At 63.9% G+C, this 112958-nt stretch carries 104 protein-coding genes, 3 pseudogenes and 1 other annotated feature (2 of these 108 running past the window's edge); of the genes and pseudogenes, 69 read left to right on the top strand and 38 right to left on the bottom strand.

The annotated features are described in order from the left end of the window. The 3 genes from SALB1_RS04685 to SALB1_RS19430 form a co-directional block, all read left to right on the top strand. Window positions 1-967: the 3' portion of a Ppx/GppA phosphatase family protein gene (locus SALB1_RS04685; RefSeq protein WP_109992801.1), read on the top strand. It extends 560 nt beyond the left edge of the window; the window shows 967 of its 1527 coding nt (coding positions 561-1527); its start codon lies off the left edge, out of view; its stop codon occupies window positions 965-967. Between the two features lie 87 nt (window positions 968-1054). Then, on the top strand, window positions 1055-2002 hold the full coding sequence (locus SALB1_RS04680; RefSeq protein WP_109992800.1) for an IS481 family transposase: 948 nt from the start codon (window positions 1055-1057) through the stop codon (window positions 2000-2002). Between the two features lie 818 nt (window positions 2003-2820). Then, complete coding sequence (locus SALB1_RS19430) at window positions 2821-2949, top strand: hypothetical protein (RefSeq protein ID WP_255414500.1); 129 nt, start codon at window positions 2821-2823, stop codon at window positions 2947-2949. Between the two features lie 371 nt (window positions 2950-3320). On the opposite strand, the gene SALB1_RS04675 is transcribed toward SALB1_RS19430, so the two are convergent. Continuing rightward, window positions 3321-4940, bottom strand: coding sequence for a peptide chain release factor 3 (locus tag SALB1_RS04675; RefSeq protein ID WP_109992799.1), 1620 nt, complete (start codon window positions 4938-4940; stop codon window positions 3321-3323). A gap of 345 nt (window positions 4941-5285) precedes the next feature. After that, window positions 5286-5558 (bottom strand): acylphosphatase, encoded by a 273-nt coding sequence (locus tag SALB1_RS04670; protein WP_109992798.1) that lies wholly within the window; start codon window positions 5556-5558, stop codon window positions 5286-5288. A 56-nt stretch (window positions 5559-5614) separates the two neighbouring features. On the opposite strand from SALB1_RS04670, the gene SALB1_RS04665 reads away from it, so the two are divergent. Next, entirely contained in the window at window positions 5615-6295 is a 681-nt protein-coding gene (locus SALB1_RS04665) for a hypothetical protein (RefSeq protein WP_109992797.1), read from the top strand. Between the two features lie 32 nt (window positions 6296-6327). Here the strand turns inward: SALB1_RS04665 and SALB1_RS04660 are convergent, their stop codons facing one another. Next, complete coding sequence (locus SALB1_RS04660; RefSeq protein WP_109992796.1) at window positions 6328-7164, bottom strand: ParB/RepB/Spo0J family partition protein; 837 nt, start codon at window positions 7162-7164, stop codon at window positions 6328-6330. A gap of 92 nt (window positions 7165-7256) precedes the next feature. Between SALB1_RS04660 and SALB1_RS04655 the strand changes: the two genes are divergently transcribed. The 5 genes from SALB1_RS04655 to plsB are packed head-to-tail and all read left to right on the top strand — an operon-like array spanning window position 7257 to window position 13176. Next, a complete protein-coding gene (locus SALB1_RS04655) occupies window positions 7257-8075 on the top strand; it encodes a lysophospholipid acyltransferase family protein (RefSeq protein WP_109992795.1) in 819 nt (272 codons plus the stop codon). A 3-nt stretch (window positions 8076-8078) separates the two neighbouring features. Next, window positions 8079-9146 (top strand): NAD-dependent epimerase/dehydratase family protein, encoded by a 1068-nt coding sequence (locus SALB1_RS04650; RefSeq protein ID WP_109992794.1) that lies wholly within the window; start codon window positions 8079-8081, stop codon window positions 9144-9146. Window positions 9147-9182: 36 nt separating this feature from the next. Next, on the top strand, window positions 9183-9974 hold the full coding sequence (locus SALB1_RS04645; protein ID WP_109992793.1) for a VacJ family lipoprotein: 792 nt from the start codon (window positions 9183-9185) through the stop codon (window positions 9972-9974). 7 nt (window positions 9975-9981) lie between these two features. Further along, window positions 9982-10677 (top strand): hypothetical protein, encoded by a 696-nt coding sequence (locus tag SALB1_RS04640; protein ID WP_145961235.1) that lies wholly within the window; start codon window positions 9982-9984, stop codon window positions 10675-10677. 6 nt (window positions 10678-10683) lie between these two features. Next, the gene (gene plsB, locus SALB1_RS04635; RefSeq protein WP_109992791.1) at window positions 10684-13176 is read left to right on the top strand and encodes a glycerol-3-phosphate 1-O-acyltransferase PlsB; all 2493 of its coding nucleotides are present in this window, start codon (window positions 10684-10686) and stop codon (window positions 13174-13176) included. 29 nt (window positions 13177-13205) lie between these two features. Here plsB and SALB1_RS04630 read toward each other — a convergent pair whose 3' ends face one another. The 5 genes from SALB1_RS04630 to SALB1_RS04610 are packed head-to-tail and all read right to left on the bottom strand — an operon-like array spanning window position 13206 to window position 16662. After that, the gene (locus SALB1_RS04630) at window positions 13206-13721 is read right to left on the bottom strand and encodes a hypothetical protein (protein WP_109992790.1); all 516 of its coding nucleotides are present in this window, start codon (window positions 13719-13721) and stop codon (window positions 13206-13208) included. A gap of 49 nt (window positions 13722-13770) precedes the next feature. Then, window positions 13771-15117 (bottom strand): ATP-binding protein, encoded by a 1347-nt coding sequence (locus SALB1_RS04625; RefSeq protein ID WP_109992789.1) that lies wholly within the window; start codon window positions 15115-15117, stop codon window positions 13771-13773. Continuing rightward, on the bottom strand, window positions 15117-15824 hold the full coding sequence (locus tag SALB1_RS04620; protein ID WP_109992788.1) for a response regulator transcription factor: 708 nt from the start codon (window positions 15822-15824) through the stop codon (window positions 15117-15119). The genes SALB1_RS04625 and SALB1_RS04620 overlap by 1 nt, the downstream gene beginning before the upstream one ends. Before the next feature lie 23 nt (window positions 15825-15847). Next, window positions 15848-16246 carry a PepSY domain-containing protein gene (locus SALB1_RS04615; RefSeq protein WP_109992787.1) on the bottom strand — a complete coding sequence of 133 codons (399 nt, stop codon included), beginning with the start codon at window positions 16244-16246 and terminating at the stop codon, window positions 15848-15850. Window positions 16247-16287: 41 nt separating this feature from the next. Further along, window positions 16288-16662, bottom strand: a complete 375-nt coding sequence (locus SALB1_RS04610) for a glycine zipper 2TM domain-containing protein (protein ID WP_109992786.1) — start codon at window positions 16660-16662, stop codon at window positions 16288-16290. Window positions 16663-16851: 189 nt separating this feature from the next. Between SALB1_RS04610 and dusB the strand changes: the two genes are divergently transcribed. Together dusB and SALB1_RS04600 are read left to right on the top strand one after the other, a co-directional pair. Continuing rightward, window positions 16852-17838 carry a tRNA dihydrouridine synthase DusB gene (dusB, locus tag SALB1_RS04605; protein ID WP_109995272.1) on the top strand — a complete coding sequence of 329 codons (987 nt, stop codon included), beginning with the start codon at window positions 16852-16854 and terminating at the stop codon, window positions 17836-17838. Between the two features lie 94 nt (window positions 17839-17932). After that, the gene (locus SALB1_RS04600; RefSeq protein ID WP_109992785.1) at window positions 17933-18745 is read left to right on the top strand and encodes a universal stress protein; all 813 of its coding nucleotides are present in this window, start codon (window positions 17933-17935) and stop codon (window positions 18743-18745) included. 30 nt (window positions 18746-18775) lie between these two features. Here the strand turns inward: SALB1_RS04600 and SALB1_RS04595 are convergent, their stop codons facing one another. The 3 genes from SALB1_RS04595 to SALB1_RS04585 all read right to left on the bottom strand — a co-directional run bounded on the left by SALB1_RS04595 (window position 18776) and on the right by SALB1_RS04585 (window position 21035). Next, window positions 18776-19099, bottom strand: coding sequence for a chaperone modulator CbpM (locus SALB1_RS04595; RefSeq protein ID WP_109992784.1), 324 nt, complete (start codon window positions 19097-19099; stop codon window positions 18776-18778). 1 nt (window position 19100) lies between these two features. Continuing rightward, on the bottom strand, window positions 19101-20078 hold the full coding sequence (locus tag SALB1_RS04590; protein WP_109992783.1) for a DnaJ C-terminal domain-containing protein: 978 nt from the start codon (window positions 20076-20078) through the stop codon (window positions 19101-19103). Window positions 20079-20165: 87 nt separating this feature from the next. Next, window positions 20166-21035, bottom strand: coding sequence for a universal stress protein (locus tag SALB1_RS04585; protein ID WP_109992782.1), 870 nt, complete (start codon window positions 21033-21035; stop codon window positions 20166-20168). Window positions 21036-21220: 185 nt separating this feature from the next. Here SALB1_RS04585 and SALB1_RS04580 point away from each other — a divergent pair, with 185 nt between their 5' ends. Next, complete coding sequence (locus tag SALB1_RS04580; protein WP_109992781.1) at window positions 21221-21907, top strand: OmpW family protein; 687 nt, start codon at window positions 21221-21223, stop codon at window positions 21905-21907. A 74-nt stretch (window positions 21908-21981) separates the two neighbouring features. On the opposite strand, the gene SALB1_RS04575 is transcribed toward SALB1_RS04580, so the two are convergent. Beyond that, window positions 21982-22725, bottom strand: a complete 744-nt coding sequence (locus tag SALB1_RS04575; RefSeq protein ID WP_109992780.1) for a cyclic nucleotide-binding domain-containing protein — start codon at window positions 22723-22725, stop codon at window positions 21982-21984. A 191-nt stretch (window positions 22726-22916) separates the two neighbouring features. Between SALB1_RS04575 and cydD the strand changes: the two genes are divergently transcribed. The 5 genes from cydD to SALB1_RS04550 are packed head-to-tail and all read left to right on the top strand — an operon-like array spanning window position 22917 to window position 29397. Continuing rightward, the gene (cydD, locus tag SALB1_RS04570; protein WP_109995271.1) at window positions 22917-24662 is read left to right on the top strand and encodes a thiol reductant ABC exporter subunit CydD; all 1746 of its coding nucleotides are present in this window, start codon (window positions 22917-22919) and stop codon (window positions 24660-24662) included. Then, window positions 24655-26433: a thiol reductant ABC exporter subunit CydC gene (cydC, locus tag SALB1_RS04565; protein ID WP_158590625.1), complete on the top strand. Its 1779-nt coding sequence runs from the start codon at window positions 24655-24657 to the stop codon at window positions 26431-26433. The genes cydD and cydC overlap by 8 nt, the downstream gene beginning before the upstream one ends. 44 nt (window positions 26434-26477) lie before the next feature. Further along, the gene (locus SALB1_RS04560; protein WP_109992778.1) at window positions 26478-28064 is read left to right on the top strand and encodes a cytochrome ubiquinol oxidase subunit I; all 1587 of its coding nucleotides are present in this window, start codon (window positions 26478-26480) and stop codon (window positions 28062-28064) included. 1 nt (window position 28065) lies between these two features. Continuing rightward, a complete protein-coding gene (gene cydB / locus SALB1_RS04555) occupies window positions 28066-29199 on the top strand; it encodes a cytochrome d ubiquinol oxidase subunit II (protein WP_109992777.1) in 1134 nt (377 codons plus the stop codon). 9 nt (window positions 29200-29208) lie between these two features. Continuing rightward, the gene (locus tag SALB1_RS04550; RefSeq protein WP_109992776.1) at window positions 29209-29397 is read left to right on the top strand and encodes a hypothetical protein; all 189 of its coding nucleotides are present in this window, start codon (window positions 29209-29211) and stop codon (window positions 29395-29397) included. A gap of 118 nt (window positions 29398-29515) precedes the next feature. Here SALB1_RS04550 and SALB1_RS04545 read toward each other — a convergent pair whose 3' ends face one another. After that, window positions 29516-30073: a YIP1 family protein gene (locus SALB1_RS04545; protein WP_109992775.1), complete on the bottom strand. Its 558-nt coding sequence runs from the start codon at window positions 30071-30073 to the stop codon at window positions 29516-29518. Between the two features lie 157 nt (window positions 30074-30230). On the opposite strand from SALB1_RS04545, the gene SALB1_RS04540 reads away from it, so the two are divergent. After that, window positions 30231-31151, top strand: a complete 921-nt coding sequence (locus SALB1_RS04540; protein WP_158590624.1) for a lipid kinase — start codon at window positions 30231-30233, stop codon at window positions 31149-31151. Between the two features lie 7 nt (window positions 31152-31158). Beyond that, window positions 31159-33336 carry an acetyl-CoA hydrolase/transferase C-terminal domain-containing protein gene (locus SALB1_RS04535; RefSeq protein ID WP_109992773.1) on the top strand — a complete coding sequence of 726 codons (2178 nt, stop codon included), beginning with the start codon at window positions 31159-31161 and terminating at the stop codon, window positions 33334-33336. A gap of 21 nt (window positions 33337-33357) precedes the next feature. On the opposite strand, the gene SALB1_RS04530 is transcribed toward SALB1_RS04535, so the two are convergent. After that, the gene (locus tag SALB1_RS04530) at window positions 33358-34452 is read right to left on the bottom strand and encodes a DUF5924 family protein (protein WP_145961234.1); all 1095 of its coding nucleotides are present in this window, start codon (window positions 34450-34452) and stop codon (window positions 33358-33360) included. A gap of 152 nt (window positions 34453-34604) precedes the next feature. Here SALB1_RS04530 and lipA point away from each other — a divergent pair, with 152 nt between their 5' ends. Next, the gene (gene lipA / locus SALB1_RS04525) at window positions 34605-35600 is read left to right on the top strand and encodes a lipoyl synthase (RefSeq protein WP_109992771.1); all 996 of its coding nucleotides are present in this window, start codon (window positions 34605-34607) and stop codon (window positions 35598-35600) included. Window positions 35601-35683: 83 nt separating this feature from the next. On the opposite strand, the gene hmpA is transcribed toward lipA, so the two are convergent. Continuing rightward, on the bottom strand, window positions 35684-36910 hold the full coding sequence (gene hmpA, locus SALB1_RS04520) for an NO-inducible flavohemoprotein (RefSeq protein WP_109992770.1): 1227 nt from the start codon (window positions 36908-36910) through the stop codon (window positions 35684-35686). Between the two features lie 87 nt (window positions 36911-36997). Here hmpA and SALB1_RS04515 point away from each other — a divergent pair, with 87 nt between their 5' ends. Beyond that, on the top strand, window positions 36998-37429 hold the full coding sequence (locus tag SALB1_RS04515) for an Rrf2 family transcriptional regulator (protein ID WP_109992769.1): 432 nt from the start codon (window positions 36998-37000) through the stop codon (window positions 37427-37429). A gap of 66 nt (window positions 37430-37495) precedes the next feature. Here the strand turns inward: SALB1_RS04515 and SALB1_RS04510 are convergent, their stop codons facing one another. The 3 genes from SALB1_RS04510 to SALB1_RS04500 all read right to left on the bottom strand — a co-directional run bounded on the left by SALB1_RS04510 (window position 37496) and on the right by SALB1_RS04500 (window position 40087). After that, a complete protein-coding gene (locus SALB1_RS04510; RefSeq protein ID WP_109992768.1) occupies window positions 37496-38266 on the bottom strand; it encodes an SDR family NAD(P)-dependent oxidoreductase in 771 nt (256 codons plus the stop codon). 128 nt (window positions 38267-38394) lie between these two features. Continuing rightward, window positions 38395-39228: a cyclopropane-fatty-acyl-phospholipid synthase family protein gene (locus SALB1_RS04505; protein ID WP_109992767.1), complete on the bottom strand. Its 834-nt coding sequence runs from the start codon at window positions 39226-39228 to the stop codon at window positions 38395-38397. A 13-nt stretch (window positions 39229-39241) separates the two neighbouring features. After that, window positions 39242-40087 (bottom strand): class I SAM-dependent methyltransferase, encoded by an 846-nt coding sequence (locus SALB1_RS04500; protein WP_109992766.1) that lies wholly within the window; start codon window positions 40085-40087, stop codon window positions 39242-39244. A 914-nt stretch (window positions 40088-41001) separates the two neighbouring features. Between SALB1_RS04500 and SALB1_RS19830 the strand changes: the two genes are divergently transcribed. Continuing rightward, window positions 41002-41205, top strand: coding sequence for a hypothetical protein (locus SALB1_RS19830; RefSeq protein ID WP_158590623.1), 204 nt, complete (start codon window positions 41002-41004; stop codon window positions 41203-41205). Window positions 41206-41391: 186 nt separating this feature from the next. After that, window positions 41392-41730, top strand: a pseudogene (locus tag SALB1_RS04490) (transposase domain-containing protein); the annotation flags it as partial. A gap of 116 nt (window positions 41731-41846) precedes the next feature. Here the strand turns inward: SALB1_RS04490 and SALB1_RS04485 are convergent. From SALB1_RS04485 to SALB1_RS04465, 5 genes are all read right to left on the bottom strand, one after another. Next, complete coding sequence (locus tag SALB1_RS04485; protein WP_109992763.1) at window positions 41847-42797, bottom strand: electron transfer flavoprotein subunit alpha/FixB family protein; 951 nt, start codon at window positions 42795-42797, stop codon at window positions 41847-41849. Then, window positions 42794-43540, bottom strand: a complete 747-nt coding sequence (locus SALB1_RS04480; protein ID WP_109992762.1) for an electron transfer flavoprotein subunit beta/FixA family protein — start codon at window positions 43538-43540, stop codon at window positions 42794-42796. Before SALB1_RS04480 ends, SALB1_RS04485 begins: the two co-directional genes overlap by 4 nt. A 15-nt stretch (window positions 43541-43555) precedes the next feature. Continuing rightward, a complete protein-coding gene (locus SALB1_RS04475; protein ID WP_255414498.1) occupies window positions 43556-45178 on the bottom strand; it encodes an electron transfer flavoprotein-ubiquinone oxidoreductase in 1623 nt (540 codons plus the stop codon). Between the two features lie 58 nt (window positions 45179-45236). Next, on the bottom strand, window positions 45237-45416 hold the full coding sequence (locus SALB1_RS04470; protein ID WP_199678693.1) for a fumarate hydratase C-terminal domain-containing protein: 180 nt from the start codon (window positions 45414-45416) through the stop codon (window positions 45237-45239). A 357-nt stretch (window positions 45417-45773) separates the two neighbouring features. Continuing rightward, on the bottom strand, window positions 45774-47093 hold the full coding sequence (locus tag SALB1_RS04465) for a glycine cleavage T C-terminal barrel domain-containing protein (protein WP_109992761.1): 1320 nt from the start codon (window positions 47091-47093) through the stop codon (window positions 45774-45776). Between the two features lie 890 nt (window positions 47094-47983). Here SALB1_RS04465 and SALB1_RS04460 point away from each other — a divergent pair. From SALB1_RS04460 to SALB1_RS04440, 5 genes and pseudogenes are all read left to right on the top strand, one after another. Continuing rightward, complete coding sequence (locus SALB1_RS04460; RefSeq protein ID WP_158590621.1) at window positions 47984-48418, top strand: hypothetical protein; 435 nt, start codon at window positions 47984-47986, stop codon at window positions 48416-48418. A 13-nt stretch (window positions 48419-48431) separates the two neighbouring features. Then, complete coding sequence (locus SALB1_RS04455) at window positions 48432-51044, top strand: FAD-dependent oxidoreductase (RefSeq protein ID WP_109992759.1); 2613 nt, start codon at window positions 48432-48434, stop codon at window positions 51042-51044. An 11-nt stretch (window positions 51045-51055) separates the two neighbouring features. Further along, entirely contained in the window at window positions 51056-52021 is a 966-nt protein-coding gene (gene folD / locus SALB1_RS04450; protein WP_222843058.1) for a bifunctional methylenetetrahydrofolate dehydrogenase/methenyltetrahydrofolate cyclohydrolase FolD, read from the top strand. Between the two features lie 274 nt (window positions 52022-52295). Further along, a complete protein-coding gene (locus tag SALB1_RS04445) occupies window positions 52296-52868 on the top strand; it encodes a transposase (protein ID WP_109992758.1) in 573 nt (190 codons plus the stop codon). Window positions 52869-52964: 96 nt separating this feature from the next. Continuing rightward, window positions 52965-53165: pseudogene (locus SALB1_RS04440) on the top strand (IS110 family transposase); the annotation flags it as partial. 56 nt (window positions 53166-53221) lie between these two features. Here SALB1_RS04440 and SALB1_RS04435 read toward each other — a convergent pair. After that, window positions 53222-54256 carry a GlxA family transcriptional regulator gene (locus SALB1_RS04435; RefSeq protein ID WP_109992757.1) on the bottom strand — a complete coding sequence of 345 codons (1035 nt, stop codon included), beginning with the start codon at window positions 54254-54256 and terminating at the stop codon, window positions 53222-53224. A 500-nt stretch (window positions 54257-54756) separates the two neighbouring features. Between SALB1_RS04435 and SALB1_RS18975 the strand changes: the two genes are divergently transcribed. After that, complete coding sequence (locus tag SALB1_RS18975) at window positions 54757-54903, top strand: hypothetical protein (protein ID WP_158590620.1); 147 nt, start codon at window positions 54757-54759, stop codon at window positions 54901-54903. 337 nt (window positions 54904-55240) lie between these two features. On the opposite strand, the gene SALB1_RS04430 is transcribed toward SALB1_RS18975, so the two are convergent. Continuing rightward, window positions 55241-56530 (bottom strand): aromatic ring-hydroxylating dioxygenase subunit alpha, encoded by a 1290-nt coding sequence (locus SALB1_RS04430; protein ID WP_109992756.1) that lies wholly within the window; start codon window positions 56528-56530, stop codon window positions 55241-55243. Window positions 56531-56898: 368 nt separating this feature from the next. On the opposite strand from SALB1_RS04430, the gene SALB1_RS04425 reads away from it, so the two are divergent. Both SALB1_RS04425 and fdhA read left to right on the top strand, forming a co-directional pair. Continuing rightward, window positions 56899-58005, top strand: coding sequence for a hybrid-cluster NAD(P)-dependent oxidoreductase (locus tag SALB1_RS04425; RefSeq protein WP_109992755.1), 1107 nt, complete (start codon window positions 56899-56901; stop codon window positions 58003-58005). Window positions 58006-58243: 238 nt separating this feature from the next. Further along, window positions 58244-59437, top strand: a complete 1194-nt coding sequence (gene fdhA, locus SALB1_RS04420; RefSeq protein WP_109992754.1) for a formaldehyde dehydrogenase, glutathione-independent — start codon at window positions 58244-58246, stop codon at window positions 59435-59437. A 248-nt stretch (window positions 59438-59685) separates the two neighbouring features. Here fdhA and SALB1_RS04415 read toward each other — a convergent pair whose 3' ends face one another. Next, window positions 59686-60750, bottom strand: a complete 1065-nt coding sequence (locus SALB1_RS04415) for a GlxA family transcriptional regulator (protein WP_109992753.1) — start codon at window positions 60748-60750, stop codon at window positions 59686-59688. A gap of 246 nt (window positions 60751-60996) precedes the next feature. Here SALB1_RS04415 and glyA point away from each other — a divergent pair, with 246 nt between their 5' ends. From glyA to djlA, 18 genes are all read left to right on the top strand, one after another. After that, a complete protein-coding gene (gene glyA, locus SALB1_RS04410) occupies window positions 60997-62265 on the top strand; it encodes a serine hydroxymethyltransferase (protein ID WP_109992752.1) in 1269 nt (422 codons plus the stop codon). Between the two features lie 9 nt (window positions 62266-62274). Further along, entirely contained in the window at window positions 62275-63648 is a 1374-nt protein-coding gene (locus SALB1_RS04405) for an L-serine ammonia-lyase (protein ID WP_109992751.1), read from the top strand. Window positions 63649-63677: 29 nt separating this feature from the next. Beyond that, entirely contained in the window at window positions 63678-64928 is a 1251-nt protein-coding gene (locus SALB1_RS04400) for a sarcosine oxidase subunit beta family protein (protein ID WP_109992750.1), read from the top strand. A 30-nt stretch (window positions 64929-64958) separates the two neighbouring features. Further along, complete coding sequence (locus tag SALB1_RS04395; protein WP_109992749.1) at window positions 64959-65240, top strand: sarcosine oxidase subunit delta; 282 nt, start codon at window positions 64959-64961, stop codon at window positions 65238-65240. Continuing rightward, window positions 65237-68254, top strand: coding sequence for a sarcosine oxidase subunit alpha family protein (locus SALB1_RS04390; RefSeq protein WP_109992748.1), 3018 nt, complete (start codon window positions 65237-65239; stop codon window positions 68252-68254). The genes SALB1_RS04395 and SALB1_RS04390 overlap by 4 nt, the downstream gene beginning before the upstream one ends. Beyond that, the gene (locus SALB1_RS04385; protein WP_109992747.1) at window positions 68247-68930 is read left to right on the top strand and encodes a sarcosine oxidase subunit gamma; all 684 of its coding nucleotides are present in this window, start codon (window positions 68247-68249) and stop codon (window positions 68928-68930) included. The genes SALB1_RS04390 and SALB1_RS04385 overlap by 8 nt, the downstream gene beginning before the upstream one ends. Window positions 68931-68933: 3 nt before the next feature. Beyond that, window positions 68934-69815 carry a formyltetrahydrofolate deformylase gene (gene purU / locus SALB1_RS04380; protein ID WP_109992746.1) on the top strand — a complete coding sequence of 294 codons (882 nt, stop codon included), beginning with the start codon at window positions 68934-68936 and terminating at the stop codon, window positions 69813-69815. Window positions 69816-70464: 649 nt separating this feature from the next. Continuing rightward, entirely contained in the window at window positions 70465-72096 is a 1632-nt protein-coding gene (locus SALB1_RS04375) for an ATP-dependent DNA ligase (RefSeq protein ID WP_109992745.1), read from the top strand. A gap of 67 nt (window positions 72097-72163) precedes the next feature. Continuing rightward, window positions 72164-73072, top strand: a complete 909-nt coding sequence (locus SALB1_RS04370) for a LysR family transcriptional regulator (protein WP_109992744.1) — start codon at window positions 72164-72166, stop codon at window positions 73070-73072. Between the two features lie 213 nt (window positions 73073-73285). Next, window positions 73286-74710, top strand: a complete 1425-nt coding sequence (locus tag SALB1_RS04365; RefSeq protein WP_370453244.1) for a gamma-aminobutyraldehyde dehydrogenase — start codon at window positions 73286-73288, stop codon at window positions 74708-74710. Then, window positions 74710-75756 carry an ABC transporter ATP-binding protein gene (locus SALB1_RS04360; RefSeq protein WP_109992742.1) on the top strand — a complete coding sequence of 349 codons (1047 nt, stop codon included), beginning with the start codon at window positions 74710-74712 and terminating at the stop codon, window positions 75754-75756. The genes SALB1_RS04365 and SALB1_RS04360 overlap by 1 nt, the downstream gene beginning before the upstream one ends. A 47-nt stretch (window positions 75757-75803) precedes the next feature. Further along, window positions 75804-76967, top strand: a complete 1164-nt coding sequence (locus tag SALB1_RS04355) for an ABC transporter substrate-binding protein (RefSeq protein ID WP_109992741.1) — start codon at window positions 75804-75806, stop codon at window positions 76965-76967. A 60-nt stretch (window positions 76968-77027) separates the two neighbouring features. Further along, entirely contained in the window at window positions 77028-77945 is a 918-nt protein-coding gene (locus SALB1_RS04350; protein ID WP_109992740.1) for an ABC transporter permease, read from the top strand. Between the two features lie 10 nt (window positions 77946-77955). Next, window positions 77956-78753 (top strand): ABC transporter permease, encoded by a 798-nt coding sequence (locus SALB1_RS04345; RefSeq protein WP_109992739.1) that lies wholly within the window; start codon window positions 77956-77958, stop codon window positions 78751-78753. Between the two features lie 155 nt (window positions 78754-78908). Further along, window positions 78909-79172: a hypothetical protein gene (locus SALB1_RS04340; protein ID WP_145961232.1), complete on the top strand. Its 264-nt coding sequence runs from the start codon at window positions 78909-78911 to the stop codon at window positions 79170-79172. After that, window positions 79165-81645, top strand: a complete 2481-nt coding sequence (locus SALB1_RS04335) for a ligase-associated DNA damage response DEXH box helicase (protein WP_109992737.1) — start codon at window positions 79165-79167, stop codon at window positions 81643-81645. Before SALB1_RS04340 ends, SALB1_RS04335 begins: the two co-directional genes overlap by 8 nt. A 1027-nt stretch (window positions 81646-82672) precedes the next feature. Then, a complete protein-coding gene (gene pdeM, locus SALB1_RS04325) occupies window positions 82673-83356 on the top strand; it encodes a ligase-associated DNA damage response endonuclease PdeM (protein ID WP_109992735.1) in 684 nt (227 codons plus the stop codon). A gap of 52 nt (window positions 83357-83408) precedes the next feature. Continuing rightward, window positions 83409-84212, top strand: coding sequence for a co-chaperone DjlA (gene djlA, locus SALB1_RS04320; RefSeq protein WP_109992734.1), 804 nt, complete (start codon window positions 83409-83411; stop codon window positions 84210-84212). On the opposite strand, the gene SALB1_RS04315 is transcribed toward djlA, so the two are convergent. Beyond that, window positions 84205-85116: a LysR substrate-binding domain-containing protein gene (locus SALB1_RS04315; protein WP_109992733.1), complete on the bottom strand. Its 912-nt coding sequence runs from the start codon at window positions 85114-85116 to the stop codon at window positions 84205-84207. The two genes, djlA and SALB1_RS04315, sit on opposite strands and share 8 nt — an antisense overlap. Window positions 85117-85270: 154 nt before the next feature. On the opposite strand from SALB1_RS04315, the gene wrbA reads away from it, so the two are divergent. Then, on the top strand, window positions 85271-85873 hold the full coding sequence (gene wrbA, locus SALB1_RS04310) for an NAD(P)H:quinone oxidoreductase (RefSeq protein WP_109992732.1): 603 nt from the start codon (window positions 85271-85273) through the stop codon (window positions 85871-85873). An 87-nt stretch (window positions 85874-85960) separates the two neighbouring features. After that, complete coding sequence (locus SALB1_RS04305) at window positions 85961-86557, top strand: nitroreductase family protein (RefSeq protein ID WP_109992731.1); 597 nt, start codon at window positions 85961-85963, stop codon at window positions 86555-86557. 211 nt (window positions 86558-86768) lie between these two features. Here SALB1_RS04305 and SALB1_RS04295 read toward each other — a convergent pair whose 3' ends face one another. Next, window positions 86769-87251 (bottom strand): Hsp20/alpha crystallin family protein, encoded by a 483-nt coding sequence (locus SALB1_RS04295; RefSeq protein ID WP_109992729.1) that lies wholly within the window; start codon window positions 87249-87251, stop codon window positions 86769-86771. Window positions 87252-87314: 63 nt separating this feature from the next. Continuing rightward, window positions 87315-87557 (bottom strand): BCCT family transporter, encoded by a 243-nt coding sequence (locus SALB1_RS04290; protein ID WP_109992728.1) that lies wholly within the window; start codon window positions 87555-87557, stop codon window positions 87315-87317. Window positions 87558-87795: 238 nt separating this feature from the next. Between SALB1_RS04290 and SALB1_RS04285 the strand changes: the two are divergent. Both SALB1_RS04285 and SALB1_RS04280 read left to right on the top strand, forming a co-directional pair. Next, window positions 87796-88950, top strand: a pseudogene (locus tag SALB1_RS04285) (IS3 family transposase). Continuing rightward, window positions 88053-88169 (top strand) — a sequence feature (AL1L pseudoknot). It overlaps the preceding pseudogene by 117 nt. Before the next feature lie 228 nt (window positions 88951-89178). Then, window positions 89179-90774, top strand: coding sequence for a BCCT family transporter (locus SALB1_RS04280; RefSeq protein ID WP_109992727.1), 1596 nt, complete (start codon window positions 89179-89181; stop codon window positions 90772-90774). 399 nt (window positions 90775-91173) lie between these two features. Here the strand turns inward: SALB1_RS04280 and SALB1_RS04275 are convergent, their stop codons facing one another. Further along, window positions 91174-92160 (bottom strand): glycine betaine ABC transporter substrate-binding protein, encoded by a 987-nt coding sequence (locus tag SALB1_RS04275; RefSeq protein WP_109992726.1) that lies wholly within the window; start codon window positions 92158-92160, stop codon window positions 91174-91176. Between the two features lie 189 nt (window positions 92161-92349). On the opposite strand from SALB1_RS04275, the gene SALB1_RS19825 reads away from it, so the two are divergent. The 4 genes from SALB1_RS19825 to SALB1_RS04260 all read left to right on the top strand — a co-directional run bounded on the left by SALB1_RS19825 (window position 92350) and on the right by SALB1_RS04260 (window position 94319). Beyond that, window positions 92350-92589, top strand: a complete 240-nt coding sequence (locus tag SALB1_RS19825) for a BCCT family transporter (protein ID WP_109992725.1) — start codon at window positions 92350-92352, stop codon at window positions 92587-92589. A 245-nt stretch (window positions 92590-92834) separates the two neighbouring features. Continuing rightward, window positions 92835-92966: a hypothetical protein gene (locus SALB1_RS19425; protein WP_255414494.1), complete on the top strand. Its 132-nt coding sequence runs from the start codon at window positions 92835-92837 to the stop codon at window positions 92964-92966. Between the two features lie 267 nt (window positions 92967-93233). Continuing rightward, window positions 93234-93878 (top strand): rhomboid family intramembrane serine protease, encoded by a 645-nt coding sequence (locus SALB1_RS04265; RefSeq protein WP_109995268.1) that lies wholly within the window; start codon window positions 93234-93236, stop codon window positions 93876-93878. A gap of 63 nt (window positions 93879-93941) precedes the next feature. Next, window positions 93942-94319 (top strand): hypothetical protein, encoded by a 378-nt coding sequence (locus SALB1_RS04260; RefSeq protein ID WP_109992724.1) that lies wholly within the window; start codon window positions 93942-93944, stop codon window positions 94317-94319. 160 nt (window positions 94320-94479) lie between these two features. Here the strand turns inward: SALB1_RS04260 and SALB1_RS04255 are convergent, their stop codons facing one another. Then, entirely contained in the window at window positions 94480-94908 is a 429-nt protein-coding gene (locus SALB1_RS04255) for an organic hydroperoxide resistance protein (RefSeq protein WP_109992723.1), read from the bottom strand. A 453-nt stretch (window positions 94909-95361) separates the two neighbouring features. Between SALB1_RS04255 and SALB1_RS04250 the strand changes: the two genes are divergently transcribed. The 6 genes from SALB1_RS04250 (at window position 95362) to SALB1_RS04225 (ending at window position 102952) form a co-directional block, all read left to right on the top strand. Further along, window positions 95362-95859: a hypothetical protein gene (locus SALB1_RS04250; RefSeq protein WP_158590619.1), complete on the top strand. Its 498-nt coding sequence runs from the start codon at window positions 95362-95364 to the stop codon at window positions 95857-95859. A 127-nt stretch (window positions 95860-95986) separates the two neighbouring features. Continuing rightward, window positions 95987-97951 (top strand): acetate--CoA ligase, encoded by a 1965-nt coding sequence (acs, locus tag SALB1_RS04245; RefSeq protein WP_370453232.1) that lies wholly within the window; start codon window positions 95987-95989, stop codon window positions 97949-97951. Window positions 97952-98085: 134 nt separating this feature from the next. Next, on the top strand, window positions 98086-99270 hold the full coding sequence (locus SALB1_RS04240) for an acetyl-CoA C-acetyltransferase (protein ID WP_109992721.1): 1185 nt from the start codon (window positions 98086-98088) through the stop codon (window positions 99268-99270). Window positions 99271-99589: 319 nt separating this feature from the next. Then, window positions 99590-101698, top strand: a complete 2109-nt coding sequence (locus tag SALB1_RS04235) for an FUSC family protein (protein ID WP_158590618.1) — start codon at window positions 99590-99592, stop codon at window positions 101696-101698. Next, window positions 101688-101891: a DUF1656 domain-containing protein gene (locus tag SALB1_RS04230; protein WP_199678691.1), complete on the top strand. Its 204-nt coding sequence runs from the start codon at window positions 101688-101690 to the stop codon at window positions 101889-101891. The genes SALB1_RS04235 and SALB1_RS04230 overlap by 11 nt, the downstream gene beginning before the upstream one ends. A 41-nt stretch (window positions 101892-101932) precedes the next feature. Continuing rightward, window positions 101933-102952 (top strand): HlyD family secretion protein, encoded by a 1020-nt coding sequence (locus SALB1_RS04225; protein WP_109992719.1) that lies wholly within the window; start codon window positions 101933-101935, stop codon window positions 102950-102952. Window positions 102953-102958: 6 nt separating this feature from the next. On the opposite strand, the gene SALB1_RS04220 is transcribed toward SALB1_RS04225, so the two are convergent. The 5 genes from SALB1_RS04220 to SALB1_RS04200 form a co-directional block, all read right to left on the bottom strand. Continuing rightward, entirely contained in the window at window positions 102959-104218 is a 1260-nt protein-coding gene (locus SALB1_RS04220) for an MFS transporter (protein ID WP_179950704.1), read from the bottom strand. A 37-nt stretch (window positions 104219-104255) separates the two neighbouring features. Next, window positions 104256-104729 carry a transcription elongation factor GreB gene (gene greB, locus SALB1_RS04215; RefSeq protein WP_109992718.1) on the bottom strand — a complete coding sequence of 158 codons (474 nt, stop codon included), beginning with the start codon at window positions 104727-104729 and terminating at the stop codon, window positions 104256-104258. 157 nt (window positions 104730-104886) lie between these two features. Then, window positions 104887-105774 carry an NAD(P)-dependent oxidoreductase gene (locus SALB1_RS04210; RefSeq protein WP_109992717.1) on the bottom strand — a complete coding sequence of 296 codons (888 nt, stop codon included), beginning with the start codon at window positions 105772-105774 and terminating at the stop codon, window positions 104887-104889. Window positions 105775-105879: 105 nt separating this feature from the next. Continuing rightward, the gene (locus tag SALB1_RS04205; protein WP_109992716.1) at window positions 105880-106356 is read right to left on the bottom strand and encodes a TspO/MBR family protein; all 477 of its coding nucleotides are present in this window, start codon (window positions 106354-106356) and stop codon (window positions 105880-105882) included. Further along, entirely contained in the window at window positions 106353-106745 is a 393-nt protein-coding gene (locus SALB1_RS04200) for a sirohydrochlorin chelatase (RefSeq protein WP_109992715.1), read from the bottom strand. Before SALB1_RS04200 ends, SALB1_RS04205 begins: the two co-directional genes overlap by 4 nt. Window positions 106746-106943: 198 nt before the next feature. Here SALB1_RS04200 and sufT point away from each other — a divergent pair, with 198 nt between their 5' ends. Continuing rightward, window positions 106944-107495 carry a putative Fe-S cluster assembly protein SufT gene (sufT, locus tag SALB1_RS04195; RefSeq protein ID WP_109992714.1) on the top strand — a complete coding sequence of 184 codons (552 nt, stop codon included), beginning with the start codon at window positions 106944-106946 and terminating at the stop codon, window positions 107493-107495. A gap of 406 nt (window positions 107496-107901) precedes the next feature. On the opposite strand, the gene SALB1_RS04190 is transcribed toward sufT, so the two are convergent. After that, a complete protein-coding gene (locus tag SALB1_RS04190) occupies window positions 107902-108048 on the bottom strand; it encodes a DUF3096 domain-containing protein (protein ID WP_109992713.1) in 147 nt (48 codons plus the stop codon). A 359-nt stretch (window positions 108049-108407) separates the two neighbouring features. Beyond that, window positions 108408-109100 (bottom strand): hypothetical protein, encoded by a 693-nt coding sequence (locus SALB1_RS04185; protein WP_109992712.1) that lies wholly within the window; start codon window positions 109098-109100, stop codon window positions 108408-108410. A gap of 442 nt (window positions 109101-109542) precedes the next feature. Here SALB1_RS04185 and SALB1_RS04180 point away from each other — a divergent pair, with 442 nt between their 5' ends. The 5 genes from SALB1_RS04180 to SALB1_RS04160 form a co-directional block, all read left to right on the top strand. Then, complete coding sequence (locus SALB1_RS04180; RefSeq protein WP_158590617.1) at window positions 109543-109953, top strand: DUF4112 domain-containing protein; 411 nt, start codon at window positions 109543-109545, stop codon at window positions 109951-109953. Window positions 109954-110003: 50 nt separating this feature from the next. Continuing rightward, window positions 110004-111068, top strand: a complete 1065-nt coding sequence (locus SALB1_RS04175; protein ID WP_199678690.1) for a succinylglutamate desuccinylase — start codon at window positions 110004-110006, stop codon at window positions 111066-111068. A 66-nt stretch (window positions 111069-111134) separates the two neighbouring features. Continuing rightward, entirely contained in the window at window positions 111135-111905 is a 771-nt protein-coding gene (locus SALB1_RS04170) for an ABC transporter ATP-binding protein (RefSeq protein WP_109992710.1), read from the top strand. A 282-nt stretch (window positions 111906-112187) separates the two neighbouring features. Next, the gene (locus SALB1_RS04165; RefSeq protein ID WP_109992709.1) at window positions 112188-112901 is read left to right on the top strand and encodes an ABC transporter permease; all 714 of its coding nucleotides are present in this window, start codon (window positions 112188-112190) and stop codon (window positions 112899-112901) included. Then, window positions 112901-112958, top strand: the start of a protein-coding gene (locus SALB1_RS04160; protein ID WP_109992708.1) for an ABC transporter permease. The gene runs 668 nt beyond the window's last position; the window shows 58 of its 726 coding nt (coding positions 1-58); it begins with the start codon at window positions 112901-112903; its stop codon lies off the right edge, out of view. The genes SALB1_RS04165 and SALB1_RS04160 overlap by 1 nt, the downstream gene beginning before the upstream one ends.

Genomic DNA, 112958 nt, shown 5'->3' with positions numbered 1-112958 from the left:
GGAGGCGCGCCTGGCGCTGGAGCCGCTGGCGTACGATTACCGCGAACTGGGCTGGTCGGTGGCGCTGGGGGCCTCCGGCAGCATCAAGTCGATCGCGCGCGCGGTCGACGCGGACGCGCCCGGGGCGACGATCACGAGCGAGGCGCTGGCCAAGCTCGCGCGGCGTCTGTGCAAGGCGGGCTCCGTGGACAAGCTGGCCCCGGACGGGGTCTCGAGCGAACGCCGCGCGATCTTCGCCGGTGGTCTGGCGGTGCTTGCCGGCATATTCGAAAGCCTTGGCGTGACCGCCATGCAGGTCTCGGACAAGGCGTTGCGGGAAGGGGTGATCAGCGACCTGCTGGGCCGCCTGTCGGCGCACGACTCGCGCGACGACGGCGTCGACGATGCTGCGCATCGTTTCGTCATCGATCGCGATCACGGCCGGCGCGTGGCCGAAACCGCGGCTCGGCTCTGGCGATCCGGCCACCAGGGCGATCAGCTCCCGGAGGGCATGGCGGAGGCGGCCCGGGTGTTGCGCTGGGCGGCCATGCTGCACGAAATCGGCCTGGCTGTGGCGCATCGGGCTTATCACAAGCACGGCGAGTATTTGCTCAACAACGCCGATATCCGCGGCTTCTCGCAGATGGACCAGCACCTGCTGGCGACCATCGTGCGCCTGCACCGCGGACGCCTGCGTACCGAACTGATCAATACGCTGCCGTCCGCCTGGCAGGCTCGAACCCGGGATATCGTGCTGGCGCTACGCATCGCCGTGATTCTGCATCGCGGGCGCAATCCGGCCACGCGACCGCCGGTGACGCTCGCGCACGGCGATGCCACGCTCACCGTTTCGGTCGATGCCGACTGGCTGGCCGAGCGCCCGCTCACCCGGGCCGATCTGGAGCACGAGAGCGAACGTCTGGCCAAGGCGGGGCTCACCCTCGATCTCGTGGAAACGACGATCCCGGAGGCGGCGAGCGGTCGCTAGCTGTGATCTTTCAGTAGGTTGTTCATCCGAGCCGACCGCCCTGAAACTGATGGGTGTCGAATCCTTCAAGCTTCAGGAGTGACCCGGATGAACACCCACAAGAATGCGCGTTTGACCGTTCATGGTCGAGACCTGTTGGTCCGTCGAATCCTTCAACATGGTCAGCGCCCGGTCGAAGCGGCGCAGGCCATGGGCGTGAGCGCGCGGACCGCTTACAAGTGGCTGGCCCGATATCGCGAGCACGGTCAGTCCGGCTTGTATGAACGCAGTTCGCGACCGGCTCGTTGCCCCCATCGGCTATCCGAGGCAACCCGGCAGCGGATCGTGGCCTTGCGGCGTGAGCGGCGTATCTATCGCGCGATCAGTCGCGAACTGGGCGTGCCCGTGACCACGATCGCACGCGTGCTTCAGCGAGCCGGCCTGAACCGACTGTCCGCGCTGGATCCCGCGCCGCCGGTCAAGCGCTATACCCGCGAGGCACCCGGCGATCTGCTGCATCTCGATATCAAGAAGCTCGGCCGCTTCGAGCGCCCCGGTCACCGCGTGACCGGCAATCGACAAGCCGGACGTTCACGCGGCGCAGGCTGGGACCATGTCCACGTGGCCATCGACGATCACAGCCGCGTCAGTCACGCGACAATCTGGCCGGATGAAACGGGACCGAGTGCCGTTCGCGCCCTGATAGCCGCTTTGCGCTATTACCGGCACCTGGGCGTACGATTCGACCGCGTGCTGACCGATAACGGCGGCTGTTACAAGTCGGCTGTCTTCGCCAAGGCCTGTCGGCGACTCGGGCTCAAACACAAGAGGACACGGCCCTACCGGCCGCGCACCAACGGCAAAGCCGAGCGGCTGATCCAGACCGCGCTGCACGAATGGGCCTATGCTCGCGCCTATGACAATGCCGATCAGCGTGCCGCCCATCTGCCCCACTGGCTGCATGACTATAACTGGCATCGCCCCCATGCCAGTCTCGACTACCACACACCCATCAGCACCCTCGGCCTGAACAACCTGGTGGCTTTACACAGCTAGCGTTGTGCTTTTTGGGCTTCGTTCGGCGCAGAAAACGGTCCGCAAATGAACGCGAAGTACGCCAATGGCGGACTGGTATTTCGACCTGACGGATGAGCGGCGCCGTTGTGCTTTTCGGGCTTTGTTCGTCGAAGAAAACGATCCGCAGATTTCACAGATTACGCAGATGCGGTTGTGCTTTCGTGGTGTAGCGGATTCGAGGCGCGAACGAGCGGTCGAGTCGGCCGGAACGCCTCACTCGAAAGCTCTTTTGGGGAACGAAGCGTCAGTGGCGATTTGCGCCGCGATCGCGCTAGTGTCCCTAACGACTAACCGCTATCTGCGTACATCTGCGTTGATCTGCGGACAAATGCCTTAAGGAACGAAGCGAGCCAGTCATGCGGCGCCCCGAAGCCACGGATGTCACAAAATCGAGTCCGCAAATGAACGCGAATTACGCCAATGGCGGACTGGCATTTCGACCTGACGGATGAGCGGCGCCGTTGTGCTTTTCGGGCTTCGTTCGTCGAAGAAAACGATCCGCAGATTTCACGGATTACGCAGATGCGGTTGTGCTTTCGCGGCGTAGCGGATTCGAGGCGCGAACGAGCGATCGAGTCGGCCGGAACGCCTCACTCGAAAGCTCTTTTGGGGAACGAAGCGTCAGTGGCGATTTGCGCCGCGATCGCGCTAGTGTCCCTAACGACTAACCGCTATCTGCGTACATCTGCGTTGATCTGCGGACAAATGCCTTAAGGAACGAAGCGAGCCAGTCATGCGGCGCCCCGAAGCCACGGATGTCACAAAATCGAGTCCGCAAATGAACGCGAATTACGCCAATGGCGGACTGGTATTTCGACCTGACGGATGAGCGACGCCGTTATGCTTTTCGGGCTTCGTTTGGCGAAGAAAACGGTCCGCAGATCAACGCAGATGTACGCAGATTCGGTTTTGCTTTCGCGGCGTAGCAGATTCGAGGCGCGAGCCGGCGACGGCGTCGGATGGGCGCAAAGTGGAACAAGCCCCGCGGAGAACAAAGCGCAGGCAGCCGTTCGCGCCGCGATCGAACCAGTGCCCCCAAATGACTAACCGCCATCTGCGTAAATCTGTGTCGATCTGCGGATAAATGCCTTAAAGAACGAAGAGACAGGTCACGTGGCGCCTCGAAACCATAGCGGTCTCGAACCCAGTCCGCCATTGGCGCCTTTGGCGTCCATTGGCGGACTGAAAACGTGAAATGCCAACGAACCCGCGCCCTTCAACGACCAACCACCGCCTGCGTGCATTTGTCGGCAATGTGGTGGCTTTACACCCGTGGGGTTGCGCCGCGGGTTGCCTCTCATGCCTGGGTGCCGGTGTTGAGCTCGCGCACGTTGGCAAACGTGATATCCGGCCAGCGTTCCTCGGTGAGCTGTAGCTTGACCCGGGACGGGGCCAGATAGACCAGTGCCCCCGAGTGGTCTTCGGCCACGCCGGTTTCCATGCGATTACGGAAGCGCTCGATCTCGCGGGGTTCGCCGTAGATCCAGCGGGCGGTGTAGACCTCGATTCCCTCGAAGCCGGCGTTGACGTTGTACTCGGTCCGCAGGCGCTCGGCGACGACGTCGAACTGCAGCGTGCCGACCGCCCCCAGAATCACGTCGTTGTTGTGCAGCGGCCGGAACACCTGGGTCGCGCCTTCCTCGCAGAGCTGGTCCAGACCCTTGTGCAAGGCCTTGGCCTTGAGGGGGTCGCGCAGGACCACGCGCTGGAACAGTTCCGGCGCGAAGTTCGGGATGCCGGTGAAGGCCAGATCCTCGCCCTCGGAGAAGCAGTCGCCGATGGCGATGGTGCCGTGATTGTGGATGCCGATGATGTCGCCCGGCCAGGCGGTGTCGGCTGCCTCGCGCCGGTTGGCCATGAAGGTGATGGCATCGCCCACACGGATGTCCTTGCCGGCGCGCAGATGCCGCATCTTCATGCCTTTCCTGTAATGGCCCGAGCAGATGCGCATGAAGGCGATGCGGTCGCGATGCTGCGGGTCCATGTTCGCCTGGATCTTGAACACGAAGCCCGACAACGGTTCTTCGCTGGGGACGACTTCGCGCGAGCTGGCCTCGCGCGGTCGCGGCGCCGGGGCCCATTCCACAAACGAATCGAGCAGGGGCCGGATGCCGAAGTTGTTGACCGCCGAGCCGAAGAATACGGGCGTGATCTCGCCGGCCAGATAGCGATCGAGGTCGAAGCCGGAGCCGGCCTCGCGCACCAGCTCGATCTCCTCGAGCAGTTCGTCGTAGTAGTCGCCGGCGATCTCCTTGAGGCGCGGATCGTCCAGGCCGTCGAGGGTCACCGTCTTGCCGCCGGCCTCGTTGTCCGAACCCTCGTAGAGATGCACCTTATCCTCGAGCAGGTGATACACACCCTTGAACGCCCGGCCCATGCCGATCGGCCAGGTGATCGGCGCGCACTCGATCTTGAGGATATCCTCGATCTCGTCGAGCACCTCGATCGGCGGCCGGCCGTCGCGGTCCATCTTGTTGATGAAAGTGAAGATGGGTGTGGTGCGCAGCCGGCAGACCTCCATCAGCTTGATCGTGCGCGGCTCCACGCCGCGGGCGATGTCGATCACCATCAACGCCGAGTCGACCGCGGTCAGTGTGCGATAGGTATCCTCGGAGAAATCCTCGTGGCCCGGCGTGTCCAGCAGGTTGACGATGCGTTCGTTGTAGGGGAACTGCATCACCGAGGTGGTCACCGAGATGCCGCGCGACTGTTCCATCGCCATCCAGTCCGAGGTGGCATGGCGGGTCGCCTTGCGGCCCTTGACCGTGCCGGCGAGCTGGATCGCGCCGCCGAACAACAACAGTTTTTCGGTGAGGGTGGTCTTGCCCGCATCCGGGTGCGAGATGATGGCAAACGTGCGTCTGAGCGCTGCCTCCTGCGCGGTCTGGCGGGTGTGGGCAGTGGCGGCCTGATTCATTTTGCACTCCGATCGGACGACCGAGCGTTCGTATGTCGCTGAGTCGACTCGAAATAATAGCTGTATAGTGCAGCTCTATGTTGCCTTGAGAGAATTTCAATTAGCCGCCGTCGCGGCCGGTGACTATATTTCTTTCCAACGGCGACGGCGCAATACCGTTGCCACTGCAGAAACGGTGTTCCCCCTTCACCGACTCTGCCCGCGCAGCCGCACCCTACCCGAGTCGAGCGGCTGTGCTTACAGGGTGCCGCCCGCCCCCTGGCGGTGCCCACTGGCTGGCCCGAATCGGATGCCCTCCCGATTCGGGCCTCTTTTTGGGTGCGAAACAAACGGCGTGCCTCCGAGTCAGGCCACCGTGAACGGCGACGGCAGATCGGTTTCGTCGGCGGCCTGTTCCGAAACGTCGCCGACCCGGGCCATGCCGGGCCCTTCGTGCAGCCAGTCGCGCAGCGCGTCGAGATTCTCGGGCGCACCGCGGGCCATCAACTCCACATCGCCGTCGCCGCGATTTCGCACCCAGCCGTCGAGAGACAGTTTGCGGGCGGTGTCGCTGGTCGCGGCTCGAAAGCCCACGCCCTGAACCCGGCCGCGGACACGGAAATAACGTGTTTCGGACATGGTGTCTTGCAGGCGTATACTCAAAGCCGAGATTGTACATGTTCGGAGACGCGTGCATGTGGCGAGCGATCAAGCATCGGGCCGCCCGGTTGAGCGGCCTGGCGACGGCGGATCGATCCGGCCCGCGCGAGGCCAGTCTTCGTCTGACTCTGCCCAATCCCTACGGCGGGCCCGCGTGGGTCACCGCCACGCTGGCCTTGTCCGCCCGTCAGCGTGGCATGGGCGAGACGGTGCGGGTGCGCGGGCATATCGACAGTTGTTTTCGCATGCCGGCACACGGCGCCGAGCGTGTCGCGCTGGCGCACGAAACGACGGCCGACGCGCATCCATTGACGCGTTACGCGCGCCAGGCGGCGGCCTCGTTGACGCGTCGGGCGGTGGCGCGGTTGCCCCGTGGCGCCCGTCTGCAGCTCGCCGAACAGCGCCGGCGGCGCTGGATCGACATGCAGATCAGTACGGCGCCGCTGGCGGCCGGGGCCGCTGCCTTGATGCCGGAAGCGCTGCGCGCGGTATATGGCGATCGGTTGCCCCAGGCCATGCCGGGCGGTCCGCGCGTGGGGGTCTGGTCAGGGCCGGCGGGCGGCCCGCGTGGTGGCCTGGCGCGGCTGGCCATGGTCCAGTTCGATCAGCATGACCGCGACGGGCACTATGGCAGCGACGCGGATGAGCGTTTCAGTCTGAACCTCAGTCTCGCCGAGGTGGTCGAGCCGGCCGGCGACGGCGATCACCCGGAGTAGGCAGGACGCCGGCACCGGTCGCGGTCGGGGGGCTACGCGTTGTTGTCCTGTTCCGGGTTGAAGCCCAGCCGGGCGAGCAGCCCTTCGAATTCATCGAGATCGTGAAACGCAATGCGCAGTTCGCCCCGACGCCGGCCCGGGTCGTACTGGATGTGTACCGCATTGCCCACGTGCTCTGCCAGCTGCTGCTCCAGGGCCGCCAGCTCGGGCGGGACGCCGGCGGTGGGCGCGCGCGGCTGGCCCTGTTCGCGTACCCAGTGTTCCAGCCGGCGTACGCTGACGCGCTCGGCCACGGCGCGCCGGGCCAGCCGGATCTGGGCCGGCACATCCAGCCCGGCCAGAATCTTGCCGTGCCCGATCGACAGCCGGTTCTCATCGAGCAGGGCCTGGACCGGTGCGGCGAGCTGGCGCAGGCGCAGGAAATTGCTCACGTAGGCGCGTGATTTGCCGATGCGCGTGGCGATCGCGTCATGGGTCAGGCCGTGGATCTCGCCCAGCCGGGCCAAGCCGTGGGCGGTATCCATTACGCCGAGCGATTCCCGTTGCAGATTCTCGATCAGCCCGAGCACGCGGGCCTGTTCAGGATCGAGATCGTTGCGCACGATCGCCGGCAGTTCGGCCAGGCCGGCGCGCTGCGCCGCGCGCCAGCGCCGCTCGCCGGCCAGCAGCCGGTAACCGTGTGCGGCATCGCCGGTCACCACGATCGGCTGGATCACCCCCGATTCGCGGATCGAGGCCGCCAGTTCGGCCAGGCCGGCCTCGTCAAAGCGGGTGCGCGCCTGATGTGGATCGCGCGCAATCGATTCGATCGGCAGCCGCGCGATACGGTGTTCAGCACAAGGAGCTGGCTTGTCGATATCGGGGGTCAAGACGGGTGGGGTCTGCGTGCTAAGCTCGAACCAACTGAGCCAGTGTAAACCCCGGCGGCCTCGCGGACCCCGAGCCGCGAGCGAGGAGTGATATGCGCATTCGGCAGTATCTCAAGCCGCGGACCGTATCGCGCGAGGTCGAGTCGATCGTGGATCGGTTGCCGATGGGCAACATCGGCAGCCTGGGGTATGACCCCTGGGGGCTGAATCCCGATACCGCCAAGATCACGTTCACGGCAGTGCGCTGGTTGTACGAGAACTACTTCCGGGTACAGGCGCACGGTCTGGAGAACGTGGCCGCCAGCGGTCGGCTGCTGATCGTCGGCAACCACAGTGGCCAGTTGCCCATGGACGGGGTGCTGGTGTCGTTTGCCGTCGCCAACAAGGGGGAAGGCGCGCGCCTGCCGCGGTCGATGATCGAGCGCTGGTTTCCATCCGTGCCGTTTCTCGGCAACTGGATGAACTCGGTCGGCGGCGTGATCGGCGATGCGAAGAACTGCGCCAAGATGCTCGAGCGGGAGGAGGCGATCACGGTCTTTCCCGAAGGCGTGCGCGGCTCGGGCAAGCCCTATCGGCTGCGCTATCAGCTGCAGCGCTTCGGCCACGGTTTCATGCATCTGGCGATGGAGTACAACACGCCGATCGTGCCGGTCGGGGTGGTCGGCTGTGAGGAGACCATGCCGTCGCTGGCCAATATCCGGCCGCTGGCGAAGATGCTGGGCATGCCGTATTTCCCGCTCTCGCCGCTGGTGCCACTGCCGGCCCGGGTGATTCTGAATTTCGGCCCGCCGATGCATTTCCCCAACGACGTCACCAGCGAACGTGATGTGGAGTGGCGGGTGGAAGAGGTCAAGGACGCCATCCGCGATCTGATCGATGCCGGGATCGCGCAGCGCAAGAGTATTTTCTAGATCATGAGCGCAAGCGACGATAACAAGGGCGACAAGCCTTCCGCGGGGCCGGCCGGCCGGGGCGCCCGCAAGACGCCGGCGCGCCGCGGCCCGGTCGGCGCGCCGAAGACCCGGGCCTCGAAAGTCGGCATGGGGCACGGTCATCGCGGCAAGATCATGGTCACGGGGGCGGCCGGCGCGCTGGCCCAGCACGTGATCGCCGATCTGACCGAGCACGGCTACCAGGTGGTCGGGGTCGAATTCCGCGGAGTCCAGGATGAGTACCCCGATACCGTCGACTATGTGGTGGATTTCAATCAGCGTCCGTTCGAGGACGTGTTTCGCGAGCACGATTTCGTCGGTATCGCGCATCTGGGCCGTATCCGGTTCACCCAGTCGACCCGCGGCCGGCGCTATTCGGCCAATGTGGTGGGTACGTCGCGTCTGTTGCGGCTGGCGCGCAAGTACGGCGTGGAGAAGGTACTGGCGTTGTCGACCTTCCACGTCTACGGCGCGGATGCGCGCAATCCGAGCCTGATTGACGAGGAGTATCCGATGCGGGCGGCCAATCTCATGCCCGAGATCGTGGATGCCGTCGAACTCGAAAATCTGTTCAATATTCACCTGTACAAGCATCCGGAACTCAACATCGTGGTGCTGCGCCCCTGCAATATCGCCGGTCCGGGCATCAAGAACGAGATCAGCCGCATGCTCGCCCAGCGGGTGGCACCGTGCCTGGTCGGGTTCTCGCCGTTGATGCAGTTCATTCACGTCGCCGACATGTCGGCCGCCGTGATCGCGGCGTTCGAGCAGAACCATCCGGGCGTATATAATGTGGCACCAGACGATTACGTGACCTATCAGGACGCCCTTCAGCTGGCAGGATGCCGCCGCCTGTTCCTGCCATCGGTTCCTCCGGCACTCGCTCGACGCGCGGTTCGCACGCTCGGTCGGCTGGCGCCGCCCGAATACCTGATCGACTTCTTCAAGTATTCGGTGATCATCGATGGTGGCCTGTTCTCACGTACCTATGACTTCATACCGCAGTATTCGCTGTCGGAGTTGTTTGCCCACTATCGCGCTCTGAAATAGCGCGGGGGCTGCGCCCGTTCCGAGGTTGAGAACTTCATGCCTACTACGTCGCGTTTCCATTTCGCCCTGGTCAGTCTTCTATCCGTGCTGGTCCTGGCGGGCTGTGTCCACAGCCCGCCTTCGGATCCGTGGGACCCGTTGGAGCCGGTCAACCGCTTCGACTTTAAGCTCAACAACAAGGCCGATCAGTACGCGGTCCGGCCGGCGGCCAAGGTGTACAACAAGGTCGTCCCGGCGCGGGTCCAGGCCAGTGTGACCAATTTTTTCGACAATGCCAGCCAGCCGGTGACGATGGTCAACAGCCTGCTGCAGTTGAAATGGGGCAAGTTCAACCAGTCGCTCGGCCGTTTCATGATCAACACCTCGGTCGGTTTGGGCGGCCTGTTCGATGTGGCCAGCAAACTCCATGTGCCGCATCCGGACGAGGATTTCGGCCAGACCCTGGGCTACTGGGGGTTGGGCCCGGGCATGTACATCTATCTGCCCCTGCTCGGGCCGTCCGACGGGCGTGATCTGATCGGCAAATTCGGGGATCAGTTCACCAACCCGATCAACTACATGAGCCAGGTCAACGTGATCAGCAACGACTATCCCTGGGTGCCGTATGCGCTGCGCGGGATCGAGGGTCTGAACGTGCGCGCCAGCCTGCTGGGCTTTGAGTCGACGCTCAAGCAGCAGTTCGATCCCTATGCCTTCGTGCGCAGCTATTATCTGGAGAGTCGCCAGAAGGCGGTGTACGACGGCAACGTGCCGGCACGCCTGACGCGCTCCGACAACGGTTCCAGCAATTTTCCGGCCGCCGCACCCGATTCGGGCCAGAGCAACTAGTCGATTCGTGTCCGATGACGCGGACAGGGCAGCGCTCATGCAGATGACGCGCGATCAGCTGCATGCGGCCGCGACGCGCTACTACAAGACCCGCGGTCCGACCGAGCCCGATGTTGCACTGATCGAGCACGGTGCGGCGCGTGCGGTGTTCAAGGACTACGGGCGAGCGCGCGGCTGGTTTAACCGCTGGCTTGCCCCGGTGCTGCTCTGGCGCGAGGCGAGCGCACTGGTGGCGCTGGATGGCCTGGACGGCGTGCCCCGTTTATACCGTCGGGTCGATGCGCGTGGCGTGCTTGTCGAGTATTGTCCGGCGGCACCATGGTCGCGGGCGCGCCCGCGCGATGTGGCCTACCAGCGGCTGGATGCGCTGGTGGCGGCGATGCACGAGCGCGGCGTGGCGCATGGCGATCTGCGGGGCGGCGGCAATATCCTGGTCGATGATGACGATCGGCCCTATCTGGTCGATTTCGTGGCGCGCGTGCGTCGCGGTCGCTCCTGGAACCGGCCCTGGAACTGGGTCTTCGACCAGTTGGCCGCCGCGGATCGCAGCGCGCTGGCCAAGCTGCGGGTGCGTCATGCGCCGCATCTGGCGAGCGCCGAGGACTATGCGCGACGCCATCCGAGCACTGGCTTCGCGCGTTTTGCACGGCGCCTCGGCCAGCGTATTCGCCGCGGCGTGCGTTTGTTCGGTGCGCGCGGCTGAGCGTCCATGCGTCGATTCATTCTGCGTCTGCTGCTCATATTCATGCCGCTCGTGCGCTGGCCGTTACGCGCATGGGTTGGCACCCATGTATCGCCGTCGGACCTCAACGAGCTGGCGCTCGATACCAACAAGCCGGTCTGCTATGTGCTGCCGGTGAACAGCCTGCTCGATTGGCTCGTGCTGGAGGCGGTCTGCGATGCTCACGGCATGCCGCGGCCCCATCTGGCCGGCAACCGGTTGCCCACGGCCCGGCGTGCGGTGGTGCTCGCCGTCCCGGTGGGGCGGTCGCGCCAGCGCTCGGAGCTGCAACGCATCGTCGCCCGGGGTCTGCACGATCACTCGTTCGATGTGCAGCTGGTGCCGGTGTCCGTGTTCTGGGGCCGCAATCCGGTGCAGGAAACCTCGATCTTCCGGATCCTGTTCGCCGATTCCGAACGCTCCAGCCGGTTGCGCAAGATACTGATCGTGGCCGCCAACGGCCGTAACACCCTGGTGCATTTCGGCCAGCGCATCGATTACCGCAACGTTATCGACGAGTCGGCCACGCCCGGCGTGCTGGTACGCAAGTTGGTACGCGTGCTGCGAGTGCATTTCCGGCGCCAGCGGACGGCCACGCTGGGCCCGGGGGTGTCGCGCCGGGCCCAGCTCATCGATACCTTGATGGCCAGCCCCAAGGTGGTTGCCGAAGTCACGGAAACGGCGCGTCGCGAGCGCAAGAACGTGGCCGCGATTCGGGTGCGCGCGCGCGAATATGCCGACGAGATCGCGGCCGACTACTCGAATATTGCCATCGGCTTCATGTTGCGGGTGCTGACCTGGCTGTGGCATCGCATCTACGACGGCATTGACGTCAAGCATCTACCACGGCTGCGCGAAGCAGCCCACGACAACCGCGAGGTGATCTATCTGCCGAGCCATCGCTCGCATATGGATTATCTGCTGCTGTCGTACATCCTCTATCAGGAAGGGCTGGCGTTGCCGCAGATCGCGGCCGGCGTGAACCTGAACTTCTGGCCGGTCGGCGGCCTGCTGCGCCGTTGCGGGGCGTTCTATCTGCGCCGCAGCTTCAAGGGCGACCGGCTGTATGCGGCCGTCTTCCGCGCTTATGTCGAGACGCTGGTCGCGCGCGGCCAGCCCATGAAGTTCTACCCCGAGGGCGGGCGCAGCCGTACCGGTCGTCTGCTCGCGCCCAAGACCGGCATGTTGCAGATGACGGTGGCCAGCGCGCTGGCTACCAGCGGTCACGCCCCGGTATCGGTGGTTCCGGTGTATATCGGCTACGACCGGGTGATGGAGGTCAAGGGCTACTTCGACGAACTGCGCGGCACGCGCGTCAAGAAGGGCGAGACGATGGGCGATCTCGTGCGCGGTTCCACACGGGTGCTCAAACGTAAATACGGCCGTGTGTTCGTCTCCTTTGGCGCGCCGATCGAGCTGCGCGGATTTGCCGATACCCACCAGCCGGACTGGCGCGAGCGCGTGGCCGAACTCGGCGCGGATTCGCGCGCCAAGTGGCTGCAGGAATTCACGGATACGCTGGCCGCCGAGGTCATGCGCGGCATCAATGCCACCGCGACCCTCAACGCCACCGGTCTGGCCTGTCTCATCCTGCTCGGCGCGCCGCAGAAGTCGGTGGCCGAGGACGAGATGATCCACAGCATGACGTTGCTGGCTCGGCTGGCGCATGTCTGCCCGTATTCCATCGATGCCAGTGCGCCCGAGCCGGATGGCGCGGCGCTGCTGGCCGAGGCGGAGCCGTTGATGCGGCTGATCCGGGCGCCGCACGCCTGGGGCGATATCCTGACCGTGGATTCACGCCAGGCCGTGTTGCTGACCTATACCCGCAACAACGTCATGCATCTGTTTGCGCTGCCGTCGCTGATCGCGAACTTCTTCGCCCACTTCGAGCAGCGCAACGAAAACGCATTGCTCGACGACGCCGTCGAACTCTACCCACTGCTGGCCTCCGAGCTGTTCCTGCGCTGGCGGGCGGACGAATGCCGCGCGGCGTTGGTCGACGCCGTCGAGGGCATGATCGAATGCGGCCTGTTGTGGCGGACCGACAAGGGGGCGCTGCGCCGCCCGGTAGCCGGCAGCCAGGCCTTTGCTGCGCTGATGAGTCTGGCGCGCATCATGCGGGAATCGCTGGAACGCTATGCCATGACCGCCATGCTGCTCAGCCACAACCTCGAGGTCGGCGTGGTCGAACGCGGCCGCTTCGAGCGCCAGTGCCAGCTCATGGCCGAGCGCATGGCGTTGTTGACCGGTCGCAACAGCCCGGAATTCTTCGACGCGCGCCTGTTCCGCAACCATCTGCAGACGTTGGTCAAGGCGGGACTGCTGCGTCAGGAAGGCAACCGGCTGTATATCGACGAATCGCTGCGGCATCTGGCCGAGCATGCCTTGCGTCTGCTTGGCTCGGACATTCGCCAGACCATTGCGCACCTTACATCCATGCCGCAGCTCGAAGACGCCGCGCCAGGGCAGGCCCTAGGCTGAGCCATGGCCGGGACGGCAGAGCCAGCCCATCAATGGCTCTTGCTTTGCCAGGTTTCGATCGCCGCGATCATGTGTTCGCAGGCCTGAGTCAGGCAGTGGTGGGCATCCTTGCGCTCGTTGTCGTCCAGATGCGACCAGGCCATGGCGACGTAGCGCACGCCGGGATCGAGCACGGCCTGCTCATTGATCTGGTTGTAGGCGGTCTCGAGCGCCGCCAGGCACTGGCCGATGGCGTCCGCTGGCAGCTCGGCTTCCTGGAACACCATGACGCAGGCGGCGGTCGCCGCCCGGTCGATCAGATCCGCCTTGTCGGTGGCGGCTTCGGGATGGTGCTCGCGATACAGGTTGGCAAGCCGGGTCACCATATCGACCAGCGCCAGCATGGCTGGCATGTCGTCGAACAGATACTTGTGCCCGCGCTTGGCGGCGGTTTCGGCCGCGGCCTGTAGCGCCGGCCCCACCACCCGGTGATAGGTTGCGGGATCCAGGGCCTCGGGCGGGATGGATTCGGGGTCTAGCGGCGTCTCGTTTTGGTTGTTGCTCATCGGATCACTCTGTCATGCCGTTCAAGATAAGAATGGGGCGCGGGTCGGATCAGTTTTCCGCGATGGTGACCAGCACGCGGCCGCCGCCCAGGTCGCTTCGGGTCAGTTCGATCTCGCCGTTGTAGGAATGCACGATCTCGGCGGCCACCGCCAGACCGAGTCCCTGCCCTTCGCGGGTGCGGTCGGCGCGTACGCCGCGCTCAAGCAGGCGGTGCGGCTGGGATTCGCCGAAGCCGGGACCGTTGTCGTCGACCCAGAGCGACAGCATGCCCTGATCGCTGCGCCGGGCGTCCACGATCACTCGATCCTTGCCGTATTTGGCCGCGTTGTCCATCAGCGTCCCCAACAGTTCCGTGATGTCGCCCTCATCCACGGGCACGCGCAGGGTCGGCGGGATTCGGATGTCGAAGCGGATGCCGGATTCGGCGTAAACCTTGGTCAATGCCCGGCCGAGGCGCTCGGCGATGGGGGCGAGCGCGAGTCGACGCGTGAGGCTGCGCTTGCCGGCGGCGGCTGCCTTCTGCAGTTGATAGTCCAGGATGTCATTCATGCGCGCCAGCTGGGATCTCAGCGCGCTGCGTTGTTCGCCGGACAGTGTCGGGTCCTCGGCGATACCGCGCAGAATGGCCATTGGCGTCTTCAGGCTGTGTGCCAGGTCGCCGAGCGCGTTGCGGTAGCGGGTCAGGCGCGCCTGGTCGTTGACCAGCATGGTGTTCAGGTTGCTGACCAACGGCTGGATCTCGTCGGGGTACTGGCCTTCGAGACGCCGGTCGTCATCCGACTCCAGATTGGCGAGATTGCGTGCCAGGCGGCGCAGCGGTGCCAGCCCCCAGCGCAGGATCAGCAACTCGACGATCAGCAGAATCAGTGCCGAAACGGACAACAGCGTCCACAGCACGCCCTGAAAACGTTGCATTTGTTTGGCAAGGATGGACGTGTTCTCGGCCACGACCAGGGTATAGCGATAGTCCTTGCCGGCTTCGGTCACCCAGCGAAAGCCGAACGACAGGGTGAGCAGCTGATTGCCATTGTCCCGTTTGAGGCGCATTTGCTGCCACTGGCCGACGGCCGGCAGGGCGGGCATGTCGATGCTGCCGAGCAACGAGGGCGAATGCCAGATCATCTGCTTTTTCTTGTTGAGCACCATGGCGTAGAGGCCGGAGTCGGGCCGGGAAAGATCGGACTCCGGCAGTACCCGCGGCGCCAGGTTGAACTGGCCATCGTTGGTGATGTCCGCGCTGCCGAGCAGGGCATAGGACAGCCCCTGCAGGCGGTCGTGCTCGGCCTGCTCCGCGCGCTCGCGAACCGCGGTCTGCAAGGCGACGCCGGTCAGCCCGATAAACGCGACCAACAGCACCGCGGTCGCGGCCAGCAGCCGCGCCCGCAGCGAGTTCATCACGGCGCGGCGCTATCGGCGGGTGGCCGCGGGCGGTCGTCGCGCGCCAGGCGATAGCCGCGGCCACGCAGGGTCTCGATCGGCTTGCGCGTGCCGTCCGGGTCGAGCTTGGCACGCAGGCGACGCACGAACACCTCGATCACGTTGGAGTCGCGCTCGGCGTTCTCCTCATAGATGTGCTCGGTCAGCGCGGTCTTGGAGATTACCTCGCCAGCGTGCAGCATCAGATACTCGAGTACGCGATATTCGTAGGCGGTCAGATCGATCGATTCCTCGCCAACGAAGACTTCCTGGCGCGAGGTGTCGAGCACGATGTCGCCGGATTCCAGCCGCGGCTGGGCCCAGCCGCGCGAGCGCCGGACCAGCGCCTGAATCCGGGCCGACAGCTCTTCCGGCTGGAACGGTTTGACGACATAATCGTCGGCCCCCGCTTCCAGGCCTTCGACCTTGTCCTGCCAGCGGCTGCGCGCGGTGAGAATCAGAATGGGGTAGTCCAGCCCGGCTTCGCGCACTTCCGAGATGATGTCGAGCCCGGTCGGGCCCGGCAGGCCGAGATCGATGATCGCGATATCGATCGGATATTCCTTGGCGTAGAACAGTCCTTCTTCGCCTTCGCCGGTCTCGTCGACCGCGAAGCCTTCCGAGCGCAGACGCTCGCAGACCTGGGTGCGCAGTTCGACATCGTCTTCGATCACCAGAGCTCGCATGCCTGCTTACCTTTCAGCCGGGGTCAACGGCGCGCGTCGATATCCACCACGCGAACCCGGCCATTTTCCAGAAGTTTGACCCGATAGTAAGGCCCGCCCGGTCCGTGTTCCAGTATCACGTTGAGCACGCGCCCGCCGAAGCGGTGGCGGGCGCGTTGCGCGGCCTGCTCCGGCGTGATCGCCGGGCGTTGCTGTTTCTTGCTGTTCTGGCGCTGTTGCCGGCGACGGTCGTTGTCGCCATGCGGGCCGTTGGCGTGGTCCGCCCGGGTATGGGGGTCGGTTCGCAGCAGCAGGCTGGCGCCGCTGCGTTGCGGGGTCGAACGGGTCGCCGGATCGGCCGCCGCGTTGGCCGAATACGCGAGCAGCACCAGCGCGCACATCACCACATAGGCCAACTCGCGCGGGCCGATCGACCGCTGCATCACGCTGACGCACCGGGTCGGGCATGCGGACGAACGATGCATCAATATCCCGATTGCTGGCGTTGCCGACACTGCTGGTAACGATTGTCGGCCATGCGGTTGGCGTTCCAGTTGCCCGCGGCCACACCGGCGGCCGCCCCGGCGCCGGTGGCGATATCCTGGCCGCTACCGCTACCGAACTGATTGCCGACCAGCCCGCCGAGTGCGCCGCCGAGCGCTGCCTGTCCCAGCGGGCTGGTCAGACTGCGCACGAGCACATTGCGATTATCCGGGGCGTTGGCGCAGGCATAGCGCCCGCCGGGCACGGCGTTGAATATCGGATCTACTTGCGGGCCGTTCCGTGTGGCGCAGGCGGCCAGGGCGAGCACGGCACCGATCAGAGCCGTCAACAGGATGGAGCGGAGCGAATTGCGCATGGTCGACCCTCGTTTCGCGCTGAAAATACAAGACCAGCGCTGAATCGATCCTGAAGCGAGGTCGCGTCCTGGTTGTCGTTGCCAACTGGCGGCGGCTCGTTCACGCCGACCGGCGCGGGTTCGCCGCGCCCCGCCAGTGAGCGCCGGGCGATCTCGTATGTCGCGGCCACAGGCTCTACACTGCGCGCCATGGAGATCGCGGGTTATCGTTTTCCCAATGCACTGGCACTGGCGCCGATGGCCGGGGTGACCGACCGCGTGTTCCGGCGCCTGTGTCGCGGGTTCGGCGCGTCGCTGACGGTAGGCGAGATGGTTTCGGCTCGTACGGAACTGCGCGCTACCCGCAAGTCGCGGCTGCGGCTGGATTTCTCGGGCGAGCCCGCGCCCCGGGTCATCCAGATCGCCGGGGGTGATGCGACCGATCTGGCCACGGCGGCCCGTGTCAACGCCGACGCCGGGGCCGACATCATCGACATCAACATGGGCTGCCCGGCCAAGAAGGTCTGTCGCAAGGCGGCCGGCTCGGCGCTCATGGCCGATACTGACAATGTGGCCCGGATTCTGGAGGCCGTGGTGGCGGCCTCGCCGGTGCCGGTCACACTCAAGATGCGCACCGGCATCTCGGCCGATCGAATCAACGCGGTCGCCATCGCGAAGCGGGCCGAGGCGGCGGGCATTGCCGCGCTGGCCGTGCACGGGCGAACCCGGGATCAGCATTATCGCGGGGTGGCCGAGTACGACACCATCGCGGCGGTCGCGGCCTCGGTTTCGATTCCGGTCTGGGCCAACGGCGATGTGGATTCGGTCGACCGCGCGCGCAAAGTGCTGGCGGCGACCGGCGCCGACGGCCTGATGATCGGGCGCGCGGCCGGTCGCTGCCCGTGGCTGTTTCGTGAGCTGGCCGCGGCCATGGCGGGCAAGGTGGCGGTCGCGCCGGATCTGGCGGACGAGGCCGAAATCGTTCTGGGGTTGATCGAACAGGTGCACGATTTCTACGGCGAACAACAGGGGGTGCGGGTGGCCCGCCGGCATATCGGCTGGCTGTGCGAGCGCCGCGCGCCGCATCCGGCCCTGTACATGGATCTGATGACCGCGGCGGGCGCGGCGCGCCAGATCCGCCTGCTCGAGCGTTACTTCGACGCGGCGGCTGCCGCGGCCTGGCGCGATGTGAGTTGATCCAGATCAGGTCCTGTGCGCCGGACCGGCGTTAATCTGGCGGTATGCCCGGCATTCGGCCGGGTCGTGTCCGGATCACGCAGGGAACACTGCCATGAGCTACAAGAGTCTGATCATTGCCATCACGGAGGTCTCGCTGGATCGCGCCGCGATCAATCAGGCCGCCGCGCTGGCCGCGCGCTTCGACGCCCATCTGACCGGGTTGTACGTCTACGAGCCGCCGTATTATCGCTACCCGTTGGCCTACCCGAATATCGCCGATGTCGATCCCGAGGCCGCCAGCGGCCGGGATGAAGCCACGCTGGCGGCTCGCGAGGCCTTCGAGGCCGCCTGTCGGGCAGAAGGGGTGGAAACCAACGAATGGCGTTTCGTGCGGGGGGAAACACTGAATACGCTGGCGCTGCATGCGCGTTATGCGGATGCGCTGGTCATGAGCGGCGGCGATCTCGCGGCGCGGCTCGCGATCGTGTCTTCGCGCCCGGTGATCGCGGTGCCGGAAGCCGACCGGGATCGACGCCTGGGCCAGCGCATCATGTTGGCCTGGAACGCCAGCCGCGAGTCGACCCGGGCCGCGACGGCGGCGCTGCCGCTGATGGCGCGCGCCGAACAGGTGTGCGTGCTGGTGATCGATCCGGATGGCTCCGCCCATCGTCGCCTGGGCGACAATCCCGGCGCCGACATCGCGTTGTATCTGGCGCGGCACGGCATCGAGGCCGAAGTGCGTCTTGCGGACAGCGACAGCGTCGGTGTGGCCGATACGCTGCTCACCGAAGCGATCGAGATGAACGCCGATCTGATCTGCATGGGCGTCTATGGCCACTCGCGGCTGCGCGAACTGGTGCTGGGCGGGGTGACGCGGGACGTGATCGACGCGCCGCCCCCGCTACCGCTGTTGCTGGCGCACTGAGCCCGGCCTGCCCGGCGCGCTGGACGCGCATCAATGCGCGTCCAGCGTCTCCCGTGCGGCCAGCTGGCTGCGCAGCGTGCGGATTTCGTCGATCAACTCCAGCGCCAGCGCGATGCCCGAGGCGTTGAGGTCGAGATCCTGTGCCAGCCGGCGTGCAGTATGCACCCGCGGCAGTTGCGTGATGGCGAAGCGCCACTGGCGTTCGCGCGGCGCCACCGGCTCGAGCACGCCATGTTCGACCAGCAGGGCGACCCATTCCGCATGGACGCCGCAGGACCGGCAGAGCTCGGCGAAGGTCAGCGTTTCGCCGTGATCGACGAGCTCGCAGGTCAGCGTATAGCGCGTGTCTTGCATATCAGACCCCCAGTGTCTTGCGGGGATTGAAGTCGCTCTCGCGCGCCAGGCGCTCGTAGAGCGTACGGGTTTCGTCGTCGAGGCGTTCCGGCAATACGATCTTGAGGATGGCGATCAGATCGCCCGGCGTCTTGCCCGGCATGCCCCGGCCTTTCAGACGCAGTCGCCGGCCGGCGTTCGACCCGGCCGGAATCTTGAGATCGACCGGCCCTGCCGGCGTCGGGGTCTTGACCGTCGCGCCGAGCGCGGCTTCCCAGGGGGCAACCGGCAACTCGAGGATCAGGTTGCGGTCGTCCAGACGGAACAGGGGATGGGGGCGGAATTCGATCTCAAGATACAGATCGCCGGCGTCGCCGCCACCGAGGCCGGGCATCCCCTGGCCGCTCAGCCGCAGCTGCTGGCCGGCGCGCACACCCTTGGGGATGTTCACCCGCACGGTACGTTCGCGGTTGACGACGCGGCCATGCGCATCGACTTCCGGCACGCGCAGCGACAACATTTTCTGGCCACCCTGAAACGCGTCCTCCAGATCCAGCGCGATGCGAGCGGTCTGGTCCTGGCCGCGCATGGCGCCTCCTGCGGAGGCCCCGGGACCTCGACCGCCCGCGGCTCTAAAACCGCCGCGACCGAACAGGGACTCGAAGAAATCGCTGAAACCGCCGGCATCGGCGCCGGTATAACCGCCGCCGTGAAAATCGAAGTTCGATTCCCAGCCCGGCGGTGGCTCGAAGCCAGCCCCGTCGTCGCCCTGCGCGCGCGGGCCGCCGCCGCGGCCGAGCTGATCGTAGGCGGCGCGTTTTTCCGGATCCTTGAGCACCTCGTAGGCTTCGTTGGCCTCGCGGAACTTCTCGGCGGCGCCTTCCTCGCTGCTGACGTCCGGATGATACTTGCGGGCGAGCTTGCGATAGGCGCGCTTGATGTCGTCTTCAGTGGCGTCGCGCTCGACGCCGAGAATCTTGTAATAGTCCTTGTATTCCATAGGCCCGGGATACGACTTTCGGCGTGGATACGATGGCTCGATTATAGGGCGGTGGCGCGGTCCTGTGGACCCGGGCCACCTGCTTTTTCAGGCACCGATCAGCGTGGGTACGGGCAGGCGTCGCAGCATCTCGTAGGTGGTGCCGCCCAGGAAGAACTCACGCAGCCGCGAGTGGCCGTAGGCTCCCATGCACAGCAGGTCGGCGCCGCGTTCATCCACGTGCGCACACAAGGCCTCGGCAACCGAGCGACCGCGGCAGCTGATCCGCGAGACGTCGACGGATACGCCGTGGCGAGCCAGATAAAGCGCGATATCGGCACCGGGCTCCTCGCCGTGCGGTGACACCCAGGCATGGTTGTCGTCGACCACGAGCAGAGTCACCGATTCGGCATCCTGCAGCAGTGGCAGGGCACCGCTGATGGCGCGCTGTGCCTCGCGCGACGCATTCCAGGCGAGTACGACCTGCCGGCCGAGGTTGGCAAAGGGTGCATCGCTGGCCGGCAGGACCAGCACCGGCCGGGCCGAAGCCTGGGCGACGAGTGCGGCGGTGTCGGCGCTGGTATGGTCGCGATCGGACGGCGCCGGGCGGCCGAGCACGACCAGATCGTGTGTCCGTGCTTCCTCGGCGATCAGGTCCGCGGTCTGGCGCCCGGCCAGGTCTGCCGTGCGATAGCGCCAGTCGTGGTCGGCCACATGCCGTGCCTCGACGCGTTCGGCGAAGGTGCGAGCCAGGTCTGCATCGCGATCGCGCGCGGCCGCGTCGTCCTCGGCGACCACGGTCGGCGAAGGCGCCACCGGATAGTCGCCGGTGGCGACATAGCTGTTGTAGGTCGGGACATGGGTATGCAGCCCGGTGACATGGGCTTGCCAGCGCGCCGCCAGAGCCGCGGCAGTGTCGGTAAACACGGCCTGGCTGGGCGTGTCCTGGACATGGGCGAGAAGGCTGGCGTAGCGCATGATGGGCTGTTCGGTTGGGTTTGATCGGCCTCATGATGCCATGCGCTCGCCGGCTGACGATTGACCTGAATCAAGCGCCCTCGGGCGGTGCAGGCAGGACGGCGCCGACTTGATCTGCATCAACCCGCCCGGGCGGTCACGGGCCTAGATTCGCTCCTGGACTCATTAGACGAAGGGAGTACATCATGAAGAGAAATACATGGATCGGCGCCGGTACGGGATTGGTGCTCGCGCTGGGTGCGAGCGCCGCCAATGCGGCCCCCGTCTGGCACGCGGGCGACGTGATCGTGCGCGGTGGCGCGAGCGCCGTGGTCCCCGACGAACAGACCCACCGCAAATCCGGCACACTGGCGTCGGCGCTGGCGGGCACCCACGTCTCGGTCGGCAACGACGTGAAGCCGAGTGTGACGCTGGCCTACATGATCACCGATCACATCGACGTCGAATTGCTGGCGGCCTGGCCGTTCAAGCATGACGTGAAGTTACAGGGCGGCGCGTTGGGCGGTACCGATCTCGGCTCCATCAAGCACCTGCCGCCCACGCTGAGCTTCGATTATCACTTCGAGACCGGCACGCCGTTGTCGCCCTATGTCGGCGTGGGCGTCAATTACACGCTGTTTTTCGACGAACATGTTCACCGTCAGGCGGCCGCAGCGGGGGTGACCGGACTTGATCTGAGCAATTCGTTCGGCCCGGCCGCCCAGGTCGGCCTGGATTACCGGATCGGCGATCACTGGCTGGTGAATGCCAACGTGCGCTATATAAGCATCGATAGCAATGCGCATGTCAACACGGCCGGCGGCGGGCACACCAAGGTGAACCTCGATATCAATCCGTGGGTGTACACGGCAGCGGTGGGCTATCGCTTTTAAAGGGCGAGTGGGTACCCAGGCGGCTCCGGATCGGGCACCGCCACGATCCGGAGCCGCCTGCGAGCCGGTCGGGATTACTGGTCGGCCACCCAGGCGCCGCGCGTGGCCCATGCTTCCAGCGCGTCGAAATCGAGAACCGCAACATCCGCACGATCCACCGCGATGATCCGGCATTCCTGCAGTCGGCGCAGCACGCGGCTGACGGTTTCGATACGCATGCCGAGAAAGTTGGCCAGATCGGCGCGCTTCATCGATAGGCGGATCGGCGAGGCCGGCAATCCGCGCATCTCCCGCCGCCGCGACAGGCTCAGCAGCAGGGTCGCGATCCGGCCTTCGCTGCTCTTTCGGCCCAGTGTCAGCAGAAGCTGCTCGTCATCGGACAGGGCATGGCTCATCAGGCGCATGAGCTGGCGGCGCAGGCCGGGAACCTCGTCGACCAGTTGATCGAGTTGATCGAACGGAATGCGACAGATCTGGCTGTCCTCGAGTGCGGTCGCCGTGCAGTGGTGGACTTCATCGCCCATGCCGTCCAGGCCGAGCAGATCGCCGGGGTAGTAGAAGCCCATGATCTGTTCCAGGCCTTCGGCGTCGATCATCGAAGTCTTCATGGCTCCCGAGCCCACCGCGTACAGGGCGCTCAACCGGTCGCCCTGGGCGAACAGTTCGGTGCCGCGGGCCAGCGGCCTGCCGACATCCACCAATGTTTCCAGGCGCTGGATATCGCCCGTGCCCAGCCCGTAGGGCAGGCATAAATGCGCCAGCGAGCAGCGGCCGCAGGCCTGCTGGACGTTATCAAGATGTCGGAATGTCGCCGGCATGTACGGCTCCGGTCGACGGTGGAAAGCATAGCCGCTTACTGTAACCAAAAATTCGTTCGGATCGGAGGTACCCAGCCCACCATCGTTTTGTGCGCGTCAGATTGATGATTGATCCAGATCAACGATGTTGATCGGGTGACCGATTAGTGTAGCGCCGTCTGCTTCGACCGGCGGCTCGGCCGCCCCGCATGATGAGCCATTCCGCTGCCACGCCCACGCTTGCCTGGTTGAAATCCAACCGGGCGCATGTCCGTCGCCCGGTCGCGATTACCGTCGGCCTCGGCCTGGCCGGCGGCCTGTTGCTGATCGTTCAGGCCAGCGTGCTTGCGCATCTGGCCAATGCGGTGATTTTCGACCGCGCGGCATTGCCCGCGCTGGTGTGGCTGCTGGCCGGGCTGGCCGCGATCGTGCTGGTGCGGGCCGGGCTGGTCTATCTGGTGCAACAGACCGCCTTTGCCGCCGGGCGTGCCATCAAGACCGAAATCCGCGCCCGGCTGGTGGCACGGCTGGCCGGGCGCGGCATCGTCTGGCAACGCAGCCAGGCGACCGGCGATCTGGTCAACACGCTCAGCGACGGGGTCGAGGCACTGGAAGCCTACTACGCCCGCTACCTGCCGCAGAGCGCGCTGGCTGCGCTGGTGCCATTGGCGATTCTTGCCGTGATCGCGCCCATCGACTGGATATCCGGGCTGATTCTGGTGGTGACTGCGCCGCTGATCCCGGTATTCATGATCTTCATCGGGCGCGGCGCCGAAAAGCTCAACCAGCGCCAGTGGCGGCGCATGGGGGTGTTGTCGGGGCATTTCCTGGACGCGTTGCAGGGGCTGACCACGCTCAAGCTATTCAATCTCGGCGCGCGCGAAGCCCGGCTGATCGCAAAGCTGTCGGATGAATACCGCCTGGCCACGATGCGCGTGCTGCGGCTGGCGTTCGTGTCGTCGCTGGTGCTCGAATTCCTGGCCACGGTCAGCATCGCCATGGTGGCGGTATTGATCGGGTTTCGCCTGCTCTGGGGCGATATCGGCTTCACCTCCGGTTTCCTGGTACTGCTGCTGGCGCCCGAGTTCTATCTGCCGCTGCGCAACATGGGCACGGTCTACCACGCGCGCATGGAAGCGATCGGGGCCGCGGAGGGCATTGTCGCCCTGCTGGACGCCCCCGCCGATGCGAACCCGGGCAGCCGTTGCGACGGGCTGGTGGCCGGGCGCGCGCCGGCCGTCGCGCTCGATGCGGTGTCGTACGCCTACCCGGACGGCACCCAGGCGCTGACCGCGGTGGATCTGTCGATCGCGCCGGGCGAGACGGTGGCCATCGTCGGCGCCTCCGCAGCGGGCAAGAGCACGCTGGCACTGGTGCTCATGGGGCTGCTCGCGCCGACAACCGGCCGCGTCACGCTGGATGGCATCGATCGCGCGACGCTGGCCCCCGCTTACTGGCGGCGCTGGTGTGCCTGGGTACCCCAGCAGCCGCGGTTGTTCCATGGCAACGTGCGCGACAATCTCACGCTCGGCGCGATCGAGGTGCCGGACGATGCCCTGTGGCAGGCATTGGAGCGTGCTCAGGCGCGGGCGTTCGTGGCCGCGCTGCCGGACGGTCTCGACACGGCGATCGGCGAACGCGGGCTGCGCTTGTCCGGCGGCGAAGCCCAGCGGCTGGCGATCGCCCGGGCGCTGGCGGCCGCCGCACCCTTCGTGGTAGTCGACGAAGCCAGCGCGCATCTGGACGCCCCCAATGAACAGGCGCTGACGGTGGCGCTCGGCGAGTTGGGCGCGGATCGCAGCCTGGTGGTCATCGCGCATCGTCTGGCCACCGTCCGCGAGGCCGATCGCATCGTGGTGCTGGATGCCGGCCGGGTGGTCGAGACCGGCTGCCACGCTGAGCTGGTGGCGGCCGGCGGGCGCTATGCCGCGATGCTCGCGGAGGGCCGGCATGAGTGATCTGCGCTGGTGGCTGCAACTCGCCCGGCCGTATCGCGGGGCGTTTGCGCTCGGCATCGTACTCGGCATCATCACGGTCGCCTCCAACATGGCGTTGCTGGCCGTTTCCGGCTGGTTCATTGCCAGCATGGCGGCGGCCGGGCTGGCCGCCGCCGATATGAATTACTTCACGCCGGCCGCGGCCATCCGCGGCCTGGCGATCGCGCGCACCGGCGGACGTTATCTGGAACGGCTGGTCACCCACGACGCGACATTCAAGCTGCTGACCGGGCTGCGGGTGTGGTTCTACCGCCAGGTCGAGCCGTTGTCCGCGCATCAGTTGTCCGGCCTGCGCAGCGGCGATCTGCTGGCCCGCGTGCGGGCCGATATCGACACGTTGAGCGCGGTCTATCTGCAGCTGATTCTGCCGGTGACCGTGGGCGTGGTCTGCGTGGCGGGGGCGGTCGCGGTCTGGGCCTGGTACAGCGTGGCGGTGGCCCTGACCAACCTGGCGCTGCTGATGATGGCCGGGGGGCTGTTGCCGTGGTGGGTGGCACGCGCCGGGCGCGCGCCGGGGGCGCAGTCGGTGGCGATCGCCGCCCGGCTCAAGGCCCAGCTCGTGGACATGGTCGAAGGTCTGGGCGAATTGGTGGTGTTCGACGCCTTCGCCGCGCGTGAACGCGAGGTCGCCGCGTTGACCGAGGCCCATCTGGACAGCCAGGCGCGTCTTTCGCGCCTGACCGGGCTCGGCCAGGCCGGCATGCTGGTGCTGATCAATGCGGCGGTACTGGCGTCGATCGGGCTGATCGTGCCGGCGATTCGTAGCGGCGCGGCGGCGCCGATCGATTTCGCGCCGGTCGTGCTGCTGGTGCTGGCAAGCGTCGAGGCCGTGACCCAGATGCCCGCGGCCTGGCAGGCGCTGGGCCAGCTCCAGGCCGCAACCCGCCGGCTGCGCGCCTTCGAGGCGCTGCGTCCGGCCATCGTCGAGCCCGAGACGCCGCGACCGGCGCCGGTCGACCATCGTCTGGTGTTCGAGCATGTCTTTGTCCGCCACACGCCGGATACGCCCTGGGCGCTGGCTGATGCGTCGCTTTCGATCGCGCCCGGCGAGCGCGTCGCGATCGTCGGCGCCAGCGGCGCGGGCAAGAGCAGCCTGGTGCATTTGCTGACCCGAATGACGGTGCCCGAGCGGGGTCAAGTGACTTGGGGCGGCGCCCCCGTGACGGCATATCGCAGCGCCGATCTGCGGGCCGCGATCGCGCTGGTACCGCAGCGCATCTACCTGTTCCACGCCACGGTCACCGACAACATCGCCGTGGGCGACCCGGACGCCGACGAAAACGCGATCATCGCCGCCGCGAAGGCTGCTGCCATTCATGACGAAATCATGGCGTTGCCCGAGGGCTACGCCACGCTGGTCGGCGAGGAGGGGCTGCGCCTGTCCGGCGGCCAGATCCGCCGTATCGGTATCGCCCGCGCGCTGCTGCGCGACGCCCCGGTGGTGATCATGGACGAGCCCGGCGAAGGGCTGGACGGTGCCACCGCCGCGCGGCTGTGGTCCGCGGCGGCGGCTCGCCTGTCCGGCCGGACGCTGATTGTGGTGTCGCATCAGCCGGAATGGGTGGCCCGCTGCGAGCGCGTGATCGTGCTCGATCGGGGCCATGTCGTGGGGGATGGCACGCCGGCCGAGCTCACCGATTCCTGTGCCGAATATCGTCGTTTAACCCGCCCCGGGGGCTGTCTTGATTCAGATCAACGACCTGCCCCCGGCGCCTCTTTAACCTTGCCCTGAACGGCCGCTGTCTGGCCGGGCCGCTTTGATCGGAGACGTGACCGATGCACTCCCTGGATACCGTTGTCGACCTATCGCGCTGGCAGTTTGCTGCCACCGTGCTCTATCACTTTATATTCGTGCCGCTCACGCTCGGGCTGAGCATGCTGCTGGCGGCCATCGAGACGGTGTATGTCATCACCGGCCGCTCGATCTATCGCCAGATGACGCAGTTCTGGAGCAAGCTGTTCGCGATCAACTTCGCGCTCGGCGTAGCCACCGGGCTGACCATGGAGTTCCAGTTCGGCACCAACTGGTCGACCTATTCGCACTATGTGGGCGATATCTTCGGCGCGCCGCTGGCCATCGAGGGCCTGATGGCGTTCTTCCTCGAGTCCACGATGGTCGGGTTGATGCTGTTCGGCTGGGGCAAGCTGTCGCGCGGCAAGCATCTGCTGGTGACCTATATGGTCGCACTCGGCTCGAACCTGTCGGCGCTGTGGATTCTGATCGCCAACGGCTACATGCAGTCGCCGGTGGGGTCCACGTTCAACCCCGCCACCATGCGCATGGAGTTGACCAGCTTCACCAATCTGGTGTTCAACCCGGACGCCCAGGCCAAGTTCGTGCATACCAGCATCGCCGGTTATCTGACCGCGGCGATGTTCGTGCTCGGCATCAGTGCCTTCTACATGCTGCGCAAGCGCCACGTCGAGCTGGCCAAGCGCTCGTTCCGGATGGCGGCCTTGTTCGGCATCTTTGCCAGTATCGCGGTGATCTGCCTGGGCGATGCGCTCGGCTTCATCAACGGCGAGGACCAGCCGACCAAGCTGGCGGCGATGGAAGGGCTGTGGAAGACTGCGCCGGCACCGGCGGGCTTCAACGTGATCGCCTGGCCCAACCAGGCGGAACAGAAAAACGAGTTCGAGTTGCAGATTCCGTATCTGCTCACGCCGCTGGTGACGCACAGCTTCAGTCAATCGATCCCCGGCGTGGACGATCTGGAAAAACAGGCCGCGAAGCGGATTCGCAACGGCATCCCTGGACTGGTGGCACTCAAGACCCTGCGTGAGCACCCGAACGACGCGGCCGCCCGCGCCAAGTTCAATGCCCACAAGGACGATCTCGGCTATGCCCGGTTGGTCCAGCGCTACGCGCCGGACGTTGCCAATGCCACTGACGCCCAGATCGAAAAAGCCGCGCGTGACGCCATCCCGCCGGTAGCGCCCGTATTCTGGAGCTTCCGGATCATGGTGGCCGCCGCGTTCTTGATGCTGGCCTTCCTGATCCTGGCGGTGAATTATTCACTGCGCGGCACGATCGTCGACAAGCGCTGGTTCCTCAAGGTCGCACCCTGGATGATTCCAGTGCCCTTCATCGCCAACGAGGCGGGCTGGCTGGTCGCGGAGCTCGGACGCCAGCCCTGGACGGTCTACGAGCAGCTGCCGACCTGGGTCTCGGCCTCGACCCATTCGGTTGGCTACATGATCTTCTCGCTGACTGGCTTCGTGCTGCTTTATTCGATCTTCATCATGATCGAGATGTTCCTGATGGTGAAGTACATCCGGCTTGGACCGGACGACCCCGACGATGGCCATGGCCAGAGTGAGCCGGCCACCCCACCCCGCATGTCGCAGTGGAGCGAGGCATAAAATGGAGTTGTACATCGTACTCAAACTGATCTGGTGGGCGCTGCTCGGCGTCCTGTTGATCGGCCTGGCCGTAATGGTGGGCATGGACATGGGCGTCGGGGCGGCTCTGCGTTATTTCGGGCGCACCGACGGCGAGCGGCGTGCGGCGATCAACATGATCGCCCCGCACTGGGATGGCAACCAGGTGTGGTTCATCCTGGGCGGCGGCGCCGTGTTCGCGGCCTGGCCGACGATCTATGCCACCGCCTTTTCCGGCCTGTATGTGGTCATGTTGCTGTTGCTGTGGGCGATGATCGTGCGGCCGCTCGGCTTCGAATACCGCAGCAAGATGCCCAGCATGGGCTGGCGCAATCTGTGGGACTGGACGTTGTTCATCTCCGGCGCGGTGCCAATGATCGTGTTCGGCGCGGCCATGGGCAACATGCTCGAGGGCGTGCCCTTCCACTTTTCCTGGGACATGGTGTCGTACTACACCGGCAGCTTCATTACGCTGTTCAATCCGTTCGCGATCCTGTGCGGGCTGGTGTCGCTGGCCCTGGCGCTGTATCAGGGATCGACCATGATCATGGGCCGCGGCGAAGGCGTGATCCGTGAGCGCGCGATACGCCTGGCCACGGTCAGCGGCCCGGTCGCGCTGGTGCTGTTCACCATCGGCGGCGTATGGGTCGCATTCATCCACGGCTATGTGATCACCGCGGGCGCCGATCCGGCCGGTCCGGCGCTGCCGCTGGACAAGACGGTGGTTCGCGAAGCCGGAGCCTGGCTGCATAACTACGGCGCCGTGCCGGCGTTGTGGGCGATCCCGGGGCTGGTTTATGTCGCGATCGCGGCGGGCGTTGTTGCTGCGCGCCGCGGCGCGGCGACCGTCGCCTGGTGGGCGGGAGCCGTCGCCTGGGCGGCGACCATCGGCACCGTCGGCGCCGCCATGTTCCCGTTCCTCATGCCGTCGTCGAGCAACCCGAGCCAGAGCCTGACGGTCTGGGATGCGTCATCGAGTGCCGGCACGCTGGGCTGGATGCTGGTGTTCACGCTGATCTTCGTGCCGATCATCCTCGTCTACACCAGCTGGGCGTTTTACGTGATGCGCGGCAAGGTCACACCCGCCTCGATCGAAAACGACGACCACGCGTACTAGGAGTTCACCATGAAAACCGTATTGCAGTTCATTTTCTGGTTGCTCGTGGCCTTCGTCGCCCTGTTCCTGGCCATCGTGCTGGGCGAGCGCGGCGCCTGGTACCTGGCCTGGGTGCTGGGCACGGTCATGATCATCCTGATTGCCGTGGCCGGCACGGTCATGCTCGATGCGCGCTATGAGGACGAGCCGCTCGAGTAACACGAGAAGGGGGTAGGGGCTGCCGAGGCGTTGGGCAAAACCTTGGCAGGCCCAAAAAAGGGGTGGGGGGAGAACGCCGGGCGGTCGCCCGGCGTTTTTTTGCCCGCCGCGCCTGCGCTCAGACCGCGCCACCGCCGCCGGCCGGCGGGCCGCCCATGCCGTAGATGGCCGCGCCGCCGATCAGCCAGGCGATCAGCAGCTGGATGACCCAGCCAATCACCACCACGCCGATCGCGCGCCAGGTGTTGTCGTAGTCGAGTGCCTGGCGTACCGCGACGATCATGGCGACCAGCATCCAGATCGAAACCACCAGCGCGACCAGGCTGCCGAGGACCGGCACGATCTCGAACAGGCGCAACAGGCCGGGCGAGGCAGCGAAGCCCATGGTGCGCAACAGTTGGCCGATATCGGCCTCGGTTTGGGCCTGCGGCAGCATCTTGGTGCCGACGAACCAGACGGTCACCGCCCAGATCACCCAGCCCAGCAGCGCCCCCACCAGCGCCAGGATCAGGCCGCCGAAACCGGCGTGGCCAAGCGCGCCGATGCCGGCCGCGATCGCGGCCAGGATGACGACACCGGCGGCCTGCCCGGTGGCCGCGCTGTCATGTTCGACTTCCTCGTAGATCGGCACCTCGAGCCTGGCGGCGCCGACCATGCGTTCAATGAATCCACTCATGCGATGATCTTGGTTTGCGTGAACGCATCACAGCGTGGGGCAAACCGTCGGTGAAGACCAGCCAGCAAGCTTGGCTGCGGGCAGCCATGGCCGCGGCAATTCTCGATTGCCCTGCCTGCGACAGCCGCTTACGCTAGCAGCACATATTTCGATCAGGGTGATCAGCCTGCGCGCTCTACTGCTCATCAACCGCGAATCGCGCCAGGGCAAGGCCAATGCGCGAGCTGCGGTCGAACATCTGGCCGCGCGCGACGTCGACGTCGTCGAGGCCCGCTTCGACCGGCCTGACGATGTGTCGGCCGCCATCCACCGCCAAGCCGGGGAAGTCGATGTGGTGGTGCTCGGCGGCGGTGACGGGACGCTCAATCTGGCGTCGAAGGCGATGCTGGAATGCGGCAAGCCGATGGCTGTGCTGCCACTCGGCACCGCCAACGATTTCGCCCGTACGCTATTGATACCCACCGATCTGGTCGCGGCCTGCGACAACGTGGTCGACGGCATCGATCACGGCATCGATCTGGGCCAGTGCAACGAGGTCTATTTCCTCAACGTCGCCAGTATCGGTCTGGCCGTACGGGCCAGTGAGTATCGCTCCGGTACGGCCAAGAAATGGCTGGGATCTTTCGGCTACGCCGCCAATGTGTTCTCCGCAGTGCGGGATACCGAACCGTTTCGGGCCGAAGTCCGTTTCGAGGGACGCAGTGAACATATCGAGTCGATTCAGATTGCCGTCGGCAACGGGCGCTATTTTGGCGGGGGCCTCGCGGTATCCTGCGACGCCGCGCTCGACGATGGCCGGCTCGATCTTTACAGCCTCAAGCCCCAGCCGCTGTCGTCGCTGATCGGGATGCTGCCGTGGCTGGTGCGCGGGCCGAACAAGGCCATGCAGGGCGTGCAGCTGTTCGAGAGCAGGGCGTTCGAGATTCACACCGAGCAGCCGATGGATATCAACACCGACGGTGAGATTCTCACGGCTACGCCCGCGACCTTCCGGGTGTGGCCACGGGCGCTGACCGTCAAGGTGCCGCGTGCGTACATCGATCGCTACGGTCGCGCCAAACCGGCCTCGGCCACGTAGGTGCCCGATGGCGCGTGAGCCCGAACGATTCACCGATGCCGAGGCGCTGGTCGACTGGTTGATCGGGCGCGTCGGCCGCAGGCTGTGTGTGGGTGCGCCGTTGGGGCTGGGCAAGGCCGCGACGCTCATGAACGCGCTGTATCGACGCGCCTGTGCCGATCCGGCTCTCGATCTGACCTTCATCACGGCGCTCTCGCTGGATGTGCCCGAGCCCTCGGGCGATCTTGAGCGCCGGTTGATGGGGCCGATCGTCGAGCGCGTGTTCGGCGATTACCCGGGACTGGATTATCTGCGCGATCTCAAGCGCGGCGCGCTGCCGGCCAACGTCACCGTATCGGAGTTTTTCTTCCAGCCCGGCGCCATGCTGGGCAATACTTATGCCCAGCGCCATTATCGCTCGGTGAACTACACCCACGCGGCGCGCGATCTGCTCGATGCCGGGGTGAACGTGCTTATGCAGATGGTCGCGCCCGGCATTCGCGATGACGAAATCTCGTTGTCGTGCAACACCGATGTCACGCTGGATCTGATGCCGGTCGTCGAGCGCATGCGCGAGGCCGGCACCGCGCCGCTGATCGTCGGCCAGGTCAACCGCCGGTTGCCGACCATGACCCGCAGCGCGCTGGTGTCCAGCCGCCGGATGGATGCATTGTTCGAGGGCCCTGCCGCCGACTTCAAGCCGTTCGGCGCGCCGGCCGCGCCCGTGCCCGACGCCGATTACGCCATTGCCGCACGCGTGGCGGCGCTGGTGGCAGACGGCGGTACGCTACAGATCGGCATCGGCAGTCTGTCCGATGCCATCGCCTATTGCCTGGCGCTGCGCCACAACGACAATGCCCGCTTTCGCCGGCTGATCGGGCGCATGCCGGCGACCGCCGCCGAACACGTCCTGGTCGATCGCCATGCCGGTCGGGGCGTGTTCGAGCGCGGGCTCTATGGCTGTACCGAAATGCTGGTGGATGCCTATCTGCAGCTGCATCGCGCCGGGGTGATCAAGCGCGCGGTCTACGACGACCTGACCGTCCAGACATTGCTCAACGCTGGCGCCATCGACGAGGCCGTCGGTCCGCGCACGCTCACCGCGTTGCGGGAGGCCGGCGCGATCGATGGCCAGCTCAGCGCGGATGATGTCGCGTATCTGAAGTCCATCGGTGTGTTTCATGCCGGGGTGGTGTGGCTGGATGGGCACCTGTCCGCTGGCGACCATGAGCCGCCGATCGCGGCGAACCTGGCTGATCGCGACGCCCGGAGTGAGATCGAGGCGCGTTGTCTGGGCACGCATCTCGCCGGGGCGACGCTGGTCCACGGTGGTTTCTTTCTCGGGCCGAACGACTTCTATCAACGCCTGCGCGATCTCGACGCGGACACGCGCGAGCGTTTCCACATGACCAGCGTCGGCGAGATCAACCATCTATACGGCAACGAGGCGATCAAACGCGCCCAGCGCACCAATGCACGCTTTATCAACACCGCGCTCAAGGCCTCGCTGGACGGCGCGGTGGCGTCCGACGGCCTCGAGTCGGGGCAGGTCCTGTCCGGCGTGGGCGGGCAATACAATTTCGTGGCCCAGGCGCACGAACTGGCGGGCGCGCGCTCAATTGTCTGCGTACGCGCGGTCCGGTCCGGTGCGAACGGGCTGGAATCCAACATCGTGGCACGCTACGGCTACAACACCATCCCGCGCCACCTGCGCGACATCGTGGCCACCGAGTACGGGGTGGCCGACCTGCGCGGCAAGACCGACGAAGACGTCGCCATCGCCCTGATCGAGATCGCTGACGCCCGTTTCCAGGACGAGCTGCGCGCGACCGCGGTGGCCGCCGGCAAGCTGTCGCCGCGTTATCGCATCCCGGCGGCGGCCCGGGCCAACACGCCGGCGGCCGTACATGACTGGCTGGCCCCGGATCGCCGCGACGGCGGCTTTCCCCAGTATCCGTACGGCTGTGATTTCACCGATATCGAGCGGGCGCTGATCGGCGCGCTGCGCTCGTTGCGCTCGGCCTCGTCGGCCCGGCTGATGGCCGTGGTGGCCCGCAACGCGCCCAGGCTGCGCTGCGCGCATGCGGCGGCCGTACCTTATCTCGAGCGAATGGATCTGGATCGGCCCACGCGTTGGCGTGAGCGTTGGCAGGCCCGCCTGGTGACGATGGCGCTGCTCGAATCCGGTGCCATCGGCGGCCACTGAGGCCGGTCCGGGGCCCGCGCTTCAATCGCCCGGACCGTTGCCGCGGGCGCGATCGACGGTGAAGCGTTCCGCGCCGATCAACTGGCCGTCGTCGGTGACCACGGCGACCCGCCAGTAGCCCACCGGATTCGGGCCGAGCGAGGTCTTGTGGCTCCAGGTCCGGAAACCGTTGTTGCGCGTGCCGCCGCGGATATGCAGCGGTATCCGGCTCACTACTTTGCCGTCATGCGACCACACATGCAGCACCTTCTGATGCAGACCGCGCGGCGCCTTGATCGCCGAGAAGGCATACAGGCCATTGGTCCGCAGTTGGGCCACGGTGAAATGATGTTGGTCCGGCCCGGGTTGCCGGTTGGCGGTATCCATCCGGGTGGTGATGGCCATGTGCTTGGCGTTGAGCGTGGCCGGCGGGATCCAGAAACGCGCCATCCAGGCGCCGCCGCCGAGCGCGATCGACAGGCCGGCGAGTACGAACCAGCGCGACCAGTGCCGGGCGCGCAACACATCGTTGAAACTGGGCAGGGCACAGACCCCCATCACCGCAGAGGCGAGCGCGATGGAGTTGCCCGTAGTCAGGGACAGAATGATCGGCCCACCGGCCAGGATGGCCGCGAACAGCGTGAAGGCGTGGTAGCCGAGAAACAGCCAGCGCCGGCGCGCGATCACGTCGTAATACAGCGGATCGATTGTCGAGGCCACGGCGGCGATGACGATCAGCCCGGTGAATACGCACTGCGCCGACCGCCAGGTGGTGGTGGTCAGGAAAAACGGCAGGACGAAGAACAGCGTTTCCTGGTGCAGCACCTGGGCGGCATAGCGCACCAGGATCTGCGGCACACGCTCGCCGACGAAGCGGGCGAGAATGCGACACAACAGACCTTCGAACAGCAGCGCCACCCAGCCCAGCAGCATGAGCGCGGTCAGCCACTGGGCCAGGGCGTTCTGGCGCTGGATGAGAAAATAGCTGCCCAGACCGATCGCGAACGACGCCACGGGCACCAGGCGCCGGAACCGATAGGCCAGCTGCCCGGCACGGCTGTCCAGCACGCGCGCGATCAGCTGATCGGTGCGGCTCGCCGGGACGGTGGTTTCAAGCGCAGGATCGGAACGCGACACGGGCGGCGAGGGCTCGTCGGCGGGCGGCGAAATCAACGCGCTATCATAGCAGCGGCGCGCGGCGGCAGCGGCTTACGCAACACGCGTATGGTTCGAATCGGTGGGTGTTATCATGATCGGCCGATCGATAACCGCCAGACCGGATCGAGGATATGAGCGAGTTCAAGGGCATTCCCGTGGTCACCGGGACCAAGGTGAGCAAACCCAACGGCACGCGCGCCATCAAGAACGGCATGAAGGCCTCCAAGAAGGCGGCCGCGGTGCCGATCGGGCGCAAGCCGGACTGGTTGCGCGCGCGCCTGCCTTCCGGCGGCGAGTACGCCAAGGTCAAGGACAATGTGCGCCAGCACAAGCTGGCCACGGTGTGCGAGGAGTCGATGTGTCCGAACATTGGCGAATGCTGGACCCACGGCACCGCCACCATCATGATCATGGGCGACACCTGCACGCGCGCCTGCAAGTTCTGTGCGGTGGACACCGGCAATCCGCATGGCTGGCTGGATGCCGACGAGCCGGAGCACTGTGCCGACTCGGTCGAGATCATGGGCCTGAACTATATCGTGCTCACCTCGGTGGATCGCGACGATCTGGCCGACGGCGGGGCCCAGCACTATGCCGACTGCGTGAAGGCGATCAAGCGCCGTACGCCGGAAACACGGGTGGAAGCACTGGCCCCGGATTTCCGCGGGGTGCAGGCCCATGTCGAGACCGTGGTCGATTCAGGGCTGGAGGTGTTCGCCCAGAACGTGGAGACGGTCAAGCGCCTGACGCATGTCGTGCGCGACGCGCGCGCGGGCTACCAGCAGACGCTGGACGTCCTCGCGCATGCGAAAAAGCATAATCCGGATGTGTTGACCAAGACGTCCGTGATGCTGGGCCTGGGCGAGACCGAGGCCGAAATCGCCGAAACACTGGACGATCTGGCCGCCATCGGCGTCGACATCGTCACCTTCGGCCAGTACCTGCGCCCGACGGTCAATCACCTGCCGATCGATCGCTATGTCCCGCCGGACGACTTCAAGAAATATCGCCAGTGGGGCCTGGCGCGCGGTTTCATGGAAGTGGTCTCCGGGCCGTTGGTGCGCAGCTCCTATCGCGCCGATCGGGTGTTCGACCAGAACAACGCCGGGCTGGAGGAAACAGCCTAAGCGCCGCGCGCTTGTCCCCGCGGCGCCGAGCCCGATGCCGCAGCGACCGGCCGTGCCGCCGGTCGCTGTGTTGACATAGATCCTCAGGCGGCTTCGTCGAGGCCGTCGGCCGGGCCGAAGAACTCATAGTGCATCGCCGAATCCGGCACCCGGCGCTGGTCCAGGAGTCGCCGCACCAGGGCCAGCATCGGCTTGGGGCCGCAGAAGTAGTAATCGGCCGGCCGATCGCCGACCAGCGCATCGAGCAGGGCGTGGTCGATCAGGCCGCGGCTCGCGTCGTCGCTATCGGTCGGATCATCGGCCGCCGGTTCACTGTAGCGGACATGGACGCGCAGGTTGTCGTGTGCGGCGGCGAGCGCGTCGATTTCGTCGCTGAACGGGCGCAGTCGGCGTTCACGCACGGCCTGTATGAGCACGATGTCGCGCCTCGGGTCGGTTTCCACGGCTGCATGCAGCATCGACAACAGCGGCGTGATACCGACCCCGCCGGCCAGCAGTACCAGCGGTCGTGAGGCGTCGTCCGCCTGCAGGGTGAATTCACCGCAGGGCGGGCTGAGCCGAACATGGTCGCCGACGGCCAATTGGTCGTGCGCGTAGTTCGAGAATTTGCCGTTGGGCGCGTTCGCCGCCGGGGCGTCCTCACGTTTGACGCTGATCCGATAGTACGGTGTGCCCGGTGCGTTCGACAGGCTGTAGTTGCGCAGCGCGCTGTCGTCGTCGGGCAATTCCGTCTGGATGGCCACGTATTGCCCCGGGCGATGCGCCGCCAGCGGCTGGCCGTCGACCGGTTCCAGATACAGCGACACGATATTGTCGGCGGCCGGCTCGCGGCGCGTGACGACGAACGGCTTGAAGCCGGACCAGCCGTCGCGGGCCGCCTGCTCGGCGTAGATCTGGCGCTCACGCTCGATGAAGATATCGGCCAGTTGGCCGTAGGCGGCGGCCCATGCATCGATGACTTCGTCGGTGGCGGCCTCGCCCAGGACCTCGCGGATGGCGGCCAGGAGATTCTCGCCCACGATCGGGTAGTGTTCCGGCGCGATTCCCAGCGAGACATGCTTTTGCGCGATCAATTCGACCGCATCGGCCAGGGCCGACGGGTTGTCGATGTGCTGGGCATAGGCACAGACCGCGTTCGACAAGGCTTTCTGCTGGCGGCCGGAGAGCTGGTGAGCCGGGTTGAAATAGGCCTTGACCTCGGGATTGTGGCTGAACATCCGCGCGTACATGGTGCGGGCCAGTGTTTCGCCGTGTTCGTTGAGAAGCGGGACGGTTGCCTTGATCGCGGCGGTCTGCTGCGCTGTGAGCATGGAGGGCTCTCCTGGGTTTAAAAAAGCATGTGATATACCTATTTAAATGAGTATATATTTTGCCGATTCAGAGTCAAGATCCCGCCCATGCAACTGACCACCCATACGGATTACGCGCTGCGCCTGCTGATCTATCTGGCCGTGCGCGATGCCACCGAGCCGGCTCGTGTTCAGGAGGTCGCGGCTCGCTATGCCATATCGAGTCATCATGTGGCCAAGGTGGCACAGACGCTGGTGCAGCTCGGCTATATCCACAGCTACCGGGGGCGCGGGGGCGGGCTGTTACTGGCCGTACCGGTTGAGACCATCAATATCGGCACCCTGGTACGCCAGACCGAGAATCTGCGACTGCTGGAGTGCTTCGGGCCGGATTCGACCTGCCCCATCGATCCGGTTTGCGGTCTCAAGCACGTGCTGGGGGTGGCACAGCAGGCGTTTCTGGCGGTGCTGGACGATTACACGCTCGATCGCCTGATCTCCAACCGCGCCGAGCTGTCGGCTTTGCTCGGGCATCCCTGACCCGAAAAAAGCAAAAACCCCCGGCCGCGCCGAGGCGGGCCGGGGGTTGACGTTCTGGCGCCGGGATCAGGCCAGCGGCGGCTGGCCGTTGGAGGCCGACAGGCCGCCGTCGACCGGCAGGTTCACGCCGTTGATGAAACGGGCATCGTTGCTGGCCAGGAACACGATGACGTCGCCGACTTCCTCGGCCTCGGCACCGCGGCCCATGGGAATACGCTCGGCGAACTTTGTCATCAGCGCGTCTTTTTCGAACATGTCGTCGGTAAGCTCGGAGCGGGTCAGGCTCGGGCAGACCGCGTTCACGCGCACGCCGGTATTGACGTAGTCCAGTGCCACCGCACGGGTGAAGTTGCTCACCGCGCCCTTGCTGGTGTTGTACGTGGCAAACGACCAGTCGCCGCCCAGGCCTGACACAGACGAGGTGTTGACGATGGATCCGCCGCTGTTCGACAGATGCGGCATGGCGGCCCGCGTGCAGTGGAATACGCCGTCGACGTTGATCGACATCACTTTTTTCCAGTCGTCGTCCGAGACCTCGGCGATCGGCCCACCCGAGGCCACGCCAGCGTTGTTGACCAGCACATCCAGCCCGCCGAAGCGATCGATGACAGCCTTGAACAGCGCGTCGACCTGATGGGCATCGGCGACATCGGCGGCGTGAATCATCAGCCTGGTGTTGTCCGCCCCATCGCCGAACACGGCTTCGAGTTTCTCGCGGGTGCGCCCCACGAGCACCACGTTGGCGCCCTCGGCAGCGAATCGCCTGGCGGTGGCGGCGCCGATACCGGAGCCGGCGCCGGTGACGACCACGGTTTGGCCGGAAAATCGTTCAGTCATGGATCTATCCTTGTCGATAAAAAGCGCCGCCGGCTGGGCCGGGCGGCGCCTTGAAACCAGTGACCGGGACTATGACGCGTTGCGTGTCACAACCCAAGTCCCGGCCGCTACGGCAGGGTAGCGTTCGGTCAGTTGTCGAACACCATGATGCCCCAGGCCAGCCGTCCGGCCGATCCGGCATCCACCCAGTGCTGCAGCCCTTTCTTCATGTTGGCAATATAGGTTTCGGAGATCCGGCCGTCGAGCTCGCGGTGGTGAGAGTCGAGCTCACGGTGGATCCGGTCATAGTGACGCGGTATCTGCTCAGTGCGGTCCTCGAAGAGGCGCTCGGTCAGGCCGCGCCGGGTCAGCTGTTCGCGGTAGAAGCCGGGTGAGCCCATGGTGTCCAGCTGAATGCGATCGAGCACCGGCTGCAAGGCCTCGGCCGGCACGTCGTCGGCCGACATCGGGTCGGTGAACACGAACACGCCGCCCGGCTTCAATACGCGCACGACCTCGTCGAGCACGCGCGGCCGATTGCCGGAATGCAGGATCGCGTCCTGCGACCAGACCACGTCGAAGCTGTCGGCATCGAAGGGAATATCCTCGAAATTGCCGTCGACGATGGTGACCTTGTCGTCCAGCCCGCGTTCGGCGGTCTGTCTGCGCCCGCGCTCGTTCTGGACCTCGGACAGGTTCAACGACACGACCTCGGCGCCGTATTTCGCGGCGATATAGCGGGCCGACCCGCCATAGCCGCCGCCGATATCCAACACCCGGGCGTCGGGGCCGAGCTTGTCGGCCACCAACTCGGCCATACGGGCGACGGTGCGATGACTGGCCGCGGTGACCGGCTCGTCGTCGGACCGGTACAGGCCGATGTGAATGTCTTCGCCGCCCCAGAGGCTGGAGTAGAAATTGTCGGCGTCGGCGCTGTTGTAGTAGTTCTGGGCGGTCCTGACCGCCTTGGAATACTCGCTCATTGGTTCCCCCTGTTTATTCGCTGACGTCGTCGTCTTCGTCGGCCGAGAGATAGCTCTTCTCCGCGACGTGAATGAAGAAATCCGGATCGCTTTCGCGATAGCTCGACTGGAAATCGCCAAAGGTGGTCACGCGCTGGAAACCGACCTGGTGCATCAGGTCGTGCACATAGGCCTTGCGTAGCGGGAACATGTTCAGGTGGTAGACCGAGCCGTCGTCCGAGAATTCATAACGGAAGCGCGCCAGACCCTTGTCGACATGCTCGGGCTGGGCGGACACGCCTTCGCCGCAGTAATAGAACTTATGGCTCGGGCCGCCGGTCTTGCCGTCGAGCAGTGCATCGTAATTGCGCTGGTCGAGGATGAGGATGCCGTCGTGCTTGAGCATCGAGTAGAACTCGGCGAGCGTGCGGCGCCGGTCGTGCTCGTTGAAGATATGCGTGAAGGAGTTGCCGAGACAGATGATCGCGTCATAGCGGCCGACCATGTCGCGGGTCATCCAGCGCCAGTCGGTATGTACGGTCTTGAGGATGAAGCCACGCTCGCGAGCGTTGTCGAACGCCTTGGTGAGCATCTGGGGGCTGCCGTCGACGCTGGCGACTTCGAAGCCGGCGCGCAGCAGCTGGACGGAATGGAAGCCGGTGCCGCAAGCGGCATCGATGACCGTCTCGCAGCCGTACTTCCTGAGCACATCGATGAAAAAACTGCCTTCGCTGGCCGCCCGACCGTCCCAGTCGATCAGGTCGTCCCAGCGTTGGACGAAATCGTGGACGTATTCGTGTTGGTAGTGGTCTGTTTCGCGGATTTCGGTCGGTTGGTCGCCGAAATCCTGCGTGCGTTGGAACATGGGGTCGCTACTCATACGCAAATGCCTCCGTTGCAGCCGTTGAGGCGCTTTGCGCGCCGGCCGCAAGCTTTTCAAATGATGCCCTGACACCGTATGTACAGACCGAACCGACTTTCAATTGCGCGCCATGCCTGCGGCGCGCCGGGTGGTGTCCGTGGATCGCGCTGTAAGCCTGTCTCGACAAGGCATCCGCAGGAATACGGAGTTGACAAGTCAATCGTGTGCGGCTGATTTGAATCCGGCTGTCATCTGCGCAAACAATGTTGTCTGATGCAGCTATTTGCTGCCTTCTACGCACGTCTCGATGCCGCCACGGCGGAACGGGTTAAACCAAGACGTCATTCCCCGGCTCCCTTGGCTGGCAAACCGGCTTCCCGTCGTATTCACCACGGGAGTTTTCAGTCATGCCGCATGCGTCGCGTCCGCCCGAACAATGGCAACAGCCGGTGCGAGCCCGGGCTGCCGGCGGCCGGAGTCAAGCGGCCTTCTGTGTCGAGCACGGGCTGCCCAAGAGCTCTGCCCAAGAGCGCGTTCCAGTCGTGGAAGCCGCACTCGCGCGCCGGGTATTTGCCTCCTCCGAACGCCGTGCTGGTCACGCCTCGGGCCTGGACGGGCCGTCGCGGACGACAACGGCCTGGGATATCGAACTCGATTTGGGCGATGGCGTCTGTCTGCGGCTGCGCCGGGCGAGGCCCCGCTCAGCGGGCCACGGTTTCGTGTTATTAATCCGGCATCAAAACAGCTGACTTCATCAGCTGTTTTCACCGCCTTCAAAAATAAAAGCTGGCGCCTGTCCGTCTTTTATTTGCAAAGGCTTAGCGGCCAACGGCCGCGGCGGTCATGCGGTCGCATACTCGCGCTATTAACCGAAAAATCATCTATTTTGGCGCCGGGTTGATAATCAACCGCCGACGTACCAGCTGAAGTGCTTGTACTTCGACGCTGGCGGCTACTGTATCTCGAGCAGACGCATCGAGAAGGGCGGGCTCGGTGGCGATCGTACGGCGTCATGGTCGACGGTGTCGCTGTCACGGACCGCATTCGAGTCCTTGCTCGAAGGCCTGGACGTGCCGGTCAGAAAACAATGCAAACGTAGGCATCCGCCGGTTTCCGGGGCATTGGGCCGGGTATGATTTACGTCTGAAATCGCAAGGGATTCAGTCGCTTGTCCGCCACGGCGCCGGCGCAGAAACATGACAAGGCTGTCGCACAAGCTACGACCCTGTGTGAACAGTTGGCGGCGGCCCAGCGCCATACTGGCCGAGCGTCGGCTCGTCTGGTTCACGCGCGAGCCGTTGGGTGCCAAATCAGAAAAACGCCGGGCGATTCTGATCGGGCGTCGCAATTGGCTGTTCTGTTGGACGGAAGTCGGGGCCGAGCCCGCGGGCATTACCCGGAGCCTGACCAGTGCATGCCGACTACATGGCGTCGATCCGTATACCTATATGGTGGACGTGCTCCAGCGCATGGGCGTCCATCCGGCCCGCCGGGTTGCCTAACTCACCTTGCGGCTCTGGAAGGGATACTTCGCCGAGACCCCGTTGCGTTTCGATATCGACCGCTTCGGCAGTAACGTCGCCGAATCGTCGGTTACACGACGGCGGCCACCCGAAGGTGGCCGCGATGCGCGATTCTTTCGCCGAAGGGTCGCCGGCTGACGTCTTCTGCGCGCTATCGTTTCTCCGCGGATGTTGCATCAAGCGACTGATGTCGGGTCGAGCGGCGCGCATCACAGGGCAAGGCGATTTTTCATCGCCTGCCCGGGTCGACGATCCTATTGCTGCATTCGGGCCTCTAAAGCCGGAATGATCTCGAACAGGTCGCCAACCAGCCCGATATCGGCCACCTCGAATATCGGGGCGTCTTCATCGTTATTAACGGCCACGATCGTGCCGGCGTCCTTGATGCCGGCCAGGTGTTGAATGGCGCCGGAAATGCCGAAACACATATAGAGTTCCGGCGAGATGACCTTACCCGTTTGACCGACCTGCATGTCATTGGGTACATAGCCGGCATCGACCGCAGCGCGCGATGCGCCCACTGCCGCGCCGATTTTGTCGGCGAAGTCGTAGATCAGCTTGAAATTTTCCTCGCTGCCGACGGCACGGCCGCCGGAGACGACTTTGGTCGCGGTCTGTAGATCGGGGCGATCGGATTTATGCTGCTCCAGATTGACGAACCGGGTATGGCTGGGTAGCTCGGCATCCAGGGTCAGTGCCTCGACGGCGGCGTCGTTGCCGTTGGGCGCTTCGGCATAGGAGGCGCTGCGGACCGAGCCGACCAGGACTTGATCCTCGGATGCGGCAACCGTGGTGATCGCGTTGCCGGCATAGATCGGTCGATCGAATTCATAAGGGCCATGCACGGCCATGATGTCGGTAACCATCGCCACCCCGAGTTTGGCGGCCACACGTGGCATGAGATCCTTGCCAAAGGTCGTGTTGGGGCCGAGCAGATGGCTATAGCCCCCGGACTCGACCGCGGCCACGATCTGCGGCGCCAGGGTGGCCGCCACCGGATGCGCGTTGGCGGGGTTGTCGGCGTACCGGACTTTTGTAACGCCTTCGATCCGGGCCGCCTCGCCCGCAAGCGCGGCACCGTCGTCGGCCAGCACCAGGACATCGATGGTGTCGATCCCCAAATCTCGCGCACAGGTCACGGCCCGCGCGGTCGAGGAATTGAGCGTGCCGTTCAGGTGATCGGCGATAACGAGTATTGAGCTCATAACAGACCTTTTTCCTTGAGTTTGGAAACCAGTGCGTCGACCGACTCGACCATCACGCCGGGTTCGCGCTGCGGCGGCGGTGCGACCTTCCGGGTGTCCAGTCCGGGGGCGGGGCGGACCCCCAGGTCGTCCATGCTGCTGTCTTCAATCGGTTTCTTCTTGGCCTTCATGATGTCCGGCAACTTGAGGTAGCGCGGCTCGTTCAGGCGCAAATCGGTCGTAATCACGGCCGGTAGGTCCACGTCCAACGTTTCCAGGCCGGCATCGATCTCACGCGTGACCCGAGCGGTATCGCCGTTCAGCTCGATCACGGAGGCGAACGTCGCCTGCGGCCACTCCAGCAGGGCGGCGGTCATCTGCCCGGTTTGGTTGGCATCGTCGTCGATCGCCTGTTTGCCCATCAGAAAGACTGTCGGTTCCTCCTGTTTGGCGATCGCTTCGAACACGCGCGCCGCGGTCAACGGCTGGACCGGCTCGTCCGTTTTGATATGGATGGCGCGATCGCAGCCGAAAGCCAGCGCGCTGCGCAGCTGTTCCTTGGCCGCATCCGAACCGATCGTCACCGCCACCACTTCGTCAGCTTCGCCCGATTCTTTCCAGCGCATGGCCTGCTCGATGGCGATTTCATCGAACGGGTTGACACTGTGCTTGACACCGTCGGTCTCCACGCCGGAGCCGTCCGGTTTAATTCGTATGCGCACGTTATAGTCGATTGCGCGTTTAATGCTGACCAGTACTTTCATGATTTTCCTTGGCAATCAGAGGTTGTAGTAATTCGGCCCCGAGCCGCCTTCGGGTACGACCCAATTGATGATCTGGTAGGGGTCCTTGATATCGCAGGTCTTGCAGTGTACGCAGTTGGCGGCGTTGATCTTCAGCTCGCGCTCGCCTTGTGCGTTATCGACCATTTCATAGACGGAAGCCGGACAGAAGCGGGTACATGGGTTGCCGTATTCGGTGACGCAGCGGCTGGTGCAGATATCCGGTTCGAGAATCTGCAGATGCACGGGCTGATCCTCGTCGTGCTCGGTCTGCGCGAAATAGACCGAAGCGAGCCGATCTCTCGGCGCGAGATCCCGCTTCACATAGTCCTGGGCTTCGTCCGGTGTCTCGGTCGCGATTTCGCTGAGTTTTTTCGTCGCTTGCCAATCGCTGTGATTATGCAATGTCCAAGGCGATTTGCCGGCAGTGGCCGTCTCCCAGGCCGCGTTCAACAGACCTTTCCATTTCCCCTTGTTGAAGCCGGGGCGGATATTGCGGACCTTTTTCAGCTCTCTAGCCACGCTCGAGCCACGCAGTACGCGATCGAAGCCGTCGGCTTTGCCCGTGTCAATGAGGTGATCGGCGGCCAGCATGCCGCTGTTCATGGCGGTATGGATGCCCTTGATTTTAGGCACATTGAGCGTGCCTGCTGCGTCGCCGATCAAGATCGCCCCCGGCATCTCGGTCTTCGGCAACGATTGCCAGCCGCCTTCGACCAGTGCGCGGGCACCGGCGGAGATGATCTCGCCGCCTTCCAGCAGCGGCTTGATCTTGGGATGATGCTTCAATTGCTGAAAGGCTTCGAACGGTTTGAAGCGCGGGTCGGCGTAGTCGAGGCCGGCCACAAAACCAATCGCGATTCGGTTGTTGTTGAGGTGATAAATGAAGCTGCCGCCGTAGGTGGCGTCATCCAGTGGCCAGCCGATGGTGTGCTGGATCAAGCCCGGTTGGGTGCGGCCTTCGGGTACTTCCCACAGCTCCTTAAGACCGATGCCGTACGTTTGCGGGTCGTAGTCCTTATCGAGCTCGAAGTGTTGGATCAGCTGCTTGCTGCAATGGCCGCGACAGCCCTCGGCAAAGATCGTGACCGGAGCGTGGATTTCGATGCCCGGCGTAAAGCTGTCTTTCCGGTTACCCTGGCGGTCCAGCCCCATGTCCGGCGTACGTACCCCCTTGACGGCTCCGGACTCGTCGAAAACGGCCTCGGCGGCCGAAAAGCCGGGATAGATTTCCACGCCCAGCGCTTCGGCCTTCGGCGCCAGCCAGGCCATGAGGTTGGCGATGGAAATGATGACGTTGCCATGGTTGTTCTGTTGCGGCGGGGTGGGCAGCTTGCGCGCGCCGTCTTTTTTCAGCATCCAGAATTCGTCGTCGGTCGCGTCCACGCAGATCGGGGGCGGATCGTCGCGCCAGCCGGGCACGAGTTCATCCAGCGGACCGGTCTCGATCACCGCGCCGGCCAGGCTATGGGCGCCGATCTCCGAGGCTTTCTCCAGCACGCAGACGCTCTTGTCGGCGTCTTTCTGTTTGAGACGCATGGCCGCCGCAAGACCTGCCGGGCCGGCGCCGATGATGACCACATCGTATGCCATGACATCGCGTTCTATCGATTCGTCCATAACCGTGCTCTGATTGGAATACTAGGTTACTGAGCTTCGTTCTTGCTCGGATCAATGTCTATTCGACTGTTGCCCGAATATCCGCGATAAAACGGCGCCGGTACGTCACGCCGCTGTCGTGGATGGAGTGGCCGCCGGCGTCAACGGCCGACGTTACCGGCAGGTATTCGACCTCGAAATCGTGGATGGCCTCGCTATCCAGATCATTGAACGCGATGACGCGCGCTCCGAATCGCATTGGACACCCGATCGGCATCGCCACCCACCGCCATCAGATGGATGTGGGCGGCGACGGGTCGTATTTGCTTCATCGGCTGTTGCTATTCGCTTCATGGTCGCTTTAAACATATTTTTTACGCAATGGGTTCGCGTGAGCGAACCGCCATCGGCAACGGGTCGCTGTTGGTTCAGCGTGCACGGCCTTGCTGTCCTATGGCTTGGGTGCCACGAGTGTTCCGGTGCGAACGCACGCGGTCTATCCGCAGGAGCCGTGCAAGAAGGCGGCTGTCCGAGGGTGTTTGTACACCCGCGCGCCGCCCTGCATTCAAGCGAACACCAACTCGTTTCGAGGCCGCCGGCTCAGTCGCAGATGGACTCAGTAAGCGTAGTCGCGCCCCTGGGCCTTGGCCTGTTCCCGCGAACTCTTGTTGACGGATTCGCGGAACGGCATCTCGACCACTTCGGCATCAACCGGTTTGCCCGGTACCGATTGAAGCGCCTCGGGCAGCCAAACCACGAGCTGGGTGCCCAGCGCACTCTCGGCGACCGGCACGTAAGCCATTGCGATATTGGTTTCGAGCTCCGGCGAGTACCAGGGCGAGGTAATATAGCCGCAAGGCTCGGCATCGGCGCTCTTGGCGACCAGCCAGAAGTCGGAAGCATAGTCCTCGATCGGTTTGCCGCCGAGCTTGAGGCCCACCAGTTGATGGGTGAATGGCGGATTGCCGTTCTCGACCTGCTCACGGGTGGCTTCCAGCGCTTTCTTGCCGATATAGTCCGCGGTTTTCTTGCGCGGCACCATATGGCCGAGGTTGCACTGGAACGGATTGGTTTCGTGATCCATATCCTGCCCGTAAGACAGGATACCGGCCGCGATTCGGCGGTGATGGGCCGGGGCGATGACCATCAGATTATGTTTTTCACCGGCTTTGAGAATAGCGTTCCAGACGGTCTCGGCGTTGATGGTCGAGTCGTAAGCGTAGACCTCGTAACCCTTCTCGCCGGTGAAGCCGGTTTGTGACACGAGCACATCGACGCCGTCGATAACCGAAGCCATGAGCCCGTAATAGGGCACGTCGCGCACCCCTTCGCCGACCAGGTCGATCATCATCGCTTCGGATTTTGGACCCTGAATCTGCAACGGGGAGACGTCGATTTCGTCGATACTGACGTCGAAGCGACCCTCGACGTTCACGCCCTTGAACCAGTACGCGAGATCCGAATCACTGATTGTGAACCAGAATTCGTCGTCCGATATCCGCAGCATGATCGGATCATTCAGCACATGGCCCTTGGTGTCGCACAGCACGACATAGCGTCCGCGCATCGGCGCCACTCGGGTGACATCGCGTGTGCAAACATAGTTGCAGAACGCCTCTGCGTCCGGTCCCTTGACTCGAATCGGGCGCTCGACCGCGACATTCCAGAGCGTGACGTCGTTAACCAGTGCCCGATATTCCACCATCGCGCCGCCATCTTCCGGACGGACATAGCCGCGCGGGTGATACATGCGGTTGTATACGGTTGCACGCCAGCAGCCGGCCTCGACCGACAGATGCCAGTAGGGCGACTTGCGTACCCGCGTTGACATAAGCATCTGAATGCCGGGATCGCCGGTCTGGCGGAGGTTGTATGGCACGTGCCGATCACTTTGATCGATGCTTTGCTGGTAGTTGGGTTGGTTCGAATTCGACATGGCGGCGCAATCCTTGAAAATTGGGTTTAGGTTAGCGGCTTCTCCGGCTCGGGCCTCGTTCAGGCTGTAACGCAATCACTCCTTGGGGCAACTCGAGGTATTGAAATGCGCTGAAGCGCTAAATGTGAGTACGCTGCCGACATTACGCGCCTGCCAGACTTCCGGTGTTCCGTGCGCGACGTCGCATTATCGGGATGCGACATTGGCAAAAGACCGTCGTTTTGAGGGCTGATTAGGCTCGACATTGCTTTATGCTGGCGCGCCGGTTAAGTCACTCCGAGGTTTAACGCCTGATATCTCAACAATGGCGCATTTGCGACTGCGTGCGTCGTTTTCAAGCCATTGCAGGTCCGATCTTCCGCGTAATTTCAAACTCAGAAGTCGGCTTGGGAAACATGAGTTTTCCAGCTGTAGTCGACCGTCGGCGATGTTGCCCGATTTGCTCTGTGCAATAGACGTCCAGCCCATCAACGCCAAAGACCAGGAGGGCATTCGTGCACCAGGTAGCGACCGACATCGCCACGAATACGAACACGCGGCCCGAGATGGGTTCGTCAAAAGACGCGGCCCTGCATCCGGGCGACGTTGCGAACATCAATGGGGCCGGGATGCGCTACGCCGGGCTTGGGCGCAGCCGCGTTGTGGGTTCAGCCCAATGCGTGGCCTGCTGGCCCGGGGTCGTGAACTTCCGGACAGGTCGATGGTTATCGTGAGTCGTTTCCCCGCCGGCGGCATATCGGCCACGATCAGGTTGGCCGAGCAGGTCCGGAAATCAAGCGATAGCGCCGGAATCCATCTGGCGGCGAAACGATTTCGCCGAGGGCCGCGCGTCGCTTGCAACGGAGTTGCCGGACGAGGCGCTCTGAGCCCAGTGCTTTTTTGCCGGGCCCATGGTGAGCCGGTTCTGTTTCGATACCACGATGATCGGCAACCGGATGGCGCGCATACGCCGCAGCCACGGTGTCAATCTGCCGGTGCATGCAGGTATTCGCGGTCTTCTGGGTCGACGAAAGAGACTCAATATCGGGCTCGGTGCCTCGACTCGCTTTCTCAAAAAGAACAGTCGCTTGATGGGTCGATTCGCGGAGCCATCGTGGCTCAACTCCGATACGCGGGTCGACGATATGACGCCGAAGCGCGGGAATACGGAGCTCGGTATCGCCGGTTGGTCTATCAATTACGTTCAATCAGGTCGGGGTGCCGAAAGCTGGCGCCATGTGCGAATGAGTCGGTTGGACGTCCAATGGCCGGATACGGGCAACGTCGGCGGTTCGAGCACCCCAAATTATTACCAGTGCAATTACAGCAATCAGAAACGAAAGTGAGAGGAGAACGTTAATGGCGCGGTTCCCCGAAAAAGCAGACGTTGTCATCGTCGGTCAGGGCGGCATTGTCGGCGCGTCCGTGGCGCATCATCTGATCGAGCAGGGTTGGCGCAATATCGTCGGCCTCGATAAGTCCGCCATTCCGTCGGATATCAGTTCAACCTCGCATGCGTCGGATTTCTGCTACATGACCTCGCACGACAGAATGTCGTGCTACACCACGGTCTATAGTCGCAAGTTCTACGAGTCGCTAGGCCACTACAGCCGCGTTGGCGGCATCGAGGTCGCCCGGACCGGGGACGACGAGCGCATGGCGGAGCTCGAACGCAAGGTCGGTTCGGGCAAGGCATTCGGTACCAATGTTTCGCTGATTAGCCCGCGAGAGGTCAAGCAGCGTTTCCCGCTTGTCGAGGAAAGTCTGATCCAGGGCGCAATGTGGGATCCGGACGCCGGGCTTGTTGTGCCGAGATCCCAGCGGGTCGCCGGCGAGCTGGTCGAACAGGCGAGGGCGAGCGGTAAGCTCACCACCTTTGCCAATACGCCGGCGCTGTCGATCGACGTACAGAACGGTCGTATCTGCGGCGTCGAGACCCACCGCGGCTATATCAAGACCTCGATCGTCGTATTGTCTGCCGGCATCTGGGGTCCGCCACTCGCCGAAATGGCGGGTGCGAAGATGCCGTTGATGCCGTTCGAACACCCGCTGATGTTCTTTGGCCCGTATGAGGAGTTCGCCGGGACCGGCAAGGAGATCGGCTATCCGCTGTTTCGGGATCAGGGTAATTCCTCGTACATGCGCGATACTGGCGACCCGACGACCAGCGAGGGCGGCAAGCTGGAATGGGGTTATTACGAACAGGACGATCCGCGGCTGGTCTACGTGAAGGATATCGCCGAGCCCGGCGAGGCCCGGATGTCGCCCTCCATGCGCGATCTCGACATCGAGCAGGTGATGAGCGCCTACGAGCGTGCGGTCGAGATCATGCCGATCCTCGGTGATATCGGCTGGGACGACAAGAACTCGTTCAACGGTCTGATGTCGGTCTCGGTCGATGGCGGTTCACTGCTGGGCGAATCGCCGGAGACGCGCGGCCTGTGGTTCGGCGAAGCGGTCTGGGTCAAGGACGGACCGGGCATGGGCAAGGTGCTGGCCGACTGGATGACCCACGGCAAGCCGGAAGTCGACCCTTGCGACATCGACATTGCCCGTTTCTATCCGATCCAGAAGACCCCCAGCTACGTCTACGGGCGCGTCTACGAGACCGCCAAGAAGATCTATAATCCAGCCGTACATCCAAGCGAGCCGTATGAAAACGGCCGCAACATGCGCCGTAGCCCGTTCTGGTCGCGCGAGAAGGAGCTGGGTGGCTATTTCATGGAGTCGGCCGGCTGGGAACGCGCGCACGGCTATGCCGCCAATGAACATCTGCTCGAGACCTACGGTGATCGTGTTCCCGAGCGCGCCAACGAATGGGATGACCGCCATTTTTGGCGCGTGTCCAATGCCGAGCAACTGAAAATGTCCGACGACGTGGGCATGATCAATCTGTCCCACTTCGCCATCTTTGACGTGTCCGGACCGGACGCCGAAGCTCTGCTTGAGTATCTGTCGGTGGCCAAGGTCGGCGGCACCACGCCGATCGGCAAGGGCGTCTATACGCATTTCCTCGATCACGCGGGCGGTATCCGCGCTGATCTGACCATTATTCGTCTGGCCGACGATTGTTATCGCGTGGTCTGTGGCGGCGGCACCGGTTCGCGCGATCTGGTCTGGATTCAGCGCATGGCCGAGTCGCGCGGCGCGACTATTCACATCGAGGACCGCACCGATTCGCTGGCGACTCTCGGCCTCTGGGGGCCGAATGCACGCAAAGTGCTGCAGACGTTGGCCGACGACCCGGACGGCCTGAGCGAGACCGGCTTCCCCTTTGCCACCGCGCGCGAGATCAGCGTGCGCGGCTTGCCCGTGTGGGCATTCCGAATCTCTTATGTCGGGGAATTGGGCTGGGAACTGTACATGCCGTTTTCCTACGGTCTGACGCTCTGGGATCTGTTGTTCGAAGCCGGTGTCACACCGGTTGGTATCGAAACCTATGCCAGCAGTCGCCGGCTGGAAAAGAGCTTGCGCCTGCAGAACGCAGATTTGCTCACGGATTACAATCTGTATGAGGCTGGCCTGTCGCGACCGAAAGTCAAAGCGGCCGAGTTCCATGGCAAGGAAGCCTATCTGACGCAGCGTGAGCGAACGCATCAGCCGGCGTATCTGTGCACCATGACCATGCTGGAAAACGTCGACCGGAATGGTGTTGCACGCTATCCCGTGGGCAGTTGGCCGATTCTCGATCCGGAAACCGGCGAGGTGCCGGTCGATGAGTTGGGGCGACGTTCATATGCGACAAGCATTGCCTTCGGTCCCTCGGTCGGTAAGAACATCGCGCTGGGTTATCTGCCGTGGCAGTACGCAGAGGAGGGCCGCGATCTGGTGCTCGAGTATTTCGGTCAGCCTTATCCGGTCCGGGTGGAGGCCGTGGGCTGTCGCGGTCTCTACGATCCGGACAACACGCGTTTGAAAGGTCTGGGCGAGGCGTCGAGCCCGTTGCCCGAGCGCTCCCGTCGTCACGCCTGAGGGCTGCCGGTATGAATCATCCGGAAGGCATGCCTAACGCCACTTATATCGAAGGCAAGGCCCTGGCCGCTGCGACGCGTGCCCGGGTCGCGCGCCAGGTCGCGGTGCTCGCTACCGAGTACTCGGTGACGCCGGGTTTGGCGGTGGTACTGGTCGGTGCGGATCCGGCAAGCCAGGTGTATGTGCGCAACAAACGTCGGCAGACCATCCAGGCCGGCATGTACTCCTTCGAATACAACATGCCGGAAACCACGAGCGAGGAGTCGCTGCTCCAGCTGATCGAGGAACTGAATGCCGACCCACGAGTTCACGGTATCCTCGTGCAACTGCCATTGCCGCCGCAGATTCGTGTCGCCCCCGTACTCTCAGCCATCGATCCGAGCAAGGACGTAGATGGTTTCCATGAGGTCAATACCGGGCGCCTCTGGAACGGCGGCAATGCCGTGGTTCCCTGCACGCCGATGGCTTGCCAGATGCTAATCGAACATGTGCGCGGGGATGATCTGGCCGGTCTGCACGCGGTTGTGATCGGCTGTTCCAATATTGTCGGCAAACCTGTGGCCAGTCTGCTGCTGCGCGCCGAATGCACGGTGACCATGGCGCATATCAAAACACGCGATCTTCCTGCTCTGGCCCGCACCGCAGATATTCTGGTGGTGGCCGTCGGGCGTGCCGGCACCGTGCGCGGCGACTGGATCAAACCCGGTGCGACCGTGATTGATGTGGGTATCAATCGCGTCGAATGCAGTTCGTCCGGCAAGCAGCGACTGGTTGGCGATGTCGCGTTCGCCGAAGCGAGGAAAACGGCGGGCGCCATCACCCCGGTGCCGGGCGGCGTGGGCCCAATGACGATCGCCTGTCTATTGCTCAATACCCTGGGTGCCGCTTGTCGTCAGCATGGCCTGCCGGTGCCTGGCGATCCGGCCGCCGCCGATAGTCCCACGAATGGCAACGCGGCGCGGCACTGCGCGACCTGAGGCGCCAGTGGTATGAGCCTTCTTCACGCTTGGTAAGCGGTCGAGCCGTGGCGACGCGATCAGCGCGCCGCCACGGTTGGTCCGGCGGATGCAGGTGAAACCGGCGCAAAGCGTGGCATGGAATGCGTTCATCTTGCCTGTATGAATTGCATCGCCAAACATCTGTACCAAAAAGAATTTGGCCGATCCCAAGAGCATCATGGATTGCGGTGCAAGCCATATGGTCTAGGGCGCGGCTCGTCGAGCTGGGCCGTGGCAGCCCGAACTTACGGCGGTGCGTGGACTCAAAGCGCGTCTCGCCCGTCTTGAGGCGCTCGATAAAGATATTCAACGCGAGCGCAATCGCCGGGAAAAGGCCGAGGTCGTTCAGGCCCAAGAGATCATCGCGTCGATCGATACGGTGCTCGACGCGCTACGGGCCGAACGCGATCGGTTGACGCGCGATATTGACGATCATATCGATCGCCATCCCGCGCTGAAAAAAGATCGCGCTTTATTAGAGTCGGTGCCCGGCATTGGCCCCACCGTATCGCGGCGCCTGCTGGCCACACTGCGAAGCCGCGACTTCACCAGTGCCCGCCAAGCCGCGGCCTTCATCGGCGTCATCCCGGTGCCGTGGGATTCGGGAAGTTCGGTCCATGGGCCGCCGCGTCTATCCAAGGCCGGCAAGCCTAGGGCCTGTTGCCGTTTCGTTCGAGCGCCGCGTTGGAGTCCGCAAATCGTGTCCGGCAAGGCGCGAGTCGCCGCGTCGTGGCGTGCCACGACCCAGACTCGCAACGCCGCCGGGCGCGATTTGCGGCCCAACCCTTCGGGACAAGCGCTGTTTTGCGGCAATCCAGCGTTGTAGCACGCTTGTGCAGAGTCACTGCACGGCGCGCACTACGCCTCGTCTTGCCGCAAAACAGCGCTTGGCGCGGACTCGCACGAAACGGCAACAGGCCCTAAACTGCGACAACTGCTCTATATGGCCGCCATCGTCAGCACCAAACACAACCCGGATATCGCGGCCCAGTATCAACGCTTAACAGCACGCGGTAAAAGCGATATGAGCGCCCTCGGCGGCGCCATGCGCAAGCTCGTCCATCTCGCTTATGGCGTGCTTAAGCACCACCAGATGCCCTATCGACCCCAAGGCGCTACATGAGCCCCTTGGCGCCGAGTCGGCAATATCACATCTAGTGGCTGTGTCTTTGGTTGGTATCAAGGATCGTGAGCTGATGCCGGTCGCGCTGCGCTTGTCGCCGTATGTCCGCGGCTGGCGGCATGACCGCGTCGCTCCTGACTCGGGGTATGGCCAAAAAAATGTTGATAGCATTTGCTGAAGTGCGGTGGGGAGGTAAAGCCGCATGCCAATGCTACGTCGATAATCGAGAGATTTGTCTGCAGCAGTAACTGGCGCGCGCGGTTGAGCCGCAGCTCCAGATAATAGCGGGTCGGCGCGCAGTTCAAATGCTTTTTAAACAGCCGTTCGAGCTGGCGCCGCGAGACACCGACCAGCCGCGCGAGATCGTTCAGGCTTAGTGGTTCCTCGATGTTCGATTCCATGAGCGAGACGGTATCCACGAGCTTGGGCTGGCTCGTACCGAGGTGTACGCGAAGCGGAATACGCTGCATGTCGCTTACATTGCGAATACGTTCATGGATGAACTCTTCGCAGATTGTTTCCGCGAGCGAACGGCTTTTCTGCTGCCCAATGATGTTGAGCATCATATCCAGCGGCGCGATACCGCCCGTGCAGGTATAGCGATCGCGGTCTATCACGAACAACTCGGACGTGAATACCGTATCGGGAAACTGGTGCTCTTCGTCAATGCTGGAGATATTTTCCCAATGGATGGTGCAGCGATAGCCACGCAATAGTTGTGCGCGTGCAAGCAGATAGGTGCCAGTGCAAATGGCCCCGAGTTCGACGTGTTGCGCGGCCAGCGATTGCAGCCAGCGCAGAAGTCTTTGGTCGCAGCAATCGCGAATATCGATCCCGCCACAAACGAACAGCATGTCCAGTTTTCCGGCGTTGTTAATATCCGTATTAGGCGAGACTGCCAACCCATTACTGGCAGGCACGGGCTGACCGTCGAGGCTGATCACGGACCACTCATATAGCGGTATGCCGGCCAGTTGGTTAGCCATGCGCAATGGGTCGATCGCGGTAGAGAAGGCGATCGCCGAGTAGTTCGGCACGACAAGGAAGCCGATGCGTGTCGGCTGTGGGTTATGAAACTTTGCTTGCTGCATATAGGTCGTTTCTAAGCGCCGGATAGTTCGGCCGCAGTGCCCCAATGTACGGATTGTGTCGTCAAAGGATGGAAATCGATACGCACGTAGTCGCCAGGACGGACATGTGGCGTTTCCCAATGACGTACTGAGGCTCAGCCGTTGTCAGTCGCTGTTGATGGTGGGTACTGAGGCGCATGTATTCATACACCGTATGCTAACCCTGATTTAGCAAGAAAAGTAGATATATCTCTGTAGTACTTTCGTCCAAAACAGGAGTTCGAAGCCGGTTACAAAAACCGTCTGTACGGGAGTCCGTTTTATTCGAAATAAAAACCGTCCTAGGGAGCCTTGAATCCTATGATATGCCAGCTTGTCCTGGGACATACGTGATTCATATCTAAAAATTTTCTTAAGAAAAATGGTGAAGTGAGGATAAAGCAATAGCGTTCCGTAAATTCGCTACTTCGAGTTGGGATAGGGCTGGTTCGGACGGCCAGGCAACCGGGTGATGATTCGTGATGCTCGCCGGCACGCGACTTGGCGCCCACCGCCTCGGAGCATTACGAAAAAAGGCGCCGGTCAAACCCGAATCGCTGATCGTCCGGGCATCACGCGAGGCCGGCCGCGTGGGCGTCACCAAATATGCCGCGATCGACAAAGGGTAAGGGGCGAGAAAGCCGAAAAATGGCCCCGCGGTACCGTGGCGCCCTGGGTTGGGCGGCGTCGTCCAACCGTGCACGAAACGCGCTTTCGGATTTCGCTACTCGATCGCGGCTGGGCGATATTGCGCCAAACCGCTCGACGCCTGCCGGCTGTCAAAAGGCCGCGCCGGATAGTGCCTCAAACCCATTTTTCACTGTTATTCCACATGGGTCTGATCTGCGGCGAACACGCAGGGTCTGTGCCCTATTGTCGGCGTGAAACTCGCCCTCAGAGTGGCCTGATACAACTGGGGTACGTGCGAACCCGGCCGGTTCGCACGTATCAGGGCCGATCAGCGGCTTATTGCGCGTTGGCGAGCTGCAACGCCGGGGATTCGCTTCCCAGATGGGTTAGCATTCGTTCGCTGTACCAGTCGAGGAAATCGATGATGCCGAATTCGAAGGTCTTGGAATACGGGCCAGGCTCATAGCCGATCGAGTTGATGCCGCGCTGGTTTTCCTCGGCGAGCCGACGATCCTGGTCATTGGTGGCGTCCCACACCTTGCGCAGCGACGCGGGATCGTAGTCCACGCCTTCCTGGGCATCCTTGTTCACCAGCCACTTTGTGGTCACCCGCGTTTCCTGCGGTCCGACCGGGGTCACCCGAAACACCACCGCGTGATCGCCCATGACGTGATTCCACGAATTGGGCAGATGCAGAATGCGCAGAGATCCCATGTCGGGGCTGGTCAGTCGCCCCATCAGTTTTCTGACGCCCTGCTGGCCGTCCGGGGTCATCGAGACCGTGCCTTCTACCAGCGGCGTCCGCGTGATCCGGTTGCGCTTGCCGAAGCGCTTGAGCTGCCAGGGAATGCACTCGGCTTCCCAGTCGCTCTGCTTGCGCTCGACGACCTGCTTGTATTCTGGCGTGGCGCGGGGGTCGTCGGTGTCGTCGAACTCGTAGAGCGAGTTCAAAAGCTCCGGATGCGCGCCGTTGCAGTGATAGCACTCCCGGTTGTTCTCGATCACCAGCTTCCAGTTGGCCTGCTCGATGATGTCCGACTCGGCGGCCACCTTGACGTCGTCCATGCCGTGCGGACCCAGATACTCGTCGAGCGCACGTTGGAACGCCTCGAGTTCCGGCGGTTCCTCGGCCAGACAGATGAAGATGAAGCCGCCCGCCGTGCGCACGTGTACCGGTTTGAGGCCATAGGCCGACATGTCGAAGTCGGCGCCCATGTCGGTGCCGGCGAACAGCAGCTGCCCGTTGAGTTCGTAGGTCCACTGGTGATAGGGGCAGACCAGCTTGGCAACCTTGCCCTTGGCCTGACTGCACAGACGCGAACCGCGGTGACGGCAGACGTTATGGAAGGCATGGATCGTGCCCTCATCGCCGCGCACGACGATCACGGAGTTGCTGCCGACGTTGACGGTGAGAAAACACCCCTTCTTGGGGATCTCGCAGGTCATGCCGGCGAATAGCCACTCCTTCTCAAAAATATTCTTCATGTCCAACGCGAACAGGCGCTCGTCGTTATAGAACGGCTGCGGCAACGAATAGTTGCGTGCGCGTGCCTGAAGCATGGCCGCTACTGTTTCGCCAATGCCGGATAGCGGGTCTTCGAGCGGGGAACGAGCTGTCAAATCCATGGGGACTTCCTCATTGCATGCCGTCTTTACACGTAGCGACGGCACGTCTGGCGCATATCGTCGACACGGCCGTACAACCCATATTTCTGATCATACGGAGCCGTGTTGATACGGGACATGCCTGAACTTAAATTTCAGTGTAAAACACGCCTTACAACTCGAGTTGTCTGGTAACGACATCGCGAATCCTCCAGGCGACGTCGATTGCATCAGCCATTCGTCTGGATGGAGCCCTCGAATAAGTGCGTGTCGCTTACAGAAAAGTCGCCCGCACACGGGGCGCCCAGAATCCAACCCAGGATGACGGTCCGTCAATCGGGCCGACTAGCTCAAGGGGCCGCCCCCCTGCACCGCTCAGTGGCGATACCATGACAATGAACTTCTCCAATCCGGTAAACACGCAGACCTGGACCAACGGTCGTCACACCGTGCGTTGCGTCAAGGTCATCCAGGAAACCGCGGACGTCCGCACTTTCTGCTTCATGTCCGAACAGCCGGTCATGTTCTTCTTCAAGCCGGGCCAGTTCGTGACACTGGAGCTGGAGATCGACGGCGAGTCGATCATGCGTTCTTACACGATCTCCAGCTCGCCCTCGGTTCCCTACAGCTTCTCGATCACCGTCAAGCGCATACCCGACGGCAAGGTCTCCAACTGGCTGCACGACAATGTGGGCGTCGGAGATGTGCTGGCCGTGCACGGCCCGGTTGGCAATTTCAATGTCATCGACTATCCCGCGGAAAAGCTCCTGATGCTGTCCGGCGGCGTGGGTATCACGCCGCTCATGTCGATGACCCGCTGGTTCTTTGATACCAATGCCGCCGTGGATCTGCAGTTCGTGCATAGTGCGCGTACGCCGCACGACATCATCTATCATCGCGAGCTGGCCCATATGTTCTCGCGGCTGCCCGAATTCACGCTGAACATCGTCTGCGAGCACGATGACAAGCGAGGCGAATCCTGGGCCGGCTTCCGCGGGTTTCTGACCGAGCCCATGCTTGAGCTGATGGTGCCCGATTTCCTGGAGCGCGAGATCTTCTGCTGCGGTCCGACGCCGTACATGAACGCCATCAAGGGCATTCTGCGCAAGCGCGGCTTCGATATGTCGCACTATCACGAAGAGCACTTCAACGCGACGCCGGCCGCGGTCCAGGAGGACGTGATCGAGCTGGCCGAACAAGCCGAGCTCGACGCCGAGGAAGTCGACGATGCCGATCTGCGCCGGGTCGAATTCACCAGCACCACGAAGAGCATACGCATTCATTCCAACGAAACCGTCCACGCGGCCGCGGCCAAGATCGGGCTGCATATTCCGAAGGCCTGCGGCATGGGGATCTGCGGCACATGCCGCGTCGGGCTCAAGTCGGGCGACGTCGAGATGGATCACAACGGCGGGATCACCGAGGAGGACATCGAGGACGGTTACATCCTGTCCTGCTGCAGCCGTCCGAAGACGGACGTCGTCGTTGATTTCTGATCGTGACGGCGTCTCGTCGTCGTGCCCCCCAGCGCCCGGCGACAGCAGGCGTCGTTTGACGCAGCGCCGTCGCGCGATGACTTTCAATCATCGATGCCGCGCCATGCTCGTCATGGCGGACATCACCCCTGGACAGCACGTGTGACTGATCTTACCAGTCGCCCGTCTGTCCGCATCATGTCCTGTTTTCTTCCCCAAAGGACAGGTGCTACAACCGCAAGAACGGAGGAGTTCACGCATGTCATCTTCAGGTAATCGCGGCGTCGTATTTCGCGGCGCGGGCAAGGTCGCTGTCGAGAATATCGATTTTCCCGAGTTGGCGCTCGGCAAACGCAAATGCGAACACGGCGTCATTCTCAAGATTCTGACCACCAACATCTGCGGCAGCGACCAGCACATGGTGCGCGGGCGCACCACAGCCCCCGAGGGGCTGGTGCTGGGTCACGAGATCACCGGCGAAGTGATCGAATGCGGCCGCGATGTGGAGTTCGTCAACAAGGGCGACATCGTCTCGGTGCCGTTCAACGTCGCCTGCGGGCGTTGCCGCAACTGCAAGCGCGGCGATACCCACATCTGCCTGAACGTCAATGACGATCGCCCCGGCGGCGCCTACGGCTACGTGGATATGGGCGGCTGGGTCGGCGGTCAGGCCGAATACGTCATGGTGCCCTACGCCGACTTCCAGCTGCTGGTCTTCCCCGATCGCGATCAGGCCATCGAGAAGCTGACCGACCTGACCATGCTGTCGGACATTTTCCCCACCGGCTTCCACGGCTGTGTGACCGCTGGCGTGCAACCGGGTTCGACCGTCTATATCGCCGGTGCTGGTCCCGTCGGCCTGGCCGCGGCAGTATCCGCGCAGCTGCTGGGGGCCGCCTGCGTGATCGTCGGCGACATGAACCCGAAGCGCCTCGAGCAGGCGCGCAGCTTCGGCTGCCAGCCGCTCGACCTGCGTCAGGACGCCAGCATGAGCGAACTGATCGAGTCGGTGCTGGGCGTACCGGAAGTCGACGCCGCGGTCGACGCCGTCGGCTTCGAGGCCCACGGCCACGGCTGTGCCCACGAACACGAGCAGCCGGCCAGCGTGCTGAATGCGTCGATGGAAATCACTCAGGCGGGCGGACGCATCGGCATTCCCGGCCTCTACGTGACGGAAGATCCCGGCGCCGAAGACGCCAGCGCCCGGCATGGCGACATCTCCATGAAATTCGGTCTCGGCTGGGCCAAGGCCATCTCGTTCCACACCGGCCAGACTCCGGCGATGCGTTATCAGCGTCAGCTGATGCAGGCGATTCTGTACGAGAAGGTCCATATCGCCGACGCAGTCAACGTACAGCTGATCGGCCTCGACGAAGCGCCCCAGGGCTACGCCGACTTCGATAAAGGCGCGGCCCAGAAGTTCGTGCTCGATCCCCACGGCACGCTCATCTAGAAGCGCGCAACCGCCGCCCCGCCCATAGCGGCGGGCGGCGGTCTTTGATCGACTCGGGGCCGATGCCTCGACAATCGACGATTTCACACTCGCCACGGCCCGCGCCAGCGGCAGTCCGGAAAACCGTTTGCCGGCTTGGCGGGTTGATGGTGACTTCCAGCCAAAGAACAGTCGGCGGTCTGCTGCCTATTCGGCTCAGTCGAATGGACAGAGCGAATGGAACGCCGCTGGCCGGCCAACGCTGATTCTTATGCTGGGCCGGCTGTCTTTCTGAAAATTCTTATCTGGTCGATGTCCGAGTATGTTTGCTCGTCGAGGGCCGGTGTGCCGCGACGGACGCTGGCCGGCGTGAAGCCGAACAGTTCACGGAATTGTCTCGCAAAGTGGGCGTTGTCGGTAAACCCGCATTCGATGCTGATATCTGCAATGGAACGATCGGTATTGGAGAGTAGCCAGTAACCGTAGCGCAAACGCAACGTGCGCGAGAACCGGCTCGGACTCATGCCCAGTTCGTCACGAAAAACGCGCTCGAGTTGGCGTCGCGATATGTTGAGCATCGATGCCAACTCCGGCGTGGTGATCGGGTCTCCCAGGTGTTGTTCGATGAGTAGTATGGCGCGGCGTACACGATTATCCGCAATCCGGTCGTAGACGGTCGGTTGGGGCTGGGCTGTGTTGCCGCTTCGGGCGCGATCGATCAGCAGGATATGCATGCTTTTCTGAGCCCATGTCTTACCCAGATGCCGCTCGATCATCCAGGCGGCGAGGTCGGCTGCAGCGGTGCCGCCGGAGCAGGTAATGCGATCGCGATCGACTACAAACAGGCGATCGGCGACCGGTGTGACGTCGGGATAGCGGGCGGTCAGGTCGTGATAATGGAACCAGCTGACGCAGCATTGCCGATTACGCATCAGCCCGGCCTCGATCAATGCGAAGGGTCCGGTACACAGGCCCACCAGCGGCACGCCGACCGCGGCCGCTTCGCGCAGGTAGTCCAGCGTCGCGGCGTCAGCGGCTCGGCCCTGGGGTAGCAGGCCACCGCAGACGACCAGATAGTCAAAGCGCCTGGGCGACTGAAAAGTTGTGCAGGGGGTGATCTGGGCGCCACAGCTCGATTGTGCAGCGTCGCCGCGCACGGTCATGAAGGTCCACCGGCAATTGACCGGCCGGCTGGTATCGCCGCTATCGGCTGACAGACGCAGACAATCGACGAACGCAGCGAAGGGCAGGAGCGTGAATCGCGGCAGTAGCACGATGCCCACCGATAGTTTCACCGAATCGCTTTCGGATTTGTGGGTCAGGTCTGGAGTCATTGCTGCACCCATTCGAGTGGCTTCGCGCGGGCAGTGCTCAAGATGTCAGCCCCGAAGCCTGTCCGGTCGACATCAGCGCATCCTCAGCGCGACAGGCGCATCAAGGGCTGTTTGTAACGCGCTTTCTTGAGCCGCCCTTCAAAACCTGCATGTGTGTTGTCGCAATTATACAAGTCATGCGTGCTCTTGTAGTTCTTACTACGTCATAAAGGCGTTCCGCCACTATAAATGAGGAGACAGACGACGATGTTTGAACCGCGCGCTAATTTGCCCGACGCCGATCCGGAGTTGTGGTCGGCCATTGTCGATGAGGAAAGTCGGCAGGAAGAACACGTCGAGCTGATCGCCTCGGAAAACTACACCAGCCCGAACGTGATGGCCGCGCAGGGCACGGTACTGACCAACAAGTACGCGGAGGGCTATCCCGGCAGGCGCTACTACGGCGGCTGCGAGCATGTCGACGTGGCCGAGCGACTGGCTATCGATCGCGCCAAGACGCTGTTCGGGGCCGATTACGCGAATGTGCAGCCGCACTCGGGCGCCCAGGCCAATGCCGCGGTGTATCTGGCATTGGTCAAGCCCGGGGATACGATCCTCGGATTGAGCCTGGATCATGGCGGCCATCTGACGCACGGGGCGAAGCCTAATTTCTCCGGCAAGTTGTACAACGCCGTGCAGTACGGACTCGATAGCGAGACCGGGCATATCGACTACGACGAAGTCGACCGCCTGGCGCGCGAACACAAGCCGAAGATGATCGTCGCCGGTTTTTCGGCCTATGCCCGTGTCGTCGACTGGGCGCGCTTTCGGGAGATCGCGGATGCGGTCGGTGCCTGGTTGTTCGTGGACATGGCCCATGTGGCCGGTCTGGTTGCGGCGGGCGCTTACCCGAGTCCGCTGGCGCATGCCCATGTGGTCACGACCACGACCCACAAGACGCTGCGTGGCCCCAGGGGCGGCCTGATTCTGAGCAAGGGCCAGCCGGACTTGGACAAAAAACTGGATTCGGCGGTGTTTCCGGGTATGCAGGGCGGCCCGCTCATGCATGTGATCGCAGGCAAGGCGGTCGCGTTTGCCGAAGCGGCATCGCCCGACTTTGCCGCCGATCAGTATCGGACCATCGATAACGCCCGTGCCATGGCCCAGATTTTCATGACCCGTGGTTTCGACGTGGTGTCCGGCGGCACGGATGATCATCTGTTCCTGGTGGATTTCATCAAACGCGGTCTGACCGGCAAACAGGCCGAGGCCGCCCTGGCCCGAGTCAATATCACGGTCAACAAGAACGCGGTGCCGGGCGATCCGCAGTCGCCGTTCGTAACATCCGGTATCCGGGTGGGTACGGCGGCAGCGACTACACGCGGGTTCGGTGAGGCCGAATGCCGGCAGTTGGCGGGTGGCATGTGCGACGTGCTGAACGCGATCGACGACGAGGACGTGGCGTTGCGCGTGCGGCGGCAAGTACGGGCGCTGTGCGAACGCTTTCCCGTCTATCGCGCTGCGACCGCAGCCTAGGGGCCCATTATGGCAGTGAGTATCTTTGAACTATTCAAGATCGGTATCGGACCATCGAGTTCGCATACGGTCGGGCCGATGCGGGCTGCGCGGTTGTTTGCCGAAGGTCTCGCCGAGAGCAATACGCTCGACCAGGTGGCCGACGTTCGGGTCGAACTTTATGGTTCGCTGGCGGCTACCGGTCGCGGGCACGGTACCGACAAGGCCGTCATGCTCGGCCTGGAAGGCGAGGAACCGGAAACGGTCGATGTCGAAACGATCGAGTCGCGCGTCGCCGCGATCAAGGACAGCGGTCGGTTGGCGCTGGCTGGCCGGCACACGGTGGGGTTTCACAACCGGCGCGAGTTGATCATGAACAAGCGCAAGAGCCTGCCGGCCCACCCCAACGGCATGCACTTCATCGCCTACAGCCGGGCGGGCGACACCCTGTCCGAGCGCACCTTCTTTTCGGTGGGGGGCGGTTTCGTGGTCGAGCCCGACGACCACAGCGGCGAGGCGCGCATCGTCGAAGATACGACGCCCCAGCACTACCCGTTTTCCACCGCGGATGAACTGCTTGCGTATTGTCAGCGCGACGATATCGCCATCAGCGACGTCATGTTCGCCAACGAACTCGCTTGGCGGGACGAAGCCGAGATTCGGGCCGAGTTGCTTCGGATCTGGTCGGTCATGAAGCGCTGTATCCAACAGGGCTGTGATCGCGAAGGATTTCTGCCCGGTGGGATGAAGGTCCGTCGGCGCGCCGCCCGGCTATACGCCGATCTGCAGGCGCGCGCCGAGCAGGATGATCCATTGGACATCATGGACTGGGTCACGCTGTACGCGCTCGCGGTTAACGAGGAAAACGCTTCCGGCGGCCGCGTCGTGACCGCGCCGACCAATGGTGCGGCCGGCATCGTCCCGGCGGTGCTCAACTATCTCGTCGAATTCCGTAACGGCAGCGACGACGACATCGCACGTTTTTTGCTCACCGCCGCCGCGATCGGCGTGCTCTACAAGGAGAATGCGTCGATTTCCGGCGCCGAGGTCGGCTGCCAAGGCGAGGTCGGCGTGGCTTGTTCGATGGCGGCCGGCGCGCTCGCGGAGTGTCTGGGCGGTACGCCGGGGCAGGTCGAGAACGCCGCCGAGATCGGCATGGAACACAACCTCGGTCTGACCTGCGACCCGATTGGCGGGCTGGTACAGGTGCCCTGCATCGAGCGTAACGCCATGGGCGCCGTCAAGGCGATCCACGCCGCGCGCATGGCCCTGCGCGGTGACGGCGAGCATTTCGTCTCGCTGGATAAGGTGATCGCGACCATGCGGGCGACCGGCGCCGACATGAAGACCAAATACAAGGAAACCTCGCGCGGCGGACTGGCAGTCAACGTGATCGAGTGCTGAGAGGGCCCCGAAGGCCAGGAGAAACCATCATGAAGAAATACTCGATCTTTTCGATCGCACGTAACGCGTTGTCCCATCACGAGAACTGGCAGGAAGCCTGGCGTAGCCCAGAGCCCCAGCGGAAATACGATGTGATTATCATCGGCGCCGGCGGCCATGGCCTGGCCACGGCCTACTACCTGGCCAAGGAGCACGGCATCACCAACGTGGCCGTGCTCGAGAAAGGCTGGCTGGGCGGAGGGAACACCGCACGCAACACCACCATCGTGCGCTCGAACTATCTCTACGATGAGTCGGCCGCGATATACGAGAAGTCGCTGAAGCTGTGGGAGGGGCTGAGCCAGGAGCTCAACTACAACCTGATGTTCTCGCAGCGCGGCGTCTACAACCTGGGGCATTCACTTCAGGACATGCGCGACATCCATCGCCGGGTGAATGCCAATCGCCTGAACGGCATCGACAGCGAAGTGGTCTATGCCGACGACATCAAGCGCGAGGTGCCGATCATCAATACCTCGCCGGACGCACGCTATCCGATCCTGGGTGCCTCGCTGCAACGGCGTGCCGGAACTGCACGCCATGACGGCGTTGCCTGGGGCTATGCGCGGGCTGCGGACGCCGCCGGCGTCGACATCATCGAGAACTGCGAAGTCACGGGGATCATCCGTGACGGCGGCAAGGTCACCGGCGTCGAAACCACCAGGGGCACGATCGGCGCCAACAAGGTCGGCATCGTGGTGGCCGGGCACTCCGGTGTGCTGGCGGAGATGGCCGGCTTTTCCCTGCCGGTGGAGTCGCATCCGCTGCAGGCGCTGGTATCCGAGCCGGTCAAGCCGATCATCGACACGGTCATCATGTCCGGTGCGGTGCACGCCTACGTCAGCCAGTCCGACAAGGGCGAGTTGGTCATCGGTGCGGGCATCGATGCCTATCTCGGCTATAGCCAGCGCGGCAGCATGGACATCATCGAGCACCAGTTGGCGGCGCTCAAGGAGATGTTCCCGATCTTCTCGCGCATGCGCATGCTGCGGCACTGGGGCGGCATCGTGGATACCACGCCGGATGCCAGCCCGATCATCGGCAAGACGCCGGTCCAGAACCTGTTCATCAACTGCGGTTGGGGCACCGGTGGCTTCAAGGCGACGCCGGGCTCGGGCTGGACATTCGCGCATACGCTGGCCACGGGTGAGCCGCATCCAATCAACGCGCCTTTTTCGCTGGATCGCTACACAACGGGCTATCTGGTCGATGAACACGGCGCTGCCGGCGTTGCGCATTAGTGCGTCGGGCTGACTAAGGAGGAGATTCCCATGTTGCAAATTCCTTGCCCCTGGTGTGGCCCACGCGACCAGAGCGAGTTTTCCTACGCCGGCGAAGCGCATATCGAGCGCCCCGCCGATCCATCCCAGCTGTCTGACGCGGAATGGGCGGATTATCTGTTCATGCGCCGCAATACGCGCGGGCGGTTTCGTGAGCAGTGGCATCACGCCCATGGTTGCCAGCAGTTCTTCAACGCAGTGCGCGACACCGTAACCAACCGTATAGAGGCGACTTATCGCCCGGGCGAGAGCACTCCAGGAGGTCAGTCATGACACAGCCCTATCGTCTGGCGTCCGGCGGCCGAATCGATCGCGACCGGCCGCTGTCGTTTACCTTCAATGGCAAGCGCTACACCGGCTATGCCGGGGATACGCTGGCCTCGGCGTTGATCGCCAACGGTGTGTCGGTGGTTGGGCGCAGCTTCAAGCTGCACCGCCCGCGCGGTATCGTCGGAGCGGGCGCCGAAGAGCCCAACGCCATCATGCAGGTCGGCTCGGGAGCAACCGTGCGCCCGGATCAGCGGGCCACCCAGGTCGAGCTTTACGAAGGATTGAAAGCCTCTACGGTATCGAGCCTCTGGTTCGATCTCATGGGGATCAACAATACATTTTCGAGTCTGTTGCCGGCCGGCTTCTACTACAAGACCTTCATGTGGCCGAAGAACTCCTGGCCGTACTTCGAGCGCCAGATCCGCAAGGCCGCCGGGCTCGGGTACTCCCCGACGAAACCCGATCCCGCCCGCTACGACAAGATGAACACGCACTGCGATGTGCTGGTGGTCGGCGGCGGGGCAGCGGGCCTGTCGGCGGCACTCGTCGCCGGCCGCGCCGGGGCGCGGGTGATGCTGGTCGACGAGCAGGCCGAATTGGGTGGTTCGCTGTTGTCCGCCTCCGAGACGATCAACGGGCGCCCGGCGGCCGACTGGGTCGCCGCGACCGTCGCCGAGCTCGAGTCGCTCCCCGATGTCCGCGTTCTCAAACGGGCGACGGCGTTCGGACACTACGATCATAATTTCGTGGGTATCGTCGAGGATTGCGGCGATTATGCGGACAGCGCGAACGACGACAACGCGCTCCGGCACCGTTATTGGCGTGTGCGCGCTGCTCAGGTTGTCCATGCAACCGGCGCGCTCGAACGCCCTTTGGTGTTCGCCAACAACGATCGGCCGGGCGTGATGATGGCCTCGGCGGTATCGACCTATATCAACCGCTACGGTGTGGCGCCGGGCAAGCGCGCGGTGGTGTTCACCAACAACGACAGCGCCTATCAGACCGCACTCGATCTGCATGCGGCGAAGATCGAAGTCGCGGCGGTGGTTGATGTGCGCGCCAAACCCAGAGGCGAGTTGGCCCAGCGTGTGCGCGCGGCCGGTGTGCCGATCTACGGCGGTCATGTGGTGGCCAATGTGCGCGGCACCCGGCGCGTCAAGCGGGCCGAGGTGCAGCGATTGTCCGGTGAGCAGTTGACCGGCGATCGCGTGCTGATCGACTGTGATCTGGTCGCGAACTCGGGCGGTTGGTCGCCATCTGTTCATCTGCACTGTCATACGGGCGCGCTGCCGGTATGGAGCGATGAAACCGCGAGTTTCCTGCCACCGGCGTCGACAGAGGATCGGCGCTCTGCGGGTGCGGTGACCGGTGTCAACACACTGCGCGACTGCCTGGATCAGGGCATCAGCAGCGGTGCTGAGGCGGCGACTGCGGCGGGTTTCAAGCCGGGTGCTGCGCCCGATCTGAGTGTGGCGGAGGCCCCCGCCGAGATGCCGATCCAGCCGTTCTGGCTGGTGCCCAAGGGCCAGCCCATGAGCCGTGGGCCCAAGCAGTTCGTGGATTTCCAGAACGATACCTCGGCGTCCGATATCGTGCTCGCCGCGCGCGAGGGCTACGAGTCGATCCAGCACGTCAAGCGCTATACCGCGCTTGGCTTTGGTACCGATCAGGGCAAGCTCGGCAACATCAACGGCATGGCGATTCTGGCCCGCACGCTGGGCCAGAGCATTCCGGAGACCGGTACCACCACGTTCCGTCCGGCCTATACGCCGGTGTCGTTCGGCGCCATGGCCGGCCGTGAGCATGGCGAATTGTATGACCCGGTGCGCAAGACCGCGATGCACGAATGGCACGTCGCCCACGGCGCGTTGTTCGAGAACGTCGGTCAGTGGCACCGGCCGTGGTACTACCCCAAGGCCGGCGAATCAATGCAGGACGCCGTCAACCGCGAGTGCCTGGCCACGCGTCAGCATGCCGGGGTGCTCGATGCCTCGACGCTCGGCAAGATCGAGGTGCACGGCCCGGACGCCAATCGTTTCCTGGAAATGATCTATACCGGCGGCCGGCTGAAGATGAAGACCGGGACCTGTCGCTACGGCCTCATGCTGCACGAAGACGGCATGATCTTCGATGATGGCGTGACGGCCAAGCTCGGCGAGAATCATTATCTGTTGACCACGACCAGCGGCGGGGCGGCCGGTGTGCTGCGCTGGCTGGAAGAATGGCACCAGACCGAGTGGCCGGAGATGAAGGTGTTTTTCACCTCCGTAACCGACGAGTGGGCCACCATGGCGGTCAATGGGCCGGACAGCCGCAAGATCGTGGAGGCCGTTTGCGACGACATCGATCTGTCGCGGGACGCTTTTCCGTTCATGAGCTTTCGCGAGGGTACGGTTGCGGGGATACCCGCGCGTATCTTCCGGATCAGCTTTACCGGGGAGCTGGCGTTCGAGATCAACGTCGACGCCAACTATGGTCAGGCCCTCTGGGACGCCGTCATGAAAGCGGGCGAGCCTTATGGCCTGACACCCTACGGCACCGAGACCATGCATGTGCTGCGTGCAGAGAAAGGCTTCATCGTGGCCGGACAGGACACCGATGGCTCGATGACACCCTTGGATATGGGCATGCAGTGGGCCATTGGTAAGAACAAGACCGATTTCATCGGTAAGCGCTCCCTCGAACGCCCGGATATCGTGCTGGACAGTCGCCGACAGTATGTCGGTCTGCTGCCCAAGGAGCCGGAAACGGTGCTGCCCGAAGGGGCCCAGCTTGTTGATCATGCGGATTCCGAACGGCGACCGAGCTTCGAATCGCCGGTACCCATGACCGGCTATGTCTCATCGAGCTATTACAGCGCAGCCCTGGGCCGCTCGTTCGCGCTGGCCCTGGTTAACGGCGGCCACAAGCGCCACGGCGAGACTGTGTATTCGCCGCAACCCGACGGCCGTGTGATCGCCGCCGAAATCACCAGCCCCGTGTTCTACGACAAGGAAGGAGCGCGTCAAAATGTCTGATAACCGGATGCAAAGCCCACTGATTGCCCAGACCGACGCGGTGCATGGGGGACGCGGCCAGACCGGCGCCCGGGTCACGCTGTTCGAGCGGCCGTTTCTCGGCCAGATCGCGCTGCGCGGCGAGCCTGACGACGAGGCTTTTTTCAAGGCTTGTCGCGATACGCTCGGGATCGCGCCTGCGACCACGCCCAACACTGTGGTTGAAGGCACCGACGTGGTCATTGCCTGGCAGCGCCCGACCGAGTGGTTGCTGTTGTGCGAGCCCGAAGCGCGCCAGGATTGGCTTGATCGGCTACGTGTGGCGCTGGGCGACGTGCATGCCGGCGTAGTTGATCTGTCGGGCGGTCAGACGCTGATCGCCATCGAAGGTGAACATGCGCTCGACGTGCTGGCCAAGGGCACCACGCTCGATCTGCATCCGCGGGTGTTTGGCACCGGCGATTGTGCGCGCACGTTGCTGGCCAAGACGACGGCATTCATCCGCGTCATCGAGCCGGGCCGTTCATTCGAAATCGTCGTGCGCCGCAGCTTTGCCGATTATCTTTGGCAGTGGCTGCGCGATGCATCGGGGGAATACGGCTGTGAAGTACGCGCGCCGCAGTCGTGCCTGGCTGTCACCCAAACCCCGGTCAACGACGCACCGGCGGTTGCCGCTACACAAGAAGAACGAGGGTAAACAATGGCTAGCATCCGCCCAATCGACGCGGCTGGCAGCACGCGATTCATTCTGACCGCTACGGCGAACAGCGCGCAGGGACAGGTCGCCGCCATCAGCGAATTCATCGATCGGTACGTAGGGTATATCGTCGAATTCGATCAGTTCGACGACGTTAACGAAAATCGGTTCTTCGCCCGTGTTTTGTTCGGGGTCGACCCTGACGTCGACTCCGAGGCACTGACGGCCAGTTTTGCCGAGGTCGCCGATCGGTTCGACATGCGCTGGTCGCTCAAGCCCGTCGATGCGAGACCGCGCGTATTGCTCATGGTCTCAAAAACCGATCATTGCCTGCGCGATCTGTTGTATCGTCACGAACGCGGCGAACTGGCGATGGATATCACGGCCATCGCCTCCAATCATCGCGATCTCAAGCCGCTGGCGGACGCTTACGGTTTCAGGTTCGTGCACCTGCCGGTTACGGCCGATACCCGTGCCGAGCAAGAAGCCGCACTCTGGCAATTGATCGAGGACACGGATACCGAGCTGGTTGTGCTCGCGCGCTACATGCAGATCCTGTCGGACGATCTGAGCCGAAAACTGCGCGGGTGGGCAATTAATATTCACCACTCGTTTCTGCCCGGTTTCAAAGGCGCCAAACCGTATCGCCAAGCTTTTGTGCGCGGCGTCAAGCTCATCGGCGCGACTGCGCACTATGTCACCACCGACCTCGACGAGGGCCCGATTATCGAGCAGACCGTGGCCCGGGTGGATCATGCCGACAGCGTAAGTGATCTCGTGGCAAAAGGGCGCGACTGCGAATGCCATACCCTGGCGCGCGCCCTGGCATTGCATCTGGATGGACGCGTGTTTCTAAATGGAGACAGAACGGTCGTGCTCGAATAAAAAATCACCGCCATCCGAACCGTGGAGCCCGGACAAGCGTTCGGGCTCGTCGTTCGGCGTTGCTTCGCCGATCCTCTCTGGCGATGGCTTCACGATGCCGGTGATGAATACGGCTGCGTCTTGGCGCCGTCGAACTCGAGACTCCAGCGAACGCGGCGCAATGCGCCACTTCGGTTAGGACGTGCTCTCGCCCTATCGGGCCACTCACCGTTCGTGCCTGTCCTCCCGTAAACACCTGGCTGCCAAGGCAAGAGCTGCAACGCCTACCCCTATGACGCGATCGTGGCATCCTATGACAAGCTCGGGTCATCGCTGCAGGCCTCGACTCCGATAAGCTGGATGTACAGGCCGACACGATGAGCGACAAAGCGCCGGCCCGCTGGCTGAATGCTGAGCAAGACCATCTGTTTGAATCCATCAGCAAAGCCCAAATACCGGCCTCCTGACCAACCTTGGCAGCGGCAATGCTCAGGTTCATGTCTGGTTTGGAAAGTACTTGCGTCGTGCCGGTCCCGGCGCACTGGACAGCGTCTGTCGCGCGCTTTGTAAATCAGGTGGCACAAGGCGCCCGCAGGAATACGGGGTCGGGAAGTCAATCGTGCTCCATCCTTCCCGATTCGCCGGTCATGGGCACAAATACGGTGGGCTAATGCGGCGATTCACGGCGTTATACATGCGTCTCGATGCAACCACGGCGACCAAGCCGAAGGTGGCCGCGATGCGCGATTATTTCGCCCAGGCGCCCTCGGCCGATGCCGCCTGGGCGGTGTCGTTTCTCTGCGGGCGGCGCATCAAACGCCTGATTGCCGGGCCGAAGCTGCGGGAATGGGTAGCCGAGGCGATCGACATGCCGATGTGGCTGGTCGAGGAGAGTTACGCCGCCGTCGGCGATTCGGCCGAAACCATGACGCTGTTGCTCGACGAGATCGGCTCGAGCGAGGCCGGGCTCGACCTGCCGCTGCACGAATGGGTCGAGAACCGCATTCTGCCGCTCAAAAACCTCAGCGAGACCGAGCAGAAGGCGCGTTTGTTCGGCTATTGGCGCGAACTGCCGACCGAGGCGCGCTTTACGCTCAACAAACTGCTCACGGGCGCCTTCCGGGTCGGTGTATCGCGGCGGCTGGTGACCCGGGCGCTCGCCGAATATGCCGGCATCGAGCCGGCCCGGTTGGCCCATCGATTGATGGGACGCTGGCAACCCACCCCGGAATTCTTCGAGCGCCTGGTCGATCCCGAGGACCACGGCGAGGATGCGGCGCAGCCGTACCCATTCTTTCTCGCCTCGCCGATCGAAAATGCGCCGATCGAGACGATCGCCGACCTCGGCCCGGCCGGAAACTGGCACGCCGAATGGAAATGGGACGGCATCCGGGCCCAGCTCATCCGGCGTGCCGGCGAATGTCATATCTGGTCACGCGGCGAGGACTTGATGGAAGGCCGCTTTCCGGAACTGGAGGCCGCCGCGGCCGCGCTGCCCGACGGCTGCGTGCTGGACGGTGAGATCCTGGCCTGGGCCGCCGGCGACAGCCTGCCGCTGCCGTTCGCCCGCCTGCAGCGCCGCATCGGCCGGCTCAAGCCCTCGGCCAACATGCAGCAAAAACATCCGGTGCGGTTCTTTGCCTACGACCTGATGGAGCACGAAGGCGTCGATATCCGTGAGCAGCCGCTGGAGGATCGGCGGGCGCGCCTGGCTGAAGTGCTCGTCGGCATCGACGAACGCATTGCGCTGTCGGAAAGCCTGGCCGCCGGCTCCTGGGACGAGCTCGCCGCCCTGCGCGAGCGCTCCCGCGAGTTCGCCACCGAGGGTTTCGTGCTCAAACGGCTCGGTTCGCCGTATCGGGTCGGGCGCGTACGCGGCGACTGGTGGAAATGGAAGATCGATCCATTCTCGGTCGATGCCGTACTGCTCTATGCCCAGCCGGGCTCGGGCCGGCGTTCGAGCCTGTTGACCGACTATACCTTCGCCGTCTGGGACGGCGACGCGCTGGTGCCGTTTGCCAAGGCCTACTCCGGGCTTACCGACAAAGAGATTCGCCAGGTGGATGCCTGGATCCGAAAGAACACCAAAGAGCGTTTCGGCCCGGTGCGCTCGGTGACGCCGCAGCATGTCTTCGAGCTGCATTTCGAGGGCATCCAGGCCTCGAACCGGCATAAGTCCGGTATTGCCGTGCGCTTCCCGCGTATCGCCCGCTGGCGCACCGACAAGCCGCTGGAAGAGGCGGATACGCTGGACAACGTCAAGGCGCTGCTGCCACCCAACGAATGGGCGGAGCCCGGCTGAACGCGATAGTCTGTTGTCGCGCCCGGTTCCGGTAGCATCGCGGCTTCAAGGCGAAGGGGGCGGGCCGATGAGTTTTTCCTTCCAGCAACTGCGTTATTTCGTGGCCGTGGCCGAGATCGGCTCGATCTCCGGTGCGGCGCGCGAGTTGTTTGCGTCGCAGTCGACGATCACCGAGGCGATCAAGTCGCTGGAGTCGGACCTGGGGGTGACGCTGGTCCAGCGTCATGCCCGCGGCATGGCGCTCACCCATCGCGGCCATACCTTCCTGCGTCATGCCCAGCGTATTCTGGCCGAGGTCAGCCATGCGCGATCGGCGTTCACCGCCGGGCGCCAGCGCATCACCGGTACGCTCAATCTGGGCGTCACGTCGCTGGTGGCTGGCTATGCGCTGCCGGAACTGCTGGCCCGTTATCGACGGGCCTTTCCGGCCACTGCGGTGTCGGTGTATGAAGACAGTCCCGAATATCTCGAGCATTTCCTGCTGGGCGGCGAACTCGACGTGGCGTTGTTGTTCCTGTCGGCGCTGGGCGAGCCGTCGGCGTTCAACAGCGCGGTGATCCAGCGTTATCCCTTCCGGCTGTGGGTACCGTTCGGCCACCGCCTGGCCGAGGAAGGGCGGGTGCAACGTGCCCGGCTGGTCGACGAGCACTATGTGCTGCTCAATCTCGACGAGATTCAGGCGTCCACCGAAGCGTTGTGGCGCGACATGCGCCAGACGCCGCGCATCGCGTATCGCACCACCTCGGTTGAGGCCGTGCGTAGCCTGGTCGCAACCGGGGCGGGGGTATCGGTGCTGCCCGATCTGATGTATCGCCCCTGGTCGCTGGAAGGCGATCGCATCGGCGTGGCGGAGCTGGTCGATGCGCTGGAGCCGGTCGCGGTCGGCGTTGTTTCGCGTCGTGGCACGCGGCTGTCGGCGGCAGCGTCGGCCTTCGTGGAGATGGCGCTTGAAAAGACTTCGCCCGGGCCCGGTTGAATCGCAACGGGTCGGGTCGACCGGCGCATTTGAATGCAGACCCTTGTCGGGGCAAAGATTTCGGTTTTTCCGATAGTGCTTTTCTATTTTTTGTTATTGCGATAACGCAGCGCGTTTGCAGATACTCGAATGAACACGGATTGACGCGGGATGCTGCGTCTGATCCGCGATCATTCGAGGAGAGCAGACATGCAGCAGGGCGGCCAGAACAATATCCCCACCGCGCTTCTGATCGGCGACGAGAACGCGGCCGGCCAGGGCGAGTCCGAGACCATTCTCAACCCGTTCACGGGGGCGGCGATCGGCACGATACCCGAGGCCTCCGCCGGCCAGGTCGATGCCGCGGTGGCGGCCGCGCGAGCCGCGTTCGAGCCCTGGTCGCGCCGTACGCCGGGCGATCGCTCGGCGGTGCTGTTGGCGCTGGCCGACGTGATCGAGCGGCATGTCGACGAGTTCGTGCGGCTGGAAGCCATGAACTGCGGCAAGCCGGCACATATCGTGGCCGCCGAGGAGTTGCCGGCGACCGTGGATGTGATTCGTTTTTTCGCCGGGGCGGCGCGCTGTATGGCGACCAGCGCGGCCGGCGAATACATGGCGGGCTACACCTCGATGGTGCGGCGCGATGCCGTCGGCGTGATCGGTTCCATCGTGCCCTGGAATTACCCGTTGATGATGGCCGCCTGGAAATTCGCGCCGGCGCTGGCGGCTGGCAACACGGTGGTCCTCAAACCCTCCGAACAAACGCCGCTGACCGCGCTGCTGCTGGCGAAGGTCGCCCGCGAGGCGCTGCCGGCCGGCGTGCTCAATATCGTCACCGGCCGCGGCGAGACGGTCGGCGACCGGCTGGTGAACCACGATGGCATCGACATGGTCTCGCTGACCGGCGACATCGCCACCGGCAAGAAGATTCTGACGGCCGCCTCCAAGAACGTGAAGCGCACCCATCTGGAACTGGGCGGCAAGGCGCCGGTGGTGGTGTTCGACGATGCCGATCTGGCCGCGGTAGTCGAGGGCGTACGGACCTTCGGCTATTTCAACGCCGGCCAGGATTGCACCGCCGCTTGTCGCGTCTATGCCGGGCCGAAGATCTACGACCGGCTGGTTGCGGATCTGTCGTCGGCCGTTGCCGGCATCGCCTACGCCCAGCCCGAGGATGCGGCCAACGAGATCCCGCCGCTGATCTCTGCGCGCCAGCGCGACCGGGTGGCCAGTTTCGTCGAGCGCGCCTCCGAACTGCGGCATACCGAAATCACCACCGGCGGCCGGATCGCAGACGGCGACGGGTTCTTCTACCAGCCGACCGTGATCGCCGGGGCCCGGCAGGAAGACGAGATCGTGCGCCGCGAAGTGTTCGGGCCGGTGGTGTCGGTTACGCGTTTCGACGATGACGAACAGGCGATCGCCTGGGCCAACGACTCCAATTACGGACTGGCCTCGTCGGTATGGACGCGCGACGTCGGCCGGGCGATGGATGTGTCGGCGCGCATGCGCTATGGCTGCACCTGGGTGAACTGCCACTTCATGCTCTGCAACGAGATGCCCCACGGCGGCATCAAGCAGTCCGGCTATGGCAAGGACATGTCGATGTATTCGCTGGAGGATTACACCGCCGTCCGGCACGTCATGGTCAAGCATTGATGAACGATTTCGCGCCCGCCGCCGCGGTTGCCGCCGAGGACGCGATCGTCCGGCTGGCCGGCGTCGGCAAGACGTTTGGCGCCACGGTGGCGGTCGAAACGCTGGATCTGGATATCCGGCGTGGTGAGTTCTTCACGCTGCTCGGCCCCTCCGGGTCGGGCAAGACGACGACCCTGCGCATGATCGCGGGTTTCGAGCGGCCGAGTGCCGGCACGATCGATATCGACGGGCGCGATGTAACCAAAACAGCGCCCTACGACCGCGATATCAACACGATCTTCCAGGACTATGCGCTGTTCCCACATATGAGTGTGGCCAAGAACGTAGCTTACGGCCTGCAGGCCAAGCGGGTCGGCCGGCGCGACATTCCGCAGCGCGTGGCCGAGGCCCTGCGGGCGGTGCGGCTGGAGAACTACGGCGCGCGCAATCCGGCGCAGCTCTCCGGCGGCCAGCGCCAGCGCGTCGCGCTCGCCCGGGCGATCGTCAATCGGCCGCGAGTCTTGCTGCTCGACGAGCCGCTCGGTGCGCTCGATCTCAAGTTGCGCCAGGAGATGCAGCACGAGTTGAAGCGTATTCAGGCGGAGGTGGCGATCACCTTCATCTACGTGACCCACGACCAGGAAGAAGCGTTGACCATGAGCGATCGCATCGCTGTGTTCAACGAAGGCCGCATCGAACAGATCGGCGACCCGGTCACGCTTTACGAGCGGCCGGCAAGCGAGTTCGTGGCCAATTTCGTGGGCACATCGAATTTCGTCGAGCGCGGCGGCGCCCGTTTTGTGCTGCGGCCGGAGAAGATCCGGTTTGCCCTCCATGCCGAGGCGTTCGCCGCCGACGGCTGGCAGGTCGAGCCGGGACGGATCGAGTTCAAGGAATTCGTGGGCATGTTCGCGCGCTATACGGTCGCGCTCGATGCTGGCGAGCGGGTCGTGGTGACCGAACAGAATCTACCGGGGCACTCGGTCTTTGACCGTGTGGCCGCGGGAGACGCCGTGCACGTCGCATGGCACCGGGACAGCCTGTATGCGCTGCCCGGCAACGTTTGATTTAACAATCTGGGTGACTCGGACAGCGTCCGAGGGAGGGTGGATCAATGAAAATAATACGTAATCGGATTGCAACGGCCGTGGCCGGCGGTGTGGCGGCGGTATGGCTCACGCTGGGCGTGGTGGCTGCGGCGGCGCCGGTCAAGGCCGATTATCCGGCCAAGGTGGGCAAGGGCGAGGGCCAGCTCAATCTGGTGGCCTGGGAAGGCTACGCCCAGGATGAATGGGTCAAACCGTTCGAGAAACAGACCGGCTGCATGGTGCATCGAAAATATGCCGGCTCCTCGGACGAGATGGTCGCGCTCATGCGCCAGGGCGGCGGCGGGGAGTATGATCTCGTGTCGGCCTCGGGCGATGCCTCGCTGCGGCTGATCTACGGCGGCGACGTGCAGCCGGTGAACGTGAAGCTGATCCCGGCCTGGCAGGATTTCCTGCCGCAGCTGAAATCGCCGCCGAACAACACCGTTAACGGCCTGCACTACGGCGTGTCCTACGAGTGGGGCCCGAACGTGCTGCTCTACAACACCAAGAAAGTCAGCCCGAAACCGACCAGCTGGGACGCAATCTACAGCGATGCCCACAAGGGCCGGATCACGGTGCCGGACAATCCGATTCAGATCGCCGATGCCGCGCTCTATCTCAAGGCGCACAAGCCGAATCTGGGCATCAAGGATCCCTACGAGCTCACGCAGAAACAGCTCGCCGCGGCGGTCGACCTGCTGCAGAAGCAACGGCCACTGATCAAGAAATACTGGGCCCAGGCCTCGGACGAGATCGAGCTGTTCAAGAACGGCGACGCCGTGGTGGGCGCGGCCTGGCCGTACATGACCAACGCCCTGCAAAAAGACGGCGTGCCGGTGGCGGACACTATCCCGAAGGAAGGCGCGACCGGCTGGTCGGATACCTGGATGCTGTCGGCCCATGCCAAGCATCCGAACTGTGCCTACAAGTGGATGCAGTATGTCTCCACGCCCAAGGTGCAGGCCGAGCAGGCAATCTATTTCGGTGAGACGCCGGCCAACAAACAGGCCTGCAGTGCAATGGACAAGATTCAGGACGGCGCCTGTCACAAGTTTCACCTGGATGCGCCGTCGTCCTACTTCGACCAGATTTATTTCTGGAAGACGCCGCGCACCCAGTGCGCCGATGGTCAGCGCGACTGCACCAGTTACCGCGACTGGCAGCGGGCCTGGCAGCGGGTGAAAGGCTAGCGATGTGGGGCCGGCCGCTGCGAAAAGCGGTCGGCCCGGTCGCGAACAGGGGAGCAGGGCATGCGACGATCCACGGCAGCGCTTGATTTCAATCCGGCCCAGCGTTTCCTGCGGGCGGCTTCGTCCGTGTTGTGGCGGCGGCCGCGCCTGGCCGCAACGGCGCTGCTGGCGCCGCCGATGCTTTGGTTCGTGCTCATCTATCTGGCCGCGCTCGGCATACTTTTTCTATCCGCGTTCTGGACGGTCGATGATTTCACCGGCGAGATCGTGCATCGCTGGACGCTGGTCAATTTCGAAACGCTCGCCACCAGCGAGACCTACCGCGCGATCGCCGGGCGCACGCTCGGTATCGCGGCACTCGTGACCCTCACCGACATCGTGCTGGCCTTTCCCTGTGCCTATTTCATGGCGCGAATCGCCGGGCCGCGACTGCGCGCGACGCTGTTCGTGGTGATGTTGCTGCCAATCTGGCTGAGCTATATCGCCCGCGTCTATGCCTGGCGGCTGATCCTGGCGCACGACGGCGTGCTCAACTGGACGCTGCACGCATTGGGTCTGCCGGCGGCGGACATCGGTTACACCAACACGGCGATGTGGCTGGTGTTCTCGTATATCTGGCTGCCGTTCATGATCACGCCGATCTATGCCGCCATCGAGCGCGTGCCGGGCTCGCTGTTCGAGGCCTCGGCCGATCTCGGTGCGAAGGGTTTGCGAACCTTCACGAAAGTGACGCTGCCGCTGGTGGTGCCCGGCATCATCGCCGGCTCGATCTTCACCTTCTCGCTCACGATGGGCGACTACATCACGCCGATTCTGATCGGCGGGCCGGGCTCGTCGTTCATCGGCAACGTGGTGTATTCCAACGTCGGCATCGCCAACGACATTCCGTTCGCGGCGGCCTTCGCCACGATCCCGGCGGTGGTGATGGTGCTGTACCTGGCCGCCGCGCGCCGGCTCGGCGCCTTCGAGATGATGTAGGGGCGCGATCATGGAAAGCACACTCACCAAATGGTTGCTCGGCATCTGGACGGCGCTGGTCATCGTCTTTCTGTTCGTGCCGATTGCGATCATCGTGATCTATGCCTTCAACCCGTCGAATATCCAGAGCTGGCCGATTCCCGGGCTGTCGCTGCAATGGTTCCCAGCCGCCTGGCACAACCGCGAGATCCGGCAGGCGCTGTGGCTGTCGATCAAGGCCGCGCTTCTGGCCACCACCATTTCGGTCGTTCTCGGCACGGCCGCGGCCTTTGCCGTGCATCGCTTTCGGTTCTTCGGCCGCGACGCGGTGTCGTTCATCGTGGTGCTGCCGATCGCGCTACCGGGGGTGCTCACCGGTATCGCGCTCAATTCCTTCTTCGGTTTCTGGCACGTCGGGCTGTCGTACTGGACCATCGTGATCGGCCACGCGACCTTCTGTATCGTCATCGTCTACAACAACGTCATCGCGCGCCTGCGCCGTATCTCCGGCTCGCTGCGCGAGGCGTCGATGGACCTCGGCGCCGATGCCTTCTCGACGTTCCGGCGTATCACGCTGCCGATGCTGTCCACCGCACTCATCTCCGGCGGGCTGCTGGCCTTCGCCCTGTCGCTGGACGAAGTGATCGTGACCACGTTCACGGCCGGTGCGCAGAATACGCTGCCGCTGTGGATCTTCGGCGCCATCCGCCTCGGCCAGCGCCTGCCCGAGGTGAACGTGGTGGTCACGGTCGTGATGCTCGCCACGCTCGTTCCGGTAATCCTGGCCTATCGCCTGATGAACCGCGCGCCGGCCGATACCGGCAAATAGTGCATCGCCGGGGCGGGTGATTGCGTAATCGTTCAGCGGCCAGCCGCCCCGCCGCTGGTTTGCTTTGGCCCGGCGTGCCCGCATGTTGTGGGTACGCAATCCTGCGATCGGATGCCGCGATGTCCTACGCCACGCGTGACGACCAAGAGCCCCGAGTGATTCGCTGGGCTGATATGACCTGGCGCGATTACCTGCGCATCGGCGCCGGCGTCTTCTTCTTCCTGCTCGGCGTCGCAGGCCTGGTGCTGCCGATTCTTCAGGGCGTGCTGTTCCTGATCGTCTCCGCGATCCTGCTGGCGCCTTATTCGCGCTGGGTGCAGAAGCAACTCGCGCGCTTCGAGCGCAGGTTCCCGTGGTTGTCGGATAAGGCGCGTGGCATCGCCACGCGCTGGAGCCGCAAGAAACCGGCCGATGAGTGAGGCGATCGCGCCGGATCGTGTCGCTATCGATCCCCGTATCGAGCGCTGGTTCGCCGATCGCGACTGGCAGATCTTCGATTTCCAGTGCGCGGCCTGGGCCGCCCAGCGCCGCGGCGAATCGGGGCTGATCCATGCGCCGACCGGCACCGGCAAGACGCTGGCCGCCTGGTTCGGCGCGGTCAACGACTGGCTGGCGAGCACCGGCGACGAGGCGGCCACGCCGGGCCTGACCGTGCTCTGGATCACCCCGCTGCGGGCGCTGGCGGCCGATACCACCCAGCATCTGGCGGCCTCCGCCGCCGAGTTGGGCCTGAACTGGACCGTCGAACGGCGAACCGGCGATACCAAGTCGCACGTCAAGGCGCGCCAGCGCAAGAAGCTGCCGAGCGCCCTGGTGACCACGCCAGAAAGTCTGAATCTGCTGCTGTCCTACGCCAATCACGAGCAGATGTTTGCCGGGCTGGACTGTGTGGTGGTCGACGAATGGCATGAGCTGCTTTCGACCAAGCGCGGCGTTGCGCTTGAACTGGGTTTATCGCGCCTGCGGGCCATCAATCCGCGACTGCGAACCTGGGGCGTGTCGGCCACGCTGGCCAATCTCGAGGAGGCCGGCGACGTGCTCACCGGCGGCCAGCCGGTCACCCATATCCGAGGCGTGGTGCCTTCCACGACCGAAATCACGGCGTTGATCCCCCAGACTATCGAGCGTTTCCCGTGGGCCGGGCATATGGGCACGCAGATGGTGGCACCGGTGATCGCCGCGTTGGAAAACGCGCAGACCACGCTGCTGTTCACCAACACGCGCTCGCAGGCCGAACTGTGGCATCAGGCGCTGATTCGGGCCCGGCCGGACTGGCTGGAGAGGATCGCGCTGCACCACGGCTCGCTCGATCGTGAGCTGCGCGACACGGTCGAGGCGATGATCGCCGATGGCCGGCTGGCCTGCGTGGTAGCTACGTCCAGCCTCGATCTGGGCGTGGATTTCTCGCCGGTCGATCAGGTGATCCAGGTTGGCAGCCCCAAGGGCGTGGCGCGGCTGCTGCAGCGGGCCGGGCGCTCCGGCCATCGCCCCGGCGTGCCCAGCCGGATTCTGTGCGTGCCGACCCATGCCTTCGAGCTGGTCGAGATCGCCGCCGCGCGTAGAAAAGCCCATGCCGGCGAACTGGAGGCGCGGCGCCCGCTGACCGGCGCCATCGACGTGCTCGCCCAACATATGGTGACCCGGGCGCTCGGCAGCACGGGCGCGGGTGGGGTCGCACCCCAGGATCTGCTGGCCGAAATTCGCAGCACGCACGCGTATCGCGATATCACCGACGACGAATGGCAATGGACGCTGGATTTCGTCACCCGTGGTGGGGCTGCGCTCGCCGCCTATCCGGAGTTCCGGCGTGTGGATTTCGTCGACGGCAAGCTCGCGGTCAACGACCCGCGCATCGCACGGCGGCACCGCATGACCATGGGCACGATCACTTCCGATGCCGCCATGAGCGTGCGCTGGGTCAAGGGCGGGCGGCTCGGCTCGGTCGAGGAGCGCTTCATCGCGCAGCTCAAGCCGGGCGATGTGTTCCTGTTCTCCGGCCGGCTGCTGGAACTGGTGCGCGTCAAGGAACTCACCGCCTATGTGAAAGCGGCCACCCGCCAGAACCGACAGGTGCCGCGCTGGGCCGGCGGGCGCATGGCGATCTCCGGCACCCTGGCGGACGCGATTCGCGAACTGCTCGAAGCCGCTCGAAACAACCACTACGACGAGCCGGAACTGGCCGCCATCCACGATCTGCTGGCAATACAGCAACGCTGGTCGGCGCTGCCCGCCGCCGACGAGCTGCTGATCGAGCATGTCACTTCCCGCGAAGGTCGGCACTGGTTCTTCTATCCCTTCGCCGGCCGGCTGGCGCACGAAGGCCTGTCGGCGCTGGTGGCCTGGCGGCTGGCGCGCATGCACAAGGCGACGTTCCGCTTTTCGGTCAACGATTACGGCTTCGAATTGGTCACCCGTTCGAAGGTGGATTTCACCGAGAATGAACTGCGAGCCGCGTTGTCGGAAGATAATCTCGTGGACGATCTGCTGACCTGTCTCAATGCGTCGGAGCTGGCCAAGCATGCGTTTCGTGATATCGCGCGCATCGCCGGACTGGTGTTTCCGGGCTACCCCGGCACGTCCAAGAGCGCGCGTCAGATCCAGGCTTCCAGCGGGCTCGTCTACGATGTGCTGGTGCGCTACGACGCCGCCAATCGGCTGCTCGGCCAGGCGCGCCGCGAAGTACTTGAGCGGGAGCTGGAGATCGGGCGGCTCAGGTCCGCGCTCGCTGCGATCGGCAGCCAGTCGATCCGGCTGGCCGAGCCGTCGCGGCTCACGCCCCTGGGTTTTCCGCTCTGGGTCGAGCGGGTGGCCAGTCAGGTGACCGGGGAATCCTGGCGCGATCGGGTCGAGCGCATGACCGTGCAGCTCGAGAAGGTGGCGGATAAGAAATAGGGGCGTTGAGTTCCGGTCATGGATGCCGGACGATTCGCGAGGTACGCAGTGGTTCGGGTTTCGCACTGCAGTGCGAGTCCCTTCTTTTGCTTGCCAAAGAGGGTGTAGACAAAATAAATGCCGGTAATAAACGCAATATCAGACAGTTACGTAGGTCGGATTAGGTGCTTGCACCGTAATCCGACAGCCAAGCCTCAAAACCCACAGATTGAGCGTCGGATTACGCGCTGCGCGCTAATCCGGCCTACTTCTAAGGCATTGTTTTACAAGTCGTTAGACAGAGTAAGGGTTTGTCTACACCCTCAAAAGAAGGAACCAAGAAAAGGGCACCCGCATCGGCGCCGGCTTTGCCGGTCCACTCCGATGCTCGCGTCGACGGGATGCGGCAAAAACTCGGACGGCTTTGGCCGTCCTCAGACAGCTTGCCGCACCGGCGCAGTGCGCCGGACACCCGTCGCCGCTGCGCGTCTCCGTCGCCTCAGACGGGAGGTAATACAGACACGAACTCCGTTACCTCGCGGGCCGTGCCTGTATTCGGGTTCCCTTGAGCGCAGCGCCGAGCAGTGGAGGCCGAAAGAGGAACAAGACAGCCGTGTGTCTGAGTGCCGCGTAGCGGCGCGAGTTTCGCGGCTGTCCCTCTTGCGGCCGGAGCCGCGCAGGGCACCGATGCGAAAAGCATCGGCGCAAGGTAGGGTGTCTTTTCCTTTGCTTCCTTTCGTTTGGACAAGCAAACGAAAGGGAGTCGCGCTACAGCGCGAAACCTCAAGTAACGCGAAACTCGCGAGTTTTCCAAGCGCGAACGCTCGAAGGCGGAGGAAGTTTTGTTTCGCTGTTTAATTTGCGGAGCCGGTTCTGACAGCGCCCTATCCGCACTGGATAAATCGAATACGATCCGCAATCGGCCGCCGATTGCGCCGTGCCCAGTGTATGACGCGACCCATGATGGGCACGATGCTCGCTTAGGGCCTCTTGCCGCCGCATTTAAGCTGGCCACACATCAACGTGTAAAAGAACGTGTAAAAGACGGATGACCGCAAGCGCCGATACACGACTCCCGCTCCAGCAAGCCGAGCTTGAACTGGCTGGCGAACGGCTGTTACTGCGCGCCGACCACAGCCTGTTCTGGCCGACCGGTCGGACGCTGTTCGTGGCCGATACGCATTTCGGCAAGGGCGCGGTGTTCCGGCGTCAGGGCGTGAGCGTGCCGACCGGCACGACCCGGAACGATCTCGCCCGGCTCGAGCGGGCGCTGCACGACACCGGCGCGCGGCGCCTGGTCGTGCTCGGCGATTTTGTGCATGCCCCGCCGGTGGGCAATGAGCCCTGGCTGTCACAGTTTGCCGAGTGGCGCGCGCGCCACGACGATATCGGGATCGTGGTCACGCGCGGCAATCATGATCGTGTACGCCAATTGCCGGTGGATCTGGATATCGACTGGCGACCGGGCGCGCGCCAGATCGGGCCGTTCGTGTGCCGGCACGAGCCGGGCGAGGATGTTCGTGGCCCGGTGCTCGCCGGCCATCTCCATCCGGTCGTGCGCCTGACGGCCGCCGGTGAGCGCGTACGCTGCCCGGCATTCTGGGTGCGCCCGGGTGGCATGGTGCTGCCGGCATTCTGTGGTTTTGCCGGCGGCGGCCGGATCGCGCCGGGCGTTGACGATCGTGTGTTCGTGATCGGCGAGGGCGAGGTGATCGAGGCGCGGCTGGCGTGAATCAGCATTTCGGATTCGCCGTAACCGGTGCGGCGCGGGTAGAATCGCGCGGATGTTGATCGCGATTATTGCCGGGGCGCTCATCGGCGCCTCGTTCATGGGTTTTTCTGGCGCGCTGCTGGGCGCTGTTGTGGGTTACTGGATCGCCCAGTTGCTGGCGATGGCCTTGCGGCGGGGCAATCTGGGGCAGATCCAGTCCCAGTTTCTGGATTCCACGTTCGCCGTGATGGGCGCGTTGTGCAAGGCCGACGGCCAGGTCACGCGCGACGAGATTCGCGTGGCCGAGGAATTGTTCACGCGTCTGCGGTTGTCGGATACGCAGAAGGACGATGCCCGCCGCTCGTTCAATCGCGGCAAGCAGGCCGATTTCGATCTGGATGCGGAAGTCGCGAAGTTCGTGCAGGTCGCCCGTGGCCAGCGCGCGCTGCACCAGATGTTCCTGCAGGTGCAGATCGCGGCGATCGCGGCCGATGGCAAGGTCAGCTCGGCCGAACATGCCGCGCTCATGCGTGTGGCCCGCGGGCTGGGCCTTTCCGAGATGGAGATCCGCCAGCTCGAGGCGATGCTGGGTGCGCGCGGTGCGGCCAGCGGCGACACTGGCGGCGACGGCATGGGGTCCCGGGCCGGCGTATCGCCCGAGGACCAACTCAAGCAGGCTTACGACGTGCTCGGCGTTTCGCCGGAGGCCAGCGACGCCGAGGTCAAGAAGGCCTATCGCCGCCAGATGAGCCAGAATCATCCGGATAAGCTGGCCTCCAAGGGCATGCCGGAGAGCATGCGCGAGATGGCCGAGCAAAAGACCCGCGAGATCGGTGCGGCCTACGAACGCATCTGCGAGGCGCGCGGCATCAACTAGGCGCTGTGTCGGGCGACAAGCCGAAGCCGCGCCCGAGCCGGTCGATGAACCATTGCAGCGCGCGCCCGCGTTCGCCGCGACGCCACAGCAGGTAGGTGTCGCGCGCTGCCGGCCGAGTGGCAGTCGGCAGCGCGACGAGCCGTGCACTGGCGAGCGCGTCGGCGACCCAGTGGCGCGGGCAGTAGCCGACGCCCAGGCCGCGTTCCAGGGCCTCGATCTTGGTGCGCATGCTCGATACGGTCAGCCGCGGCTGGCCGTCGATGAGGTTGCCGCTGCGCTGGGCGAACTGACGTGCGGTATCGGCGACCACGAGCGCACGATGTGCCCGGATCGTGTCTTCGGTCAGCGGCCTGGGCGCGTCCACGAGCGGGTGATCGGGTGCACAGCAGAAGACAAACTCGATGCACCCGAACTGCGTGCGCTGGATGCTGGCGTTGGCTGGCGGGTCGGTGACCCCGATCGCCAGATCCACGCGCTCGTCGACCAGGGCCTCCCAGCTGCCGGCCAGGACCTCCTCGTGCATGCGCACATTGATGGCAGGGTGCGCCGCGGCAAATTCAGCGATCACCGGCCACAGGTCGGCCGGCCGCTGGGTGGCATCCACCGCGATCTTGAGCTCCGGCTCCCAGTGGTCGGCCTGGCGCCGGGCGGCGGCGGCGAGCTCTCGTGTGGCCACGAGAATCCGCCGGCCTTCGTCGAGCAGCAGGCGGCCCGCGGGGGTGAGCACGGCTCGGTGACCGGTACGATCGAACACGCGGATGCCGAGCTCGGCCTCGAGTTGGTTGACGGTGTAGGAGATCGCCGAGGGCACGCGGTACAACGAGGCCGCCGCGGCCGCAAAGCTGCCGTGCCGGTCGATGGCGTCCAATACCTCCAACGCTTCCAGGCGGACGGCTTCGGTCATGGATGGTAGGCGTTCGAAAAATCTGAACAACTATGCCAGAAAGCCTTGCTATGCGCCGTGGGGCCATGGGGCTAGCCTCGACGCTGGCGCAATCGGGACGCCCGATTGAATCCGTTTGAACAACATCCAGGCCGAAACGGGCCGAGGAGTTCGTATGAAAAAGATTCTGGTGCTCTACTATTCCATGTACGGCCATATCGAAACGCTGGCGCAGGCGGTGGTCGAGGGCGCGAAGTCCGTCGAGGGCGTAGAGGTCACGCTCAAACACGTGCCGGAAACCATGAGCCGCGAGGCGCTCGACGCCATCGGTGCCAAGGGCGCGCTGGCCGGCGAAGAGGCTGCGCCGGACGAGCTGGCCGATTACGACGCCATCGTGTTCGGTACACCGACCCGCTTCGGCAACATGGCCGGCCAGATGCGCACCTTCCTCGATCAGACCGGCGGTCTCTGGGCCAACGGCAAGCTGGTCAACAAGATCGGCAGCGTATTCACGTCGAGCGCCACCGGCGCCGGCAACGAGACGACGATCACGTCGTTCTGGAACACGCTGGCCCATCACGGCATGCTGATCGCGCCCATCGATTACGCGGGCGCCCAGGAACTGTTCGATATTTCCGAACTGCGCGGCGGCTCGCCCTATGGCGCATCGACCTATGCCGGCGGCGACGGCTCGCGCCAGCCCTCCGACAATGAATTGTCCATCGCCCGCTATCAGGGCGAAAAAGTCGCCCGGCTGGCCACGCAGTTCTCGGGCTGACCGGCGTGCCCGGCCCTATGCGAAGATGATCGCGTCCAGCGGCTGGCCAACGGGCCAGCCGCGCTGAGCCGTAACCGGAGAGTAGGCATGAAAAAGACCGCTGACGTTGATCATCCGATCAGGAATCTGCTGGCCGTGCGCTGGAGCCCTTATGTGTTCAGCGAGCAACCGGTGCCGGCGGCGGATCTGCGTTCGTTGTTCGAGGCCGCGCGCTGGGCGCCCTCGAGCTACAACGAACAGCCGTGGCGGTTCATTGTCGGCCGGCGTGGGCAGGGCGATACGCACGGCCGTATCCTCGAGTGTCTGGCGGAGCCGAATCGGAAATGGGCGTACAAGGCACCGGTGCTCGTGCTCGGCACGGTCGTTCGGGAGTTCGTGAGTAACGGCAATCCGAACAAGGCTGCCGAGCACGATCTCGGTCTGGCGGTCGGTAGTCTGCTGGTCGAGGCCACGGCGCGCGGCCTGCGCGTCCACCAGATGATCGGGCTGGACCCGGACGCCGCGCGCCGTGCGTTCTCGATCCCGATGAACGCCGAGGCCCTGACCGCGATTGCGATCGGCTACGCCGACAAGACGGGCGGGGACGATCCCGCGCTTGCTGAACGCGACGCCACGCCGCGCGAGCGGCGCCCGATCTCGGAATTCGTCTTTGGCGATCGGTTCGGAGAAAGCGCCGGGCTGTAAGAGTTTGTCCCGGTAGCCCGCCTTGTTCTGCTGAAACAGGCGCCAAGAAACGGCCGCCGTTTTACCTGGCCCTTGGATCGGCGGTGCGCCTTGTTGGCCCCAGGCGATTGGGGCTGCAACCCGGTGACGCCTGACACGGCAGCCGATGACACGAAAAAGAGGCCGACGGTTCCCCGCCGGCCTCCTTGTGATGCACCGTGTTGTACGGGAATCAGTCTTCGTTCTGATCAACCACGCTGATCGCGTGCGGCTTGGCCGCGGCGCCGCCGGACACGCGGATTTCGAGTAGTCCGTTGCGCACGGTGGCATTGATGTCGGACTCGTCGACCCCGTTGGGCAGAATCATCGCGCGCCGGAACTCGCCGTAGACGCGCTCGCGGGTATAGTAGAGCACCTCGTCTTCGTTGAGTTCGCTGCTGCGCCGGCCGGAGATGGTGAGCACGCTGCTGGCGACGGTCACCGAGACGTCCTCGCTCCTTACGCCGGGCACTTCGCAGCGCACGATCAGATCCTGGCCGATGGCGAAGATGTCGGCCGGCGGCACGTAGGCGCCCGCATGGGTGCGACCGCTGCCGCTGACCTTGCCGCCGCCTTTCATCCATTGTTCCTGGGCACGGCTCATCTCGCTCATGACGTCGAGGAAGCCACGGAACGGGTTGTGACGGGGTTTGGGGGTCTTGCGATTGTCAGCCATGGAAACCTCCGGAATGGGTTCGGGCGCCGAGCCCGGCAGCTTGAAGGTGGAAATGGGGCGCGATCAGGCGCATTTGGCGTCGGTGGCACGCATTGGCATCGCCTCTCCGTTTAGTGCCTTGTACAGCGCGAAACACATCATCACGAGCACCAGACAGAACGGTAGTGCAGAGGTTGCAGCAGCCAATTGCAACCCCAACAGCAGATTGCAGCCGCCGAGCGTAATGGCGGAGAGCAGCACCGTAACGGCTACTAACTCTATAGTCGCCCAGAATAGACGTTGCTGCAAGATCGAGCCTTGTTCCAATACTTCTCATTTAAATAACAACTGTCTAGTGCATCGGCTCGGGAAATGTCTGTACACGCTTGCGCAGCCGCCATTTAGATATTTTACGCTTGACCACTCAGGGTCTGCCGCGACTTGAAACAACGATACGGCCGTGACCTCTTCAGGGATCGCTGATCACCCGGATGGCTATGTCTGAGAGGCAGTGCTGAACTGCCCCGGGAATGCAGAAGACTCCAACGCTTGGGAGAATAGGAGTATGAAACAGCCGAAATCTTATTCCCCGGAAGTCCGTGAACGCGCGGTTCGCATGGTCTTTGAGCATCAGGCGGGCGACAGCTCACAGTGACCGGCGACTGGCTGTACGCGCGAGACGCTGTGCAGTCGGGTTCGCCAGGCCGAGCGGGGCCGCGGGATGCGCGATGGCCAGACCACCGAAGAGCGCGAGCGCATCAAGGTGCTTGAGCGTGACAACCGTGAGTCGAAACGGGCCAGTGAGATCCGGCGCAAGCCTTCGGCGTATTTTGCCCAATAGGGCCTCGACCGCCGGCACAAGCGATGGCGACGTTCATCGACGATTATCGCGGAGTCCATGGTGCTGAGCCGATTTGCCGTGTGCTGCCGATCGCAGCGTTGACCTACGATATGGCCGAGGTCCGACAAACCGCCCCGGCTCGTCGTTCGAAGCGGGACCGACGTGAGAGAGCCTTGAGCGACGCCATCCGGCAGGTATGGGCGGCCGATCGTTGCGTCTGTGGTGCCCGCAAAGTCTGGTGGCAGTTGCGGCGTGACGGTTGGTCGGTGGCTCGGTCGAGCGTCTGATCCGTCAGATGGGCTTGCAAGGCGCTGTGCGCGGATGCCAGCCGAAAACGACCGCTGCCGACCCCGATACCGAGTCCGGCCGATTACGTCCAGCGTGACTTTTCAGCCGCTCGAGCCGACCTAGCACAGCTTCGTTTACGCGGCGTTTGTTATCGATGCGTTCGTGCGTCGTATTGTCGGCTGGTATGGTTCAAGCGTTCTCGTCGAACACACGCCTTGTACTCGACGCGCTCGAGCAAGCCATCCACGATCGGCAACCAGGCCCGAGCCTGATTCAGCACATTGACCGGGGGTGCGATATCTGTCGATCCGCTATAGCGAATGCTTGGCGGATGTCGGTATCACTCCGTTGGCCCGCCATGTCGGCAGTTTGTACCATAACGCGCTGGCCGATACCGCGAGCGGCTTGTTCAAGACGGAAGTCTTCCGTCGGCGCGACGGGCCGTGGGCTCATCTTGTCGAGTTCGCGGTGCTGGGCTGGATCGGCGGGTTCAATCATCAACGACTGTTCGAGCCGATCGGTGATATCCCGCCGGTCGAGGCTGAAGCGAATTTCTATGATGCAAACGCCGAGTCTCGTCGGCGAAAGTAGCATGACTCATGCTCTTGACTCTCCGTTAAACTCGGGCCAGTTCAAGTGCTCGAAATGCTGCACAGACATCACCTATAGGCTAAAGGCTTATTTCCGCCTTGGGAGGTTCCGCGGCTAGATGTATGTAGTCGGACATGTACGCGATACTCTGGCGACAGTGCGATCAAACAACGCAACGATGGACGTCGAATGGCAGTTGGTACTGTCAGTCAAGGGAGTCGATAGTAAATGGAACAAATAAAAGCCTATCTCAACGAGCATACGAATCCGCCGGTATTTCTTATCTCCGGCGTTGTGATGATCGCGCTGGTCGTGCTGGCCGCGGTCTTCCCCACCCAGTTCAGTGCGATAGCCAACTCGATACTAAGCTTCATCACTAACTATTTCGGCTGGCTATACGTCGCCAGTACGGCCATATTTGTGGTGTTTGTGGTGTTCGTGGCCGTCAGCCGATTCGGCAATTTGGTGCTGGGGCCGGATGATGCGGAGCCAGAGTTTGATACCTGGTCGTGGGTTTCGATGATGTTCACCTGCGGCATGGGCATCGGACTGGTCTACTACGGCGTCTCCGAACCCGTCATGCACTTCAAGAATCCCCCCGTAGGCGATGGCGGCACTGCCCACGCGGCGACCGTGGCCATGAACTGGACGTTCTTCCACTGGGGGTTTCAGCCATGGGCGGTCTATATCGTATTGGGGTTGGGACTGGGTTATTTCGCCTATCGGCGAAATCTGCCGCTTAAACCGGCTGCGGCGTTCTATCCGATCATTGGTGACGGCATCTACGGGCCGATCGGCCATCTGATTGATATTCTGGCGGTATTCGGGACTTTGTTTGGGCTGGCGACGTCCATTGGCTTGGGCGCTCACCAGATCGCTGCCGGTTTGAACTCGCTGTTCGGCATTCCCGGCCATCTGGCGACCGAACTGTTAGTGATTCTGGTGGTTGAAATGGTCGCCATCATGAGCGTGATGCTGGGCGTGGATGCGGGAATCCGGCGTCTGTCGGTCATCAATATGTGGCTGGCGATTCTGCTCGCGGCTTTTGTGTTTGTTGTCGGCCCCACACTCTATCTGTTGTCCTCGTTGATGACCGACACCGGTTATTATCTTCAGCATTTTGTGGAGACCAGTCTCACTCTGTTCACAAGCGGCCATGGTGCCAAATTCCAGAAGGCATGGACGCTGTTTTACTGGGGATGGTGGATTTCATGGTCGCCGTTTGTCGGGCTTTTCATTGCCCGCATTTCTTACGGCTACACCATTCGAAAGTTCATCCTGGGGACTCTGCTAATTCCCACGGGGGCTTCGATTGTCTGGTTTGTGATTTTCGGCCGTACCGCCCTGCATAGTGTATTGAACGGTGGCGACAAGGCGTTGCTGAGTGCCGATGCGCCGCACGCGATTTTCGTGGTGCTCAATCAATTGCCGGTTGGCGGCATTGTTTCAATCATTGCCTCGGTGGTTGCGATTGTCGTAGTGACTCTGTTTTTCGCTACCTCCTCGGACTCCGGATCGTTGGTCGTTGATATTTTGACTAACGGCGGTGATCCCAATCCGATCTGGCAGCAACGCCTGTTCTGGGCTGTCATGGAAGGCGTGGTTGCGGCGGTGCTGCTCACTGCCGGTACGCTCAGTGGGGGTAATGCCTTGAGCGCGCTGCAAACGGCCGCGGTGACGACGGGACTGCCATTCTGTATTGTATTGTTGGTTATGTGCTACACGCTCTACCGCTCCATGGGCCAAGAGGATATTGGGGCCGCGATGGCCGCTACCCAGAAAGCTAAACGCGAGCGGCTGCGGATGCGGCAAAGCACGTCCTGATATTGCATATTCTGCCCGGCAAGAATCGGATATTCTTGCCGGGCTATCGCAATAGCAATCAGTCGCTCCGTAGCGTCGCGATCACGGTATACGGCGCGAGCGTTTGCGGAAACCTGACCTGTCCTTGGCAGCTAAAATCCCGGTAGCAACTGGTTTCAGTTCGGTTTCTTTGGCTATTAAGCCATAATTTGAGTGATGCGACGCTCGTTCACTACGGCTTTTGTCGCAGCGGGCCGCTCGTGCCGCCACGGCGGGGCGTGCCTCCGCAGCTTCGCGCGCTTGGATGGCGTCAGCGCTTGCTGCCGTGCACCAGGCACGCCACGCTCGCGCCGCCTTTTAAGTTACGCACAAAGTTCGGCGGCGCGACCGAGAGGGTTCAATTAGAAGTTCCTAAAGGCCTCAGGCCTTCTGAGCCGCAAGTTTTGCCGCATCAATCCAGGGCTGGACGAGTTGGTGGTTGATGCCATTCTGACCGCCGAACGGACTGTCGGCGTTGAGCCAATTCTCCACTCCTTGCTCTGGCGTGTTAGCCGCATTAATGGCCAGTTCCAACTGCCCCAGTTGATCCGGGGTGAATCTGATGGCGTTGAGAAATGCGTAGGCGTCCGGCTTATCCTGCTTTAGCCCCTGCCGAACGATGCTGTACAAGTGCTCGTTGTGGCCGCTAATCAGCCCTTTGGGGTCGTCCAGATAGCGAATACGATAGACACTGAACGCCCAGTTAGGTTTGTATAGCGTGACCACGATCGGCTGTTCGTGCCGCACCGCATCAGCCAAAGCGTTGAGCATTTTGGGGGTTGTCGACGGAATGAGCTTGTAGCCGCTCAGATCGTAGCCCGGCATAACCTTGTTCTCGACGATTTTCATCTCGCCTGCGCCGGGCTCTATCCCGATAATCTTGCCTCCAAACTGCTTTGAGTAGGCGGGAAGGTCGGCGATACTTTGCGCGGCCACGTAGTCAGGAACCGCCAGACCCAGGTTGGCGGTGCCTTCATACCAGGGATTGAGTCTGACGACCTTGTCGCCATACTGGTCCCAGTACATGCGGTGGGTTCTGGGCAGCCATACATCCTGGAACGCATCCAGTGTTCCGTTGGCCACACCCTTGAACAAATCATCCACGCCGCGCTTGGCAACCGTCACCTTCTGATAGCCCAAGTCGTTTTCCAGAATCACTTTGCTCAGGTAGGCCAGCGCGACATCCTCGTTCCAGCCGACATTGCCGATTGTCAGCGTCTTGCCACGGGTTGCCGCCAGGGAACGGGAGATGCCGGTGCTACCCAACAATACAGCCCCCGAAAGGTATCCGCCCAGCTTGAGAAAATGGCGCCGATCCATCGCTGTGGGTCCGGTTGTTGTCGAAGTCTTATTGTTTTTATCAGGCATGACATGGCCCTCCGTTCAGCTTATGTTCTGAATAACCTATATGAGTCATGAAGGCAAGCCGGCCCGATCGGCGATCATGGGTTCGTTGGTGGCATCGATTCGTTGCCCGTATCGTGTACGGCTGCGGAAAACCAACGAGGGAGTGTTTGCGCGTTGCATTGCGCCGCATGCATTTGTGTGCGCCCACTCATGTATCTGTCATGGGTTGCCATGCTGTTCTCGGCCGGCACGGGCGGCGGGTTGATGTTCTTTGGCGTGGTCGAGCCAGCGCTGCACTCCGCCAACCCCCGACCGGGCAGGTCAACACCGCGTCCGCGGCCGAGGGGGAAATGCGCAACACCTTCTTTCATTGGGACACGGCGGGGCGATCTCGGTGCCGCGTTGGGGCTGGCGCTGGCTTATTCGACTTCTGTCGTGGTGTGTTGCTGAGCATCAAGCCGACGTTGTAGCTGTTTTATCGGCAAGTGCACATCGGCCGCGACCGGCACGGCCGATGTGCTCACGCTGTTCGGGGTGGCGGTCTCGATCGGTATGGGTGCGTAGCAGGTGACCGCGGACGGTGGCGACCATTGGCAGCGACGGCTTGAGACGCTCGTGTCGTCAACCCGGCGAAGCCAGGTCGAGACCGCCCTCAAGAACACCGTCAGGCCAGCGGAGGTCGACACGAGTTGGGCATGAGTACGGATCTATCACTCGAAGAGCATCGCTGCTATATCGATCTGGATTACACCGCATGGGTTGACTTCGTTTGCGGCGCCCGCCCGCCGTTTCGCTACGCTGTCGTTCGCCATGGGCGCGCTGCCTGAGCGCCGGGACGATAGCCGCGATCGCAGCCATTATCGCGCGATGATCTATCTGCGCGAGGGTGGCCAGCAATACGCGTGGTCGGGTACACCCGGACGCAGCTGATCGGCAACATCCTCGATCAGTACGCAAAGCACCGGCATTTCCTGCATTTAATGCGCGATTAGTCGCATCCGTAGCCCGGCGCTTGTGGGCGGCGGGTTTTTTCGTCGTCGGTGATGAATCCCAATCGGTTATCCTTGACGCCGTTTTCGCCAGCCCGGATGTTCATGCGCTCAAATCCGCTCGCCCTGACTGCCGTGCCGCCGATGATCAAATGGCTCCTGATCGCCAACGGCATCGGTTTTCTGCTGCGCATCTACGATCCGCAGTTGATGATCCTGCATTTCGCCTTGTGGCCGCTGGGAAACTACCCGGTGGCCGCGACCGGCATCAGCGTCGGCTTCAAGCCTTGGCAGCTGGTCAGCTACGCTTTCCTGCACGCGAACTTCTTCCATCTGTTTTTCAACATGTTCGGGCTGTGGATGTTCGGCCGCGTGCTGGAACAGGTGTGGGGACAGGCGCGATTCCTGCTGTTCTACACGGTGTGCGTAATCGGGGCCGGGCTGACGCAGCTGGTGGTGGTGTCATTCATCCAGTCCGGACCGGTCGCGCCGACACTGGGTGCCTCGGGCGGCGTGTTCGGCATTCTGCTGGCCTTCGGCATGATGTTTCCCAATGTGCGCGTCATGCTGCTGATTCCGCCGATCCCGATGCCGGCGAAATATTTCGTGCTGGGGTACGGCGCACTGGAACTGTTTTTCGGCGTCACGGGCACCGAGGCCGGCGTGGCACATTTCGCGCATCTCGGCGGCATGGCGTTCGGCTTCATTCTGCTGATGATCTGGCGGCGCCAGGGGCGCCTCGGCGGGTGAGGGCATGATGTACCACTGGCCCGCCGTGCCGCCGCACCGCGCCGTTGCGCGCGTTGTCACGCCATGAACAGCGTCCTGCTTCACCGCATATTCGGGCTGGTATTCTGCACCGTAGGTGCGATGACGGCCATCAGCGGGTTTTTGTTCTGGTTCGACCCGCCGGACGTGCCACTCAACAATGTCTTCCTCGCGGCGATGGTCGGGGTGGGCGTGATTGCCTTCATCGGCGGCCTGGGGATTTTTCGACGCTTGGCGGCGGCGCGCTGGGCCATGATCGTGCTGGCGGGGCTGGTGCTTTGTGTGGACGCGATCGGTATCGGTCACGCGATCTGGATCGCCAATATCGGCGCACTCGTTATCCTGCTCACGGCGGTCATGCCGCTAGTGCTGGCCATTTCGGCGCTCTACGAACTCGGTCGTCCGGCGCGCGATACGCACTGAAGGCCGGGCCGCCGACCATAACGGCGGCCCGGCGAACACAGGGCCCGGAACGCCGGCGTATCGCCCGGCGCCGGCGCTTTTTCGCCCCATGCGGCTTTGCGGTCGTCCACCGTCGCCCGGCGGTTCATCGGCGCGCCCTGCCGGGCGCGCATTTACGCTGCTAGACGCTGACGTTGAGCGTGACCTCGATGTTGCCGCGGGTGGCGTTCGAATAGGGACAGACCTGATGCGCCTTGGCCACCAGGTCGTCGGCCGTATGTTGTTCCAGCCCGGGCAGCAAGATGTCGAGGGTTACCGCGATGCCGAAGGCGTCGCCCGACGGGCCGATACCTACGTGTCCGGTGACCCTGTGGTCCTCGGGCAGCTTGATCTTCTGTTGGCCGGCGACGACCTTCATCGCGCCGATGAAGCACGCTGAATAACCCGCCGCGAACAGTTGCTCCGGATTGGTGCCGTCGCCGCCGGCGCCGCCGAGTTCCTTTGGCGTCGACAGTTTCACGTCCAGGACCTGGTCCGAACTCGCCGCGCGACCGTCCCGGCCGCCGGTTGCGGTGGCTTCGGCCTCATAAAGAATCTTGTCGACTGCCATGGGGTTTCCTCAGGGGTTAAAATGGAGCCGTGAGATTGTCACGACATTATATTGCGCGCAACTAAAAGTGCCCATGAACATCCGGCGCGCCCTGTGGTCTTAAGCTAGGGCCTGTTGCCGTTTCGTGCGAGTCCGCGCCAAGCGCTGTTTTGCGGCAAGACGAGGCGTAGCGAATGTGGCGTAGTCATTCTACGCGAGAGAGCTACAACACTGGATTGCCGCAAAACAGCGCTTGACCCGAAGGGTTGGGCCGCCCAAAAAATTGACTATGGGCGCCCGGCGGCGTTGCGAGTCTGGGTCGTGGCACGCCACGACACGGCGACTCGCGCCTTGCCGGACACGATTTGCGGTCTCCAACGCGGCGCTCGCACGAAACGGCAACAGGCCCTAGAGTGATTGACAATCAACCGCGCGCCGCACCGCAATCCGCAGCGGCACCACGATATGAGCATCATGAAGACGCGTTTCCTCTGGCTGACCGCCCTCGTCGCTCTGCTTGCCGGCTGTGCTTCCGGGCCGGTCTACCGGCCCGCACCTGCGCCCGGCGATTTCGGTTACCGTGATACCAAGCTCACGGCCCAGCATTATCGCGTCAGCTTCGCCGGTGATGACGGCACGGCCCGCGAAACGGTCGAGAACTTTGCCCTGTTTCGGGCTGCGGACCTGGCGTTGTCGCACGGCGACGATCATTTTCGCGTGGTATCGCAACAGACATCGCCGATTACCGAGAACAGCGATGACGGCCCCACCGCCGTGGTGGGCTATGGCTGGGGCTATCCGTTCTGGGGCACTGGCATTGGTTACAGCACCGGCAGTGTGAGCCGTACACGCTATGAATGCGTGCTGCAGATCCAGATCGGCTCGAACGTGCCCGATCAGGGGCCCGACGTCTACGATGCGCGACAGGTCAAGCAGAACCTCGCGCCCGAAGTAGCGGCCAGGCAGCGATAAGCGATCACCGCGCCATCCCGGGCGCGTTGCGCGCCGCACCCGTTGTCGTGCCTTGCGGCCATAAGGCTATCGTCTGATGCATGCCCCGCGGGGGATTCCGTATGCTGGCTTAAACATACCGACATGAATGGATCCGATGACTGACAGCAATATCGAATCGGTTCTGCGCGAAGATCGCGTGTTCGAACCGCCCCGTGCGTTCGTCGATCAGGCGACGCTCAAGCCGGCCGATGTCGAGGCGCTGTATCGCGCAGCCGAGGAGGACCACGAGGGCTTCTGGGCCGATCAGGCGCGTCGGCAGATCGACTGGCACAAGCCATTCAGCCAGACCCTGGACGCCAGCAACGCGCCGTTTTTCAAGTGGTTCACCGACGGCGAGCTCAATATTTCCTACAACTGCCTCGACCGGCATCTCGAAAGCCGCGGCGACAAGACCGCGATCATTTTCGAAGCCGACGACGGCGAGATCGAGCACATCAGCTATCGCGAGTTGCATGCGCGGGTTTGCCGTTTCGCCAACGCGCTCAAGGCCAATGGCCTGGGCAAGGGCGACCGGGCGGTCATTTATCTGCCCAATGTGCCGCAGGCGGCGGTCGCCATGCTGGCCTGCGCCCGGATCGGCGCGATCCACTCGGTGGTCTTCGGCGGGTTCTCCGCGCCGTCGCTGCGCGATCGCATCGACGATGCCGAGGCCAAGATGCTCATCACCGCCGACGGCAACTATCGTGGCGGCAAGCTGATCCCGCTCAAGGAGGTGGCCGACAAGGCACTGTCCCAGGGCGGCGCGTCGATCGAAAAGGTCATCGTGCTCAAACGTTCGGGCACCGAGGTGACCATGACCTCGGGCCGCGACCTGTGGTGGCACGACGCCATCGACGGCCAGGCCGAGACGTGCGAACCGGAATGGGTGAACGCGGAGCACCCGCTGTTCATTCTCTATACCTCGGGCTCCACCGGTAAACCCAAGGGCATCCAGCACGCCACCGGCGGGTATCTGCTGGGCGCGATCTGTACCTGCCGCTGGGTGTTCGACCTGGGCGACGACGATGTGTTCTGGTGCACCGCCGATGTCGGCTGGATCACCGGACACACCTACATCGCTTATGGCCCGACGGCCTGCGGCGCGACCCAGGTCATGTTCGAAGGCGTGCCGACTTACCCGGAAGCCGATCGGTTCTGGAAAATGGTCGATACCCATCAGGTCACCATCTTCTACACCGCGCCGACCGCGATCCGCGCGCTGATGAAGCACGGGGATGAATTCCCGCAGCGTCATGCACTGGACAGCCTCAAGGTGCTGGGCACGGTCGGCGAGCCGATCAATCCGGAAGCCTGGATGTGGTACCGCAAGATGATCGGCCATGATCGCTGCCCCATCGTCGACACCTGGTGGCAGACCGAGACCGGCGGTCACATGATTACACCGATCCCGTCCTACACGCCCACCAAGCCCGGCTCCGTGACGCATGCGTTGCCGGGTATCTCGGCCGATATTCTGGATGAAGCCGGCAAGCCGGTGAACGATGCCGGTGCGGGCGGCGTGCTGGTGATCAAGAAACCCTGGCCGTACATGTTGCGCACCATCTGGGGCGACCCGGAGCGCTACAAGGAGACCTACTTCGGCATGTACGACGCCCATACCTACGTCGCCGGCGATTCCGCGCAGCGCGACGAGCAGGGCTATTTCCGTATTCTCGGGCGTATGGACGACGTCGTGAATATTTCCGGGCACCGTCTCGGTACGATGGAGGTCGAATCCGCCCTGGTCGCCCACGAGCAAGTGGCCGAAGCCGCCGTGGTTTCGCGCCCGCACGACGTCAAGGGCGAAGCCATTGTCGCCTTCGTGATCCTCAAGAGCGGCGAGGGTAGCGAGCAGTTGGCATCAGACTTGCGTAACTGGGTGGCAGAGCAATTGGGCGCCATCGCCAAGCCGGAAGAGATCCGGTTTGCCGACGGACTGCCCAAGACGCGTTCCGGCAAGATCATGCGTCGCCTGTTGCGTACGGTCGCCCGGGGAGACGAAGTCACGCAGGACGTTTCGACGCTCGAGAATCCGCAGATTCTCGAGCAGCTACAAGCCCGGGGGGCCTGACCCCCGGGGTCGGGTTAGGGGGTGGCCGGGCCGGCCGAGGCGCATAGCGCCCACCGGTGCCGGCCTTTTTTTTGCTAGCCTGATGCTGCAGTGCACCATCATGATGCCGGTTTCCGGCGTTCAAGGAATCCAACATGGCTAACGATGTGGTCATCGCCGCCGCGCAGCGTACGGCGATCGGCCGGTTGTCCGGTACATTGGCAGAGTTGCCGGCAAGCCGGCTCGGGGCCGCGCTCATCCGCGATACGCTGTCCCGTCATGAGATCGATCCCGATGTGATCGACGAAGTCGTACTCGGTCAGGTGTTGACCGCCGGTTGCGGTCAGAATCCGGCGCGCCAGGCGGCGCGGCACGCCGGCCTGCCCGACCGTGTTCCGGCGGCGACACTCAATCGCGTTTGTGGCAGCGGGCTGTCGGCCGTCATCGAGGCGGCCCGAATGGTCGCACTCGGTGACGTCCGTGTGGTGATCGCCGGCGGGCAGGAATCGATGAGCCAGGCGCCGCATCTGCTGCCGGGCTCGCGTCGAGGGCGCCGGCTGGGCGAGTGGCCGATGCAGGACAGCATGATCCATGACGGGCTGTGGGATGCGTTCAACGACTACCACATGGGCCGCACGGCGGAGAATGTGGCCCACAAGTATCGCGTCGCGCGCGCCGAGCAGGACGAGTTCGCCGCGGCCTCGCAACAACGCGCGGAACAGGCAGCCAAGCACGGCCGGTTCGAGGACGAGATCCTGCCGGTCGAGGTGCCGCAGAAGGCGGGCGATGCGATCGCCTTTGCTCGCGACGAGGGCCCGCGGCCGGGCGTGACCGCCGAAAGCCTGGCCGGCCTCAAGCCGGCGTTCCTGCACGACGGTACAGTCACGGCCGGCAATGCCTCCGGCTTGAACGACGGCGCTGCCCTGGTGGTGGTCACCACGGCGGCACGTTGTCGCGAGCTCGGGCTGACGCCTTTGGCGCGGATCGCCGGCTATGCCACGGTGGGCGTGGACCCGGCCTTGATGGGCATCGGCCCGGTGGTGGCCAGCCAGGCTTGTCTGCAACGCGTGGGCTGGTCGGTTCGCGATCTCGATCTGATCGAAGCCAACGAAGCGTTCGCGGCCCAGGCCATTGCTGTGAACCGGCAGATGCAATGGCCGCTCGATCGGGTCAACGTCAATGGCGGCGCGATTGCGCTTGGGCACCCGGTTGGTGCATCCGGATGCCGCATTCTGGTGACTCTGTTGCACGAAATGGGCAAACGCGAAGCGCGGCGTGGCCTCGCGACCCTTTGTGTGGGGGGCGGCCAGGGGGTTGCGCTGGCCGTCGAGCGCCCATGAACGCAAGCGCGGTGTTGGCGTAGACAAAGCCAATCATGGGCTTGGCGAAATCCCGGCCGGCGTGCCGGCCGGAGCGCCGATGTTGGCACCAAGCTTGCAGCAGTAGCGCTGCGTGGGTGATCTTGCGTCGTGTTGTCCTCCTCCAATGCGTTCGCGCTTGTCTTTCCCGCGATCACCCGCGTAATCGCGGCTTCCGGCCGGCGCAAATGCGCCGGCCGGTATTTTTTGGCGATCGTATTCCCGGGCTGATGGCTCGGGATGCCGGCGAAGTGCAAGTCCGGGGTGGCCTGAATGCATTGTGCAACGGATAATGGTGGGCATGTCGCGCCTGGCCTGGTTGTTCGCGCCCAGCGGAGAAAATGTATCCTTCGCGATCCGTTGCTGTGTCTCGGTGGCGCTTTCGCTGTGGCTGGCGTTCTATCTCGAACTGGATAACGCCTACTGGGCGTTCATCAATGTCGCGATCCTCATTCAGCCCTTGCCGGGCTTTCTGGTCGTGCGCGGCTTTGCGCGTCTGGCCGGCACCTTCGTGGCTGCCTGTGTCGCGATCCTGCTGATCGCACTGTTCGCCCAGAGTTACACGCTGTTCTCGGTCGCGCTGGTCGCCTGGGTGTCGGCGATGGTGTTCTGTGCCAGCCTGTTCCGTAATAATCTGTCCTACGGCTTTGTGCTGGCGGGCTATGTGGCGGTGATCATCGGCGTACGTGCGATGTCGGACCCGACCACGGTGTTTTCGGTGGCGGTGGCACGTTCGTCCGAAACCGCGCTGGCGGCGGTGGTGGCGGCGTTCGTGAGCGTGGTGCTGGCCCCGAGCGTAACCGCGCGGAAGTATTTCCAGGCCCGCGTGGATGCGCTCAAGGCAATTGGGCGGCAGTTCCGCGTGCTCGATCGTCCCTCGGACGAAGCCGATGGCGACAGCAACCCGAATACGCCGCACCCGCAGTTGCATGCGTTGGTGGAAAAGACGCTCAGGCTCGAGCATACCCGCCAGTACGCGCGTTTCGACGCGCCCGGCTTCGGCGAATATAACCGGCTGGCACGACGCCTGGATTATGAGTTGCTGTCGATTGTCAGCGCCATGGCCTCGCTGCAGGTGTATCTCGCCAAGCTCGGGCCCGCGGTTGACCGACGCCCGCTCGCGGCGCTCGATCGAGCTGCGGCATTACTGGAGGCCGATCCAGGCGACACGCGCGCCATCAAGCGTGCCTTCGGCAAGGCGTATAACGATGTGCTCGCCGACGCCCGTCTCGATGGCGACGAGGGGCACCGGGAACGCTCGTTGGTCGACTGGGTGGTACTCAGTCGCGCGCTGGATATGGCTAACCGCATGCGCGCCGCGGTGATCAAGCACGGCATGCTGATTGCAGAACGCGGCGCCGGCGCGCGCCACGCATCCCGTCGTAGCGAGTTCTCGACCGCCAACCCGATCGGGGAATCGGTCAAGGTCACGATTCGGGCGATCGCGGCCATGGGCTCGGGCGCGGCAATCTGGGCGACGCACGACGAGCCGGCACTGGCCGGGACCATGGTGCTGCTGTCGGTGCTGACGACGCTGTTCGCGCTGATGGACGATCCGGCAGGCGGCGCGCGCGGTTTCGGCATCGGCGGGCTTGTTGCCGGGGTGGCCGCTTTTTTCGTGAATTTCGTTTTTCTGCCGCCAGCGAACAGCTTCGCCATGCTGATGCTGGTGTTGATGCCCTGTGTATTCGTCGCTGGGCTGGCAATGGTCAATCCGCCCACCGCGCTCATCGGCCGGGTGACCCTGGTGCAGTTTGCACTATTCGTGCATCCCGCCAACGACGGCAGCCGCCAGACATTGGTCGGTTTCCTTGAGACATTTCTGGGCGCGGAGCTGGCGGTCATTCTGGCGCTGGTCGCGTTCGCACTGGTGCTGCCGGTCAATCCGAGGCAGCTGTTGCGTGCGCGACTGGCCGGCATCTTCGGCGAGCTGGCCGCCGGCTTTGCCGAATCCCGTGAACGCTTCGAGACCCGGGTCTATGACCGGCTGGTCAAACTGCCGACGACGGCCGATCAGGGCGAATTTCATGTCTCGGCCCGCCAGGCGGCCTTTGCCGCGGTCAACATGGGGGTCGAGGCCCGCTCGCTGCGTGTGCTGGCCGATCGCGCTGGCTTCAGTGACCGTACCCGGGCCGCCATCCATGATGCACTTGTGGGGCTCGAATCTTTGTTCAAGCGGGGTTACCCGCGCGTCGAGCGGGTGTTCGAAATGCAGGTCGAGGCCAATCGACTGGCCCGGCGGCTGCTCGATGAGGCGTTGACCTTCTCGCCGCGCAAGCGTATGCGCTACGGCGTTCGGGCCTCGGTCTCGGCTGAACTGATGGCCGCCGCACTGGCCGATTACGGGCAGGCACGCGAGAATACCGAGGGTCGGCAAATTCGCCTCGGGGAGGCCGATCGTGTTACCTGAAACGATAACCATCGGCGGCATCTATCTGCCGGTCTTCCTGGGTTTTCTGGCCGCAACCGGCGTGGTGTATTTCATCCTGCGCTGGTTCGCCCAGCGCCTGCATCTCTATCGCCTGTTCTGGCATCCAGCGCTGGCGGGCGCGGCGGTGTTCGTGATCCTGTTGTCCTGCCTTCTGCTCTGGTTCGGCCCCTGAGCGTGGCCGTGCTTATGATTTTGTGAAGCCCTGGTGAGTTGATGGCCAATCCCAAGAATATTCTGAAAACAACGGCGCGGGTGGCTGCCACGCTCGTGGTCGTGGCAATCGCGGGCGTGCTGGGCTGGTTCGCCTGGCAGCACTACGTCTATGCGCCCTGGACCCGTGATGCGCGGGTGCAGGCCGACGTCATCAACATCGCACCCGAGGTGTCCGGCACGGTGACCGATGTCGCCGTGGCCGACAACAGCTATGTCCGCAAGGGGCAATTGCTGTTCAAGATTCAGCCAATACGGTTCAAGCACGCGGTGGCCGAAGCCCGTGCCTCGCTGGCCCAGGCCCGGGCCCAGGAACATTACGCACAGCGTAATGCCCGTCGGCTCGAAAAACTCTCGCCGGGCGGCGTGTCGACGCAGAATCTGCAGCAGGCGCAGTCGAATGCCGAATCCGCCCGCGCCTCGGTCGCCCAGGCCAAGGCCAAACTCGCGCAGGCAAAACAGAATCTGCAATGGGCCACGGTGCGTTCACCGGTCAACGGCTATGTCACGCATCTGCTGCTCGACCAGGGCGACTACGCCACCCAGGGCTCGTCGGCGATGACCCTGGTCGACGCCGAAACCTTCCGTGTCACCGCTTATTTCGAAGAAACCAAGCTGGCAAAGATTGCGGTCGGCGATCCGGCCGACATCACGCTCATGGCCGGCGACACCCATCTCAAGGGGCATGTCGCAAGTATTGGCCGCGGCATTGCGGTCGGCAACAATGCGCCGGGCGAGCGCAATCTGCCCAACGTGAGCCCGACATTCCAATGGGTACGGCTGGCCCAGCGTGTGCCCGTGACGGTCGCCTTCGACCGGCGGCCGCAGAAGCTGCCATTGTCCGTAGGCCTGACCGCGACCGTGCATGTTCATCCCAAGGACAGCGACACCGGCGGCTATGCGGCCTCCGCGCACAAGGGCAACCTGCGCTGGTCGCCGGCCCGGCGTGGGCAGTTTGGCGACAAAGATCACGCCGGGCGATCGTCGCCGTCCGCCGGGGCGAACGGCGACGGCAACCATTGACGCCGCTTAGCCGGCCGTGCCCGGCGGGCGGCCGACGTCTTCGAGCCGATCGACGCGGCGCAGCGCCGGGAACAGCCACAGCCATGCGCCGGCGACGGCGAGCGTGCCCAGACCGCCGAGTACCACCGCTGGCACGGTGCCCAGCAGGCCGGCGGTGACCCCGGATTCGAATTCGCCGAGCTCATTCGAGGCCCCGATGAACAGCATGTTCACGGCGTTCACCCGGCCGCGCATGGCATCGGGTGTGGCCAGTTGGATGAGCGACGAGCGCACGAACATGCTGATCATGTCGGCCGCGCCCATGACGGCCAGCGCCAGGAACGACAGGGCGAAGTCGGTGGACAAGCCGAACACGATCGTCCCGAGACCGAATACGGCCACAGCGACGAACATGGTCGGCCCTGCGCGGCGGTTCAGCGATACCCGGCTCAGATACAGTCCCATGGCGAACGCGCCGACGGCCACCGCGCTGCGCAGGCCGCCGAGGCCGGCCGGGCCGGTATGCAGAATCGAGTGGGCGTAGACCGGTAGCAGGGCGGTGGCGCCGCCCAGCAGTACGGCGAACAGGTCCAGCGAGATGGCGCCGAGAATGATTGGCCGGGAGCGCACGTAAACGATGCCTGCGGTAAACCGGGCGAAGGCGCTCTGGGTCGTGGTGTCGGCCTTGGCCGGCAGCGGGCGGCGAATCAGCGCCACCGAAGCGGCAGCAACGCCGAACAGGGCCGCGCATACCGCATAGGCGACGCTGGGCCCGGCCAGATAGATCGCGCCGCCAATGGCCGGGCCGCCGATGACGGCGATCTGGAAAACGGACGAATTGATCGCGATCGCCTTGGGCAAGCGCGCTTCCCCGACGATTTGCGGCAACAGCGAGGTCAGGCTCGGCCCCGAAAATGACCGGGCGACGCCGAACAGCGCCAGCGTTGCGAAAAAACCGATGGGCGACCGGGTGCCGGACAGCGTGAGTACGAGGAAGATCAGCGAGACCAGCGTCATGATCGCGGCACTGGCGATCAGCAGCAGGCGCCGCGGCAAGCGGTCGGCGGCATCGCCGGCCGGCAGTACGAGCGCGGCCATCGGCAGAAACTGGGCGAGCCCCACCCAGCCCAGCGTCAGCGCACTGTGGGTCATGGCGTAAAGCTGCCAGCCCACCACCACAGACTGGATCTGTACTGCGGTGGCCGCCGTCAGCCGGCTGGTCAGCAGTTTGAGAAAGGCCGAATCGCGCAGAACGCTATCGGCCGCCGGAGTCAACGCGCCACGCATAAGCGCGGGATTGTTGCATAGTCCAGTGGGCTGTGCCTCAGCTGTAGCGGATGGCCTCGATTTCCAGTTCGCGGCGCGATTCGGGCAGTTGGACTTCGACCACGTCGCCGGTGCGCTTGCCGAGCAGGGCCCGGGCGACCGGAGAGTGGAGACTGATCGCGCCGGTGGCGGCATTGGTTTCGTCCGCGCCGACGATGCGATAGCAATGCCGCGAGTCGTCGGCATCGACGACATCGACCCAGGCCCCGAAGAAGACTTGGTCCGGGTTGTCGGTTCGCGGCGACACCGCGGTCAGTTCGTCGACCCGCTTGCCGAGATAGCGCACGCGCCGGTCGATCTCGCGCAACTCCTTCTTGCGATAGATGTACTCGGCGTTTTCCGAGCGATCGCCCTCGGCCGCGGCATCCGCCAGCTTGCGCACCACGAACGGGCGTTTCACGCGCCAGAGATGATCCAGCTCGTCGGCCAGCGCCTGCCAGCCTTCACGGGTGATGTAGTCGCGCTTGGCCATGTCGGGTCCGTCGGTAAAACAGGCGCAGCATAAACCAGGACGCAAAACGGGTCAGCGCTGCACCGAGGCCGTATCATCGAGCGCCCACGGGCCGCGCAGCGGCTGTAAGCGGCCGGCCCGGCCGCTGCGGGCGCTGGCCCGTGTGGGATGGCGTGTTTCAGGCAACCCCGCCCATCGAGCCGGGCGGCGGTGGCAGATCGTCCGGCACGAAGAAGTCCGGCCAGAGTTCCTGGCTCGGGTCGACCGCATAGACCGAGAAATCGGTCACGCCCGCTTCGGCCAGGATCCGGTCGTCCATACAGAATTGGCCGGTGAATTCGCGCGCCGGCCGGGTGAGGATGACGTGCGCGGCGTCGGCCACGATATCCGGCGTGCGGCAGTGCTGGCGCAGTTCCTCGCCGCCGATGAGGTCGATGGCGGCGGTGGCGATGCCGGTACGCGGCCACAGGGCGTTGAAGGCAATGCCCTCCTCGCGGAATTCCTCGGCCATGCCCAGCACGCACAGACTCATGTTGTATTTCGCTATCGAATAGGCGACGTGCGGGGCGAACCACTTGGGCTGAAAATCCAGCGGCGGCGAGAGGTTAAGCACATGCGGGTTTTCCGCCTGCCGCAGATAGGGAATACAGGCCTGGCTGACCAGAAACGTGCCGCGGCCGTTGATCTGGTGCATGAGATCGTAGCGCTTGGCCGGCGTGTCCGTTGTCTGGGTCAACGAAATGGCGCTGGCGTTGTTCACGCAGATATCGATGCCGCCGAAATGCTCGGCGGTCTGGCGGACAGCCGCCTCGATCGCATCCTCGTCGCGGATATCGCAGACGATGGGCAGGGCATGGCCACCCGCGGATTCGATCTCGGCGGCGGCGGTATGCACGGTGCCGGGCAGCTTGGGATGCGGCTTGTCGGTCTTGGCCGCGATCGCGACGTTGGCGCCGTCGGCCGCGGCGCGCTTGGCGATGGCCAGCCCGATCCCGCGCGAGGCGCCCGTGATGAACAGCGTCTTGCCCGCCAGACTGGGCGCGGCGGGGTTTTTCAATTCGGCCATGGTCTCCTCCGAATGGTCGATGGGATGCGTGTTCCGTTTTGGGGCAAGGCCGGGCGCCGGTATGTCGCCCGGCCCGGGTCCGTATGGCGCGGCCAAATCTATGGCTCAGTTCAGCCAGACCAGGCCGGCGTTGAGATACAGCGCATAGCTGGCCCAGGCGAGATACACGGCGAACAACAGCCCGGAGAGGCGGTCGGCGCGCCAGAACGCCGCCGTGGTCGCCGCGATCGCCAGCCACAGGACAACGATCACCAGCAACGCCCAGCCCAGCGCGTGTGCACCGAAGGCAACCGGCATCCACAGCGCGTTGAGTGCGAGCTGGAGCACGAACAGGCCCAGTTCGCGGCCGAGTCCGCGGGCGCGCCACACGCGCCAGGCGGCCACGGCCATGGCGATGTACAGCAGTGTCCAGACGATCGGGAAGGCGGCATCCGGCGGCGTGCCCGGCGGCTGGTCGAGGGCGATGTACCAGTCGCCGGGCGGCGCGAGCGCGCCCGACAGCGAGGTCAGCGCGACCAGAATGCCGCACACGGCCGCGGCCCGCGCGGGGTTGAAGCGCCGTTCGGCAGGCGATCCGGTCATGGCAGGCGCCTCTCGCATCCGCGCGCGGCGCCGACCGTGTCCAGCAACAACCCGGGCATGGCGTCGGAGGTGCCCAGATAGGGCGCGATCTCGATCGTGACGTCCGGATGCGCGGCACGGGTCTGCGCGACCTCGGCCGGAATGTCCTCGGCCACATGGCGCCCGGCCGCCAGGAAATACGGCAGGACCGTGACATGCGTGGCACCGTCCTGGATCAACTTTTCCAGCCCGTCGGGAATGCTCGGCGGCGCCAGCTCCAGGAAGGCACACTCGATCGCCGCGAAGCGATCACCGGCAGTGGTCCGGACCCGGTCGGTCAGGCCGCGGACCTCATCGTTAGATTCGGCCCGGCGGCTGCCATGGGCCACCACGAGCAAAGCGTTTGTCATGCAGTGATTCCCGGTATTGCGAGTTGTCGAATACTCATTCAGCATCGACCCGTTTCAAGACGGCTCGATGCTACCAGACGCGGCCCGCTCTGGCGGTGGGACAGGGCCGTACCGAACGGGCGGGCAAGCCATCGTTTGGTCGAGTTGATAGAATACTCGCCCGATCGACAAACGCCGCCGATTTCGGCGAGGTTCGACATGTCAATGCCCCAGAACGAACCCGTGACTTTCACGCGCGACTGCGAGGCCGTGCTCATCCCGGCCGGCGACACCGTCGAGATTCCGGTGGGAACGCACGGCAACGTCACCCAGGCGCTGGGTGGCTCGTTTACCGTCTATATCGCCGGCAATCTCATCCGCATTGCGGGCGAGAACGCCGACGCCATCGGCAAGGAAATGCCGGAGCCGCTCAAGTTGCCGGACAACGCCACCGCCGAGGATGTCGAGGCGATGGTCTGGGAACAGATGCAGACCGTGTTCGATCCGGAGATTCCGATCAATCTGGTCGATCTCGGTCTGGTCTATCGCTGTGAATTCGACCACAGCGACCCGGACAATCGTGTGGTCGATATCGACATGACGCTCACCGCGCCGGGGTGCGGCATGGGCGACATCCTGGTCGACGACGTGCGCGCCAAGGTGAAGATGGTACCGACCGTGGTCCGGGTGAACGTGGAAATGGTCTTCGATCCACCCTGGAGCATGGAAATGATGAGCGACGCCGCCAAGCTCCAGGTCGGCATGCTGTAGGGCGTATTGCGTTTCAGTCCGCCAATGAACGCAAACGGCGCAAATGGCGGACTGGAGGCGCGACGCCGCTGGTTTCGGGGCGCTTGTGACCGGCCTTTTCGTTCCTTAAGACAGTGATCCGCAGATTTCGCCGATTACACAGATGGCGGTTCAGAGGTGCGAGTTCGATCGAGGTGCGAAGGGCGGTTTACGCTTTGTTCCCGAACGCATCATTCGAGTTGCAAGCTTCGTTCGACGCCGTCGCTGGTTAGCGCCTCGAATCCGCTATGTCACGAAAGCACGACCGCATCTGTGTGAATCGGTGTCATCTGTGGATCGTTTTCTTCAAAGAACGAAGCCCGAAAGCACAACGGCGCCTTGGGCGTGGAAAAGGCCACCCGGCCCGAGTACAGGCGCGATGTCGTGCCTAGAAGTGCACGATGCCCAGCACGCCGATCACGATCAGATAAGCGGCCACGATGTAGTTGAGCAGCCGCGGCGCCAGCAGGATCGCCACGCCGGCGACCAGAGAGATGACGGGCGCGAGATGTCCGCTGCTGATGGTAATCGTCATGGGAGCGTTGTCGTTGGTTGAGCGAAGCCGGCAGTTTCGATGATGCGCCGAATCGGCACAAGCGGTTGCCGGACCTAGGGCCTGTTGCCGTTTCGTGCGAGCGCCGCGTTGGAGACCGCAAATCGTGTCCGGCAAGGCGCGAGTCGCCGTGTCGTGGCGTGCCACGACCCAGACTTGCAACGCCGCCGGGCGCCCCTAGTAAATTTTTTATGGGCGGCCCAACCCCTCGGGACAAGTGCTGTTTTGCGGCAATCCAGCGTTGTAGCACGCTTGTGCAGAGTGACTGCACGGCGCGCACTACGCCTCGTCTTGCCGCAAAACAGCGCTTGGCGCGGACTCGCACGAAACGGCAACAGGTCCTAGTGTTGTTCGAGTTCGGCCCCGATCAGTCGTTCCAGGCGTGCGCGCTGGGCGGCAATCACTTCGCGCGTGCCGGCCTTGAGATCGGTGGTCGCGCGCATGGCGGCGTAACCCTCGGCCAGCAGATCGTAGGTGCGGCCGAGGCCGAAGGTGCGGGCCGGCGCGCGGGCCAGCTTGAAGGCCCACCAGGCGGCCCGGTTGTCGGCATAGTCGGCGACCAGATCCACCAGTTCCTCCAGCCATAGAATCTGCTGTAGCCGGTCGTCACGCCGGCCGACCCGGCGCAGCGCGCGCACATAGCTGTGCGGATTGAGGCGGGCGTTTTCGGCCAGCAACGCGTCGGTCATCGCGGTGTCGAGGCTTTCCGCCGCGGCCTGGAGTTCGATGGCGATCACCAGCGGGCGATCGCGGTCGACGATGCGGTCGACCGCGCGTGCAACTTTTTCCGGCCGCCCGATCAGCTCCGACCAATCGGCATCGCGATAAAAGCGACGCGTGAGAAACTCGAGCAGGGCATCGCCGTCATAGGCGGCGACGCGCTCGGCATGAAATGCCGCGACCCGGTCCGACTGCCAGTGCCGTAATTCGGCCAGGCGCCGGTGAAACAGCGGATCGCGCCGTGTCGCGATCGCGCCGCGGGCATCGCGCAGGGCGGCCAGCGCTTCGCCGAGCGGACGGGCGGCGGCGCTCATGGCTGCCTCGCCACGTGCCGGATGAGCGGGGTCGCCAGACCGGCGGGAGGCGGCCCCTGGCCACCGGCGATCACGCATGCCAGCGGGGGTGGCGCGGCGGCCTCGGGCGGCGTCTCGCGCGCTACGCATAGGGCGGTCCGGGCGCTCTGGCGATCGGCCTCGATGCGCTCTGAAAAGCGGGACAAATCATGCCTGAATACATTCATCTCTCATCTGTCGTTGTCCGAACAGCCGCACTGCCGCAGCCGGTCCCGGGACTGTCAATGCGGCCCGTGCAGGGCGGGGGGATAGGCTCCCGGCCTGGGCGCCGGGTGTCGACCCCGCTATCACAGCGACCGACATTGCCGATTGTCCACGGTGCGCGACCGCGGCGGCGGGCCCGGGCGATCGTTCCCGTATACTGCGGATGACTTGCGAATTTCCTGTCTATTCATACCGGTCCATGCCCGCGCACGCCAATGCCGATCTGCAGGCCAGACGTCGCGCCAGCCTGGCGCGTATCCGCAGGCTGGCGCACTGGCTCGACGACGCCTGGCGTGTGCCGATGATCGGCAAGCGCGTCGGTATCGACGGTGTCATTGGCCTCCTGCCGGTCGTCGGCGATTTCGCCGGGCTGGTATTGTCCAGCCTGATCATCGGCGAGGCCGTGCGTCTGGGCGCGCCGAAGCGTTTGCTGATCCGCATCGGAAGCCACGTGGGCGTGGATTTCGCGGTCGGTCTGATTCCGGTCGCGGGCGATCTGTTCGACATGACGTACAAGGCGAATCGCCGCAATCGGGCACTCATCGAACGCTGGTTGGTGGATGTCACCGCGGAATCGAACGGCGCCCGGGGCGTCGGCGGCGATTATTGACGGATCAAGGGCTCGGCCCGGCTTTGCCGTGCCATGTTCAAGGGAGGGGTATGACTTCGGATCACCCGACAAGCGGTTCGCCGCGACGTCTGCGCGATATTCTCGGTGCTGCCATGGCCGACCGGCCCGCCCCGTTTCATGCCATCGAGCTGGCCGGCGGGGGCCGCGCCATCGATCGCGGTCCGGGTATCGTCGAACTGGTGCCGATGGCGCCGGTCGCCGATGCCGCGGCCACGGTCATCTCCGCCGGCATTCACGGCAACGAAACCGCACCGCTGGAGTTGCTGCTGGAGCTGGCCGGCGATCTGGATCATGGCTGTGTCACGGTCGGCGCGCCGGTGCTGCTCGTCGTCGGCCATCCGGCCTCGATCGCGGCCGGGAGACGTTATCTCGATACCAATCTCAATCGGCTGTTCGAGCGTCCCGCCGCCGTGGGCGAGAGCCGTGAACATCGGCGCGCGCGTGCGTTGATGGACGCGCTCGATGCCTTCTGGGCCACCCACGCCACCGGGGCCTCGGCCGGCGGCCAGCGCGGGACGCCCTTGCATCTGGATATGCACACCGCGATCCGGGCCAGTCGTTATCCTCGGTTCGCGGTCGAGCCGTTCTCGGCCGTCGAGACCCCGGCGCCGGTCTGGCGCGCGCTGGCCGCGGCCGGGCTGCAGGCGGTGCTGTCCCAGCATGTGGCGAGCCCCACCTTCTCGCATTACAGCCGCGCCCGGCACGGGGTCGCGGCCTTCACGCTCGAACTCGGCCGGGTGGCGCCCTTCGGCGCCAACGACATCACGGCATTGGCGTCGATGGCCGATTGGCTGGCCGCGCGCGTGGCGGGCGAGGCCGCCGCGGAAGCGCCGCCGACGAGGCTGATGTTCTTCCGTGTAATCGACGAGCTGCGTCGCGTCAGCGAAGATTTTTCTCTGGGGTTCGACGACGATGTCGCCAATTTCACGCCGTTTGACGTCGGATCCGTGATTGCCCGGGACCGCGAGGCCGGCGCGACGATCGTCGCCGATGCGCCGGTGCATATCGTATTCCCCAACGCGAACGTGGAACGCGGTGCCCGCGCTGCGTTGCTGGCCCGGCCGGTGCCCACGCCTGTTACGACGGATGCGTGATGTCGTTGTGATCACGCGCCTGCTAAGCTATTTGGTTTGCCGTTTTGCGAGGGCGACTGAACGCGCATGGCCGATAACGCGATACCGCTGGTCGTTCGGGACCTGCACAAGAGCTTCAACGACAACCCGGTGCTCGAAGGTCTGTCACTGGAGGCACACGAGGGCGACGTGATCTCGTTGATCGGCGCTTCGGGCTCGGGCAAGAGCACGTTCCTGCGCTGCATGAACCTGCTCGAGATTCCCAATGCCGGCGATATCGTCGTGCACGGTGAGCCGGTGGCGTTCCAGACCAAGCGCGGCGAGCGCGAGCCGGCCGACTGGAAACAAGTCGAGCGTATTCGCGCCAAGCTGTCGATGGTGTTCCAGGGCTTCAACCTGTGGGCGCACATGACGTTGATCGGCAACGTCATCGAGGCGCCCGTGCATGTGCTGGGCAAGTCGAAAAAGGACGCCCGCGCGCAGGGCATGGCGTTGCTCGAACGGGTGGGCCTGGCCGAGCGCGCCGATTATTTCCCGGCCCAGCTGTCCGGCGGCCAGCAGCAGCGTGGCGCGATCGCCCGCGCGCTGGCGATGGACCCGGAGGTCATGTTGTTCGACGAGCCGACCTCGGCGCTCGATCCCGAGCTGGTCGGCGATGTGCTCAAGGTGATGCGGGGGCTGGCCGACGAGGGCCGGACCATGGTGGTGGTCACCCACGAGATGGATTTCGCCCGCGACGTGTCGTCGCAGGTGATCTATCTGCACCAGGGGCGCGTGGAAGAGGCCGGCAAGCCCGGCGATGTTCTGGAAAACCCGAGCTCGCCGCGACTGCGACAGTTCCTCGGGCCGCGATTCTAGTGTCCTGTCCTGGGTATTTTGCCGTATTCAGAACGCCTGTGCGCGCGCAGCACAAGGCGCGCGACTGCGCCATAGCGGGCCTATGGCAAAGGAGCGCAACGCGGTGATGGGCGCGCACAGGCGTTCCCTTCGGAATATAGGGTGTGGGGCGAGGCGGCGCGCGCCCGTGGACGGCGTTGCGCCGCTTGGCCAGGGGGATGCCCTGGCCGGCGCGGCGCGCCTTGCCACGAACGCGCGCCGCCTCGCTGAATACGACAAAATACCCAGGGCAGGACACTGGCGATGATCGATTTCCAAGGGTATGGCTGGCGCCTGCTCGGCGGCGCGGCGCTCACCGCGGAGCTGGCATTGCTTTCGCTGGTACTGGCGCTGGTGATCGGGCTGGTGGTGGCCAGCGTGAAACTTTCTCGCTCGCGTGTCCTGCGCGGCCTGGCGCTGCTTTACACCACGGTGATTCGCGGGGTGCCCGATCTGGTGATGATGATGCTGCTGTTCTATGGCGGCCAGATCGGCGTGAATGTGGCGATGGACCAGGTCAACGCCTGGCTCGGTACCGACATCTTCGTCAACGTGAACGCCTTCGTGGCCGGCGTGATCACATTGGGCGTGATCTATGGCGCGTACATGTCGGAAACGTTCCGCGGTGCTTTCCTGGCGGTCGACGCCGGCCAGATGGAAGCCGCGCGGGCGTATGGCATGAGCGGGTGGCTGGCGTTCCGGCGCGTGCGTTTCCCCTTGATGATGCGCCACGCCCTGCCGGGCATCAACAACAACTGGATGGTGTTGCTCAAGGCCACCGCACTGGTTTCGATCATCGGCCTGTCGGATATGGTGCGCATCGCCGACCAGGCGACCAAGGCCACGCATCAGCCGTTTTTGTTCATGGTGCCGGTGGGCATGGGCTATCTGGCGATCACCAGTGTATCCGAGCTGTTCGTCGGCTGGCTGCGGCGCCGTTATGACGCGGGTTTTAATACGTCGAAGAAGGGGGTGTGATGGAACAGTGGCTCGCTCATGTCGCCCCGTTCTTGTCGCACAACGACATCTTTACCC

Source organism: Salinisphaera sp. LB1 (assembly GCF_003177035.1).
Taxonomy (GTDB): Bacteria; Pseudomonadota; Gammaproteobacteria; order Nevskiales; family Salinisphaeraceae; genus Salinisphaera.
The sequence above is the reverse complement of the archived record's forward strand: the minus strand, read 5'-3'. Positions and strand labels throughout refer to the sequence as shown.

What these genes read in the sequence shown, in the direction of transcription:
- SALB1_RS04515 (WP_109992769.1), top strand. Translation starts at nt 36,998, where the DNA reads ATGCAACTGACCACCCATACGGATTACGCGCTGCGCCTGCTGATCTAT.
- djlA (WP_109992734.1), top strand. Translation starts at nt 83,409, where the DNA reads ATGTTGATCGCGATTATTGCCGGGGCGCTCATCGGCGCCTCGTTCATG.
- SALB1_RS04575 (WP_109992780.1), bottom strand. Translation starts at nt 22,725, where the DNA reads ATGCCGGCGACATTCCGACATCTTGATAACGTCCAGCAGGCCTGCGGC.
- SALB1_RS04390 (WP_109992748.1), top strand. Translation starts at nt 65,237, where the DNA reads ATGACACAGCCCTATCGTCTGGCGTCCGGCGGCCGAATCGATCGCGAC.
- SALB1_RS04240 (WP_109992721.1), top strand. Translation starts at nt 98,086, where the DNA reads ATGGCTAACGATGTGGTCATCGCCGCCGCGCAGCGTACGGCGATCGGC.
- SALB1_RS04430 (WP_109992756.1), bottom strand. Translation starts at nt 56,530, where the DNA reads ATGGATTTGACAGCTCGTTCCCCGCTCGAAGACCCGCTATCCGGCATT.
- SALB1_RS04665 (WP_109992797.1), top strand. Translation starts at nt 5,615, where the DNA reads ATGTGGCGAGCGATCAAGCATCGGGCCGCCCGGTTGAGCGGCCTGGCG.
- SALB1_RS04350 (WP_109992740.1), top strand. Translation starts at nt 77,028, where the DNA reads ATGCGACGATCCACGGCAGCGCTTGATTTCAATCCGGCCCAGCGTTTC.
- lipA (WP_109992771.1), top strand. Translation starts at nt 34,605, where the DNA reads ATGAGCGAGTTCAAGGGCATTCCCGTGGTCACCGGGACCAAGGTGAGC.
- SALB1_RS19425 (WP_255414494.1), top strand. Translation starts at nt 92,835, where the DNA reads ATGAGTACGGATCTATCACTCGAAGAGCATCGCTGCTATATCGATCTG.
- SALB1_RS18975 (WP_158590620.1), top strand. Translation starts at nt 54,757, where the DNA reads ATGCTCGCCGGCACGCGACTTGGCGCCCACCGCCTCGGAGCATTACGA.
- SALB1_RS04335 (WP_109992737.1), top strand. Translation starts at nt 79,165, where the DNA reads ATGAGTGAGGCGATCGCGCCGGATCGTGTCGCTATCGATCCCCGTATC.
- SALB1_RS04500 (WP_109992766.1), bottom strand. Translation starts at nt 40,087, where the DNA reads ATGAGTAGCGACCCCATGTTCCAACGCACGCAGGATTTCGGCGACCAA.
- fdhA (WP_109992754.1), top strand. Translation starts at nt 58,244, where the DNA reads ATGTCATCTTCAGGTAATCGCGGCGTCGTATTTCGCGGCGCGGGCAAG.
- plsB (WP_109992791.1), top strand. Translation starts at nt 10,684, where the DNA reads ATGCGTCGATTCATTCTGCGTCTGCTGCTCATATTCATGCCGCTCGTG.
- SALB1_RS04235 (WP_158590618.1), top strand. Translation starts at nt 99,590, where the DNA reads ATGTCGCGCCTGGCCTGGTTGTTCGCGCCCAGCGGAGAAAATGTATCC.
- SALB1_RS04415 (WP_109992753.1), bottom strand. Translation starts at nt 60,750, where the DNA reads ATGACTCCAGACCTGACCCACAAATCCGAAAGCGATTCGGTGAAACTA.
- SALB1_RS04260 (WP_109992724.1), top strand. Translation starts at nt 93,942, where the DNA reads ATGAACAGCGTCCTGCTTCACCGCATATTCGGGCTGGTATTCTGCACC.
- SALB1_RS04370 (WP_109992744.1), top strand. Translation starts at nt 72,164, where the DNA reads ATGAGTTTTTCCTTCCAGCAACTGCGTTATTTCGTGGCCGTGGCCGAG.
- acs (WP_370453232.1), top strand. Translation starts at nt 95,987, where the DNA reads ATGGATCCGATGACTGACAGCAATATCGAATCGGTTCTGCGCGAAGAT.
- glyA (WP_109992752.1), top strand. Translation starts at nt 60,997, where the DNA reads ATGTTTGAACCGCGCGCTAATTTGCCCGACGCCGATCCGGAGTTGTGG.
- SALB1_RS04680 (WP_109992800.1), top strand. Translation starts at nt 1,055, where the DNA reads ATGAACACCCACAAGAATGCGCGTTTGACCGTTCATGGTCGAGACCTG.
- SALB1_RS04185 (WP_109992712.1), bottom strand. Translation starts at nt 109,100, where the DNA reads ATGAGCGCCGCCGCCCGTCCGCTCGGCGAAGCGCTGGCCGCCCTGCGC.
- SALB1_RS04275 (WP_109992726.1), bottom strand. Translation starts at nt 92,160, where the DNA reads ATGCCTGATAAAAACAATAAGACTTCGACAACAACCGGACCCACAGCG.
- SALB1_RS04345 (WP_109992739.1), top strand. Translation starts at nt 77,956, where the DNA reads ATGGAAAGCACACTCACCAAATGGTTGCTCGGCATCTGGACGGCGCTG.
- dusB (WP_109995272.1), top strand. Translation starts at nt 16,852, where the DNA reads ATGGAGATCGCGGGTTATCGTTTTCCCAATGCACTGGCACTGGCGCCG.
- SALB1_RS04675 (WP_109992799.1), bottom strand. Translation starts at nt 4,940, where the DNA reads ATGAATCAGGCCGCCACTGCCCACACCCGCCAGACCGCGCAGGAGGCA.
- SALB1_RS04360 (WP_109992742.1), top strand. Translation starts at nt 74,710, where the DNA reads ATGAACGATTTCGCGCCCGCCGCCGCGGTTGCCGCCGAGGACGCGATC.
- SALB1_RS04460 (WP_158590621.1), top strand. Translation starts at nt 47,984, where the DNA reads ATGGTGAGCCGGTTCTGTTTCGATACCACGATGATCGGCAACCGGATG.
- SALB1_RS04305 (WP_109992731.1), top strand. Translation starts at nt 85,961, where the DNA reads ATGAAAAAGACCGCTGACGTTGATCATCCGATCAGGAATCTGCTGGCC.
- SALB1_RS04295 (WP_109992729.1), bottom strand. Translation starts at nt 87,251, where the DNA reads ATGGCTGACAATCGCAAGACCCCCAAACCCCGTCACAACCCGTTCCGT.
- SALB1_RS04630 (WP_109992790.1), bottom strand. Translation starts at nt 13,721, where the DNA reads ATGAGCAACAACCAAAACGAGACGCCGCTAGACCCCGAATCCATCCCG.
- greB (WP_109992718.1), bottom strand. Translation starts at nt 104,729, where the DNA reads ATGGCCAAGCGCGACTACATCACCCGTGAAGGCTGGCAGGCGCTGGCC.
- SALB1_RS04405 (WP_109992751.1), top strand. Translation starts at nt 62,275, where the DNA reads ATGGCAGTGAGTATCTTTGAACTATTCAAGATCGGTATCGGACCATCG.
- SALB1_RS19430 (WP_255414500.1), top strand. Translation starts at nt 2,821, where the DNA reads ATGGCGGACTGGTATTTCGACCTGACGGATGAGCGACGCCGTTATGCT.
- SALB1_RS04505 (WP_109992767.1), bottom strand. Translation starts at nt 39,228, where the DNA reads ATGAGCGAGTATTCCAAGGCGGTCAGGACCGCCCAGAACTACTACAAC.
- SALB1_RS04175 (WP_199678690.1), top strand. Translation starts at nt 110,004, where the DNA reads ATGACTTCGGATCACCCGACAAGCGGTTCGCCGCGACGTCTGCGCGAT.
- hmpA (WP_109992770.1), bottom strand. Translation starts at nt 36,910, where the DNA reads ATGCTCACAGCGCAGCAGACCGCCGCGATCAAGGCAACCGTCCCGCTT.
- SALB1_RS04595 (WP_109992784.1), bottom strand. Translation starts at nt 19,099, where the DNA reads ATGCAAGACACGCGCTATACGCTGACCTGCGAGCTCGTCGATCACGGC.
- SALB1_RS04280 (WP_109992727.1), top strand. Translation starts at nt 89,179, where the DNA reads ATGGAACAAATAAAAGCCTATCTCAACGAGCATACGAATCCGCCGGTA.
- SALB1_RS04425 (WP_109992755.1), top strand. Translation starts at nt 56,899, where the DNA reads ATGACAATGAACTTCTCCAATCCGGTAAACACGCAGACCTGGACCAAC.
- SALB1_RS04165 (WP_109992709.1), top strand. Translation starts at nt 112,188, where the DNA reads ATGATCGATTTCCAAGGGTATGGCTGGCGCCTGCTCGGCGGCGCGGCG.
- SALB1_RS19825 (WP_109992725.1), top strand. Translation starts at nt 92,350, where the DNA reads ATGTATCTGTCATGGGTTGCCATGCTGTTCTCGGCCGGCACGGGCGGC.
- cydD (WP_109995271.1), top strand. Translation starts at nt 22,917, where the DNA reads ATGAGCCATTCCGCTGCCACGCCCACGCTTGCCTGGTTGAAATCCAAC.
- SALB1_RS04670 (WP_109992798.1), bottom strand. Translation starts at nt 5,558, where the DNA reads ATGTCCGAAACACGTTATTTCCGTGTCCGCGGCCGGGTTCAGGGCGTG.
- SALB1_RS04510 (WP_109992768.1), bottom strand. Translation starts at nt 38,266, where the DNA reads ATGACTGAACGATTTTCCGGCCAAACCGTGGTCGTCACCGGCGCCGGC.
- SALB1_RS04590 (WP_109992783.1), bottom strand. Translation starts at nt 20,078, where the DNA reads ATGGAATACAAGGACTATTACAAGATTCTCGGCGTCGAGCGCGACGCC.
- SALB1_RS04180 (WP_158590617.1), top strand. Translation starts at nt 109,543, where the DNA reads ATGCCCGCGCACGCCAATGCCGATCTGCAGGCCAGACGTCGCGCCAGC.
- folD (WP_222843058.1), top strand. Translation starts at nt 51,056, where the DNA reads ATGAATCATCCGGAAGGCATGCCTAACGCCACTTATATCGAAGGCAAG.
- SALB1_RS04470 (WP_199678693.1), bottom strand. Translation starts at nt 45,416, where the DNA reads ATGCGATTCGGAGCGCGCGTCATCGCGTTCAATGATCTGGATAGCGAG.
- cydB (WP_109992777.1), top strand. Translation starts at nt 28,066, where the DNA reads ATGGAGTTGTACATCGTACTCAAACTGATCTGGTGGGCGCTGCTCGGC.
- SALB1_RS04205 (WP_109992716.1), bottom strand. Translation starts at nt 106,356, where the DNA reads ATGACCGGATCGCCTGCCGAACGGCGCTTCAACCCCGCGCGGGCCGCG.
- SALB1_RS04435 (WP_109992757.1), bottom strand. Translation starts at nt 54,256, where the DNA reads ATGCAGCAAGCAAAGTTTCATAACCCACAGCCGACACGCATCGGCTTC.
- SALB1_RS04265 (WP_109995268.1), top strand. Translation starts at nt 93,234, where the DNA reads ATGCGCTCAAATCCGCTCGCCCTGACTGCCGTGCCGCCGATGATCAAA.
- SALB1_RS04610 (WP_109992786.1), bottom strand. Translation starts at nt 16,662, where the DNA reads ATGCGCAATTCGCTCCGCTCCATCCTGTTGACGGCTCTGATCGGTGCC.
- wrbA (WP_109992732.1), top strand. Translation starts at nt 85,271, where the DNA reads ATGAAAAAGATTCTGGTGCTCTACTATTCCATGTACGGCCATATCGAA.
- SALB1_RS04475 (WP_255414498.1), bottom strand. Translation starts at nt 45,178, where the DNA reads ATGGACGAATCGATAGAACGCGATGTCATGGCATACGATGTGGTCATC.
- SALB1_RS04200 (WP_109992715.1), bottom strand. Translation starts at nt 106,745, where the DNA reads ATGACAAACGCTTTGCTCGTGGTGGCCCATGGCAGCCGCCGGGCCGAA.
- SALB1_RS04625 (WP_109992789.1), bottom strand. Translation starts at nt 15,117, where the DNA reads ATGAACTCGCTGCGGGCGCGGCTGCTGGCCGCGACCGCGGTGCTGTTG.
- SALB1_RS04375 (WP_109992745.1), top strand. Translation starts at nt 70,465, where the DNA reads ATGCGGCGATTCACGGCGTTATACATGCGTCTCGATGCAACCACGGCG.
- SALB1_RS04250 (WP_158590619.1), top strand. Translation starts at nt 95,362, where the DNA reads ATGAAGACGCGTTTCCTCTGGCTGACCGCCCTCGTCGCTCTGCTTGCC.
- SALB1_RS04210 (WP_109992717.1), bottom strand. Translation starts at nt 105,774, where the DNA reads ATGGCCGAATTGAAAAACCCCGCCGCGCCCAGTCTGGCGGGCAAGACG.
- SALB1_RS04385 (WP_109992747.1), top strand. Translation starts at nt 68,247, where the DNA reads ATGTCTGATAACCGGATGCAAAGCCCACTGATTGCCCAGACCGACGCG.
- sufT (WP_109992714.1), top strand. Translation starts at nt 106,944, where the DNA reads ATGTCAATGCCCCAGAACGAACCCGTGACTTTCACGCGCGACTGCGAG.
- SALB1_RS04480 (WP_109992762.1), bottom strand. Translation starts at nt 43,540, where the DNA reads ATGAAAGTACTGGTCAGCATTAAACGCGCAATCGACTATAACGTGCGC.
- SALB1_RS04560 (WP_109992778.1), top strand. Translation starts at nt 26,478, where the DNA reads ATGCACTCCCTGGATACCGTTGTCGACCTATCGCGCTGGCAGTTTGCT.
- cydC (WP_158590625.1), top strand. Translation starts at nt 24,655, where the DNA reads ATGAGTGATCTGCGCTGGTGGCTGCAACTCGCCCGGCCGTATCGCGGG.
- purU (WP_109992746.1), top strand. Translation starts at nt 68,934, where the DNA reads ATGGCTAGCATCCGCCCAATCGACGCGGCTGGCAGCACGCGATTCATT.
- SALB1_RS04190 (WP_109992713.1), bottom strand. Translation starts at nt 108,048, where the DNA reads ATGACGATTACCATCAGCAGCGGACATCTCGCGCCCGTCATCTCTCTG.
- SALB1_RS04355 (WP_109992741.1), top strand. Translation starts at nt 75,804, where the DNA reads ATGAAAATAATACGTAATCGGATTGCAACGGCCGTGGCCGGCGGTGTG.
- SALB1_RS04485 (WP_109992763.1), bottom strand. Translation starts at nt 42,797, where the DNA reads ATGAGCTCAATACTCGTTATCGCCGATCACCTGAACGGCACGCTCAAT.
- SALB1_RS04645 (WP_109992793.1), top strand. Translation starts at nt 9,183, where the DNA reads ATGCCTACTACGTCGCGTTTCCATTTCGCCCTGGTCAGTCTTCTATCC.
- SALB1_RS04170 (WP_109992710.1), top strand. Translation starts at nt 111,135, where the DNA reads ATGGCCGATAACGCGATACCGCTGGTCGTTCGGGACCTGCACAAGAGC.
- pdeM (WP_109992735.1), top strand. Translation starts at nt 82,673, where the DNA reads ATGACCGCAAGCGCCGATACACGACTCCCGCTCCAGCAAGCCGAGCTT.
- SALB1_RS04220 (WP_179950704.1), bottom strand. Translation starts at nt 104,218, where the DNA reads ATGCGTGGCGCGTTGACTCCGGCGGCCGATAGCGTTCTGCGCGATTCG.
- SALB1_RS04585 (WP_109992782.1), bottom strand. Translation starts at nt 21,035, where the DNA reads ATGCGCTACGCCAGCCTTCTCGCCCATGTCCAGGACACGCCCAGCCAG.
- SALB1_RS04655 (WP_109992795.1), top strand. Translation starts at nt 7,257, where the DNA reads ATGCGCATTCGGCAGTATCTCAAGCCGCGGACCGTATCGCGCGAGGTC.
- SALB1_RS04225 (WP_109992719.1), top strand. Translation starts at nt 101,933, where the DNA reads ATGGCCAATCCCAAGAATATTCTGAAAACAACGGCGCGGGTGGCTGCC.
- SALB1_RS04620 (WP_109992788.1), bottom strand. Translation starts at nt 15,824, where the DNA reads ATGCGAGCTCTGGTGATCGAAGACGATGTCGAACTGCGCACCCAGGTC.
- SALB1_RS04550 (WP_109992776.1), top strand. Translation starts at nt 29,209, where the DNA reads ATGAAAACCGTATTGCAGTTCATTTTCTGGTTGCTCGTGGCCTTCGTC.
- SALB1_RS04545 (WP_109992775.1), bottom strand. Translation starts at nt 30,073, where the DNA reads ATGAGTGGATTCATTGAACGCATGGTCGGCGCCGCCAGGCTCGAGGTG.
- SALB1_RS04400 (WP_109992750.1), top strand. Translation starts at nt 63,678, where the DNA reads ATGAAGAAATACTCGATCTTTTCGATCGCACGTAACGCGTTGTCCCAT.
- SALB1_RS04315 (WP_109992733.1), bottom strand. Translation starts at nt 85,116, where the DNA reads ATGACCGAAGCCGTCCGCCTGGAAGCGTTGGAGGTATTGGACGCCATC.
- SALB1_RS04455 (WP_109992759.1), top strand. Translation starts at nt 48,432, where the DNA reads ATGGCGCGGTTCCCCGAAAAAGCAGACGTTGTCATCGTCGGTCAGGGC.
- SALB1_RS04650 (WP_109992794.1), top strand. Translation starts at nt 8,079, where the DNA reads ATGAGCGCAAGCGACGATAACAAGGGCGACAAGCCTTCCGCGGGGCCG.
- SALB1_RS04465 (WP_109992761.1), bottom strand. Translation starts at nt 47,093, where the DNA reads ATGTCGAATTCGAACCAACCCAACTACCAGCAAAGCATCGATCAAAGT.
- SALB1_RS04395 (WP_109992749.1), top strand. Translation starts at nt 64,959, where the DNA reads ATGTTGCAAATTCCTTGCCCCTGGTGTGGCCCACGCGACCAGAGCGAG.
- SALB1_RS04255 (WP_109992723.1), bottom strand. Translation starts at nt 94,908, where the DNA reads ATGGCAGTCGACAAGATTCTTTATGAGGCCGAAGCCACCGCAACCGGC.
- SALB1_RS04535 (WP_109992773.1), top strand. Translation starts at nt 31,159, where the DNA reads ATGGCGCGTGAGCCCGAACGATTCACCGATGCCGAGGCGCTGGTCGAC.
- SALB1_RS04615 (WP_109992787.1), bottom strand. Translation starts at nt 16,246, where the DNA reads ATGCAGCGGTCGATCGGCCCGCGCGAGTTGGCCTATGTGGTGATGTGC.
- SALB1_RS04580 (WP_109992781.1), top strand. Translation starts at nt 21,221, where the DNA reads ATGAAGAGAAATACATGGATCGGCGCCGGTACGGGATTGGTGCTCGCG.
- SALB1_RS04600 (WP_109992785.1), top strand. Translation starts at nt 17,933, where the DNA reads ATGAGCTACAAGAGTCTGATCATTGCCATCACGGAGGTCTCGCTGGAT.